Source organism: Phreatobacter aquaticus (genome assembly GCF_005160265.1).
GTDB lineage: Bacteria > Pseudomonadota > Alphaproteobacteria > Rhizobiales > Phreatobacteraceae > Phreatobacter > Phreatobacter aquaticus.
In genome coordinates, this window is the sequence record NZ_CP039865.1 from 796643 (window position 1) to 908074 (window position 111432).

Here is a 111432-nt window from a genome sequence, read left to right on the forward strand (position 1 = left end):
CGATGTGATCGCGGCTCTTCACGGCCGCCAGCGAGATATTGGCGCGATCCGGGAAGATCGGATGGTTCTCGAGCATGGGGCCAATCTTCGGCAGGTCATAGGCATAGGGGTCGTCGACCCAGAAGATCGCATGGGGATTGCCCACCGAGACCACAGAGGGCGAATGCAGGATCGGCGCGTCGATCGGTCCGATCTGCAGTTCGATGGCGCGGGTGTCGCGGAATTCCTCGGCCAGCGGAATGTCCTGCCAGCCGAACTTCGGCTCGCCCATGTCGACGGAGAACTGGGTCTCGCCCATGCGGCGACAGGCGAGCAGGCCGGCGCGCGTCTCCACCGTCAGCGTCTTGCGGTCGCTGCCGTCCATCAGCACCCAGGCGACGCAACGCGTGCCATTGCCACAGGCGCCCGCCTCCGAGCCATCGGTGTTGTAGATGCGGATGAAGCATTCGGTGCCCGGCGTGCGCGGCTTGTGCAGCACCATCATCTGGTCGAAATGCGAGCCCTCGGCGGCAGCAATGGCGCGCGCCTCGGCGGCGGTCACCACATGGCTGGACGCGCGCAGATCGACAACGACGATCTCGTTACCGGCGCCATTCATCTTCCAGAAGGTGTGGTTGGCGAGCGGGCTCATGAGGGTCCGGGTTTCCAGGCGGCGCGATGACGCAGAAAGGGAATAGGGATAGCAGCGATCCCTATATAGGGTATCATCGTTTCGTCCAAAACCGCTGGCATGTCGGGATGGTTTCAGAAATGGCGGCTCAGGCGATTGTGAAAGCGGTCAGGCCGATCCTGCTCGGTGCGGCGCTCGCATGGGGTTTGTCGAGCGCGCCGGTGCTCAGCCAGACACCCCCAGCCGCTCCTGCTCCACCGGCTGCCGCCCAGCCGGTGCCACCACCTGCCGCCGAAACACCGCCCGCGGCTGCAACGCCGCCTGTCGCCAGTGGCGACGCGGTCGACACGTCGGGCTTCGGCGACGAGGTGACGCTGACCGCCCGGCCCGCTCTGGTGTTGAAGGGCAAGGCCAACTGGGACGACCTCTATGCCACCTTCCGCAAGGCGCTGGCCGATCTGAACGGCATTGCCCGCGCGCAGGGTGCGGTTGCCGCGGGCCCGCCAATGATCCGCTTCGTCTCCTCGACCGATGACACCGCCGACTTCGAGGCGATCCTCCCGGTCGCCCAGATCACCGGCGCGACCGACCGTTTCCTTCCCGCGATGCCCGGCATGACGCCCGGCGGCAAGGCGATCCGCTTCACCCATCTTGGCGGCTACGACACGATGGAACAGACCTACGACGAGATCGCCAATTACATCGACGAGCGTGGCGTGCAGGCCGAGGATGCCTTCGTCGAGGAATATGTCCGTGATCCCGACACGACAGCTGAAACGGAACTCGCGACCTTCATCTACGTGTTTCCGAAACAGTGACGCAGACCCATGCCAACCGCCTCTCTCGACCATCCCATGACTGAACTCGTCACGCATGGCGGGGCCGATTATCTCTCCTGCCTCGTCCAGCTGTCCAAGCTCACGCGTGCCGAGCGCTATCTGGAGATTGGAACGGAGACCGGACAATCGCTGTCGCTGATCGACTGTGCGTCGGTCTCGGTCGATCCGACCTACCAGATCAAGTTCGACGTCGTCGGGCGCAAGCCCGCCTGCCATCTGTTCCAGCTGCCGAGCGACGACTTCTTCGCGCGCCATGACCCCTCGGCATTGCTCGGCGGCAAGCTGGATCTCGCCTTCCTGGATGGCCTCCACCATTACGAGGCGCTGCTGCGCGACGTCATCAACACCGAGCGGCACTGCCGGCCAGACAGCGTCATTCTGATGCATGACTGCCTGCCGCCCACGGCCGATATGACCAATCGCGGCGGGCGCGGATCGCTGCACCCGAAGTTCCCCAACTTCTGGACCGGCGATGTCTACAAGACCGTCCAGATCCTGATGGCCTATCGGCCGGATCTCAGAATCTTCCTGTTCGATGCGCCGCCGACCGGCCTCGTCGCGGTGACCGGACTGGACCCCACCTCCACGGTGCTGGCCGATCGCATGGATGAGATTGTCGCGGAATTCGCGCCGCGCGGCGACGATCCGGCCAGGCTGCAGGCCTTCATGGCGTCGATCACGCTCACCTCGACCCAGCATCTCGTCGACCGTCGCAGCTGGAAGGCGCTGCTCGCCGGCAAATGACGGCGCGCGCGCATTGGCGAATTCGCGTTTCGCATTCTGCGATTGCGCCAACGCATTGAAAACGCGGTGGCGCAAGGGAATGTCCGGCCTATCTTCATGGACAACACGGTTAGCCGTGAACCACGGAGATCCCCCATGCGCCACAATGCCCTGCACCACGTCACCGCCATTGCCGGCCCGGCCCGGCGCAATCTCGACTTTTACACCCGCACGCTCGGCCTCAGGCTGGTCAAGAAGACCGTCAATTTCGACGATCCCTCGACCTACCATTTCTATTTCGCCGATGCGGCGGCACAGCCCGGCACCGTGCTGACCTTCTTCCCCTGGGAGCACGCCGCTCCCGGTCGGATCGGCGTCGGCCAGACGCAGGAGACAAGCTTCCGCATCCCCGAAAGCGCCATCGGCTTCTGGAGCCACCGCCTGCTCGCCCATGGCGTTGCCCATGACGCGCCGGTCAAGCGCTTCGGCGAGACCGTGATCACCTTCAGGGACCCGGACGGCATGCGCTTCGCGCTGGTCGCCGTGGCCGGCATCGAAGGTGAGGCCGCCTGGACCACGGATGACATCCCGGCGGATGTCGCGATCCGCGGCTTCCACGGCGTCAATCTGCTGCTCGCCGATGCCACGAAGACGGCCGCCATCCTCACCGGCGTGTTCGGCTTCGAGAAGGTTGCGACCGAAGGCAGCGTGACCCGCTACCAGATCGCCGACCGTCCGCTCGGCGGCATCATCGACCTGCACGAGGCCGGCGGCTTCCTGGCTGGCCGCGAAGGCGCGGGCTCGGTGCATCACATCGCGTTCCGCGCCGACGACGATGCCGACCAGGCCGCCATGGTGAAGCTGCTGACCGAGGAATATGGCCAGCGCGTCACCGGCCAGCGCGACCGCGACTATTTCCGCTCGGTCTATTTCCGCGAGCCGGGCGGCGTGCTGTTCGAGATCGCGACCGACGCGCCGGGCTTTGCCGTCGACGAGCCGGCCGACAGCCTGGGCCAGGCGCTCAAGCTGCCGAAGCAGTACGAGCCGCGACGCGCGGAGATCGAGGCCCGGCTGCCGGCGCTGGTGTGAACGGGAGTAGCAACCCCACCCCGACCCCCCCTTTGCAAGGGGAGGGGGAAGGGCGCGGCCTGAACTCCCCTCCTCCCGCTATCCTTCCCCCCGGAGGTCCCTATGACCACGCCCCTTTCCTTCGTCCATCGCTTTGAACCGGCCACCGATCCCACCCGCAAGCCGCTGCTCCTGCTACACGGCACGGGTGGCGACGAGAATGATCTCATCCCGCTCGGCCGCATGGTCGCGCCAGGTGCGGCGCTCATTTCGCCTCGCGGCCAGGTGCTGGAAGGCGGCATGCCGCGCTTCTTCCGCAGGCTGGCTGAGGGCGTGTTCGATGAGGATGACGTGCGCCGCCGCGCCGACGATCTCGCAGCCTTCATCGCCGAGGCGCGCGGGGCCTACGGCCTGGAGGCGCCCGTGGCGCTCGGTTTCTCCAACGGCGCGAATATCGCGGCGGCCCTGCTCTACCGCCATCCCGGCGTGCTGGCGGGCGCGGCACTGATCCGGGCCATGGTGCCGCTCTCCACTGACAAGCCGGCATCTCAGCCGGCGACGCCGGTGCTGATCGTCTCCGGTACGATGGATCCGATCATCCCAGCCGCCAATGCAGCGACGCTTGCGGCAAGCCTCGCCGCCGCCGGTGCCAGCGTGCAGCACGAGACGCTGCCGACCGGCCATGGCCTGGTTCAGTCCGACGTGACCCTCACCCGCGACTGGCTGGACCGGATCTGACGCCCCTCACAACGTCACCCCCGGCGAGCGAAGCGAGGGAAGGGGGTCCAGGAGTCGCGGGCACTGACCTTTCGGCCCCTAGATCCCCTTCCCTCGGCGCTGACGCGCCTCGCCGGGGATGACGGGAGTGCTAGCTGCGCGATGGCTCGACGATGATCGCCAAACAAAAAGCCCTCCGCACCGTCCGGTGCGAAGGGCCTGAAACATGTCAGCTCAGCTGGCCGTTCAGCCAGCGAACGGGTGTCAGCGGGTGACCACCACCCGGGTGCCGACGCCGACACGGTTCATCAGGTCGACCACGTCCTCGTTGAGCATGCGGAAGCAGCCCATGGAAGCGGCGGTGCCGATCGAGCGGCGCATGCCGGCCGACGTGCCGTGGATGGCATATTCGCCGCCCGCGAGAGTCAGGGCGCCTTCGCCCATCGGATTGTTGGGAGCGCCACCCGGGATCACGTCGGGCAGGGCCGGATTGGCACGCCGCACGACGGCCGGGGGCGACCAGGCCGGACGCGCGTGGCGGCCGTTGACATAGGTCTCGCCTTCCCACTGCTCGCTCTGCTTGCCGACCGCGATGCGGTAGCGGATGGCGGTGCCGTCACCCTGAACGAGATAGAGCCGGCGCTCGGAATTGCGGATGACGATGGTGCCGGCCGCGGCCGCGATCGGCGCGCGGACCGTTTCGGTACCACCGGTGGGACGCGACATCTCCCGCGCCTGACCGCGGCGGCGACCCTCGGCCGCATTGGCCAGATCGAAGGTCAGAAGAATGGCGCACACGCCCAGCGCAATGGCGGCAGCGCGCCGCCCGGTCCCAATCGTCATGACAGTCTCCCACCCCGCCGTTCCGTCCCTGGCGGTGGCCCCAGAGAAGCGGAATTGCGGTTTCTTCTGGGTTTCTGAGTGAGGAAATTTGGACGGGAGAGTCAACGAGTCGTTGCACGCTGAAATCCGGTTGTTTTGCGGTGTTGCCGCAACGCAACGCCGCGAGGCCGATTCACCCTTCATTCACCACGCAATCCGTTCAGCACTCGTCAACCATGTCCTTCAACCCCCTGCTGACCGGCCCCTCCCACACTGTGGCGAAACGGTGGAGGCGATGGTGCGGACGCTTGACGACGGCGCGGTGGCGAATCTCGACAACGACATGGGTCCGCTCCAGCGCAAATCCACATTTGCCCGCTACGGACTGGCCGTGCTGATCCTCTCTGTCATCGTGCCGGGCGCCGCGCTGTCCTTTGCCGCCTTCGCCAATCATCGCACGGCCGATTCCGCCCAAGCGGAGATCCGGCAGGCCCTGGCACCGGCCGCCGCGCCGGAGCCGATCCGCGAGGTCCTCACCTGGCGTTCGGTCCAGGCCCGCCACGGCGGCTTCGACGTCGATGCTCCCCGCTGGCGCCCGCTCGGCCTGAACAACCGCGTCCTGCGCCGCTCGGACGGCCTGTCGCGCGAACTCTTCCAGTTCGGCGAGGCGGGTTCGGCCCGCCGTCACGCCCTCATCGCGGTCGACCGCGGCGATATTCAGCCGTCAGGTGCTGCGGCCGATATCGCAGCCCTTGCTGCCGATCTCGGCATCGATGCGCGCGTGGCCTCCAATCATCAGGCGCTCGACACCAAGTTTGGCGCCATCGCCAGCGTCGACATGGCCATTGACGGCCCCGAAGGACCGAAGGCCTGCCTCGGCTTCGCGCTGCGGGCGGACGACGCCCATCTGAGGGTCTCGGGCTGGGTCTGCAATGCAGGGCCGGAAATCGTCAGCCGCGCCGATACCGCCTGTTTCGTCGACCGCCTGGTGACCATCGGTGCCGGCGATCCGGCGGTGGCCAACGTCTTCGCCAAGGCGGAACTCCGGCGCGCGCTGTGCCCGCAGAACCAGCCGACCGTCGACCTCGGCCCAATGACGCTGCGCACCCGCAAGCTCTGACAAGGCGCGTCCCGCGACGACCCATCGGCACATCTGGATCATCCGCTTAACCGGCTGTTAACCACGTTCGTTAACATTGGGGTTACCAACCCTGATGGAGACGCCCGTGGACACGAGTACGGTCAGTTCCGTTTCAACCACCCCGGTGGCCATCGCAACGCGCCCCACCAGCGCGACGCGACCGACCGTTGGCCAGACCCGCGACAAGCTCGCGGTGCCGAACAAGACTTCCGGTGTCAGGGTCAGCCTGACACCCGAGGCACGTCAGCACCTTTCCCGCCTGGAAGCCTTCACGGCGACCATCGGCACGCCGAAGCAGCCCAAGACCATGGGCCCGCCCGGCATGAGCCTCGACATGAGCGCCTGACCGTTTCGGTCACGTCGCGAATACGAAAAAAGCGAGGGCCCAGGCCCTCGCTTTTTGTTTGGACCTGAGGAGCGGAAGCCCTTAGCGGGCGAGGTGCTCGAGTTCCTTCAGAATGGCCGCGCCCATGGCGGTGGTGCCGATCACATGGGTGTTGTCCGACTTGATGTCGGCGGTGCGCAGCCCGCTGGCCAGCACATTGGTCACGGCCTTGTCGAGCATGTCGGCGGCCTCGATCGCCTGGAACGAATAGCGCAGCGCCATCGAGAACGACGAGATCGTCGCGATCGGGTTAGCAGCACCCGTGCCGGCAATGTCCGGGGCCGAGCCATGGACCGGCTCGTAGAGCGCCTTGCGCTTGCCGGTTGCCGGGTCCTCGGCGCCAAGCGATGCCGAGGGCAGCATGCCGAGCGAACCGGTCAGCATGGCGGCGACGTCGGAGAGAATGTCGCCGAACAGGTTGTCGCAGACGATGACGTCATACTGCTTCGGCCAGCGCACCAGCTGCATGGCGCAATTGTCGGCCAGCACGTGCTCGAGCTCCATGCTGGCGAATTCCGCCTTGTGGATGCGGGTAACCACCTGCTTCCACAGCACGCCGGATTTCATGACGTTGTGCTTCTCGGCCGAGGACACCTTGTTGCGGCGGGTCTTGGCGAGCTCGAAGGCGACGCGGGTGATGCGCTCGATTTCGGACGTCGTGTAGACCTGCGTGTCGACCGCGCGCTGCTGGCCGTCCTCCAGCGTCACGATCTCCTTCGGCTCGCCGAAATAGACGCCGCCGGTCAGCTCGCGCACGATCAGGATGTCGAGGCCCTCGATCACGTCCGGCTTCAGCGAGGAGGCCGCCGCCAGCGCCGGGAAGCAGATGGCCGGACGCAGGTTGGCGAACAGGCCGAGAGCCTTGCGAAGCCGCAGGAGGCCGGCTTCCGGGCGCTTGGAATAGGGGACATCAGCCCATTTCGGGCCGCCGACCGAGCCGAACATCACGGCATCGGCGGCCTGCGCCAGCGCCATGTCGGAATTGGAGATCGCCTCGCCATGCGCGTCATAGGCAGCGCCGCCGACCAGACCGCGCTCGATCTCGAACGAGGCGACGCCCTGCTTGCCGAACCAGCCGACGATCTTCTCGACCTCGCCCATGACCTCCGGGCCGATGCCGTCGCCGGGCAGGATGAAGAGCTTGTGGGTCGCCATGGTCTTAGGTCCTCAGGGTCGGTGCGCGGACTTGCGGAATGCTGCGGGGGCTTTAGCGCCAAGTCGCTTGCCGAGGCAAGTCAGCCCTCGGTCTTTGCGCGTCAGCGATGCCATGCCGATTGGCGAAAGCCCCACCCCTTGCTGCTCTGCCAAGCGGCCGGGAACCTCGGACACGTGCGTGGGGAGGTCGCCGTCTGTGGGGATCAGGCCCCTGGTCCATGGCCTGAGCAACACCGCCCGCCTCAAAGCACAAAGGGCGCGCCCATGACCCCTGGAGGTCCCGGACGCGCCCTTCGAAAGGCTATTGGAGCAATCGCGCTTATTCGCCGGACGAGGCGACCTCGTCTTCGGAAATGCGCGGAGTGCGGCGCTTGCGCGGCGCCTTCACAGCCGGAGCGGCATCCTCAACGGCGGCCGTCACCACGGATGGTGCGCCGCCGGTGATGAAGGCCGGCAGGCCAAGAGCCACCTCTTCGGTGCGCGGCGCCGGCTGGGGCGCAGGAGCGCGCGGAGCAGCGGACGGGGCTGCCGACGGCGCGCCCTGGGCATCGCCCACGGAACCGCCATCCTCGCCCTCGAAGTCGCGACGGCCCTGGCGCTCGGCGAACCGCTCGGCACGGCGGCGCTCGAAACGCTCGCGGCGGGTCTCGAAGGGACGGCCATCACGGCCGGCTTCGCCCTCGGCGCCAGCGGCGGCCTCCGGCTGGTCACCGGCGGGCTGCGGCTGCTGGTCGGGCTGGAAGCGCGGGCGATCGCGGTCGGGGCGATCCTGGCGGTCGCGGTCCTGGAAGCGCGGGCCGCCGTTCGGGAAACGATCCCGGTCCGGCCGATCACGGCCCTGGAAGTCGCGCTGGCCACCCTGGAAGTCGCGGCGATCGCCACGATCCGGACGGTCGCCACGATCAGGGCGATCCCCACGATCAGGACGGTCGCCCTGATACTCGCGGGGCTGGCCCTGGAAGTCGCGCTGGCCGCCACCGAAATCGTTGCGCGGCTGTTGCTGGGGCGGCAATTCCGGCCTCACGACGACAGGCGACTCGAAGCGCTTGTCGAACATCGAGGCGAAATCGTCGTCATCCTCGCCGTCGTCGCTCTCGTCCTCGGTGACAGGCTGCCCGTCCGCACGGAACGCCGGCGGCTGGCGCTGCGCTTCCTGGGCGGCGGCGATGAGACGGAAATAGTGTTCGGCATGCTGGAGGTAACTCTCGGCCGCAACCGGATCGCCCGAGGAATGGGCGTCGCGTGCAAGCTGGAGATATTTCTCTGCAATGTGCTGAGCGGTTCCCCGGATTTTCACATCCGGACCGTTGGACTCGTAGCTTCGCGACAGCGGATTGGGACCCTTGCCGCCGCGAGTACGCCCACGCAGGCGCTTGTTGTTACTGTTTCTCATGTCGATCCTTTGTCGACCTCCTCAAGGGCTCGCAGCTCATGTCGCGGCGCGCCCGGGATTTCTGTTGTCCGCAACCGACTGAACCGGAAAGCCCTGAGGCCGGTCCTCGTCTCATGCGGCGCTTGGTGATCGTGCTGGAACAGGACACGGGCACCTGCCCGGTCTCATGCGCGTCATCCGCGCTCGGTTCTCTTCACGGGTTCGGTTCGTGGCGCCCCAGCGCCTCGGTTCCGACGTTCTCAACCCCACCAGACCTGATTGGTATCGTTGACCGACGCGCGGATGTCACCCTAGACCGCGTCGATTCCCATGACCCGCAAACTAGCGACTCGCCGCGATGATTCCAAGCGGAATCTGCGAAAATCCTTGGGTGATCAAGGCGCGGGGTTACCGCGCATCTGATGGACCGCGTCGACCTTCGCCAGCACGTCCTCGGAGAGCACCGTCTCGCCCGCATCGATGGCGATCTTCAACTGCTCCATCGAGGTCGCGCCGATGATCGTCGAGGTGACGAAGGGCCGGCTCATGACGAAGGCGATGGCCAGCGTCGCGCCGTCGATGCCGGCCTCCCTTGCCACCTGGAGATAGTCCTTCACGGCCTCGTTGGAGCCCGGCTTCTCATAGCGCTGCTGGCGGTTGAACAGCGTCACGCGGGCGCCGGGGGGCCTCGCGCCATCGAGATATTTGCCGGTGAGGAAGCCTTGTGCCAGCGGCGAATAGGCGAGCAGGCCCACCTGTTCGCGCATCCACACCTCGGCCAGTGCCGTCTCGAAGGTGCGGTTCATCAGGTGATAGGCGTTCTGCACCGATTGAACGCGCGGCTTGGCACCGATCTCGCTCTCCTTGAGGAACGACATCGTGCCCCAGGCGCTCTCGTTGGACAGGCCGATGAAGCGCACCTTGCCCGCCTTGACGAAGCCGTCGAGCACGTCGAGCTGCTCGGCGATCGAGGTCTCGTCGCCACGGTCGGCCCAGATCGTCGGGTCGAACCGGGTCGGATTGGCGCCGAACGGCGCCGGGCGCTCCGGCCAATGCAGTTGGTAGAGATCGACATGGTCGGTGCCGAGCCGGGTCAGGCTCTGTTCCAGCGCGATGGTCATCTGCTGGCGGTTGAGGCGGGAGGGTGCCTTGTCCGGCCGCATCCAGTCCATGGCGCCGGCGCCGGCGATCTTGGTCGCGAGAAAAATGTCGTCGCGCTTGCCCCGCGCCTTCAGCCAGGAACCGATGATCTTCTCGGTCGCGCCATAGGTCTCGGGCTTCGGCGGCACCGCATACATCTCGGCCGTGTCGAAGAAGGTGACGCCCCGCGACACCGCATAGTCCATCTGGGCGTGGCCCTCGGCCTCGGTGTTCTGCTGGCCGAAGGTCATGGTGCCGAGGCACACGGCGGAAACGCTCACGCCGGTGCGGCCGAGAGGACGGTGCTGCATGGGATCAGTTCTCAATTGTCTGGAAATTCAGTCTGGTTAGGCGAGGTGACGGCAGAGCGTCAACCACCACGGCGGCGGCGCACCTCTGCAAGAAGCTCCAGCACCTTGGGCTGGGTGCCGGCCACCATCACATCCACGCCGCGGGCATTGGGGTGCATGCCGTCAGCGAGCTGGAGAGCGGGCGTCGCTGCCACACCTTCGAGAAAGAACGGGTGCAGCAGCAGCCCATGCTTGGCCGCGAGATCGGGAAAGATCGCGTTGTAGGCGCGGCCGTAATCCTGGCCCATGTTCGGCGGCGCCAGCATGCCGACCAGCAGCACATCGATCTTGCGGGCTTTCAGCCGCTCGATGATCGTCTCCAGATTGCGCCGGGTGATGGCGGGATCGATGCCGCGCAGCGCGTCATTGGCGCCGAGCGCGAGGATCACTGCATCGACGCCATCGCCGATCGCCCAGTCGAGCCGATCGAGCCCGCCGGTGGTGGTGTCGCCGGACACGCCGGCATTCTCGATTGCGACATTCTGCCCCGCCGCCTTCAGCGCCGCCTGCAGCTTGACGGGGAAGGCATCGCCGGGCGGCAGCTGGTAGCCGGCCGTCAGGCTATCGCCAAATGCCACAACGGAAATCGGCCGCTGCGCCTGCGCGGCGACCGCGCTTGAAAACAGCGCCAGCCCAAGCGCGGCAAGGCTCGAGATCACGGATATGCGATAAGCTGTCGGCAAGGGGCGCCCTTTCCAAATCCGGCCTTTATCGCCATCTAGGGACACTTGTGCGCTGCCGCAATCGGCTTGGCGTCACGATGTCATGATGGACGAGCCGATGGACATGCCGACGGATACCGCGCCGCCCTCCCTGAGCATGCCCGTGATGGGCGACGCAGACCGCTCCATCGACCTGGACCGGATCGAGCTGTCGCTTGGCCGCGGCGCGTCGCGCGTCCATATCCTGAAGGGCGTCAGCCTTGCCGTCGCGCGCGGACAGAGCGTTGGCCTGGTCGGTCCGTCCGGCTCCGGAAAATCCACCCTGCTCATGGTGATGGCCGGCCTCGAAAGACCCGATTCCGGCACGGTGACGGTCGCCGGCGAGGTCATCTCGAAACTTGGCGAGGACGACCTCGCGCGCTTTCGCGGCCGCCATGCCGGCATCGTGTTCCAGTCCTTCCACCTGATCCCCACCATGACCGCGCTGGAGAATGTCGCGGTGCCGCTGGAACTTGCCGGGGACGCCAGCGCCTTCGACAAGGCGGCGGCAGAACTGGAAGCCGTCGGCCTTGGCCAGCGCTTCAACCATTACCCGGCCCAGATGTCGGGCGGCGAGCAGCAGCGCGTGGCACTGGCCCGCGCCCTGTCGGTGCGCCCCGCCATCCTGTTCGCCGACGAGCCGACCGGCAATCTCGACGAGACCACCGGCAAATCGATCATCGAGCTGATGTTCGCCATGCAGCGCGACCGCGGCACCACGCTGGTGCTGGTCACCCATGACCGCGCGCTTGCCGAGCGCTGCGACCGCGTCGTCCGGCTCCGCTCCGGCGAGATCGTCGAGGATACGCTCACCAGGGGTGCGCGGGCATGACCTCCCTGGTCGCGCGCCCGTCGCGCATGCCGACAGCCATCCGCCTGGGCTTGCGCGAACTGCGCGGCGGCATTCGCGGCTTTGGCATTTTCATCGCCTGCATCGCGCTGGGCGTTGCCGCCATTGCCGGTGTTGGATCCTTCGCCCGTGGCCTGGTCGAGGGTCTGGGCCGTGAGGGCCGGGTTATCCTCGGCGCCGATGCCTCCTTCCAGGTGCTGCATCAGGAATTGCCGAAACCGGTGGTCGACGCCCTGACGGCTCAGGGCACGCTCGCCACCATGGCGACAACCCGTGCCATGGCCCGCATCGCCGCGGGACGCTCGTCGCTGGTCGAGCTCAAGGCCGTTGATCCTTCCGCCTATCCGCTGATCGGCACGCTCGGCATCGAGCCCGCCGGCACCGCCGCCGACCTCCTCGCCATGAAGGACGGCCGTTACGGCGCGCTGGTGGAATCGGCGCTGCTTGCCCGCCTCGACCTGAAGGTCGGCGATCCCCTGATCCTCGGCGAGCTCACGCTCACCATCAAAGGCGTGCTGCGCCAGGAGCCCGATCGCCTGGCCGGTGGCATCGGCTTCGGGCCCCGGCTGATGATCTCGCTCGACGCGCTGCGCACCAGTGGTCTGATCCAGCCGGGATCGCTGATCCGCTGGCTCTACCAGCTCAGGCTAGACCAGCGGCTGGCCGGCGACACCGAGGTGCGCCGGGTCGTCGCCGACATGCGCACGCGCTTTCCGGAAGCCGGCTTCGACGTTCGCACGCGGATGAACGCCTCGCCGCAACTGGCCACCCAGGTCGAGCGCTTCTCGCAATTCCTGACGCTGGTTGGCCTCACCGCCCTCTTGGTCGGCGGCGTCGGCGTCGCCAATGCAGTGGCAAGCCTGGTCGACCGCAAGCGCGATGACATCGCCACGCTGAAGGCGCTGGGCGCCACTGGCGGCACCGTGTTCATCGCGACGCTGACCCAGATCGGCGGCCTCGCCCTGCTCGCGACCCTCATCGGCCTTGCCGCCGGTGCCGCCCTGCCGAGCCTGATTGTCGGCGCCATCGGCACGCGGATTCCGCTCCCCATCGCCACCGGGCTCTATCCCGGCGAGCTCGCGACTGCCGCCGGCTATGGTCTTCTGGTGGCGCTGGCCTTCGCGCTCTGGCCGCTTGGCAAGGCCCATGACGTGCCGGTCTCGGCGCTGTTCCGCGACACGGTGGATGCCGATGGCCGCCTGCCGCGCTGGCGCTATCTGGTGGCGACCGCAGCAGCCCTTGGCGCTCTTGTGGTGCTCTCGGTTGTCGCCTCGTTCAATCCGCGCCTCGCACTCATGTTCATGCTGGGCGCCGCCGGCATCTTCGTGACGCTGCGCCTGGTCGCCTTTGCCATCATGGCGGTGGCGCGCCGCCTGCCCCACCCGCGCCATACAGGCCTCAGGCTCGCCATCGGCAACCTGCACCGCCCCGGCGCGCTCACCCCCGCCGTCGTCCTGTCGCTCGGCCTTGGGCTGACGCTGCTGGCTGTCATCGGCCTGGTCGATTCAAGTTTCCGCCGGCAGATCGAGAGTGCGCTGCCGGCGCGCGCACCCGCCTTCTTCTTCGTCGACATCGCCAATTCCGAAGTGCCGCGCTTCGACGCCTTCATCGCGGCCCGCGCGGGCGAGGCGAAGCTTGAGCGTGTGCCCATGCTGCGCGGTCGGTTCGTCCGGCTTGGTGGCCGTCCTGTCGAGGAGATCCGCGCCCGCGAGGACATCCGCTGGGCGCTGTCCGGCGATCGCGGCATCACCTATGCGAGCGAGCTTCCGCCGAACTCCGAGCTTGTCGAGGGCCAGTGGTGGCCGGCCGACTATGCGGGGCCGCCGCTCGTCTCCTTCGACCAGCGCATGGGGGCCGGCTTCGGCCTCAAGATCGGCGACGAGGTGACGGTCAACGTGCTCGGCCGCAACATCACGGCGAAGATCGCCAACTTCCGGGCGATCCACTGGGACAATCTCGGCATCAATTTCATTGTCGTGTTCTCGCCGAACACGTTCCGCTCGGCGCCTCACACCCATATGGCGACGCTGACATTCCCGACTGACCGCCCGGCGGCCGACGAAGTTGCCCTCCTGCAGCAGATGGCCACCGAGTTCCCGGCCGTCACCACGGTCCGCGTCAAGGATGCGCTGGAAGCCGTCGGCCAGCTGGCAACCCAGATCGCCACCGGCATGCGCGGCGCAAGCCTCGTGACGCTGATCGCCTCGATCCTGGTTCTGGCCGGCGCACTCGCGGCCGGTCATCGCTCCCGCGTCTATGACGCGGTGATCCTGAAGACGCTCGGCGCCACCCGGCCGATGCTGATCGGAACCTATGCCATGGAATATGCCGTGCTCGGCACGGTCACCGCCCTGTTCGCGGTCGGCGCCGGCAGTGTCACGGCCTGGCTGGTCACCACGCAGGTGATGAACATCCCCTTCGTCTTCTCGCCTGGCACGGCGTTCGGCGTGGTCGGTTTCGCAGTCGTCGTGACCGTCGGCTTCGGCCTGCTTGGCACATTCCGCGCGCTTGGCGAAAAGCCCGCGCCGGTCCTGCGCAATCTCTAGAGGGCGGGCGCCAAATACCTCCCAAGACTTGGGTTACTGCGACAATCCGCCCTCGAAATCCTTGGCAGCGCCCGCGAAAGCGCGACATAGAGCCGCGCCGCCAGTGAATCCGGCCGGCTATGCAGGGCGCGGTCTTGTTTCTGCCGCCATCTCAGCCATATTCCGCAGCGTATGAGATGCGCTGAGTGCGCGTCCCGCCCAAGGGAAAACCAGAGGTTCTTCCAATGTCGAATTACGATCCCAACGCCCAGGCCTATGGCGGCTATGGCTATGGCCAGACGGCGGCCTACTCCCAGGCCCAGATCGACCAGGGCCTCCGGTCGTATATGGTTGGCGTCTACAATTACATGATGATCGGCCTGGCCATCACCGGCCTTGCCGCACTCGGCATCTACATGCTGTCGGTGACTGGCGACGCCTCGCTTGCCGCCCGCGGTGCTCGCGGTGGCGCGCTTGCCGTCTCGGCTGGCCAGTTCCTGACGCCGTTCGGCGCCTTCCTGTTCACGAGCTGGTTCAAGTTCGTGGTCATCCTCGCGCCCCTCGGCGTGGTGATGCTGCTGTCGTTCCGTGCTGACCGCATGAGCGCGCCCGCGGCGCAGATGACCTTCTGGCTCTACGCAGCCCTGGTCGGCGTCTCGATGACGACGATCCTGCTGGTCTATGCCCACACCTCGGTCGCCCGCGTGTTCTTCATCACGGCTGCCTCGTTCGGTGCGCTGTCGCTCTACGGCTACACCACCAAGCGTGACCTGTCCGGCATGGGCACCTTCCTGATGATGGGCCTGTTCGGCCTGATCATCGCCTCGCTGGTGAATATCGGCATTGCCGCCTTCACCGGTCAGGCTTCCACCATGCTGCAGTGGATCATCTCGGTTGTCGGCGTTCTGATCTTCGCGGGCCTCACCGCCTACGACACCCAGAACATCAAGAACGAGTACATCTACAGCCTGTCCTACGCCTCGGACGGCTCGATCATCCAGAAGGCCGCCATCTTCGGCGCCCTCCAGCTCTACATGGACTTCGTCGGCATGTTCCAGTTCCTCATGTCGCTGCTCGGTTCGCGCAACGAATAAGGACGGCCTGACAGTTCAGGGCTTATCCAGAACCCCCGGTCCCAGGACCGGGGGTTTTGTTTTGAGCGCCGCGCAGGCCCTCTTGCCTCCCCCGGGCTTTCCCGCATTCAGTTTGGAACCTGTCCCGCCACTCGCGGGTTCGAGCACCGGGGTGGCCGATGTACCTTGCGATCAGGATCTGCTGGGAGGCCGTCAACCATTTCCTGGAAGACGATGGATGGGCGATTTCCAGCCACATCGCACTCTCCGGCCTGATGTCGCTCTTCCCGTTCCTGATCGTCGTCACGGCGCTTGCCGGCTTCTTCGGCTCCAGGGCCTATGCCGACGAGGTCACCCAGATCCTGCTGGAGGCCTGGCCGCCAACGGTCGCAGAGCCGATCGCCCGCGAGATCAGCCTCGTCCTCACGACGTTTCGCACCGACATCCTGACGCTTGGCGTGTTCCTCGCGATCTACTTCTCCTCGAACGGGGTCGAGGCGCTGCGGGTCGCGCTCAACCGCGCCTATGAGGTCCGCGAGCAGCGCTGGTGGTACATGCTGCGCCTGGAATCGATCATCTTCGTGCTGATCGGCGCGGCCGCCCTTCTCGTGGTCGCCTTCCTGGTCGTGCTCGGGCCTTTGCTCTGGCAGACCGCCGTGCGCTTTCTTCCCGGTCTCGCGCCATTCGGCTGGATTGTCGTGTTCATCCGGGTGGCGGCCGCCTCGGTCGTCATCGTCGCGTCGCTGACGGTCGTGCATCTGTTCCTGCCCGCGGGACGGCGGCGGTTCAGCGATGTCGCGCCGGGCATCGCGGCCACCCTCGTGCTGTGGCTGATCGGTGGTTCGCTGTTCGGCAGCTATATCGCGAGCTTCGCGCAGAACTACGTCAACACCTATGCCGGCCTCGCATCCGTCATGGTGGCGCTGGTCTTCTTCTACTACACCGCCGCCATCTTCGTGATCGGCGGCGAGATCAACGCCGCCATCTGGCGCACGCGCGGCAAGATCATCTGACCTCGCGCCCAGGCGCTTCCCCCGGCCTGGCTCTCCGGCTAAAGCCTTGCCCGTTGCAGACTTCAGAAAAGCTCCCGAGGATCCCATGGCCAAGTTCGTGCCGCCCGTCTCGCCGCTCGCCCCCAAGCACGTTCCCGACATGCCCGCCCTTGACGGCGTGACGCTGGCGACAGCCGAGGCCGGCATCCGCTATTCGGGCCGCACCGATGTGCTGGCGATCGGCCTCGCCAAGGGCACGACGGTGGCGGGGGTCTTCACCAAGTCCAAGTGCCCCTCGGCGCCGGTCGACTGGTGCCGTGCCAATCTCGCCGGCGGCACCGCCCGCGCCCTGGTGGTCAATTCCGGCAATGCCAATGCCTTCACCGGCAAGAAGGGCGCCGATGCCGTGGCGCTGACCGCGAAGATTGCCGCCAAGGCCGCCGGCTGCAAGCAGAGCGAGGTGTTCCTCGCTTCCACCGGTGTGATCGGCGAGCCGCTCGATGCGTCGAAGTACCAGGGCGTGCTCGACACGACCTTCGCGGCGGCGAAGCCCGAGGGCTGGCTCGATGCCGCCAAGGCCATCATGACAACCGACACGTTCCCGAAGGTCGCGACCGCCAGCGCCAAGATCGATGGCGTCACCGTCACCATCAACGGCATGGCCAAGGGCGCCGGCATGATCGCACCCGACATGGCGACCATGCTGTCCTTCGTGTTCACCGATGCCGCCATCGCGGCGCCGGCCCTTCAGGCCCTGCTGTCGAAGGGCGTCACCTCCACGTTCAACACCGTGACGGTCGACAGCGATACCTCGACCTCCGACACGCTGATGCTGTTTGCCACCGGCGCTGCCGCCAAGCGCGGCGCGCCGCTGATCGACAGCGCCACAGACCGCCGGCTCGCGGCCTTCCGCAAGGCGCTGCAGGCGGTCCTCGCCAATCTCGCCGAGCAGGTCGCCCGCGATGGCGAGGGTGCGCGCAAGCTGGTCCATGTCGTCGTTAAGGGTGCGACCTCGAATGCCAGCGCCTTCAAGGTCGCGAAGTCGATCGCGGATTCGCCGCTGGTGAAGACCGCCGTTGCCGGCGAGGACGCCAATTGGGGACGTGTGGTCATGGCGGTCGGCAAGGCCGGCCAGCCCGCCGACCGCGATCTCCTGTCGATCTGGTTCGGCGATGTCCGTGTTGCCCATCACGGCGAGCGCGACACCGGCTACGACGAACAGGCGGCCAGTGCCGTGATGCAGCGCGATGTCATCACCATCACCGCCGATCTCGGTCTCGGCCGCGGCACCGCCAAGGTTATGACCTGTGATCTGACAAAGGATTACGTCGCAATCAACGGCGATTACCGTTCTTGATTTGTATAAACTTTGGTTGGATCGCGACTCTCCTATTGCGAACCGAAATCGTTAACTTCCGGATCTTAGAACGAGGGATGCCATGACCTTGAAGCTCGTCTTCGTGGTGGCCTGCGCGCTGGTCGATCCGGACAACCGGGTTCTGCTGGCGCAACGCCCCGAAGGCAAGCCAATGGCGGGCCTTTGGGAATTTCCCGGCGGCAAGGTCGAACCGGGCGAACGTCCGGAACAGACGCTGATCCGCGAACTCCGCGAGGAGTTGGCGATCAATGTCGAAGAGCCGTGCCTCGCTCCGCTGACCTTCGCCAGCCATGCCTATGAGACCTTCCAGCTGTTCATGCCGCTGTGGGTTTGCCGGAGGTGGGAAGGACAGGTCAGGGGCGCCGAGGGACAGCGCCTTGCATGGGTGAAGCCGGGCCGGCTCAGGGATTATCCCATGCCGGCGGCGGACGAGCCTCTCATCCCTTTCCTCACCGAACTGCTCGGCGAGGCCCGCGATTGAAGGAGAAGCCAGAATGGCTTTCACCGCGACCCGCATGCGCCGCCATCTGTCCGCCTTCGCCCATGATGACCGTGGCGCCACCGCCATCGAATATTCGATGATTGCCGCGGGCATTGCCGGCGCCGTCATGGTCGCCATCTCGACGCTCGGCTCGACGGTCCAGACCAATTTCTACGGCAAGATCGTCGGCAACTGGCAATAGACGGTCACCGGCCCGCCCGTATGAAAAAGGCCGGGCACCAGGCCCGGCCTTGTCGTCTTTGGGGCGCGATAGGCCTCAGATCATGTACTGGCCGCCATTGATGGCCAGCGTCGATCCCGTGATGAACCCGCCCTCGTCGGAGGCCAGGAACAGCACGGCGCGGGCGATCTCGTCCGCCTCGCCGAGGCGACCCACCGGGATCTGCGCGATGATCGATTCCCGGACCTTCTCCGGCACGGCCATCACCATGTCGGTGGCGATATAGCCGGGGCAGATGGCGTTGACCGTGATGCCGGCCTTGGCGCCTTCCTGGGCGAGCGCCTTGGTGAAGCCGAGATCGCCGGCCTTGGCGGCGGAATAGTTCGCCTGACCCATCTGACCCTTCTGGCCGTTGATCGATGAAATGCTGATCACCCGGCCGAATTTGCGGTCGCGCATGCCGGTCCAGAGCGGATGGGTCATGTTGAAGAGACCGGACAGGTTGGTGTCGATCACTTCCTTCCACTGCGCCGGTGTCATGCGGTGGAACATCGCGTCGCGCGTGATGCCGGCATTGTTGACCAGCACGTCGACCGGCCCAAGCTCGGCCTCGACCTTCGCGATGCCCGCCGCGCAGGCTTCGTAGTCGGCGACCGACCACTTGAAGACCTCGATCCCCGTCTCCGCCTTGAACGCGGCTGCGGCCTCGTCATTGCCGGCATAGTTCGCCGCCACCTTGTAGCCGGCGGCCTTGAGCGCCTTGGAGATCGCGGCCCCGATACCTCGCGTGCCGCCGGTGACCAGTGCTACCCGTGCCATGAACAGTGCTCCCTTTGTGCGTTCCCATGGATAGTCGATTCGTCCCGGCATCTTGTGTGCCAGGTTGTCTCATCACTTCACCGGGGGGATGAAGGCCGTCTCCGGAGGCGGTGACCGCCTCCGGAATTCAGTCAGGCTGGATGGCCGTGAACTGGCGCGCCTCAGCGCTCGATGCACATGGCAACGCCCATGCCGCCGCCGATGCACAGCGTGGCAAGGCCCTTCTTGGCGCCGCGCTTCTGCATCTCGTGGATGAGGGTGACCAGGACGCGGGCACCGGATGCGCCGATCGGGTGACCGATGGCGATAGCGCCGCCATTGACGTTCACCTTCGTCGTATCCCAGCCCATGTCCTTGTTGACCGCGATGGCCTGGGCGGCGAAGGCCTCGTTGGCCTCGACCAGGTCCAGGTCCTTGACGGTCCAGCCGGCCTTTTCCAGCGCCTTGCGGGAGGCCGGGATCGGTCCGGTGCCCATCACGGCGGGATCGACGCCGGCCGTCGCCCACGACTTGATGGTGGCAAGCGGGGTCAGGCCGCGCCGGGTTGCCTCGGCCTTGGTCATCAGCACGATGGCGGCAGCGCCGTCGTTGATGCCCGAGGCGTTGCCGGCGGTGACCGTGCCATCCTTCTTGAAGGCCGGCTTCAGCTTGCCCATCGCCTCGATATTGGCGCCGTCACGGATATATTCGTCCGTGTCGACGATGATATCGCCCTTGCGGGTCGAGATGGTGACCGGGACGATCTCGTCCTTGAACTTGCCGCCGTTGCGGGCCGTCTCGGCCTTGTTCTGCGAGGCGACGGCGAACTGGTCCTGCTCTTCCTTGGTGATCTGCCACTTCTCGGCGACGTTCTCGGCGGTGATGCCCATGTGATAGCCGTGGAACGCGTCGATCAGGCCATCCTTCAGCATGGTGTCGACCATTTCGAGCGAGCCCATCTTGGTGCCGTTGCGCAGATGCGCCACGTGCTGAGCCTGGCTCATGCTCTCCTGGCCGCCGGCCACGATGATCGTGGCGTCGCCATTGGCGATCTGCTGCATGCCGACCGCAACCGTGCGCAGGCCCGAGCCGCAGAGCTGGTTGAGCGCCCAGGCGGTCTTCTCCGCGGGGATGCCGGCCTTCATCGCGGCCTGACGGGCGGCGTTCTGGCCAACGCCGGCGGTGAGGATCTGGCCGAACACGACCTCGTCCACGTCGGCCGGATCGACCTTGGCGCGCGACAGCGCTTCCTTGATGGCGATCGCGCCCAGTTCATGGGCAGGCAGGCTCGCGAGCGCGCCATTGAAAGATCCGACCGGGGTGCGCGCGGCACCAACGATGACGACTTCTTCGGACATCGTGTCCTCCTGTTTATAGTGAGCACCGCAGCGCGATGGCTTCGATCCGTTCAGAAACCATGTCTACGCCTGCCGTTTGATGTCAACACGGCAGAAGGTCGAAGCTCGGCGGGTGCATGCCAACATCGTGCGGCGCGCTGCACAAAACCATGGCAGCGCCTGCAAAAAAAACCTATCGTGACAGTCGATGGCACGGTGGCTGGGGGGCCGCCGCGAGCAGCCCGAGGGGTAAAATGGCGAAAAGCGATCCGGTCACCATCAAGAAATATGCGAACCGCAGGCTCTACAATACCGGTACGTCGACCTATGTGACGCTGGAAGATCTGGCTGCGATGGTGAAGGTCGGCGACGACTTCCTCGTCTACGACGCCAAGACCGGCGACGATATCACCCGCTCCGTGCTGACCCAGATCATCTTCGAACAGGAAGGCAAGGAGGGGCAGAACATGCTCCCCGTCGCTTTCCTGCGGCAGCTCATCCGCTTCTATGGCGACTCGATGCAGCTGCTCGTGCCGCGCTACCTGGAAATGTCGATCGACAGCCTGACCAAGGAACAGGACAAGTTCCGCGGCCAGATCGGCAATGCGCTTGGCCTGAACCCGCTGGTGGCGCCGTTCGAGCAGCAGATCCGCCGCAACATGGAAATGTTCGAGCGGGCCTTCTCGGTGTTCTCGCCCTTCGGCAAGCACGCGGACGGCACCTCGGTCAGCTCACCCGATCTCGAGCCGGTGACGCCTGCCGCCAAGGCGCCGGCTGCCGAGCCCGCCAAGGAAGGCGACATCGACGAGCTGAAGAACCAGCTCGCCGACATCCAGCGCAAGCTGGAAGGACTGTCGCGGAAGTAATCGATGGTGCCTGGCGTCAGGCGCTCAGGCGCCTGATGCCATCGAGAGCCGCCGGCAGGGCCTGATCGCGCCACGGCCGCTCTTCCGATGCATCGCCCGAGAAGGTTCCCTGGAACGCGTCGCAGCCGAGCTCGGCAAGCCGTGCGGCGACGCGCGGATTGGGCACCCATTCGGCGACCGTCTTCAGGTTCATGTGGCGGGCAAGGCCGATCAGCGTTTCGACGAAATGCCGGTCGTCCTCGCTGCGCTCGAAGTTCTCGACAAAGGCGCCATCGATCTTGACGCAATCGACGTCGAGCGTGCGCAGGTTGCGGAACGAGGTATAGCCAGCGCCGAAATCGTCGATCGCGACCTTGGCGCCGAGGCTGCGGATCTTGGCGACGAAGCTGCGGGTCTCCTGGATATTGGCGATCGCTGCCGTCTCGGTGATCTCCACCGTCAGCCGCCGGGCCAGGCCGGGATCGATCTTCAGGCGCGCATCGAGGACCGCAAGCCAGGTCTTGTCCATGGTGGTCGCGGGCGAGACATTGACCGACAGGCTGACGTTCGGCGCCTCCGTCATTTCCTGAAGCGCCAGTTCAAGCACGCGCAGATCGATCAGCCGGATCAGCCCGAGCTTCTCGGCAAGCGGCACGATCGAGCTTGCCGACAGGAGCGTGCCATCGGCCCGGTGGATCCTGAGCAGGCATTCATAGGACAGGGGCAGGCCGGTGCGGGCGCTGACGATAGGCTGGAAGGCGAGGTCGACGCGCCGCTCGTTCAGCGCCGCCAGGATCTCGTCGGTGATGCGCAGGTTCTCGCGCCGGGTCTGCTCGCGCTCGGGATCGGGCAGATAGGCGTGGAAGGCACCGCGGCGGCGCAGCTTGATGCTGTCGAGCGCTTCCTGGGCACGGCCCATCATCGTGCCGAACGAATGCGCGTGGCGGGGCGCGATGACGCCGCCCATCGTGACGCTGACGACGATGGCGCCGGCGCTGGTCAGGAACACCTCCTGGCGGACGCCATCGAGAATGCGCTCGGCCGCGACCGCGAGGTCGTCCGGCTGGCAATTGCGCATCAGGATGCCGAACTTGTTGCCCGACAGGCGGCCAAGCAGATCGCCGCCGCGCATGCGCGAGCGGATGCGCCGCCCGGCGGCAGCAATGATCTCATCGGCGATGTCGAAGCCATAGGCCTCGTTGATATGGCTGAGATTGTCGATGGCCGCGATGAGGAAGCCGATGGAGCCCCGAACCTTCTGGGCATCCTCCAGCGCCTCTTCCAGCACCGCGCAGAAGCGGTGGCGGGCGAGCTGGCCGGTGAGCGGATCATATTCGCTCGCCTCGACGAGACGACGGTGGTTCTCGACGCGCTCGTTGATCACCCGGACCGTGCCATGGGCCTTCAGCGGACGCCCGTCGGATGAGGCGAACCAGCGGCCCTGATCCTCGATCCACAAGGTCGTGCCGGACGGCGTGCGGATGGCATATTCGATGTCGTAGGCAACACCGTCGCCGCGATCCGTGCCGGGCGAGTTGACCACCGCCTCATAGCGCCCGGCCGGAGATTCCGGCACCATCATCTGAGCGAAGGCGCGGCCAGATCCGAAACGGTCCATCTCGCCGATGCCCAGCAGCGTGCCGGCATTGGCGCTCCAGCTCAGCTTGTCGGAGGGAACGGCCCATTCATAGGTCGCGGTACCCACCGACGACAGGATCGCATCCAGGACTGGATCGACGGCAGGATTCTGACTGTCGCTGGATGTCACGGGCTCAGTGCCCGTTGCTGCCGATTCCATGTCACGCCGATCCTTGATGCCCCACCCTCGGAGTATGGCCGGGAAGGGTGAAGGAACGGTATCCGGAGCTGTCGCCACCTGCATCATGGCCCCGCCAAGTGTCAGGACTTGTTCAACGACCTGTCCCGAATTGGGATGCGACCTTTCGGCACGCTCGTTGCGCGAACCACACCATCGGCCGGGCGTTGTGTCCTGAAGCCGGACCGGAGGTCGGGACATGGCAAGGATCGGAGCCGTCAGATCGAACACCATGGTGCAGTGGGGACGCCGCTGGGGCGACCTCGAGCGCGCCGATCGCAGGCGCATGCCGCGCACTGACGCCAACGCACAGCCGGCACCTGCGCCGACCAATCTGCCCGTTGCCCTTGATGCCCCTGAGCCGAGAGCGCGGATCGCCGCGTCGCAGCGTCCGGCAGCCCCCTTCATCGCCCAGCTGCTCGCCGATCGGATCGAGGATCCGGCACGCCGCCGCAATGGCCGCCCCGGCGCCGATGTGGCAGACGCGCTCTATCAGGCTCGCAATGCGAGCTATCGCCCGTCAGCGCCCGGCTCGATCATTCGCCGGGACGCCTGAGGCTCGAGGCTCAATAACCGAGCGCCAGTCCGTCCTTGCGCGGATCGGAGCCGCCGATCAGGAAGCCCGACCGGTCGATCTTGATCATCTGACCACCGCCGATCGGCTTGGTGGTGACATCGACGTCGTGGCCCATGGCGCGCATCTTGGCGATGACCGCCTCGCCCCAGGTCGGTTCCACTGTCGTCTTCTCACCCTCGAAGAAGCCGCGCGGGCAATCGATCGCCGCCTGCGGATCCATGCCGAAATCGATCATGTTCGACACGACATGGGCATGGCCGGACGACTGGTAGCTGCCGCCCATCACGCCGAAGCTCGCAGTGACCTCGCCATTCTCCACCATCATCGCCGGGATGATCGTGTGCATCGGCCGCTTGGACGGGCCGTAGCAGTTCGGGTGGCTCGCATCGAGATTGAAGCTGGAGCCGCGGTTCTGCAGCAGGATGCCGGTGTCCGGCGTGCAGATCTTCGAGCCGAAATGGTGGAAGATCGAGTTGATGAACGACACCGCGGTCCGGTCGCGATCGACGATCGTGCAATAGATCGTGTTGGTGCCCGGCGGCGGCGGCACGATCCGCGGCGTGCGCTTGGTGGGGTCGATCATCGCCGCCAGCTTGCGCGCGAAGGCCTTGTCGGTGAGTTGGTCGACAGTCACCTTCATCGCGGCGGGATCAGCGACATGCAGGTCGCGGAGCGCATAGGCGAGGCGGGCCGCCTCGACGCCGAGGTGAAGCCGCTCGGCCGAGAACGGATCCATGCTCTTCAGGTCGAACTGCTCGAGGATGTTGAGGATGATCAGCGCGGTGACGCCCTGGCCGTTCGGCGGCAGTTCGACCACCTCGGTGCCCTTGTAGGCGGAGCGGATCGGAGTCTCGACCGTGCCGAAATGGCTGGCCAGATCCTCCAGCGTCATGGCGCTGCCCTTGGCGCGCAGCGTCGCCACGATGTCCTCGGCAACACGGCCCTGATAGAAACCCTTGGCGCCTTCCTTGGCGATGGTCTCGAGCGTCGCGCCGAGCGCGGCGCTGACCATGCGGTCGCCGGCCTTGGGCGCCTTGCCATTGACGAGATAATGCCGGGACGCGCCGGCATCCTTCGACAGGGCCTCGACATCGGCGGGCCAATCGAAGGCCACGCGCGGGGTGACCGGCCAACCCTCCTTGGCATATTTGATCGCCGGCTGGAGAACCCGGCCGAGATCGAACCGGCCATGGGCCTTGAGGATCTGCTCCCAGGCTTCCACCGCGCCAGGCACGGTGACGGCATGGACATTGGTCGGCGCGATGCCGGTGAGCCCCTGGGCGCGCAGCGCGTCCGGATCGGCAGCCTTGGCGGCGCGGCCCGAGCCGTTATAGCCCCAGATCGGCTTGCCCGGCTTCGACACCAGCGCGAAGCAATCGCCGCCGATACCGGTCATATGGGGTTCGACGACGGCCATGACGCCCACAGCGGCGATGGCGGCGTCGGCGGCCGTACCGCCGGCCTTCATCATTTCGACGGCAGCAGCTGTCGCGAGCGGGTGGGACGTCGCGGCCATCGCCTCGGTGGCATAGGCGGGAGAGCGGCCGGGACGGTGGAAGTCGCGGGTCAGCATGGTCATTGGGGCATCCTCCAACGGGCCTTTCGTCGCGACCCGAAACCTGTCATGACCCGAGATGTGGCGGGCCCAACTGTCGCACACCTAACACAAAGGAAGCCTGGGTTGCCAATGCGGCACGACGGGTTCCATTTGCACGAAACGCATCGCTCGGCGCAACCAGGACGCGTTGCCTTGGCCGATGCCGAGGGAGAACCCGATGACCGACCTGACACTCGCAGCCGCCCGCACCATCGTTGAGAAGGCACTCGCCCACGCCCATGCCGCAAAGTTCAAGCCGCTTGGCGTCGTGGTGGTCGATGCCCGTGGCCTCGTCCGCGCCGCCGAGGTCGAGGACGGCAGCGCCTTCCTGCGTTTCGACATCGCCCACGGCAAGGCCTTCGGCTGCGTCTCGGTTGGCGTTGGTGGCCGCACCCTGCAGAAATTCGCGACCGAGCGGCCGCATTTCACCACGGCGCTCGGCGGCCTTACCCGCGACCGCATGACCCCGGTGCCCGGCGGCGTGCTGATCCGCGACCAGGCCGGCGCTCTGGTCGGCGCTGTCGGCATTTCCGGCGACACCTCCGACAATGACGAACTGGCGGCGATCGCCGGCATTGAGGCCGCAGGCTTCAAGGCCGATACAGGCGCCTGAGGCTTCCCGAGCCTTCTCCCTCCCCGCTTGCGGGGAGGGTCGGGGCGGGGCTCTAGGACCTCTCAAACGCAAAAAAGCCGGTCGCGAGACCGGCTTTCTTCCCTCCGACGGCGAACCCTTGAAAGGGTCAGCTTGGTCAGTCGTTCGTCGTGGCCTTCGGCTTCAGGATCTGCTTGCCGCGATACATGCCGGTCTTCAGATCGACATGGTGCGGACGGCGCAGATTGCCGGAATCCTTGTCCTCGACATAGGTCGGGGCCTTGAGCGCGTCATGCGAGCGGCGCATGCCCTGACGCGACGGCGAAGTCTTTCTTCTCGGAACGGCCATGGAACTCTCTCTCGGCGGCAGCCCCAGGACCTGATGGCCGCCGCGGCTTGGAATTCGTGAGACGGGGCCTATACACGCTTTCGTTCAGGCGTTCCAGAGGCAAAGACCAGAATCTGAAATGGCGCTCAATCCGCTGTCACGGCGGGGACCACGCGCATCTCGTCGCCGATAGCGATCAGGCCCGCCCGCTCCACATAGGCCACCAGCCCGCGCATCCCCCTGGCGGCCCGGACGAAGCCGAATGTGTGACCGTCGATACCCGTGAAGCCCGCGATCGACTGGCCGGACTTGCGGCAGGGCTTGTTGTAGCCGGTGACGAACAGCGTCGCGCCCGACGGCGCCATCAACCTGGAGCCGACGGCCAGGCGGGACAGGTCGGGGATCCCCGCCAGCACGAGATTGCCGCCGATCCATTCGGCCGGCAGGCTCGGGAGAGTCATGGCCGCCGCGATGGTCGCCAACTCCTCCTCACCTAGGATCGACACCTGCCGGTCGTTGCGGATGACCGTGCCGCGGGGGTGCCAGGGTTCGCGGGGACCGCTCAGGCGGGTCGGGCCCCAGTGGCGGTCGCCATCGATGCCGTCGCGCGTCAGATCGAGCCGGTCGACCGCGCGGGTGACGAAGTCGGCCCCCTCGGCCGTGTAGAGCCCCGTGATACTTGCACTGCCCGCCACAGGTTTAACCCTTGTAGGCGAATTGCAGGATCAGCGTGCGCTGCAGGAACGAGAAATTGTTGTCGGAGATGATGGTCAGGATCGTCTCGCCGGCTTCGCTCCGGTGGATCGCGAGCCCCTCCATATTGTCGATCTGCTGGCTGAGATCCGCCGAGACGATGATCGGCCCGTCCACTGTGGCACCGGGCCTCACCGTCTGGATGTCGATCCGGCGGATGCGCATGCCAACCCCGCGCCACGGCGAGAACCAGCGCTCCAGGATGAGCATGTCGCCGGAGGGCAGGAAGGTCAGGTCGGTGATATCGAAGTCGTTGGTGCGCTTGACCGCCAGTTCGCGCTGCGGCTGGGCACCCATGAAGAAGCCGCGGATATCCCCGGAACCATTCAGCCCGCGCTCGGACAGCGCCAGCAGTGTACCGGCATGAGGTGATGGTCGCGGCAGCACGCCGAGGCCCTCGATGCCGCCATTGCCGGGCAGCCGCTTGTCGCCCATGGGCACAGGGATCGGCGTGCCGCGGGCGGCCAGGCCGTCACGGCCGAACATGTCGAAGCGGAAGACGCGGTGGGTGCGCTCGACGCCCACCCAGGCCACGCCATTCTCGATCCACAGGCTCTCGGTGTCCCAATTGCCGCTCTCGGCCAGGGGGCGGCCGTTGGGTCCCAGGATCGGGGCCATGCGCGCCTCGGAGAGGCCGGCAATGCGCGTCCCCTCCATGTCGATGCGGGCGGTGAGCCAGAAGCCCTTGTCGGAAATGGCGGTCAGCCGCTGTCCCGTCGGGTCGACGCGCAGCGACGACAGCCCGCCGAAGTTGCGGTGATCGGATTGCAGCTCCAGTCCGCCCCGGAACTCGAGCAGACCGAAGGCCTTGCGGTCGGGCTCGCGCGGCGAAAAGGCATTGATCGGAAACGACCGGATGACCAGTTCGGCAGGCGCCGGCACCGGGCTCGACCGGCCCTGGGCCGACGCCGCCTCAGGCAGCATCGGCAGGGTGAGCGCAGCGCCGATGCCCGCTAGCGCGCGCCTGCGGTCCATCAGGCGACCTTGCGGCGTGTCGGCCTCGCAGGGGCGGCGCCGCCCACCGCATCTTCCTCGAACAGTTCGGCAAGCTTCTCGGTCATCGCGCCGCCGAGTTCCTCGGCATCCACGATGGTGACCGCGCGCTTGTAATAGCGCGTCACGTCGTGGCCGATGCCGATGGCGATGAGCTCCACCGGCGAGCGGGTCTCGATGTCCTCGATGATCCAGCGCAGGTGCCGCTCGAGATAATTGCCGGGGTTCACCGACAAGGTGGAATCGTCGACCGGCGCGCCATCCGAGATCATCATCAGGATCTTGCGCTGCTCGGAGCGGGCGAGCAGGCGCTTGTGCGCCCAGTCCAGCGCCTCGCCGTCGATGTTCTCCTTGAGCAGCCCCTCGCGCATCATCAAGCCGAGATTCTTGCGCGCGCGCCGCCAGGGCGCATCGCCCGACTTGTAGATGATGTGCCTGAGATCGTTGAGGCGGCCGGGATTGGCCGGCTTGCCGTTCTGCAGCCAATGCTCGCGCGACTGCCCACCCTTCCAGGCGCGCGTCGTGAAGCCGAGGATCTCCACCTTCACGCCGCAGCGCTCCAGCGTCCGGGCGAGAATGTCGGCGCAGGTCGCGGCGACCGTGATCGGACGCCCGCGCATGGAGCCGGAATTGTCGAGCAGCAGCGTCACCACCGTGTCGCGGAAATTGGTGTCGCTCTCCTGCTTGAAGGAGAGTGCCGCCATCGGGTCCATGATGACGCGGGTGAGGCGCGCCGGATCCAGCACACCCTCCTCCAGGTCGAAGTCCCAGGAGCGGTTCTGCTGCGCCATCAGGCGGCGCTGCAGGCGGTTGGCAAGCCTGGCCACCACCGGCCCCAGATGGGCGAGCTGCTTGTCGAGATAGGCCCTGAGACGGTCCAGCTCTTCGGCATCGCAGAGATCGGGCGCGTCGATTTCCTCGTCGAACTTGACCGTGAAAGGCTTGTAGTCCGGGCTCTTGCGCTCATTGCCCTGGCTCTTCGGCCGCCACGGCTCGGAGGCATCGTCGGAATCGCCGAGATCGTTCTCGTCGGGCAGGTCGGCGGTCTCGGCCTCGGAGGCTTCCTGGGCGCCGTCCGGCGCCTCGTCGGCCATCTCCTCGGCATCCTCCATCTGCATGCCTTCGGAGGATTCCTGCTCCTGGCTGTCCGGGCTCTCGCCGGATTCCGGCGATTCCTGCTCCTGGCTGTCGCTCTCGTCGTCGTTGCTGTCGTCGTCGGAACGGCCCTGCTCGTCGCCCATGTCGAGCGAGTTCAGGAGATCGCGCACTGCCTTGCCGAAGGCACGCTGGTTGCCCTCGAGGCCCACCAGCTTCTCCAGATTGGTCCCTGCCTTGGCCTCGATCGTCTCCTTCCAGAGATCGACGATCTTGGCCGCCTGCGGGGGCGGCTTCTGGCCGGTCAGCCTCTCGCGGACCATCAGCGCGATGGCATCTTCCAGCGGCGCATCGGCCTTGTCGGTGATGTCCTCATACTTGCCGAGCCGGTGGTAATGGTCCTCCAGCCGGGCCGTCAGGTTCTGCGCGACACCGGCCATGCGGTTGGAGCCGACCGCCTCGATGCGGGCATTCTCGATCGCCTCGAACACGGTGCGGGCCTGCTGGCCCTCGGGCAGGACGGCGCGATGGACGCGCGGATTGTGCACGGCGAGCCGCAGCGACATGGCATCGCCATGGCCGCGGATGATCGCCACATCCTGCGGCGACATCTTGCGCGGCGGCTCGGGCAGGCGCGCCTTGTCGCCGGCGAGGCCAGGCTTGTCGGCGGCGAAGGTGATTTCCATGTCGCGGCGCGCGATCGCCCGCATGCAGGAGGCGACCGACCGCTTGAACGGCTCGGTCGGGCTCTCCTTGGTGTTCGGCTTGGCCTTGGAATTGGAACTCACCTAAAGATCCTTCTTCAACCACAGACGGCGGTGGCCGGGCGGAAAGTCGTCCAGCACGCCGAAAACCGAGTAGCCGAGCTTCTGGTAGAAGCCGTCGCCCTGGAACGAGAACGTGTCGACATAGATCTGCCGGGCGCCACGCTTGGCGGCGATTGCCTCGGCACGCGCCATCAGCTCCGTGCCGAGCCCGGTGCCGCGAGCCGCCTCATCCAGCCAGAGCAGCTCGATGAAGCACCAGTTCCACATCGTGTAGGCGACGATGCCGCCCTTGATCGCCTTGTCGTCGTCGCGCAGCGACACCGCGAAACGCTTCCAGGCGGACTTGCCGGCCTTCGAATTGTTGTAGGCGTTGAGCCCGGCAACAACCGCGCGCGCCGTGGGGCCAACCGCTTTTTCGTCGGTGACCCGCACGGCTTGCTCCTCGTCAGCTCAGCGCCACGTTGACCGCGCTTTCCGGCAATTCCTGGCCGAAGCAGCGCTGGTAGAACTCGGCGACCAGCGAGCGTTCCATCTCGTCGCACTTGTTCAGGAAGGTCAGCCGGAACGCGAAGCCGATATCCTTGAAGATGTCGGCATTCTCGGCCCAGGTCAGCACGGTACGCGGCGACATGACAGTGGAGAGATCGCCGTTCATGAAGGCGTTGCGGGTGAGATCGGCCACGCGGACCATCTTGTTCACCTGGTCGCGGCCCTCGGCCGTCTTCGCGAAGGCCTTGGCCTTGGCGAGGATGATGCCGACTTCCTGGTCATGGGGCAGATAGTTCAGCGTGGTGACGATGGACCAGCGGTCCATCTGCGCCTGGTTGATCTGCTGCGTGCCATGATAGAGGCCGGTCGTGTCGCCGAGGCCCACCGTGTTGGCGGTGGCGAACAGGCGGAAGGCCGGATGCGGGCGGATCACGCGGCTCTGGTCGAGCAGGGTCAGGCGGCCCGAGCTTTCCAGAACGCGCTGGATGACGAACATCACGTCCGGGCGTCCGGCATCATATTCGTCGAACACCAGCGCGACATTGTGCTGGTAGGACCAGGGCAGGATGCCGTCGCGGAACTCGGTGATCTGCTTGCCGTCCTTCAGCACGATCGCGTCCTTGCCGACGAGATCGATGCGGGAGACGTGGCTGTCGAGGTTGATGCGGATGCACGGCCAGTTGAGGCGGGCCGCCACCTGCTCGATATGGGTCGACTTGCCGGTGCCGTGATAGCCCGACACCATCACGCGACGGTTGTGGGCGAAACCGGCCAGGATCGCCAGCGTCGTCGGCTTGTCGAACAGATAGTCGGTGTCGAGGTCCGGGACATGTTCGGCAGGCGCCGAATAGGCGGGCACCGTCATGTCCGAATCGATGCCGAACACCTTGCGCACGGAAACCGTCGTATCTGGAACGCCGGTTCCCTTCTCAGGCTGCACTGTCACGAAAACCTCCGATGCCGCAGGATCGCGGCGAAGTGCCATGGGATGATAGACGGCGACCTTAACAGATCGCCGGGCGCGCCCGGAAGGGCATCACCTGCGGGAATGCCATTCACATTCATCATGTGTCCGATCAGCGAGGCTCAGCAAAATCCGGCCTGCTTCAGATAATTATAGGCCTGGATAACCTCGCGCAGCTTGTCCTCGCGCGACCGGTCGCCACCATTGGCATCGGGGTGATGCCGCTTGGCCAGTTCCTTGAAGCGCGCCTTGATCTCGTCTGCCGAGGCGTGAATGTCGAGATCGAGGGTCGTCAGCGCTTTGCGCTCGGCATTGCGGATCATCCGCCCTTCGGGTTCGGCGGGACGATCGGCGCCCGCACGGAAGCCTGCCTCGCCGAACATGCCGAACGGATCGGCGGCAGTCGTCGGGTCGATATGGGCGTGGACGTCCGGCCGCCGGCCCTTCTTGTGCCAGGCATTGACGCCCATGCTCCAAGTCGGGCGATGGCCGGTCAGCGCATCCTTCTGATAGGCCTGCACCGCGGCATCGTTCATGCCGTTGAAGTAATTGTAGGTAGCGTTGTATTCCTTGACGTGGTCGAGGCAGAACCACAGGAACTGACCTTCGCGGTCGCGGCCCATCGGCGCCTTGTGGGTAGCCTCGCACTCGCACCCCTTGAACTGACACATCCGCGCGCCCGGACGCGCCTTGGCACGGCGGTCCTGTTCGGGCTTGACGCGGATGCTGTCGAAATAGGGGGACGCGGTCTTCATGGGGCCTTCGCGAAGCAGGGCAACAAGTATGGAGACGGGGCTGCACGGCGGCAAGCCGAACGATGCAGCGCAGCAAATCAGCCGCACCCGGACACGCCTGCGCGGTTGCACGAATGGCTCAGCTGCGGACCATCGGCCCGGTACGGTTTCAAGGATCGAGCCCCTATCTGGCCTCGGACGGTGCCGACGGCAAGGCCGAATGTTCGTGGCCGGCTATTCGAGACCGAACCGCAGTGCGGCAGCGGCAGCGATCGGCCCGAGCACGATACTCATCAACGACAGCGCAACGAGGACCGTGAACGGCATGCCGAATGGCAGGGGCCCGACGATCGCGGCCGTGGTCGCGGCGACGCCGAAGATCAGAACAGGGATGGTCAGTGGCAGGATCAGGATCGCCATCAGGAGGCCGCCGCGCCTGAGCCCCACGGACAGGGCGGCGCCGATCGTACCGAGACAGGTGAGCGCCGGCATTCCCGCGGCGAGAGTGAGAACCACCGCCCCCATCGCCTCCGGCGGCACATTGAGAAACAGTCCGAGCACAGGGGCCGCGATCACCAGCGGCAGGCCGGTCGCCAGCCAATGGGCCAGCGCCTTGACAGCGACGACCAGCGGCAGCGGCGTGCCTGACATCATGAGGAGATCGAGCGAACCATCATCGGCATCGGCCTGGAACAGCCGGTCGAGGCCGAGCAGGGTCGCCAGCAGCGCCCCGATCCACAGGATGGCAGGGCCGATGCGGGCCAGGAGGTTCATGTCCGGCCCGACGCCGAACGGGATGATGGTGACGACGGTCAGAAAGAAGATGACGCCGATCATGGCGCCGCCGCCGACGCGCAGCGCGAGCGTCAGGTCGCGAAGGAACAGCGCTTTCAGCGGCCCGGTCATGACGCGCGCCCGAGCGCCAGCCGGCGCGCCGGGATGCCCAGCGGTCCATGGGTCGCGGCCAGCACCATCCCGCCCGCGGCAATGTGATCGCTCATCAAGGCGCCAAGCACCGTCTGGCTCGCCTGGTCGAGCGCCGCCATCGGCTCGTCCAGCAGCCAGAGCGGCCGCCTGACCGTGAGCAGACGCGACAGCGCGAGGCGCCGGCGCTGCCCAGCCGACAGATAGCCGGCCGGCAGATCGGCGAGGTGATCGAGGCCGAGGCGCGCTAGCGCTGCTTCGCGACCGATGCCGCCCCCGCCAAGAAAATCGCTCCAGAAGGCAATATTCTCGGCAACCGTCAGCGCCGGCTTGAACGCGTCCTGATGGCCGCAATAATGCGCCTGCTCGGCAATGGTGGCTTCGTCGTCTCCGCCCTCGAGCCGCAGCAGCCCCGCTTCAATGCGCACCAGACCTGCGATCAGCCGGATGAGGCTCGACTTGCCGACCCCGTTCGGACCGACGAGTTCAACCGCCTCGCCGGCCTCGATCGCGAAGCCAAGCCCCTCGAACACCATGCGGCCGCCGCGCAGGCAGGCAAGCCCTTCCGCCACGAGCCGCATCAGCCGTGCTCCGGAGTCGTGCCGCGGCACGACGAAAGGGTGAGAAAAGAGACCACGGCAATGCTTCTAACCATATGGCGGGTTGATTGGAATCCCTCTATAACCCGCGCGATCGGTCGACGCCCCGCCAAGCAGATTTGATGGGAGCCCAACGGGTGCGATGTCGACCTTCGGATTGAGGGGAACATCGTCCTATGTCGCTCGACAGCTTCAAAGCCCGCAAGACGCTCAAGGTCGGAGCCAAGGCCTACGTCTATTACAGCCTCAAGGAGGCCGAGAAGAACGGGCTTGCCGGCATTTCCGCGCTCCCCTTCTCGATGAAGGTGCTGCTGGAAAACCTGCTGCGCGCCGAGGACGGCCGGACTGTCACCAAGGCCGACATCGAGGGCGTCGCCGCCTGGCTGAAGGACAAGGGCAAGGCCGGCAAGGAAATCGCATTCCGCCCGGCCCGCGTGCTGATGCAGGATTTCACCGGCGTTCCCGCCGTGGTCGATCTCGCCGCCATGCGCGATGCCATGAAGGCGCTCGGTGGCGACCCCAACAAGATCAACCCGCTGGTGCCCGTCGATCTCGTCATCGACCATTCGGTCATCGTCGATGAATTCGGCTCGGCCAAGGCGCTGAAGAAGAACGTCGACCTCGAATATCAGCGCAACGGCGAGCGCTACCGCTTCCTCAAGTGGGGCCAGCAGGCTTTCAAGAACTTCTCGGTCGTGCCGCCCGGCACCGGCATCTGCCACCAGGTCAACCTGGAATACCTTGCCCAGACCGTCTGGACCCGCAAGGAGAAGGCGACCAAGGTCGTCAAGGGCAAGAAGACCACCGTCACCTATGAGGTTGCCTATCCCGACACGGTCGTGGGCACCGACAGCCACACCACCATGGTCAATGGTCTCGCCGTTCTCGGCTGGGGCGTCGGCGGCATCGAGGCCGAGGCCGCCATGCTCGGCCAGCCGCAGTCCATGCTGCTCCCCGAGGTCATCGGCTTCCGCCTCAACGGCAAGCTGAAGGAGGGCGTCACCGCCACCGACCTCGTGCTGACCGTCACCCAGATGCTGCGCAAGAAGGGCGTGGTGAACAAGTTCGTCGAGTTCTTCGGCACTGGCCTCAACAACATGACGCTGGCCGACCGCGCGACGATTGCCAACATGGCGCCGGAATATGGCGCGACCTGCGGCTTCTTCCCGGTCGACGATGAGACGCTGAACTATCTCACCACGTCCGGCCGCAAGACCGCCCGCATCGCGCTGGTCGAGAAATATGCGAAGGCTCAGGGCCTGTTCCGCACCAAGGCCTCGCCCGATCCGGTCTTCACCGACACGCTGGAGCTCGATCTCGGCTCGGTCGTGCCCTCGATGGCTGGCCCGAAGCGCCCCGAAGGCCGCGTTGCCCTCGAACTGGTCGGCGCCGGCTTCGCTTCCGCCATGGAGACGGACTACAAGAAGGCCGCCGAGCTCTCCCGCCGCGTCAAGGTGGAAGGCCGCGACTTTGATCTGGGCCATGGCGACGTCGCGATCGCCGCGATCACGTCCTGCACCAACACGTCGAACCCGGCCGTTCTGTTCGCTGCCGGCCTGCTCGCCCGCAACGCGGTCGCCAAGGGCCTGAAGTCCAAGCCCTGGGTGAAGACCTCGCTTGCCCCCGGTAGCCAGGTTGTCGCCGACTATCTGGCGAATTCCGGCCTGCAGAAGGACCTCGACAAGATCGGCTTCAACGTGGTCGGCTTCGGCTGCACCACCTGCATCGGCAATTCCGGCCCGCTGCCGGCCGAGATCTCCAAGGCCATCAACGACCAGGGCCTGATCGCCGCCGCCGTCCTGTCGGGCAACCGCAATTTCGAGGGCCGCGTCTCGCCTGACGTGCAGGCGAACTACCTCGCCTCGCCGCCGCTGGTGGTGGCCTATGCGCTGGCAGGCTCGGTCCAGCTTGACCTGACCAAGGACCCGCTTGGCCACGACAAGAAGGGCAACCCCGTCTATCTGCGCGACATCTGGCCGAGCTCGAAGGAAATCAACGAGTTCATCGCCAAGAACGTCACCAAGAAGCTGTTCAAGGAAAAGTACGCCAACGTCTTCAAGGGCGACGCCAACTGGGCCAAGGTCAAGGTTCCGGCCGGCCAGACCTACGCCTGGGACGACAACTCGACCTATGTGCAGAACCCGCCCTATTTCGTCGGCATGGGCATGAAGCCCAACGCCATCAGCGATATCAAGGCGGCCCGCGTCCTCGGCCTGTTCGGCGACAAGATCACCACCGATCACATCTCGCCGGCGGGCTCGATCAAGGCCGCAAGCCCCGCGGGCAAGTACCTCCTCGACCACAAGGTCGATGTCGCCGACTTCAACCAGTACGGCACGCGCCGCGGCAACCATGAAGTGATGATGCGCGGCACCTTCGCCAATATCCGCATCCGCAACTTCATGATGGGTCCGAACGGCCGCGAAGGCGGCTACACGATCCACTATCCCTCCAAGGAGGAGATGCCGATCTATGACGCGGCCATGAAGTACCGCGCCGAGAAGGTGCCGCTGGTGGTCTTCGCAGGCATCGAATACGGCAACGGTTCGTCGCGCGATTGGGCGGCCAAGGGCACCAATCTGCTCGGCGTGCGCGCCGTCATCGCCCAGTCCTTCGAGCGTATCCATCGCTCGAATCTGGTCGGCATGGGCATCGTTCCCTTCACGCTGGACGAGGGCGTCACCTGGAACTCGCTCGGCCTCAAGGGCGACGAGACGGTCTCCATCAAGGGGCTTGAGACGGTCAAGCCGCGCCAGAAGATGGAAGCCGAGGTCACCTCGGCCGACGGCAAGGTGAAGAAGATCCCGATCCTCTGCCGCATCGATACGCTCGACGAGATCGAGTACTTCAAGAACGGCGGCATCCTGCAATACGTGCTGCGCGACCTCGCCGCCTGAGGCGCCGACATCGAAAGGGCCGCGGATCATTCCGCGGCCCTCTTCGCATCACCTGAGCGATCACCTTGAAATCACGCCGGGTTCATGGCTTTTCACCCAAGCGTGAGTGGCGCCGGGGCTTCAACGGGATTACTGACAAGCCCGAACGATACTGTTTTCGAGCAAGCGGGTGCGGTTTGTGATGCGTGGGTCTTTCACATGGGGCGGGCTGGTTGCGGCGCTCGTCTGCCTTGGGGCCACGACGTCCTTTGCCACCGACCGCCCGCGGGCTGTGCTGGAACTCTTCACCAGCCAGGGCTGCTCATCCTGCCCGCCAGCTGACCGTTACGTCTCCGACATGGCTGACCGTCCCGACGTGATCGCCCTGACCATGGCGGTCGACTACTGGGATTATCTCGGCTGGCGCGACACGCTCGCCGATCCCATCCACTCCAAGCGTCAGAAGGCCTATGCGGCGATGCGTGGCGACCGTCAGGTCTACACGCCCCAGATGGTGGTGAATGGCGTCGCTCACGTCGTCGGTTCCGACCGTCCGGCCATCGACCGTGCCATCACCCAGTCGTCAGGGCAGCCGGGCGTCCTCGCCGTGCCGGTCAATATCAGCCAGTCCGGCGACACCATCACGGTGTCTCTGCCGACCCAGACCGGCGACCTCGTCAGCGCCGACATGCCGGCGACCGTCATCCTGCTCGGCGTCTCGTCTCAGGAGACCGTCGACATTGTCCGCGGCGAGAACCGCGGCCAGCACGTCACCTATCGCAATGTCGTGCGGTCCCATGCGGTGCTTGGCGAATGGACCGGCGGCGCGCAGAGCTACACCGTCTCGCGCAGCGCCCGCGTTGCATCCGGCTGCGGCCGGGCCGTGGTCCTGCTTCAGGTTGGCAATCCGCGCCGGCCGGGCGCCATGCTCGGCGCGGCCATCGCCCGCCTGCAATAGGCGCCGGACAATCCCTTAATCGCTCTGGGATAGCGTCAGTCCGTGCAGGCGCGAAGGCCCGTTGCCGGTGGATCGCACGCGAAACTCGATCACCGAGTTGGCACTGGCCTCGTCCCACGCGAACGCAATGGCATAGGACGCGAGATCGGCGGTTACGGCCACCTCGAGATGTCCGACAACGATGTCGCGCGTGACATCGACGGCCTCCAGACGCATGTGCGGTCCCTTGCCATCCTTGCGATTGCCGCCGGTCCCCTCGCTACAGATGAACCCGATGACATAGGTGCCGGGCAGCATCCTCTTGGAAGGGCCGAAGACGGCAAGCCCCGGCTCATCGCCAAAGATCTCGATGAAGTCCAGCGTCTCCCGCGCCAATCGATGGTCGACGCGCATGCCTGACAGGGTCAGCGGCGATGGGATCTCACGGGGGGCGAGATAGTCGCCGCGGCCGGCGGCGATCAACTGCTTCCAGGCCTCCCGCCGCTGAGACTCGGCATCGTCGCCTGCGTCCGGCCTTGCCGGCAGCACGACCAGATGGCCATTCTCGACCATGGCCGGCAGGCGATGCATGACGCCTTCGTAGATCTGGTCCGTACGCTGTTCGAACAGATTGACCAATGCAGCGATCTGGTCGCGACAGGAGGATACCTCGCTCTTCAGCCGAAGGATCTGCGCCATCATCTGATTGCGCGAGTCCCACAGGACCTTCACCTCGTCGCGCAGGGCGCCGAGATCGGCTACCATCCGCTCGATCTCTTCCCGGGATCTGGCCTCGGCAGCAAGCGCGGCCTCGGCAGAGGCACCACGGCCAGTCAGGCGGCTCCACATCTCTGCGAGCACATTCATAGGCCTGCCTCTCTTTCTATCAGCCCGGCAATGCCCATCCGCCCGTCGGATCCACGGGATGCGGTCGATCTCCTGGCGATCGCGCCACTGCGGAACAGGTCGAACAGCGCGCCGATCTCGCCCGCGCGATCGATCGGAATGGTCACGTCCGACCGCATCTCGTGGAAGCTCTGGTAGGCGGAGGTGGCCACCGGAAGCCCGAGATTGTCAGCCCGCTCCCAGGTGCCGCTCGCCTCGCCGCAGGAGGGGTAGCGCAGGTTCAGGATCGCGTCGCAGGTCTGGAAAAGCCCGTCGAAATGGCGGCTCTCGACATAGTCGAAGAACTGGACGCGGTCTGCGATACCGAGCGCGCGCGCCCGGCCCACCGGGTCATAATCCCTCGATGGCGGCAGGTGTCCGACGACCACCAGTTCCTGCCGCTCGCGGACCGAGGCGGGCAGCGTCTGCAGCGCCATCGCAAAGGCCTGGATCGCCGGGATCACCCGCTTCGGCGCGCTGACCCAGCCGAACATGCCGAACCGCACCTTGCCCGGCGCCTTGCGATAGAGCGCGGGAAGCTCGGCGTCCGGCTCCGTCTGAGCCTGGCTTGGATGACGGCTCACGATGAAGCGGGGAAACCTGTCGCGCGGCGATTCCAGGATCAGCTTGAGGGCCGAGAACGCATTATGCGTCCAGATTTCATCGGACTGGCGGAGCGTGTGCGACTGGCAGTGAAGCCAGTATTCGAAATGATAGGACAATGCGCCCCGGCGCCGCTGGTCGATGATGTCCTGGCCACTATCACCGAACTGCTCACTCAGGGTCTGCCGGAATTGCTCGTCGTCAAATCCGTTCGCCTGCCGGGCACAGATGTCATTGAGGATGATGAAGGCGGCCGTGTCGTGAATGACAGAGACGATCTTGCCGCCGCGCCCGGCAATATCCCGCAGAGCGGCATAGACATAAGCGTGGAACGGATTGCTCGCGAGGAAGAAGACATGTGTCTCGTTGGGCTTGGCCACGCGTTCAACCAAGGACAGGCCAACAACCCGAAATCCGAACAGATCGCGAGGTGAGATCGAATCGTCGACCACAATCGTCAGCTGGTCGCGAGGCAGGAGCCCAAGAGCAATCTCGGCGACCACTGTCTCCAGATAGTCGGCCGTTCCCGTCTTTTCCGGGGGGATCGGCGAATAGAGATAGATGTGGCGGCTCTGCGAGATGGCCGTGGCGCGAGGCGTCATGATGATCGTCCGCGAGGACCTGTCTGATCGCCCGTTGCCAGAGAGCAGGCCGAATGCATCCCGTGAATACCAACGTACCGCTGCACGAGCAAGCAGCCGAGCGCGGTAAGGCCAGGAGCGAGCCGCAGGTTCGCGGGCACCAGGCCGCTAGACCTGCGGATTGCAGGTCGCGGCCCGGGTTCATCGCCGGGAGTGGGCTGAAAGGGCCCCTGCGGGGGCCGGTGGCCGGATCAGGCGGCCCGGGCCGACCAGATCATGTCCGGAGCGATGCCCGGAACCTCTTCCTCGTCGATCCTGAGGACGGCCTTCACCGAAACATAGGCCTCGGCACTGAGCGGATCGGCGCCACGGCGCACCAGCTCGCGTCCAACCGACTTGCGCACGGTCAGTGCTGCAGCTTCCGGCGCCTCGGCCTCGACGAACCGCGTGACGGCGAAATGCCCGTCTGCCGGCTCACCCTGTGCTTCGCAACGATACCAGGCCATCTTTAGTCCCTATTTTCTGCGCACCCCTGGGTCCTGTCATCTCGCATAAGAGTTGAGAGAACCTTGCCAGGTTTGATTAACGAAACGGACACGTTGCCGCGCTTAACGGTGAGTGGCTGGCGACAAGGAAATGGTTCAATGGCTGAACGGATGCTGAAGGATGAGATCGACCTGCCGGGGCGTCGCGCCCTGCTGATCGGCGGCGGCTCCATCCTGGTGCTTGCCGGCTGCTCCGCGCCGCCGGTCGCGGCACCCTCGCAGCCAAGCTTCTACGTCAATCTCGCCCAGTCCGGGACGCGGGTGGATGCCGCAATGGCCGCCGAAATGTTCTCCGGCTATCGCCGGAACAATGGCCTCGGGCCTCTTTCGGTCGATCCCGTGCTGATGCGCATAGCCGAGGCCCAGGCCGCCGCCATGACCCAGGCAGACCAGGTGGGCGTGCGCACCGGCGTGGTTGCTGCGAGGCTTGATGCCATCGGCTATCGCCATGGCGCTGCGGTCGAGAACACATCGGCCGGCTACCTGACACTCGCCGAGGCGTTCTCCGGCTGGCGCGATTCGCCGCCGCACAGAGCCAATCTGCTGAACCGACAGGTCACCCGGCTCGGCATCGCCACCGGATATCGGCCAGGCTCACGCTATCGTGTGTTCTGGGCCATGGTGCTGGCGCAGCCGACAGGCGCTGGCTGAACGATCAGACGGCGCACATGCCGCCATCGACGCTGTAGATGCCGCCATTGCAATAGCCGGCGGCATCGGATGCCAGGAAGGCGACGAGTTCCGCCACCTCCTCGACCCGCCCATAGCGCTGCTGCGGCACCATGGCGGAAACGGCCGCATGGGCGGCCTTCGGGTCCGGGCTCTGGCCGGCATTGATGGAATCCATCATGCGGCTCTCGATCGGCCCGGGATTGACCGAGACGACGCGCACGCCGCGCGGACCGGCTTCGGCGGCGACCGAGCGCGTGATGCCGATGACCGCATGTTTCGAGGCCGTGTAGGCCGACAGTCCGGGGGTGCCCTTCAGCCCGGCAATGCTCGAACAATTGACGACGCAGCCGGACCCTTGTCCGTACATGACGGGGAGGACATGCTTCAGGCCAAGGAAGACGCCGATGACATTGACGTCGATGACATCCCTGAAACTCTCCAGCGGATAATCCTCGATCGGTTTCACCAGGCCTTCGATCCCGGCATTGTTGAAGAAGATGTCGATGCGGCCGAAGGCCGCGCGCGCCGCTGCCACATAATGGGCCACCGAGGCCTCGTCGCGAACGTCGGCCGTGATTGTTTCGAGCCGCGCACCGGCCGGCAGCTGGCTTCTGACGCCGGCAAAGTCGGAACCAGCCCGATCGACAGCAACAATCGCTGCACCCCGACGGGCCATCAGCGCGGCGGTTGCGCTACCGATAGCGCCGGCTGCGCCCGCTATCAGGGCAACCGTGCCCTCAAGCGGCATGCGATCGGCCATGAGGAATCTCCCGCGCTCAGGTGCAGCAACACGATGCAGCCTAGTGGCGGGACGTTCTGGACGCCTTGCGCGAGCGCAAGACGTGAGGTGCTGGTGGAGCGAGAGAACTCGATGCTACGCGCTGGATCAGGTCGGATCGCCTGAGGCGAGATACCAGTCCATGATCTCGCGGCCCTGCATGAACACCACTTCGGGCCGGCGGCTGAGCTCAACGAGCAGCTCCTCGATCACGCCGATCCGGTGCGGGACGCCGGTGATGTAGGGATGGATGGCGAAGGACATGACCTTCGCGCCGCCCAGCGGGCCGGCGCTTGTTGCTTCCGCGATCAGTCGATCAACCTGGGCCAGCGCACGATCGATGAACTCGCGCGCCTGGTGGTGCTGGATCATGATCAGCGGCACGTCGTTGATCTCGACCGAATACGGCATGGTCAGCACCGGACCGGCGGCCGTTGCGAGCCGGCACGGCAGGTCGTCGGCCACCCAGTCGGCAATGTAGCGAATGCCGGCAGCCGCCAGATGGTCCGACGTTTCCATCGTCTCGGTGAGGCCGGGTCCAAGCCAGCCGACGATCGGATGGCCGGCAAAGGCGCCGAGCGTCTCGAGCGTCTTGAGGATCATCGCCTTCTGATCCTCGATCCGGTGGGTCGGCACCTGGTGCCAGCCATGGCCCATGAACTCCCAGCCGGCATCGCGCATGGCGCCGGCAATGCGCGGATAATCGACCACAACCGACCCGTTGATCGACACGGTCGGGCGGATGCCGTGCCGCTCGAAGGCTTCGAAGAAGCGCCAGAAGCCGACGCGCATTCCGTATTCGTGCCAGGCCCAGTTGGCGATATCCGGCTGGAGTGCAGCCCCTGTGGGCGCCACCAGCACCTGCCGGGGCATCGGGTTCTCGATCCGCCAGTTCTCGACATTGATCACCGGCCAGATCGCCACCGCCTTGCCGCCGGGCAGATGGATCTTCGGCCGGTCGATGGAGGCGCAGTAGGGCAGACGCTCTTCGGGACGCATATGGATCAGGCTGCCTTCTTGCCGTGATGGCTATGGAGCTTGGCGCTCAGCACGCGGCGGATATCGTTGAACTCGGGGCTCGCCACGTCGCGCGGCCGGATCAGCTCCAGCCGGTTGTCGCTCTCGATCCGGCCGGGTCCCGGCGTCATCACCACCACCCGGTCGGCGAGGAAGATCGCCTCCTCGATGGCATGGGTGACGAAGACGACCGTCAGGCCGGTGCGCTGCCAGATCTCCAGCAATTCGTCCTGCAGGCGCTCGCGCGTCATCGCGTCGAGCGCGCCGAACGGCTCGTCCATCAGCACCACTTCGGCATCATTGGCGAGGACTCGGGCGATCGCCACGCGCTGCTTCATGCCGCCGGAGAGCTGGTGCGGATAGGCGTTGGCGAATTTCGTCAGGCCGACCAATTCGATGAACTTGTCGACCGTCTCCTTGACGACGCTGCGCGGCAGGCCGCGCGACTGGGGACCGAAGCCGATATTCTCGCGGACCGAGAGCCACGGGAATAGCGCATAGTCCTGGAACACCATGCCGCGCGTCGGATCGGGGCCGGCGATCGCCTTGCCCCACATCAGCGCCTCTCCGGATGTGGGCTGCTCGAACCCGGCGATGATCCTGAGCAGCGTGGACTTGCCGCAGCCGGACGCCCCGATCAGGCAGATGAACTCGCCCTTGCGGATGGTGAGGTTCGCGTCCGACAGCGCGTTGATCGTCTGGTCCTGCAACGTGAAGACCTTGGATACGCCCTTGATCTCGACGATCGGCGTCTTGGATTCAGCCATGATGGGTCGGGCTCCATGCGAGCATGCGATTGCCGATCATCACCACGATCCGGTCCGACACATAGCCGGCGAGGCCGATGATGATCATGCCGCAGATGACGAGTTCGGTGCGGGAGAGCGTGCGGCCATCCATGATGACGGCGCCGAGGCCCTGCGGGACGCCGGTCATCTCGCCGACGACGATGACGAACCAGGCAAGGCCGAGACCGAGCCTCAGGCCGGTGAAGATCGAAGGCAGGGCGGCCGGCAGCACCACCTTGTAGAACTGGGCATTGCCCTCGCAGCCGAGCATGGACGCCGCCTCGAACAGCTTCGGGTCGACATTGCGCACCCCGAACACCGTGTTGAGCAGGATCGGATAGAAGGCGCCAAGGCAGACCAGCGCAAAGGCCGAGCGCGGGCCCAGACCGAACAAGATCATCGAGAGCGGCAGCCACGCGGTGACGGGAATGGGCCGCATCACCTGCAGGACGGGGTCGAGCAGCATCCGCGCGGTGGGGATGCGGCCGATCATCATGCCGATCGGCAGGGCGAACAGGGCTGCCAGCGCGAAGCCGCCATAGACCCGGCTCATCGAGGCGAACAGGTGCTGCAGCAGCGTTGCGGAGAAGGCGTCGTCATAGATGCCGCCGACCGCGAAATCGATCATGTACTCGCCAACCTCATAGGGCGTCGGAATGAGGCGGGTCATCCGAAGTCCGGTGGTCACCTGCCAGAACAGGAGAAGCAGCGCCGGCACGATCAGCGCGAGCACGGTCGGCTTGATGCGGCGCCAGAATGCCGAGCCCGCGCTCGGGCGTACCGCTGCGCTGGTCGCAGCGACAGGCTGGGTCTCGGCAATCGTCATGGGTATCGGTCCTCTGCTGAAACGATCGCGCCGCCCCTGTGACAGGGCGGCGCGCTGTGGCAGGCGTCAGGCCGTGGCGACGGCGTTCGAGAAGGTCGGGTTCAGGAACGTGTCGAAGTTCGGCAGCTGGCGGATCTGGCGCAGCGACAGCATCTGCTGCGCATAGGTCTTGGCCTGGCCGAGAACCGTCTCGTCGAGCTTCCAGACATATTCGACATTGTTGGCGCCGAGAGCCTGGTCGACCGCCGTGCGGTTGGCACCGAGCTTCTGAACCGTCGTCTCAGCCACCACCTGCTTGTTGGCCATCATGAACTCCACCGACTTGCGATGGATCGTCAGCATGGTCTTGATCAGGTCGGGGCTGGACTTCACCGTGTCCTCGTGGGTGCCGAAGATCATGTTGAGGCCACCCATGGCGGTGCCGTAGGGATATTCGACCAGCTGGCCGACACCCGACGAGATCGACAGGCCCGGGCCCGGCTCGGCGCCGACATAGGCGTCGATGTCGCCGCGCGACAGCATGGCGTGCATTTCGCCGAAGGGAACGCGCACGGCGGTCACGTCGCGGATCGACAGGCCTTCCATGCGCAGGCGCTCCATGATGAACACCTCCTGCGTGGAGCCCGGCCAGATACCGATGCGCTTGCCCTTCAGGTCCTTGACGGTGCGCACATCGGAACCCGCCTTGGAAATGACGCCCATGCCCTTGTTGGACAGCGCACCAACCACGACCACCGGCTCGCCTGCGGCGGCGCCCAGGATGGCGGCGGCAATGCCAAAGGTTCCGAAATCGACAGACTTGGTGACGACGGCATTCTTGCCGTCGGTCGGGCTGTCGAAGGTGATGATCTCGATCTTGATGCCCTCGGGCGCGAAGCGCTCGTAGAAGTGGGGCGGCATCGAGTGGATGAGGCGCAGCGCGCCCATCTTGATGGTCCGCGGTGTCTGGGCCGAGACGATCGAGGGGGCGGCGAGCGCGCCGGCGGCCATGCCGGCTCCGATGATGAATTGACGACGACGGATCATGACGTGACTCCAGGACGAGAGGTTGCAGTCTGATGGGGCAGGGTTCGGGTACGCCGGGGGTTGGCTCCCGTGCGATGCTTGGTGAAGGTCATGCGGCTTTGCCCGCGAGATGGGCGATGAAGGCGCGCCAGCCGCCATGCGCGGTGATCTCCTCGGCGCCCACGAGCCCTTCGGGTTCCACCAGGAAGCCCTTGGGCCGCGTGCCATCGGCGAGCCGCAACGTGCCGATGCCGAGTGGCGACGGGATGCCGGCGACGAACCGGCCAAAGCCCGCGGCCGGAAGGCTCCAGACCTCGCAGGCGATGGCCGCACCCGTGCCATCGGCGACCCGGATCAGGCCCGGCCGCTTCGGCGGCCCACCGGCCAGCGCGTAGAGCCGATAGTCGGCCGTGGTCGCGGCCGGGCGCACAAGAACGCCTCCGAGCGCGGTCAACTCATGGTTCAGCGCCATGCCCGAGAGATGCGCACCGACAACCACGATTTCGATCAGATCGTCCACGCGACGTCTCCTCAGGCCGCGGCCGAACGGGCGGCATATCGCCCGTCGGTCAGCGCTTGTTCGAAAGGCAGGGCAAAGGCGGCAAGCGCGGCATCCGCGCCGCGCGGGCCCACAAGCGTGACGCCGGCGGGAAGACCGTCCGTCCGCCAGGGACCGGGCACGGCAAGCGCTGCCAGATCCATCAGGTTGACGAAATTGGTGTAGGTCCCGAGCCGGCTGTTCGGCCCGATCGGATCGGCGGCGAGATCGGCCAATGTCGGGAAGACCGGATTGGTCGGGACGACGAGTGCGTCGATCGACTGCCAGACAGGTTCGGCCGCGCGGCGCAGATCGGCGAGACGGTACAGCGCCCGGAAGGCGTCGGTGGCGCTGAACTTGCCCGCATTGCCGATGATGGCCGCTGTCACCGGATGCAGAGCCTCGGGCGAGCGCGCCATGAAGTCGCGGATCGCGGCGTGGCGCTCGGCAACCCAGGGCCCTTCATAGAGCAGCCGCGCCACCTCGAAGAAGGGCGTCATGTCGATCTCGATGACGCTCTCGGCGCGTGGCAGCAGCGTCTTGAGGGCGGCGTCGAAGGCCGACGTCATGGCGGTATCGCCGAAGAACAGCCGATCGGCAGCACGCGGCACGCCGAGACGGCGGATCGGCCGGGCGGAGAACGGTTCGTCGTCCACGACCGGCCGGGAATAGGCATCCTCGGCGTCGAACCCGCGCATCACGCCATAGACGCGGAAGGCGTCCTCGATCGTCTGGGCAAAGACCGAGACGCAGTCGAGTGTCCGGCAGGCAGGGACCACGCCGCGCGTCGAGACCGCACCGAGCGAGGGCTTCAGACCGACAATGTCATTGAGGGCAGCGGGCACGCGCCCCGAACCAGCCGTGTCTGTGCCGAGAGAGAAGGCGACGATGCCCTGCCCGACGGCGACCGCGGAGCCGGAACTCGATCCGCCGGGAACCCGCGTGGGATCGATGGCATTGCGCGGCACCGGATAGGGCGACCGCACGCCAACAAGCCCCGTCGCGAACTGGTCGAGATTGGTCTTGCCCATGACGATGGCGCCCGCCGCGACCAACCGCTCGACGGCAGTCGCCGAACGCGTGGGGACGTAGGCAAAGGCCGGACAGGCGGCCGTGGTCGGCAGCCCCGCGACATCGATATTGTCCTTCACCGCGAAGGGCACGCCCCAGAGCGGAAAGCGCACGGGATCGTAGGGTGGCAGTGCTGCGCAGGCGGCCAAGGCCTCGGCCTGCGGCACGAGATGAATGAAGATCCCGGGATCATCGACCGAGGCGAGCCGCGCATAGGCAGCTTTCACCGCTACCTGCGGGTCACCGCCGCCGGCATAGGCTTCGTGCAGATCCTTGATCGTTACTCGGTATGCAGGCATGGCCCTGGCGCGCGTTTGTTCGCCAGGTGCTTCGCAATGCCCATGCCAATCGGCCAGGTGGCGGTGTTGCCGCGCATCGATGCCAGGTGAAGTCGGGCCCGATCACGTCAGAAACGGCCGATTCTTGCACTTTGGTGGGTCAGACGGCCGCTTTGCCCCGACATTGACTGCCTGGGGAGCCGCCTCTCTGGGACCCTCACGATTGTATGCAATAAGCCGGTGATCATGATTTAATGCCTACAAATTAATCATTACGCCTAGCTTTAGACAGGCGCCGGCGCGCGGGAGAGGACATCCCAGGCCTTGGCCGAGAGCCCGATATGCTGCCGCATGGCCGAGGATGCACGGTCACCATCGCCGCGCTGGATCGCCTGGACGATCGCGTCATGTTCGTGATGGGAGTGGGCCAGGCGGTCGCGGCCCTCGAACTGTGCCCGGCGGAACGGCGCCAGCCTGCGCCGGGTCGCGGACGCCATCTCGGCGAGATAGGCATTGCCCGAACCCCGATAGATGGCGACGTGAAACTCGACATTGGCGGCGCTGTAGCCCGGCAGGTCGCCTTCGCGCACGAGTGCCGACATGGACTGATGCAGGCTCTCGAGCGCGAGCCGGTCGGAGCGGATCATGTTGACGGCACAGAGCGCAGCCGACAGCGCCTCAAGTTCGCCCATGACCAGGAACATGTCGGTCAACTGGGCGCGGTCGGGCTTGGCCACCACCGCCCCGCGATGGGGACGGATCTCCACCAGACCAGACGACGACAATTGGCGCAGCGCCTCGCGCACCGGTGTCCGCGACACCGAATATTCGGCCGCAAGCTGGACCTCGTCGAGCGCCGAGCCCGGCGGCAGGCGGCCGGTGACGATCGCCTCGGCGAGCCGGGTCTGCAGTTCTTCCGAACGGGTCGACTTCACCGGGGAGATGCGTGGCGCGACAATCACGGAGGGACCGTCATTCATGGCAGGATCACCGGCAGGCCAAGGCGCAGCGGCCCGACCTGCAGCCGGCCTTCGCTGGCGCGCAGCGTCAACAGCCGGCCGGGCCGGCCCTCCACATCGGTCGGGCGACTGGCCATGGTCACCGCACCGAGTGCAATCGGCCCGAGTGAGGCGCGCAGGCCCGAGGCCTCAAGGGCGCTTTCGATATTGGCGACCCTGAGCTCCACCTGGCCGTCGGGGCGACCGTCGGCGGTCAGCCGCAGAGTGCCCTTGGCCAGCCCGAGCGCGTCGCCCTGCGCGATCCTGAGAAGGATGAGGTCGATCGATCCGCCCGCCGCCTGCCACTGCCGCGGCGGCAAAGGCTGCGGCCGGCTGGCGGTCCGCAGCAGCTTGCGGGCAATGAGCTGCACTTCGGTATCAACCGGCGGCGAAGTCTGGCTCGCAAACACCGCACCGGTGAGCTTCGAGACGACGTCGACGCTGAGCGGGTCGGTCTGGTTTGGCTTGGTATGGAACTCGCCCCGCACGGCCTTGAGCACGGGTGCGCCGTCGCGAGTCACGACAACATCGTCGAGCACGAAGCTCGAATTGTCGTAGCCGCCGATATTCAGCTGGGCGGAGGCCTGTGCCAGCCGCCAGTTGCCGGTGACGACCGAGGCATCCGCCTCGTTTGCCATGGTCATCGGGCCCGTCGCCTCGGCGATCACATGACCAGGGCTCCAGATCTGCGACGTCACGTGAAGCCGCTCGAAGCGATAGGTCTGATAGGGCCGCGCCTCGTCGCGCATCTCGACCACCGGCTTGAGGCAGGTGATTTCCATGCGGAACGGATAGCCGCCATTGCGGCGCTCGCCGCAGGTGATCACCCGCCCATTGGCCGCCTCGCTCGCCAGCCAGCGCTCGATGACCTCCTCGGCCCGCCCGGAGCCCCAGTGCCAGACACCTGTCCAGCCCCCCACCAGGAGGGCGATCAGCAGGATCGGCAGGATGATGGTGCGCAGTCGGGGCATCGGAACCATCCGGTGTTGTTCTTGCGTCGCGAGGGCCGGACCTATACCAGAACCGGCTTCGGAACTCCTACAGTCGATAGCGCTCCGCATGACCGGTGAAAACGGCGATCTTTGGGTCTTCGGCTATGGCTCGCTGATGTGGCGCCCCGGCTTCGACTTCGTCGAGCGCCATCAGGCCCGTCTGATCGGGCTGCATCGCTCGCTCTGCGTCTATTCCCACTATCACCGCGGCACGCCGGAGCGGCCGGGTCTGGTACTCGGGCTCGACCGGGGCGGCGCCTGCCGCGGCATTGCATTCCGCGTGGAGGAGGCCAAGCGCGAGGCCACCATCGCCTATCTGCGCGAGCGCGAACAGGTGACCTCTGTCTATGTCGAGGTGGAACGCATGGTTACCCTGGCGGTGCCAGGCGAGCCGCGGGTGCGCGCCCTCACCTACATCATCGACCGGGGGCATGCACAATATGCCGGGCGCCTGTCCCCCGAGGAGCAATTGCACTTCATCCGATCGGGCCACGGCCATTCGGGCCCCAACCCCGAATATGTCCGCAACACCGTCGCTGCGATCGAGGAATTCGGCTTCCGCGATGCCGGACTGCACTGGCTCGCGTCCAGGCTCTGAGGCGGCTAGAGCGCCTCGCCCTTGAGCAAGCGCGGCACGTCGCCTGTGATGCCGGCTGCCTGACGAATGAAGAACCGCTTCAGGCCCGGCATGCGATCGACCAGCCCCAGGCCCAGATCGCGCACGAAGCGCAGCGGGTCGGATCCGTTTGAGAACAACCGGTTGAGCCCATCGGTGGTCGCGCCCATCAGCACGGTGTCGAAACGGCGCCACCGCTGATAGCGGTCGAGCACGTCGGGGCTGCCGACATCGAGCCCGAGGCGCGCGGCATCGGCGATGCACTCGGCCAACGCCGCGATGTCGCGGAAGCCCAGATTGATGCCCTGGCCGGCGATTGGATGGATCACATGGGCCGCATCCGCCAGCAGGGCCAGACGATCGGCCACGAAGCTGCGGGCGACCTGCAAGCGCAGCGGATAGGCGCGCGGCTGGTCCAGCACCTCCACCGTGCCGAGCTTGAAACCGAAGCGGCTCTCCAGTTCGTCCTGGAACAGCACGCGCGGCAACGCGCAGAGCCGCTCGGCGCGCGCGGTCTCCTCGGTCCAGACAATCGACGACCGGCGCCCGGTCATCGGCAGGATGGCGAAGGGCCCGGCTGGCAGGAAATGCTCCTCGGCCCGGCCGCCATGGTCATATTCGTGGGCGACAGTGCAGACGATACCCGACTGATCATAACCCCAGCCGACGGTCTGAATGCCGGCGGCCTCGCGCAAGCGCGACCGGGCGCCATCGCAGGCGGCAACCAGCGACGTCTCGATCGAGCCTCCATCGGCGAGACGGACGGTCGCGCCACCAGGCGAGGCCTGAACCTCTTCCATGCCGACGGCCAGCAATTCGACACCCAGGTCGCGGGCCCGGTGCCATAGCGCCGTGGTCACCGCGACATTCGGGATCATGTGGGCGAACGGCTCGCCGGGCGCGACCTCGCCATCGAATGTCAGGAAGATGGGCCGCACGACATCCGTGGTCCGGCTGTCGGTCACAACCATGTCGATGATCGGCTGGGCCTCAGGGGCGATCGCATCCCAGGCTCCCACTGCCTCGAACATACGGCAACCTGCCACCGCGAAGGCAGAGGCGCGTCCATCCGGTTTCGGGGCCTCGGCAAGGACCGGGTCGGTCACGACGATGCGAAATGTCGGACCCAGCGCATGTTTGAGCACGACAGCGAGCGACAGGCCGGCAAGCCCCGCTCCGGCGATCACGACATCCGCGCGGCGCGGCATGGACGGCAAGTCGGTCATGGCGGCGGTCTAGCCGAAACCGGCCAGCCTGGCGAGGCCCCAAATGGTCGCGCCAAACGCCTGGATCGCGTCACGCATCTCCGATTTGACGCGGATCAACGCCGCGATTCACTGCCGGGCCTAAAGACACGCCCGTTGCATGACATTGGAGACAATGGCGGAATCCGTCATGCCGCGCAGAACACTGCGCGACCAGATGATATCGTCCGCTGCCGCTCAGGAGCTGACGGCGAGATTGACGGCTTTCGGCCCCTTGCCGCGCTTGTCGGGCTCAAGTTCGAACGAGAGCTTTTGACCCTCGGCGAGACTTGCAAGCCCCGAGCGCTGGACGGCCGAGATGTGGACGAAGATGTCCTTGCCCCCGTCGTCCGGCTTGATGAAGCCGTAGCCTTTTTCAGTATTGAAGAATTTGACGGTACCCGTCATCGACATGCCGGTCAGCCTTTCCGAATGCACTGCCGGTTCCGCACGATTGCGAACCTGCCGGGCTCCGGACCAGGAATATCCGCGTGGTTTCGGCCCCCCTCACGAGACCTAGCCGCCGCCAGGTCCTTGCCGCCCGAACCTGAGAGCCGAGGAAAAGCGTAACTCGGAAAATCGGCGATGCACAGTCCCTTTATCGCCGATTGACGTAAGTTTTCGTAGCGTCAAGGGAGTCGTTTCTCTGGGCTCCAAAGAAGACTGGGCGCAGGGCACGCTGGATATACGCCATGACGTGACATTCTCGTCGGTCGTGCAGATCGCCAGGCGCTCCCCGGATGGGGTTCGCAGACAGATTGTCTGACCGATTGTCCAGTCCTGCCCGGCGGCGCGGCAAGTGCAGGCCGGCAGTGTCACGGGCGGCCCGGGCGTGAAGGGTTGGCGACGCGGCGCCTCCCCGGTCTCGGCCATAGCCGACCCGGCCAGCACGGACGCAACGAGGAGCAGGCCCGATCGGCGCATGAAGTGAATTTACCACCCGCCGCCGCCGGCTCCAAGCGCGGATGCTGCGGCCTATCGGTCAGGCCGAGCGGCGGGCGACCAGCATGTAGTTGACGTCGAGGTCCGATGTCGTCTGCCAGGCATCCCGCAGCAGATTGTACCAGACACCCATACGGTCACTGACAACGAGCCCGGATTGCTCGATGGCGCCGGCAAGCTCGGCCGGCGTTACAAAGCGATCCCATTCGTGCGTCCCGCGCGGCAGCCATCGCAGCACATATTCGGCACCGACAATGGCCAGCGCATAGCTCTTCAGCGTCCGGTTGATCGTCGCCATGACCAAAAGCCCACCGGGCTTCACCATCGCGCAGCAGGTCTTCACGAACAGATCGACATCGGCGACATGCTCTACCACTTCCATCGCGAGCACGATATCGAACCGCTCTCCGCTCGCGTCGAGGTCTTCCGCCGTGGTGCAGCGATAGTCGACGGCAATGCCGGACTGCTGCGCGTGGAGCTTTGCCGTCTCGATATTGGTGCGAGCGGGATCTGCCCCCACCACATCGGCGCCCATACGGGCAATCGGTTCGCAGAGCAGACCGCCGCCGCAACCGATATCCAGCACCCGCAGACCCGTAAGCGGCGTCAGCGAGCGCGGATCGCGGGCGAAGACCGCCGCCGCCTGGTCGCGAATATAGGCGAGCCGGACGGGGTTAAACTTGTGCAGCACGCCCATCTTCCCCTTGGGGTTCCACCATTCGGCGGCAAGGCGCGAGAACTTTTCGATTTCAGCGGCGTCGAGGGTCTGGGCGGTCATTGGTTCACCGGTCCGGATGGCATGATCGGTCGCAAGCGGGCGCGCACGCGTTGCCATACCCCCGATCGGTCGTTATGCATACGCGCCTTTTTATCCAGGAGGCGCCGCGAGGCGCCGGAAGCCGTCAAGATACCATGCCCCGTCTCGTGATGAAGTTCGGCGGAACCTCCGTCGCCAATGTCGACCGCATCAAGAACGTCGCGCGCCACGTCAAACGTGAAGTGGAGGCGGGCTATCAGGTCGCCGTCGTGGTTTCCGCCATGTCCGGCAAGACCAATGAGCTGGTCGGTTGGTGCAAGGAGGGCGATGCCTTCTACGACCTCGCCGAATACGACACCGTGGTTGCCTCGGGCGAACAGGTCACGTCGGGCTTGCTGGCCATCGTGCTGAACCAGATGGGCATCAAGGCCCGCTCCTGGCAGGGTTGGCAGATCCCGCTGATCACCGATTCCGCCCATTCGGTCGCTCGCATCGCCGATATCCCCTCGGCCAATCTCGATGCCGCCTTCGCGAATGGCGAGGTCGCGGTCATCTCCGGCTTCCAGGGCGTCGACCGCGAGACCAACCGCATAACCACGCTGGGCCGCGGTGGCTCGGACACGTCAGCTGTCGCCATTGCCGCGGCCATCAAGGCCGAGCGCTGCGACATCTACACCGACGTCGATGGCGTCTACACCACTGACCCGCGCATCGTTCCGAAGGCCAAGCGCCTCGACAAGGTCGGCTTCGAGGAAATGCTGGAAATGGCATCCCTCGGCTCCAAGGTGCTGCAGGTCCGCTCCGTCGAACTCTCGATGGTCCACGGCGTGCGCACCTATGTGCGCTCGTCGTTCGACGATCCCGAAAACCCGCAACTAGGCACTCTCATCTGCGACGAGGAGGAAATCGTGGAAAAGCAGGTCGTCACCGGCATCGCCTTCTCCAAGGACGAGGCTCAGGTGAGCGTTCGCGCCGTCGCCGACAAGCCCGGCGTTGCCGCGGCGATCTTCGGCCCGCTGGCTGATGCCAATATCAACGTCGACATGATCGTGCAGAACGTCTCGTCCGACGGCGCCACCACCGACATCACCTTCACCTGCCCGGGCGCCGAGCTGGACCGCGCGCGCAAGGTTCTCTCCGAAGCCAAGGACAGCATCGGCTACAAGGCGCTGGAGACGGCCTCCGATGTGGTCAAGGTCTCGTGCATCGGCGTCGGCATGCGCAGCCATGCGGGCGTCGCGGCCAAGGCCTTCAAGGCGCTGTCCGAGAAGGGCATCAACATCCGCGCCATCACGACGTCGGAAATCAAGTTCTCGGTGCTGATCGACGCCGCCTATACCGAGCTTGCCGCCCGCACGCTGCACTCGCTCTACGGTCTCGACAAGGCCGCGTGAGGAAAGGCCCCGGCTTGCCGGGGCCCGCCTCACCGCGCTAGCTCCATCGATCCTTGCGCGGGCATCCGATGACCTGGCATCCTTGTTTCATCGCCATGCGTCTGGCGCGGATCCTGTCCGTTCTGGTGCTGGTCGCCTGCGTCGCAGAACGCGCCGCCGCCGATGGGCTGGACATTCCCTTCACCCTCGCCAAGCCCGCGGGCGAAGGGCCTTTCCCCGCCGTTGTTATCCTGCACGACTGTTCGGGGCTTGGACCGGGATCGTCAGGCGCGCCTTGGCGCTGGTCTTCCCTGCTGAACCGCCTGGGCTATGTGACGATCTGGCCCGACAGCTTTTCCACCCGCGGCTTCGTCAGCGGTGTCTGCACGGAACCCGATCGTGGCGCCGTGGCGCCCAGGATCCGCGTCGCCGATGCCTATGCGGCCCTGGACCATGTAGCGGCGCTGCCATTTGTCGATCCGAAGCGGATTGCCGTGATGGGCGGCTCTCACGGCGGATCAACGACACTCGCGTCCATTGTGGCCGGGCCGGCCAACAGCGTTCGTCCCGGGCCGCGCTTTGCAGCGGCCATCGCGCTCTATCCCGGCTGCGGACCGGCCTATGGCGATTGGCGGGTCCTTCGCGACGGCGGCGCAGGAGCGCCTATTTCGAGCTATAGCGGCGTCTTCCGTTCGCTTGCTCCCCTGCTGATTCTGACGGGCGAACGCGATGACTGGACCCCGGCCGAGCCATGCCGCCAGATGGTGAACAGGGCGAAGGCCGCCGGCGAGCCTGTCGAGATCCAGGTCTATCCGGACGCCCACCATTCGTTCGACAGCGCAGCACCCGTCCGATTCAACCCCAACCGCATGAACGCCAACGTCCCCGGCGGGCGCGGCGCAACAATCGGCGGCAATGCCGCAGCCTGGGCCGATGCCCGCGGCCGCGTCAGGGACTTCCTGGCCCAGCATCTGCAGCGCACGGCGCCATGACCTGGGCGATCGAGGCCGGCATTCGCGGGTCACGGGAACCGACCGCACAGCTGCGGACTTTGCAAACCGGCACGCGGACCTTAATGGTGAGTCTCGCGACGGGGGGCCCGTCGTTCCAGATGCAAGTGAACCGGGCGTCATGCCCAGATCGTGACCATGCCGATGCGTAGCGCCTTCGGCGGTCCGCGCCTTCTGCTCCGTCGCCTGCGGGAGGTGATGGCCGAGCAGGTATCGGCACAGGATCGCCTGGACAAGATCGTCGTTCTCATCGCGGCCAACATGGTGGCCGAGGTGTGCTCGGTCTATGTGCTGCGCGTTGACAGCACGCTCGAGCTCTATGCGACCCAGGGCCTAAATCGCGAGGCCGTCCACCAGACCGTCATGCGGGCGGGTGAAGGCCTCGTCGGCCAGGTTGCCCAGACGGCCGAGTCGCTGAACCTCTCCGACGCCCAGGAACATCCGGCCTTCTCCTACAAGCCGGAGACGGGCGAAGAGATCTTCCACTCCTTCCTCGGCGTGCCGATCCTGCGCGGCGGCAACACGCTGGGCGTGCTCGTCGTGCAGAACCGCGCCCACCGGCGCTACGAGGAAGACGAGGTCGAGGCGCTCCAGACCACCTCAATGGTTCTGGCCGAGATGATCGCCTCCGGCGAGCTCTCCGCGCTCGCCTTACCCGGCCAGGAGCCGGCCGCCCGCCGCCCGCTGAGGCTCGCCGGCGAAGGCCTTGCCGACGGTGTCGGCCTTGGCCATGTCGTGCTGCACGAACCGCGCATCGCGGTGAAGATGCTGATCGCCGATGATCCCAACAAGGAGATTGTCCGGCTGGAGACGGCCATCGACGCGCTGCGCGCCGAGATCGACGACATGCTGGAGAGCGAGGATGTCGCGCGCGGCGGCGAGCACCGGGACATCCTCGAAGCCTATCGCATGTTCGCCCATGATCGCGGCTTCGTCCGGCGATTGAAGGAAGCGATCGGCACAGGCCTGACCGCGGAGGCCGCCGTCGAGCGCGTGCAGTCGGACAACCGCGCCCGCATGATGCGCCAGACCGATCCCTATCTGCGGGAGCGGCTGCACGATCTCGACGATCTGGCCAACCGCCTGATGCGCCAGCTGACCGGCGAGAAAAGCCCCGCCGGGCGCGAAGACCTGCCCGACAACGCCATCGTCGTTGCCCGTCACATGGGCCCGGCTTCGCTGCTGGACTATGACCGCTCCAAGCTGCGCGGCCTTGTGCTGGAGGAAGGTGGCGCGACCAGCCATGTCGCGATCGTCGCCCGGTCGCTCGGCATCCCGACCGTCGGCCAGATCGAGAATGCCACCAGCCTCGCCGATCCGGGCGACGCCGTGATCATCGACGGCATGACCGGCGAGGTTCACCTCCGCCCGACCGCCGACGTCGAGAATGCCTATGCGGAGAAGGTGCGCTTCCGTGCCCGCCGGCAGGCCCAATATGCCGCGATCCGCGACAAGGCGGCGGTGACCAGGGACGGTGTGGAGGTCAAGCTCAACCTCAATGCCGGCCTTATGGTCGATCTCCCCTTCATCGAGGAGACCGGCGCCTCCGGCATCGGCCTGTTCCGCACCGAGTTGCAGTTCATGGTGGCCAATTCGCTGCCCCGCACCGCAGAGCAGCTCGATCTCTATCGCAAGGTCCTGGACGCGGCCGGCAGCCGGCCCGTCACCTTCCGCACGCTCGACATCGGCGGCGACAAGGTGCTGCCCTATATGGACGTGATCCAGGAGGAGAACCCGGCGCTCGGCTGGCGGGCGATCCGCCTCGGGCTCGACCGTCCCGGCCTCTTGCGCAGCCAGGTGCGCGCCATGCTGCGCGCCGGCGCCGGCCGCGAGGTCCGCATCATGTTCCCGATGGTGGCGGCCATCGAGGAGTTCGACGAGGCCAAGGCCATCGTCGAGCGCGAGCTGACGCATCTCAGGCGCCACGATTACCGGATGCCCGAGCGGGTCCATATCGGCGCCATGGTGGAGGTGCCCGCGCTGTTGTTCCAGCTCGATGAACTGTTCCCCAAGGTCGACTTCCTGTCGGTCGGCTCCAATGATCTCGTGCAGTTCCTGTTTGCAGTCGACCGCGGCAACAACCGGGTCGCCAACCGGTTCGACGTGCTCTCGCCGCCGATCCTGCGCGCCCTCCGCTCACTCGCGATGAAGGGCCAGGAATACGGCAAGCTGGTTACGCTCTGCGGCGAGCTCGCCTCCCGTCCCCTCGAGGCCATGGCTCTGGCCGGCCTCGGCTATCGTTCGCTGTCGCTGTCGCCAGCGGCCATGGGACCGGTCAAGTCGATGATCCTCGATCTCGATCTCGGCAAGCTGCAGGCCCTGCTCGCCCCGATGATCGACCAGCCAAGGCCCGGTCAGTCGATCCGCACCGTTCTGCGTGAATTCGCCGAAGCCGAAGGCGTTTCTCTCTGATGCTGCCGATCGCCAAGCTGGAAGCGCTCGTGGCGCGTCGCGCCCTCGTCGAGGCCGAACTCGCCGCCGGCGTGGAGGGCGAGCGCTATGTCGCGCTGTCGCGCGAGTTCTCTGAGCTCAGCCCGGTCGTCGAGGCGATCGAGGCCTGGCGTGCCGCCGAGCGCGAGCGGACCGACCTCGAACAGATGATCGCCGACCCCGCGACCGACGCCGACATGCTGGCGCTTGCCCATGGCGAAAAGCCCGCGGTGGAGGCCAGGATCGCAGCGATGGAGTCCGATCTCCGCGTCGCGCTGCTGCCCAAGGATGCCGCCGACGCCAAGAACGTCATTCTGGAAATCCGCGCCGGTACCGGTGGTGACGAGGCCTCGCTGTTCGCGGGCGATCTCTACCGCATGTATGAGCGCTATGCCGCCCTCCAGGGTTGGACGGTCGAGCTGATCTCGGCAAGCGAAGGCACGGTCGGCGGCTTCAAGGAAATCGTCGCCGAGATCCGCGGCACCGGCGCCTATGCGCGGCTGAAATTCGAAAGCGGCGTGCATCGCGTCCAGCGCGTGCCGGCAACCGAATCCGGCGGGCGTATCCATACCTCGGCCGCAACCGTCGCCGTTCTGCCCGAGGCCGAGGAGGTCGATGTCCCGATCCATGACGACGACCTCCGGATCGACGTCATGCGCGCCCAGGGCGCCGGCGGCCAGCACGTCAACAAGACCGAATCTGCGGTCCGCATCACCCATATCCCGACCAACACAGTCGTGCTGGTTCAGGACGAGCGCTCGCAACACAAGAACAAGGCGCGCGCCATGGCGATCCTGCGCTCGCGCATCTTCGACGCCGAGCGCCAGCGCCTCGATGCCGGTCGCGCCGCCGACCGGCGCCTGCAGGTGGGCTCCGGCGACAGGTCCGAGCGCATCCGGACCTACAATTTTCCGCAAGGCCGGGTCACCGACCATCGCATCGAGCTGACGCTCTACAAGTTGCCGGAGATCGTGGCCGGAACTGCGCTCGGCGAGATCATCGACGCCCTCGTTGCCGACCATCAGGCGACCCTGCTGGCACTTGAGAACGCGGCATGATTCCCGAAGGCCTGTCGCCGCGCAGCGCGCGCCGCTGGGTTGCCGATCATCTGGCACGGCTAGGTTCGGACGAAGCCGAGATCGACGCTCGCCTGCTCGTGCGCATGGCTTGCGGCATCGATCCAGCCCTTCCTGGATCAGCCGCCGAGGTCCCGCTCGGTGCGGATGAGGCTGTCCGGCTCGGCGAGCTTGTAACCCGCCGGAGCGCCCATGAGCCGATGGCCCGGATCATCGGCAGTCGTGAATTTCACGGTCTCGATTTCCAGCTCAACGAAGCCTGCCTGGTGCCGCGGCCTGACACCGAAACTTTGATCGAGGTCGCTCTCGACGTGCTGCCCGCCGACCGTCCGGCGCGCATCCTTGACCTCGGCACGGGTCCTGGAACCCTGCTGCTGGCAATCCTGTCCAACCGCTCGAGCGACAACGGCGTCGGCATCGACGCCGCCGAACGGGCCATCGAGGCCGCACGCGCCAATGCCCGTGCGCTTGGCCTCGCCTCGCGCTCGGTCTTTCACGTGGGAGACTGGGCGGCCGGCCTCGCCGGCCCCTTCGACCTGATTGTCTCAAACCCGCCCTACATTCCAAGTCGGGTCTGCGAGACGCTGGCACCCGAGGTCCGCGATCATGACCCCCGCCTCGCCCTGGATGGCGGCGACGATGGGCTGGATGCCTACCGAGTGATTGTTCAGCAGTCCGCCATGCTGCTGGCAGACGGTGGCCATGTGCTGCTCGAACTCGGCATCGGGCAGGCAGGCGATGTCGCGCGGATCGCGCGGACCAGCGGACTGACGGTCCGCGGCCTGAGGTCCGATCTCAATGGCATTCCGCGCGCGTTGACCCTCGGCCGCGGCTGACACCTGGACGCAAGTCAGCCAAACATCAGTCTGGAATCATCCTAAACTACTGATTTAATACACGTTTTCGCGATCTGACCTTGCGCCGGGTCTCATGCGGCGGTAGGTCTGCGGCCAATCATTCGGGGAGTTCCGACATGAACGGCTGGTCCATCGCCCTGCAAAGCGGCTCCATCCTGCTCCGGGAAGGTCTCGAAGCGCTCCTGGTCGTCGCCGCGCTGGCGGCCTTCTTGCGCCGCGCCGGCGAATCCGCGCGTGTGCCCATGCTCTATGTCGGCGTTGCCGCAGCGATCGTCGCAAGCCTGATCGCCGCCTGGGTGTTCGAGACCTGGTTCGGCGGCGCCCATGACGACCGCGTCGAGGGCGTGGTGATGATCGTCGCGGCCGGGCTGATGTTCTATGTCAGCGGATGGCTGCTGCTGCGCCAGGACCCGCGTCGCTGGCAGGCAGACCTCAATGAGGCTGCCGGCCGGGCGATCGCCACAGGCTCAGCCATGTCATTCTCGCTGCTCGCTTTTCTCGCGGTGTTCCGCGAGGGCGCCGAGACGGTGCTGTTTCTTCACGCCCTGGCCAAGACCAATGGTGGCTGGTCGGCCGCCTTGCTGGCTGGTCTCCTCGGCGCCACGGTCCTGTTGATGGTTGTCTTTGTCGTCATCGAATGGGTGGCTGTGCGCTTGCCGCTGAAGCCGGTCTTCCTCGTAACCTCGGCATTCCTGTTCCTGATGGGCCTGAAATTTATCGGCAGCGCCGTACAGGAGTTCCAGGAACAGGCGATCATCGACGTTCACCCGGCCGATGTGCCGCAATGGGCGATCGATGCCGGGATGAATCCGAGCTGGGAGGCCATCGGCATCCAGCTCGTGATCATCGCCCTGGCTCTCGCCGGACTTGCCCTTGCCATGCTGCGGCATCGCCCGGCCGGTGCAGCCGCCACGCCCTGACATTCGTCAGGCGGATGTCAGCTTGCCTGCTTATCGTATGAGCGTCCGCAGCTCCTTCCAGCGAGGGCGTGCGTCGTGGACTCTTCTGAGACTCAGGGCCCTTCCTCTTCGGATGAAGGGCCCTTTTTCGTGCAGGATGCACCTGTCTGACGCGGCCGCCGCGGGTTTGACCAAGGCGCCGGTAAACGCCATATCCCTGACATGAGCGCCCCACGCCATTTCGATACCGACCTCCTGATCCAGCGCCGGCTCCGCGCCGCGCGCGGCGTGCCGGCCGACTTCCTGATGGCACCGGTGGCGGAGGATCTTGCCGACCGCCTCGCCCTGATCCATCGGCAGTTCAAGATCATTGTCGATTGGGCCTCGCCCACCGATGCCGTGCGCACGATGCTGGCGGAGCGGGGCTATACCGGCATCATCGGCACGGAGACCGCTGCGGCGCTTGCCGCGGCCCGGCAACGACCTGTCGTGGTCGCCCCCGCCGAAGCGCTGCCGTTCCGGGCGGGCTCGCTCGATCTTGTTGTCTCCGGTCTCGGCCTGCATGTCGTCGATGATCTGCCAGGCGCGTTCATTCAGATTCGCAGGGCCCTGAAACCTGACGGCTTGTTCCTGGCAGCCATGCTGGGTGGCGACACGCTGACCGAGCTTCGCCAGAGTTTCGCCGAGGCGGAAGCTGAGGTCGAGGGTGGCCTCAGCCCGAGGGTCGCGCCCTTTGCCGATGTCAGGGACGTCGGCCAGCTGCTGCAACGCGCCGGTTTCGCTCTGCCGGTCACCGACACGGACCGGCTGACGGTGCGCTACGCCAATGTCTTCGCCCTGATGCACGATCTGAGGGCCATGGGTGCAACGAACCCCCTGGTGGACCGCCGCCGCACACCGCTGCGACGCGCGACACTCATCCGCATGGCCGAGATCTACCAGCAGCGATTCGCTGATCCGGATGGGCGCATCCGAGCCACGTTCCAGATCATCACCCTGTCGGGCTGGTCACCGCACGAGAGCCAGCAAAAGCCGCTGAAGCCTGGCTCGGCCAAGGCCAGGCTCGCCGACGCATTGAACGCCATCGAGCTGCCCGCAGGCGACAAGGCGGGCTGAGCAAACTCCGTCTCGACACCGGGCCTCGCCACGCCCTAGAGTCTCCGCCCTTCCGGCATTCACCCACAAACTCGGGACGACTTCCATGGACATGACAGGCTCGCAGCGTATCCAGGCCCCGCGCGAGGTCGTCTGGGCCGCGCTGAACGACCCCGAGGTGCTGAAGCAGTGCATTCCCGGCTGCCAGAGCCTGGATCGCACCGGCGATAACGGCTTCACCGCCAAGGCCGTCCTCAAGATCGGCCCGGTCAAGGCGACCTTCACAGGCTCGGTGACACTGTCGGATATCGATCCGCCGAACGGCTATGTCATCACGGGTGAAGGCAATGGCGGCGTCGCCGGCATGGCCAAGGGTGGTGCCACGGTTCGCCTCGAGCCCGAGAGCGACGACGTCACGATCCTGCACTACGACGTGAAGAGCCAGATCTCCGGCAAGATCGCCCAGCTCGGCTCGCGCCTGATCGACGCCACCGCCAAGAAGCTGGCCGGCGAGTTCTTCGAGAGCTTCGGCAAGGTGGTTGCTCCGCCCCCGCCCGGCGAGGAGATGCCGGAGGCCAAGAAGAAGTGGTGGAGCTGGAAGAAGGGCTGAGGGCCTAATCCTCCCGTTTCTCGATAGCCTCCATGTCATCGTCCGACAGGCCGAAATGGTGGCCAATCTCGTGCACCAGCACGTGGGCGATAACATCGCCGAGTGTCTCGTCATGCTCGGCCCAATAGTCGAGGATCGGCCGCCGATAGAGCCAGATCATGTTCGGCATCCCGCCGGAATGATCAACCGACTGGAACGGCAGGCCAACGCCCTGGAAGAGCCCGAGCAGATCGAAATCCGTCTCGGCTTCCATCTCCTTGAGCACCTCTTCGGTCGGGAAGTCATCGACGCGGATGACCAGATCCTTGCACAAGGCGCGGAACGTCTCCGGCAGGCCGGCATAGGCCTCATGCGCGATCGCCTCGAAGGCTTCGAGATCGGGGGCTTTGAGCCCGCTGAAGTCGGCGATGCTGGGATTCATCGGGCAACATAGGTCAGATAGAGAAAGATCAGGCAGCCAATGCCGATGATGACAGCCAGGCCGCGGCCAACCCGCTTGCCCCAGATCTCGGCGGGATCGTCGCCCTCGCCCTTGGCCGTGAGGAAGTCGACGCTGCGGCTGACGGCCGATCCGGCGATTGGCGCGGAATCCCGGTGGGTGCGCGCCAGGATGCGCTCGGCCTCCTCGCGCCTTGCGCGATCATCGGGATGTTCTGGCGGCCGGTTGGTCATGGTCCGATCATAGGCCAATCGCGACGCGCGGGGAAACGCGCGGAAATCTTTTGTTCACCCTGCTCGGCGAAAGGCTGCCAGCATCAGCGTGGTAAAGGCCGCGTTAGCCGGATCGCCGACATAGTCCAAACGTCCATCCGCCGCAGGAAGACGCCATGATCCGCCATCTCCTGACCGCCTCCGCGCTGGTCTGCCTGTCGTTCGCGTGCCCCTCCACCGCCGAAGCCTCCTGGCTCGGCTGGTTCGGCTACGACCGGCCCGTGGTCTACCGTCCGATCACCACCGCGCAGACGGTCTATTTCCAGCCGTCGAGCAGCGTGGTTGCGCCCGCCCACCCACATCACCGGGTGCGCATCTGCCGGCCGCATCGGCACGGCGCCCCCCATCACGCCTGCCGCTGATCCCGCTCAGCCTTCGTCGAGACCGACAAGCGCACGGGCAAAGTCCCGCGCCGCGAACGGCTCGAGATCGTCGACGCCCTCGCCAACCCCAATGAAGTGAACCGGCAGGCCGGACTTGGCGGCGACCGAGACCAGGATACCGCCGCGCGCCGTCCCGTCGAGCTTGGTCATCACCAGTCCGGTGACACCGGCGGTCCTGCCGAACACCTCGACCTGCGAGACCGCGTTCTGGCCGGTAGTTGCGTCCAGCACCAGCAGCACTGCGTGGGGTCCCGCCGGGTCGCCCTTGCGGATGACGCGGATGACCTTTTCCAGCTCGGCCATCAGCTCCGTCTTGTTCTGTAGGCGGCCGGCCGTATCCATGATCAGCACGTCTGTGCCGGCATCCTTCGCAGCCTTCATCGCGTCGAAGGCAAGACCTGCTGCATCCGCACCCTGCTCGCGGGCGATCACCGGCACACCTGTCCGCTCACCCCAGATCTTCAGCTGCTCGATGGCGGCTGCGCGGAACGTATCGCCAGCCGCCAGCATGACCTGACGCCCCTCGGCGCGGAATTTCGCGGCGAGCTTGCCGATGGTCGTGGTCTTGCCGGCGCCATTCACGCCGACAACCAGCACGACGAAGGGCCGCGCCGCGGGATCGATGACCAGCGGCTTCGCCACCGGGGTCAGTGTCTTCTCGATCTCCTCGGCCAGAACGGCACGCACCTCTTCGGGCGCGATGTCCTTGCCAAAACGGCCTTTCGACAATTCGGCCGTGATCCGGGCCGCCGTATCGACACCGAGATCCGCCTGGATGAGCAGATCTTCCAGCTCCTCGAGCGTGTCCGTATCCAGCTTCCGCTTGGTGAAGAGCTCGGTGACGCCGCGCCCGAGATTGGACGAGGTGCGCGACAGCCCATCCTTCAGCCGCTGCCACCATTTCTTCTTCGGCTGGTCCGGCGTGGGAATAGCAGACGGAATCGGCGCAACAGGCGCATCGGCGACCGCAGGCTCGGCTGCGCCATCCTGTCCGCCGAACAGCCTTTTGAAGAATCCGGTCTTCTTCGGCTCGTCGGTCATGGGCAGGTCGTCTCCGCAGGGTTTGACTTTCGCGGCGTTCTTGAGCGTTCCTTGCCCGCGATGCAAGCACCCAGCCCGACCAAACCGGACCATCCGTCCGTTCCCGATCCCCTCGGCCTCATCCCGCGGCTGCTCCACCGTGACGCCAGCGTGCTGATCCTCGACAAGCCCGCCGGCCTGCCGGTCCACAAGGGACCGGGCGGCGGGCCCAATCTCGCCGACAATCTCGGCGCATTGCGCTTCGGCCTGCCGCGCGATCCCGAGCTTGCCCATCGTCTCGACAAGGAAACCGCCGGCTGCCTGGTGCTTGGCCGCCATCACAAGGCACTTGTCAGGCTGGCCGATCTGTTCAAGCGCAATGAGGTGAAGAAGACCTATTGGGCCGTCGTCGAGGGCGGGCCGGCCGAAGACGAGGGCACGATCGACCTCGCCATGAGCCCGCGCGATCCGAAACGCGGCTGGTGGATGAAGATCGATCCGCAGGGTCAGAAGGCCACCACCCTCTTCCGCGTTCTCGGCCGCGGCGAGGGGCGGACCTGGTTGGCGCTGGAACCGGTCACCGGCCGCACCCATCAATTGCGCCTGCATTGCCAGGCCATGGGCTATCCGATCCTCGGCGACCCCATCTATGGCTCGGCACCGCGCCACGGTGGCCCTGGCCTGCACCTGCTCGCCCGATCGATCAGCCTGCCTTTCGCCCCGAACAAGCCCGCCATAGCGGCCGAGGCAACCGTGCCCAGCCACATGGCGGCAGAGCTGGCCAAATGCGGGTTTGCGCCTAGTCCTTAGGGCGAGTCGCCTTTTCGTTCGGCTTTGCTAGGCTTCAAGCCAAAGGGAGCGAAAAACAATGGCCGGCCATTACGACAAGAAGGAAGTTCGCGAGCCTGGCGCCCGCGAGAAGGACCTGTTCAAGCGTCTGCCAGCTGTGCTCGCCGCGGCGATGAAAGCCCCGGGCTTCAAGCGCCACTTCGGCAAGATCGATCCCCGAGCGATCACCTCGCGCGCCGCACTCGCCCAGCTGCCAGTGCAGCGGAAGTCCGACCTGCCGGCACTCCAGAAAGCCAATCTGCCCTTCGGCGGCTTCGTGCCGGGCAAGGCAGGCTCGTTCGGACGGCTGTTCATGTCGCCCGGCCCGATCTTCGAGCCCGAGCCGATCGGCCATGATGTCTGGCGCCTTGCCCGCTCGCTATCGGCTGCCGGGTTCAAGCGCGGAGACATCGTGCTCAACACCTTTTCCTATCACCTCACCCCCGGCGCCTGGTGCTTCGATTCCGGCGCCCGTGCGATGGGCTGCGCCGTGATCCCGGCAGGCCCGGGCAATACCGAGGCGCAGCTCGACCTGATCGAGGCCTACCGCCCGGCCGCCTATACCGGTGTGCCGGACTTCCTCAAGATCCTGCTCGACGCCGCCAAGGAGCGCGGCCGTGACGCCTCGTCCATCACCAAGGCGCTGGTATCGGGCGCGGCCTTCCCGCCCTCGCTGCAGAAGGAATTGGCATCCCGCGGCGTCGACGCCTATCAGGCCTATGCCATCGCCGAATGCGGCGTCATTGCCTACGAGACCGAGGCGCGCCAGGGGCTGGTGCTGAACGAGGACGTGATCCTTGAAATCGTCCGCCCTGGCACAGGCGACCCGGTGGTGGCCGGAGAGGTCGGCGAGATCGTTGTCACCGTTCTTGACACCCACCACCCGCTCATCCGCTTGGCGACCGGCGACCTGACCGCCGAACTGCCGGGCGCTTCGCCCTGCGGCCGCACCAACATGCGCATCAAGGGCTGGATGGGCCGCGCCGACCAGACCGCCAAGGTGAAGGGCATGTTCGTCCGCCCCGAACAGATCGCCGAGGTGCTGAAGCGCCATCCGGAGATCACCCGCGCGCGCCTCGTCGTGGCGCGCGATGGCGAGCAGGACACGATGGTCCTGAAAGCGGAGACGCGCGACAAGAAGCCGGAATTCCTGCTGTCGGTGGGTGCGACGATTCAGAGCGTTCTGAAGCTCAAGGGCGCCGTCGAGCCAGTGAAGCCCGGCAGCCTGCCCAATGACGGCAAGGTGATCGACGATATCCGGCCGGTCGGCTGAGCCGGCCGGAATCGCCGTCGACGAGGCGCTCTAGCGGAACATCACCGCGTAGCGATCGCGATAGGCCACGACCAGCATCAGGCCCAGCACCACCAGGATGCCGGCGATCGGCAGGCCCTGCGGGTTGATGACGGCGTGGAACAGCACGATCGTCGCCATGACCGGCGCGATCAGCGCCAGGCCGAAGGCCGGCACGATGTTGAGGATGAGGCTGAGCGCGCCGGCGAGATTGATGGTCTTCAGGAACGGCCAGAAGAAGCCGGAATTCTGGAGCGCCAGTTCGAATTCGTGGCCCTTCGGAGAGACCGGCGGATTGATCAGGTGCCCGCCCGTGAAGATGAACCAGAATCCATCGACGGCACTGACAAGGAACAGAAGGCCGAGAAGGGTGCGGGGGATGTGGACAAGCAACAGCGTCTTCATGGAAACCTGCGGGGGCATGCAGCGGCCTGGGCCGCGGAGCGCGCCGATCTGAAGCCTCCGCATTTCCACTTCGCGCCGTGACAGCGCCAATCAGATTTCGCGCCGCGTGAACGCCCCCGTCAGATCCAGCCCTGGAGCTCGCGCTCGACGACGGTCTGGATGACATTCATCCCCAGTTCGCTGTCATTGAGGCAGGGGATGTAGGTGAACTTCTCGCCGCCATTACCCTCGAAGATGTGCCGGTTTTCGCCGTCAAGCTCCTCGAGTGTCTCCAGGCAATCCGCCGAGAAGGCCGGGGCGAGGATCGCCATCCGCTTGACGCCCCTTTTCGCCAGGGCCTCCACCGTCTCGTCGGTATAGGGCTTCAGCCATTCGTCAGGCCCAAAGCGCGACTGGAACGTCATCATCAGCCTGTCTGGGGCAAGGCCGAGTTCTTCGCGCAGCAGCCGCGCGGTCTTGGCGCATTGGCAATGATAGGGGTCGCCGGCCATCAGATAGGACTTCGGCATGCCGTGGAACGAGGCGAGGATGACCTCCGGCTCGAAATCAAGCTTGGAGAGGTGATCGCGCACCGACTGGGCGAGCGCCTGAATATAGGCCGGCTCGTCGTGGTAGGACGGCGCCACCCGGATGGTCGGTTGCCAGCGCATCGTCATCAGCGCGCGAAACAGATGGTCGTTCGCCGTCGCCGTGGTCGCCGCTGCATATTGCGGATAGAGCGAGAAAGCGAGAATGCGGTCGCAGCCCTGGGCCATCAGCCGCTCGACCGCCGGCTTGATCGCCGGATTGCCGTAACGCATCGCCCAATCGACGACGATGTCGCTGCTGAGGGCGCCAAGCCGTTCCGCCAGCTTGGTGGCCTGATTGCGGGTGATGGTCTTCAGGAAACTCTCATTGAGCTCCTTGTTCCAGATCGTCTCGTAGTCCTTGCCCTTCTTCTGCGGCCTGGTCTGCAGGATGATCAGGTTAAGGATCGGCCACCAGATGGCCCGCGACGTCTCGATCACGCGACGGTCCGACAGGAATTCCTTCAGGTAGCGGCGCATGGACCAGTAGTCGGTCGCGTCCGGCGTGCCCAGGTTCATGATCAGCACGCCGATCTTGCCCGTCTTCACGGGAACATGGCCGGCAGGGAGTTTCATTTCGCGCATGGACATCTCGATCGAGGAGGCGGCGTTCTGACCGGCTTGATACGCTGGAACGGCCGATTGCGGAAGGCGATACGCTACGCGCGGCGGGCCGGATCGCAGCGCCGCCCGCGTAAGGACGAAACATCCGGCGCGATACCTTGCCACATGCTCGACACGCCGCCGCCCCATGCTGACCAGCCAATTCCGATTGAGCCATGGCGCACCCGCGCCTAGGCTTGCGCCTGGAGAACCGCCATGCCGTCCTTCGCCATCAGCGACATCGCCCTTGTCGCGCTTGCGCTCTTCGCCCTCGTGACTGTGTTCAAGGGCGTCAAGACGGTGCCGCAGGGCTATCAGTGGACGGTTGAGCGCTTCGGTCGCTATGTCCGCACGCTCAAGCCCGGCCTGTCCTTCATCATCCCCTATCTCGATCGCGTCGGGCACAAGGTGAACGTGATGGAGCAGGTTCTGGACGTGCCCAGCCAGGAGGTCATCACCAAGGACAATGCCAAGGTGACGGTCGACGGCATCGCCTTCTACCAGTCCCTTGATCCGGCCAAGACCAGCTACGAGATCACCAATCTCAATCTTGCCCTGCTCAATCTCGCCATGACCAACATCCGCACCGTGATGGGCTCCATGGACCTCGACGCGCTGCTGTCGCATCGCGACGAGATCAATGAGCGCCTGCTGCGGGTCGTCGATCAGGCCGCGTCCCCGTGGGGGGTCAAGGTCAACCGGATCGAGATCAAGGACATCGTGCCTCCAGCCGATCTTGTGGCGGCCATGGGCCGGCAGATGAAGGCCGAGCGCGAGAAGCGCGCCGTGATCCTGGAGGCCGAGGGCCAGCGCCAATCGGAGATCCTGCGGGCGGAAGGGCAGAAGCAATCGCAGATTCTTGAGGCTGAAGGCCGCAAGGAAGCAGCCTTCCGGGATGCCGAGGCCCGCGAGCGCCAGGCGGCAGCCGAAGCCAAGGCGACCGAAGTGCTGTCAGCGGCAATCGCCGGCGGCAATGCCCTGTCGGTCAATTATTTCGTTGCCGAAAAGTACCTGAAGGCCCTCGAAGCGCTGGCACAGTCGCCCAACCAGAAGGTTCTGATGCTGCCCATGGAGACCACCCAGATCCTGGGATCTCTCGCCGGCATCGGGGAGATTGCCAAGGCTGCATTCGGCGCGGATACCACTGTTCTACGCCCGCCGAGCCGAGGCGGCAGCGTGCCATCGGCCGGCAGCTGATCGGGAGGCTGTGATGATTCTCGACGGTATCACCCATATGGGTGCATGGGGCTGGATCGCACTCGCAGCAGTGCTGGTCATCGCTGAAATGCTGGCCGGCGGCTATTTTCTGCTCTGGCTCGGCTCGGCGGCGGTTGCCACGGGGTTGATCTTCCTGGCCTGGCCTGCCGCCGGCTGGCAGGCTCAGATCAGCGTCTTTGCGGTCCTCTCCCTCGCCAGCGTCGCGGCCTGGTTTTCTTTTGCCCGCAACACCAAGCCCACCAGCAGCGACCAGCCTGATCTCAACGAGCGCCTGAGTTCCCTGGTCGGCCGGGAGTTCCTCCTCGAGGAACCGATCCAGGCCGGGCGGGGACGCGTGCGCATCGCGGATTCCGTCTGGTCGGTGGCCGGGCCGGACTGCGCGTCAGGCACCCGCGTCACGGTCAGAGCCGTGGACGGCGCCACCCTTGTGGTGACGCCGGCCTGACGACACTCAGGCCTTCGGCGGCCAGGGCGTCTCGTCAACCGGCGTCAGCGGTCCCTTGCCATCGGCCCACGAGACCAGATTGTCGACGACGAGCTGCGCCATGGCGCGCCGCGTATAGACCGAGGCCGAGCCGACATGGGGAAACAGCACGACGTGGTCCATGGCGATGAGCTCGGCCGGGACCCGCGGCTCGTCCTCGAACACGTCGAGACCGGCGGAGCGGATTGTCTTTGAGGCCAGTGCTTCGATCAGCGCCTGCTCGTCGACGACCGAGCCGCGGCCGACATTGATCAGGATGCCATCGGGACCCAGGGCCTCCAGAACCTCCTTGTTGACGATCTTGTTGGTAGCAGCGCCACCCGGTGCGACGATCAACAGCACATTGACGTCAGCGGCCATGCCCTTGAGCGTCGGATAGTAGCGGTAGGCGACGTCCTTCTGTTCGTTGCGGCCGTGATAGACCACCGGCACACCAAAGGCTTCCAACCGCTTGGCGATTGCCTTGCCGATCCGTCCGAGACCGAGAATGCCGACCTTTCGATCGCGCAGCGTGGCGGTGAGCGGATAGGGCTTCTCGAGCCACTTGCCGGCACGCAGATAACGGTCCGTCTGGGGGAATTCGCGCACCGTGCAGAGCAACAGGCCGAGCGCGGTATCGGCGACCTCCTCGTTGAGGACATCGGGCGTGTTGGTGACCACGATCCCGTGCTGACCGGCCCAGGCCGCATCGACGGCGTCGTAGCCGACACCGAAGCTGCCGACCATCTTGAGGTTGGGGAAGCGGCTCATGAGGGCCGCATCGGTCACGGCATGATTGCCTGTGGCAATGGCAACGATCGACTGGGTCAGCCCGTTCAGCAAGGCCTCCTTGTCGGCGGCCTCCCACAGCTTGTGCACCGTGAAGCGCTTGGCGAGGCCTTCCTGGACCAATGGCATCATCGGACCGGTCATCAGAAGATCGGGCTTGCTCATCACTCTGCTCCCTTGACCGCTTGGCGCCATTTCCAGCCCAGGGTCAGATTTTAAACGATTGAACTTGAGGTGCCGGGCGCGTGATCACACTTGATTTCAAAAATCCGCATGCCACACTGGCGCCTGACAGGCAGGCACCCGCCACGTCCGTTCTCACGGGATCGGATCAGAGAGCTCAGGTCAAGGGCTTCGCGCGGAGGTTGGGGTTGCAATGCCCCGGGAGGAAATGAAATGGCATCCGTCGATATCCGCGACGTCCGCAAGGCGTTCGGCGCTACCCCCATCATTCATGGCGTATCGGTTCCGATTCACGACGGCGAGTTCGTCGTGCTGGTCGGCCCCTCCGGCTGCGGCAAGTCGACACTCCTGCGGATGATCGCGGGCCTCGAGAACATCACCGGCGGCGAGATCGCCATCGGCGACCGCGTGGTCAACAATGTCCCGCCGAAAGAGCGCGACATCGCCATGGTTTTCCAGAATTACGCGCTCTATCCGCACATGACGGTTGCCGACAATATGGGCTTCTCTCTGAAGCTGCGGAACGCTCCGGCAAGCGAGATCGACACCAAGGTGAAGCGCGCGGCCGAGATCTTGAACCTCGGCGCCCTGCTTGATCGCTATCCCCGCCAATTGTCCGGTGGCCAGCGCCAGCGCGTCGCCATGGGCCGCGCGATCGTCCGCGACCCGCAGGTGTTCCTGTTCGATGAGCCCTTGTCGAACCTCGACGCCAAGCTGCGGGTCGCCATGCGCACCGAGATCAAGGAACTGCATCAGCGGCTGAAGACCACCACGGTCTACGTCACCCACGACCAGATCGAGGCCATGACCATGGGCGACAAGATCGTCGTCATGCACGATGGCATCGTCGAGCAGATGGGTGCGCCGCTCGACCTCTATGACAATCCGCGCAACATGTTCGTGGCCGGTTTCATCGGCTCGCCGGCGATGAATTTCCTGAAAGGCCGCATCCAGGGCACCTCGTTCCAGCTCGAAGGCGGCGGGACGCTGCCGATCGGCAAGCTGCCGGCGGGCGTTCAGGACCAGCCGGCCGTCTACGGCATCCGCCCCGAGCACTTCACGCTCGACAATGAGGGCGGCACAGAAGCCGAAATCGTTGTTGTCGAGCCGACTGGCGCTGAAATTCAGGTCGTCGCCCGTATCGGCAACCAGGATATCATCGCGGTGTTCCGCGAACGTCACGACTTCAAGCCGGGCGACAAGGTCAAGCTCGGTACCGACCGGCGCGTGACGCATCTGTTCGACGCAGAGTCTGGCCAGAACCTGGCCCAGCACTGAGGTTTCGACGCCCCAAACAATGACGCGGGATCAACCCGCTTCGTCCAACGATCCGACCAGACCCGCAAAGACGGGTCCCGGAAATTCTCAAGGGAGGAATGAATGACCAATCTGACACGACGCACGCTTGTGCAGGGTGCTGCAGCCGCAGGCGCCCTGACCGGCACCGGCATGACCGACTGGGCCAAGGCCTGGGCTCAGGCCTCACCGTTCAAGCCGGAAGCCAACGCCCAGCTGTCGCTTCTGCGCTGGCGCCGTTTCGTCGAAGCCGAAGACGCCCAGTTCAACAAGATGATCGCTGCCTTCACCCAGGCGACTGGCGTCAAGGTGAACATCACCAGTGAGAGCTTCGACGATCTTCAGCCGAAGGCGTCGGTGGCCGCCAATACCGGCGCTGGTCCGGACATCTTCTGGGGCCTTTATTCGCTGCCCCATCTGTTCCCGCAGAAGTGCGTCGACGTCAGCGATGTCGCCGACTATCTCGGGAAGAAGTATGGCGGCTGGGTTCCGCTCGCCGAAGCCTATGGCAAGCTCGGCACCAAGTGGATCTCGATCCCCGTCGCCGTCAACGGCGGCTACATCAATTACCGCACGTCCTCAATCAAGGCTGCTGGCTTCTCGGAAGTTCCCAAGGATACCGCGGGCTTCCTCGAACTCTGCAAGGCTCTGAAGGCCAAGGGCACGCCCGCCGGCTTCCCGCTCGGCCGCGCCTCGGGCGATGGCAACGCCTATGCCCATTGGCTCCTCTGGTCGCATGGTGCCTACCAGGTCGACGACAAGGAGAAGATCACCATCAACTCCCCGGAGACGGTCGCGGCGCTGCGCTATGCCAAGCAGCTCTACGAAACGTTCATTCCCGGCACCGCTGCCTGGAACGATGCCAGCAACAACCGCGGCTTCCTGTCGGGCGAGCTTCACCTTACCGCCAACGGCATCTCGATCTATGCCGCCGCGAAAATCTCGGCGGATGCCAAGCAGCGTGAAATCGCCGCCGATATGGACCACTCGTTCTGGCCGCAGGGACCGGTTGGCAAGCCGGCCGAGATCCAGCTCGCCTTCCCCATGCTGGCGATGAACTACAGCCGCTATCCCAATGCCTGCAAGGCCCTCATGGCCTTCGTGCTGGAAGCGGAACAGTTCAATCCCTGGCTCGAGGCGGCGGGTGGCTATCTCACCCACATGCTCAACGCCTACGACAACAACCCGGTCTGGACCGCGGATCCGAAGAACGCGGTGTTCCGCGAATCGGCCAAGCGCAGCCTGGTTGCCGGCGCCCGCGGACCACTGAACGAGAAGGCGGCAACTGCGATGGCCGACTTCATCGTCGTCGATCTGTTCGCCAACTTCTGCACGGGCAAGGAAACCGAGGCCGGCGCGATCGCACTCGCCGAGCGGCAGTTGCGGCGCATCTACCGCTAGTGCCGGATCGCGGCCCCAGGGCCGCGTCTCCCCTCGTTCATCTCCGAGAGAGGCGGCTGTGTCGGCCGCCTCTCCCACCTCATGCCGGAGCAAGACATGGCCGATGCCGCAGTCGCCAACCCGAGACCCAGAGCGCCGATGCGCGAGGTCACGGCGTGGGATCAATTGAAGCGGAACCGCAACTGGCTAGGTTTCTGGTTCATGGTCCCGGCCATTGCCTTCCTGGTGCTCTTCCTGGTCTATCCGCTGGCCAAGGGCATCTGGATCAGCTTCACCGATGCCAAGATCGGTCGGGGTGGCACCTTCATCGGGCTTGAGAACTATGAGTGGCTGGTTGGCGATACGGATTTCATCCGGGCGCTGGTCTTCACCATCGTCTTCACCGTGGTCGCTTCGGCCATCAAGTTTGCGATCGGGCTCTATCTGGCCCTGCTGCTCAACAACAATCTGCCCTTCAAGGCGTTGATCCGGTCGATCGTCCTGATCCCGTTCATCGTGCCGACGGTCCTGTCGGCTGTCGCCTTCTGGTGGATCTTCGATACCCAGTTCTCGGTCATCACCTGGGGCCTGGTGAAACTTGGATTCCTGCCCAAGGGCGGCGTCATCAACTGGCTCGGCGACCCGTTCCTGGCGCAGTGTTCAGTGATCTTCGCCAATATCTGGCGCGGCATTCCCTTTGTTGCCATCACCTTGCTGGCGGGCCTGCAGACCGTGTCTCCCTCGCTTTACGAGGCCGCGACGCTCGACGGCGCCACCAAATGGCAGATCTTCCGCCACATCACCTATCCGCTGCTCACCCCGATCATTGCGGTGGTCATGACTTTCTCGGTGCTGTTCACCTTCACCGATTTCCAGCTGATCTGGGCGATGACCCGCGGCGGCCCGGTCAATGCCACCCAGCTGATGGCGACGCTCTCATATCAGCGCGGCATTCTCGGCGGCAATCTCGGCGAGGGCGCCGCCATCGCCACCGCCATGATCCCCTTCCTTCTGGCCACCATCATGCTGTCCTGGTTCGGCTTGCAACGTCGCAAGTGGCAGGCCGGCGAAAACACCGATTGAGCGGGAGGACCTGACATGACAGCCACGACCGCCGACCTGAACGCCGCCAAGCCGCAGTCCGGATCCGACGCATCCGAGGGCATGAGCTATCTGGAGAACCTGCCGCGCAAGGTGGTCACGGTCTATGTGCCGCTGATCATCATCATGATCGTGCTGCTGTTTCCGTTCTACTGGATGGTCATCACGTCGATCAAACCGGATGCCCAGCTGCTTGACCTGCAGAACAGCAACCCGCTCTGGGTGACCGAACCGACGCTCCGCCACGTCCACAAGCTCCTGTTCGATTCCAACTATCCGACCTGGCTCTGGAACACGATGCTGGTGGCGGTCTGCGCCACCTTCCTGTCGATCTTCGCCTCAGTGCTGGCCGCCTATGCGATCGTGCGCATCCGCTACAAGGGCGCGGCCACCGTTGGCGGGCTGATCTTCCTGGCCTATCTCGTGCCGCCCTCGATCCTGTTCATCCCGCTGTCGACCATCATCTACGCCTATGGCCTGTTCGACACGCCCTTCGCGCTGATCCTCACCTATCCGACCATCCTGATCCCGTTCTGCACCTGGCTCTTGATGGGCTATTTCAAGACCATTCCCTATGAGCTGGAGGAATGCGCGCTGGTCGATGGCGCGAGCCGCTGGCAGATCCTGGTCAAGATCATCCTGCCGCTCGCGGTACCCGGCCTGATCTCGGCCTTCATCTTCGCCTTCACGCTCTGCTGGAACGAGTTCGTCTATGCGCTGACCTTCATCTCGTCGAACCACAACAAGACGGTGCCGGTGGCGATCATCTCCGAATTCGTCGACGGCGACGTGTTCCGCTGGGGTTCGCTGATGGCAGGCGCGCTGGTCGGCTCGCTGCCGCTGGTCATCCTTTACGCCTTCTTCGTCGAGCACTATGTCTCGGCCATGACCGGCGCCGTGAAGGAGTAAGCCTCCCGTGTCCACCATCGCATTCGCAGGCCTCGGCGCCATGGGCCGTCCCATGGCGGCCAATCTCATCAAGGCCGGCCATGCGGTCCGGGGGATCGACGTCAATCCGGCGGCCCTCGACTGGCTGAAAAGCCAGGGCGGAACGGCTCCGGGCAATGCCCGCGAGGCTGCTGCAGGCGCTGACGTCCTGGTGCTGATGGTGGTCAATGCCGACCAGGCGGAAGCCGTGCTGTTCGAGGCGGGCGGCCTTGATGCGCTCGCCCCCAATGCCTTGGTCATCCTGTGCGCGACCTGCGCGCCGGCGCGTGCCATCGCCATGGCGGCGAAGGTCGAAGCCACCCAGCGCCGCTTCGTCGATGCACCGGTCTCCGGTGGCGTGGTGGGCGCGGAAGCGGGCTCACTGACCATCATGGCGGGCGCGCCGAAGACGATCTACGACACCGCCGAACCTGTCCTGCAGGCCATGGGCTCGCGACTGTTCCATGTCGGCGAGAAGGCCGGCGATGGCGCCATGGTCAAGACGATCAACCAATTGCTCTGCGGTGTGCACATTGCCGCCGCTGCAGAGGCGCTGGCCCTCGGCGAGCGCGCCGGGCTGGATCCATCCCTCCTGTTGGAAATCTACGGCTCCAGCGCCGCCGGCAGCTGGATGCTGAACAACCGCGGTCCACGCATGCTGATGGACGACCCGCCGGTGACATCGGCGGTCGACATCTTCGTCAAGGATCTCGGCATCGTCCTCGACGCGGGCCATTCGACCCGCGCGCCGCTGTTCCTGGCGGCGGCGGCTCACCAGCTGTTCCTGGCAGCCTCCGGCATGGGCCTCGGCAAGGCCGACGATGCTCTCGTCATCGAAGCCTACCGGGCCATGGGCCCCCGCAAGGACTGACGCCCGGCGGTTCAGCCGGGGTCGCGGCTACTCGGCGTCAGCCTCCTCGTCATCGTCGGCCGAACCGTCCTGCGGACCAAAGGCCATTTCGACCCGGCGCAGAAGCTTGCGCAGCCGCCGGACATCCTTCGGGTCGAAATCGGCAAGCATTTCATCCTCGGCGGCAAACCAGAGGTCGTCGATTGACGACGCCTTCTCCCGCCCGGCCTCCGTCAGCGCCACCATCACCAGCCGACCGTCACCACTGCCGATCGCCAGGCGGCGCTCGACAAGCCCTTGGGCCGCAAGCCGCCCAACAGTCTTCGACGCTGTCGGCGGGCGGACCCGAAGAGCCTGAGCCAGATCGCCCATGGTCATGCTGTCCGAATCGGCGAGGCTCTTCAGCACCTGCTCCTGGCCGGGATAGAGGCCAAGCGTCGCAAGTTTTCGTGCCACCGCAATGCGATGCAGCCGCGCCGCATGCTGCAGGTGAGCGCCAACAGTCTTCCTGTACGGCTCGCGTCCCTGACGCTCGCCATCCCTTACGCGGTTCATACGTCCCCCCTCGGACCGGCCGCCTTCGGCAAAGAGAAACGCATGCCAAAAATCGGAAAGCCACCAACCTGCCGGTCGGTAAACAGCTTCCGATGCGCCCGTGACAATAGGTCAGGAGTGTTGCCCGGCGTCAAAGATTTGCCAAGCGGGTCCTTACATTTTCTACGAATGATTTCCGGGTAACCGGCGTTGAGCGATTCATATCATAGTGAGCCAGATAAATGATCGGCGAGGTTGTCCGAGTAATCACTCTCAATGAGCGCTTGCAAAACTTCCGAGGCGGATCACCAAGCAGGAAAGCCTTGAGCCGCGTGGCTCCGTAGGTGGTCACGACCGCGACCTTCTTGATGTTTGTCAGATTGCCCCTGGTCTTTCCTTCGACCATCTCGAACGACACACCCGGGAGGAAAACCCGATCGAAGTAGCCCTTCAGCATGGCAGGCATGCCGAAATTCCATACCGGAAACACCAGCACCAGCGCGTCGGCGGCACGCAGCCGCTGAACATGCACTGCCACCGGCGCTGTGTTGTCACCGATGCGGTGATAGCCAACGCGCTCGCTGCGCGACATGACGGGATCAAACCCCTCGGCATAGAGATCGCAATCGTCGACCTCGTGGCCGGCATCGGCCAGCGACTGAACGACCTCGCGATGCAGGGCTGCGCCATAGCTGTCCGGGTCAGGGTGGCAATAGAGGACCAGGACCCTCATTGTCCGTCAGGGCCTTTCTCGGACAGGCTCTTGAACAGGAACGTCTTGCCCGACGTGTAGTCATAGGAGGGATCCTCCCACGCGATCATCTTGCCGGGATTGAGCAAACCCTTCGGATCAGCTTCCCGCTTGAAGGCAAGCTGCACCTCATCCGTCTGCTTCATGCCGCCCTCTTCGAGCGTGTAGCGGTGCGGATTGAAGATCGGGGCGCCCATCTCCTCATGAATGCGGATGATCTCCTCCAGCCGCTCCTCCGTGGTGAACCGCACCATGGGCAGGCCGAAACAGGTGACCTTTCCGTCGAACCGCACGAACTCGAGATGGCCGATCACCTCGTCGCCGAACTGCTCGGAGAGCTTGGCGGCAAGCGCCACCTGGTTCGGAAAGGGATAGAGGACCTGGAGGTAGGTGATCGCCGGATCGATGCGCAGTGCCCGCAGCGTCGTATGGTTCCAGGTCAGTTCAAAGCCTGGCGGCAGCTTCCGACCATCCTCCGGCACGACATCATCGGAGCGGAACATCAGCTCCGCCCCGGCCCGGCGGGCGAAGGCAAGCGTCGCATCGACAGCGAAATCGGCGATCATCGCAATCACCACATGCTTGTCGCGGGCGAGATAGTCCTGATGCCTGAGGAAATAGCTGTGCGCGGCCGGCGCCGCGATCACCGACAGATTCTTCTTGGCGATGCCATCCTGCTCGCCGAGATCGTTGGCGAAGGCGGCGGCGGCCTGGAAACCGTCGAAGCCGAAGATGAGATCGACCCAGCCATAAGCCGGCCCCAGCGGCATCTCGACTTCGGTGATCACCCCGTTCGTGCCATAGGCATGGGCCACCTTGTGCAGGTCTTCGCCCGCGAGTTCCAGCACCCGCGGATTGGCCTCCATCGTCACCACCTTCAGGCGGATGATGTTGCCAAAATCGCGCAAGCCGCCCCAGGCGATCGAGCCGATGCCGCCGGAACCACCCGCGACGAACCCGCCAATGGAAGCGGTGGCATAGGTTGAGGGGTGCAAGCGCACTTCCTGGCCTTGCGCACGGGCGAGCTTGTCGATCTCCGCGATGACCGTGCCAGCCTCCGCCACGAAGCGCCCAGGCAGGATCGCGGTCACCTTGTTGAGCCCCGACAGATCGAGAACAACGCCGCCGGACAAGGGCATGGCCTGTCCGTAATTGCCGGTGCCTGTTCCTCTCGGCGTCACGGGAATGCCAAGCTCGAAGGCCGCCTGGAGCGTACGGATGACCTCCGCCTCGCTCGTCGGCGAGACGATGAGATCGCCGACAACATGGTCGAGCTGGCGCTTGAGCGTCGGCGAGTACCAGTAGAAGTCCCGGCTCTTCTGCTGCACCAGGGCCGGGTTGTCCTCGACCTTGATTCCGCCGAGACGTCCCTTCAGGCCAGCAATGTCATAGTCGGTCATCAGCCTCGGCTCCACAGCATGTCGAGTTCGCGATAGTCGGGCAAAGTCGTGTCGATGGCATGGCCGGCGCGCAGGACAGTGCGGTCCGACTGCGGGCGGGACAGGAGTTCGGTCCACGTCCGCCCGCGGAAAAGCACAAGATCGGCAGGCGCCCCCACCGCGATCACGCCGCGTCCCGCAAATCCGCGGGCCTGCGCCGGCGTCCTGGTCACTGCCTGCGGCCAGTCGCCTACGGGATGATCGAAATGCAGGATGCGGGTCGCTTCCCGATAGACCTCAAGCGCGTCCAGGTCGCCATAGGCGTAGAAGGGGTCGCGGGTATTGTCGGACGACACCATCACCGGAATGCCGCGTGCCTGCATCTCATGGAGCAGGGTGACGCCCCGCCGACGCGGCGTGCGGCCGGCCGTTCGGTCCTGCAGATACATGTTGCACATGGGTAGCGAGACGACCGCGAGGCCGGCCCTTGCCACGACGTCGAGCGTCCGCTCCACCTCGTCAGGCTCCTGCATCGACAGCGAGCAGCAATGGCCAACCACGATGCGGCCACGCTGCTTCCAGTCCCAGCCGTTCGCAATGGCTGCCTCGGCAATCAGTCGCAGCGACTGCGCCGCCGGATCCAGCGTCTCGTCGACGTGAAAATCGAGCGGCAACCCATTGTCCAGCGCACAGGCGAAAAGTCCGGCGAGACCCGCGGCCAGATTGGGGCTCATGTAGGTGACTGACCCAAGCCCGCCACCAAAGCGCTTCAGCGTGGCGGCGAGGCCCGCGAGATAGCCGGGCTCGACGGAGAAATCGATGCTCGACAATGCAGAGGCCTGCAGATCGATGCGGCCCGACCATTCCTCCCGCATCTCTGCGAAGACCGGCCAGGAGATCGGGTACTGATCCGGCGTCGAATCGATATGGGTCCGGATGGCAGCCGTGCCATGTGCGAAAGCCGAGCGGAGCGAGAACCGCATCCGCGTGCGCACATCCTCCGACGACCAATGCGCGAGCCGGTCCGCGGTAACCGTTTGGAGCGCCCCCGGAAAGGAACCGTCCGGATTGGCCGCCCGCGGCCAGATATGCCCCTTGTCGAGATGCGTATGCGCCTCGACAAAACACGGGAACACCATCCCGCGATCCAGATCGATGGCCCGTCCAGCGCCCGTTCCCGCCACGCTGATCGCCGCAATGCGACCAGCTTCGATCACGATATCCGCCAAGACCAGACCATCCGCATCAGCGGAAAGGTGAAGGCCTTCGACAAGCGTGGCAGGCAGCGTGACATTGGTCAGGCGGTATGTGCCGCTCGTCGGGACAGAGGCAAAGCCGGTATTCATGCGAGACTCCAGGACGTCGCGTCGCAAGGGATTGAACCGCCCGCAACGGGCTGGCGCGACCGTCGAAATAGATCACGACCCGCCCGGGTCGTGCCACAACGAACGGCCTGCGCCTGGCTCCGTTTCACGCATTTCACGGGTCCAGGAAAAAAGATCGATGGAGGCCATTGCAATCCGACACGTCCTTTGGCATAGAACCGCCCTCTCGAATGCTTCGGCGGCCGAGGGCTCCAGGATGCGGGAGTAGCTCAGGGGTAGAGCACAACCTTGCCAAGGTTGGGGTCGAGGGTTCGAATCCCTTCTCCCGCTCCAATATTTTCAGCCAGCCATTCCGGCTATCCGCTGTTCGAGGCGTGCGATGACCTTCGGTTCCGTGAAATCGCTGATGCGTGTCATCGACACCGATTTCCTCAAGGTCGACGGCGCGTCCGAGACGGCGCGTTTCTTCGTTTCCGCCGATCGCAAGATCGAGATCGCACCGCGCGGCGTCACCGTCACCCGCCGCATCTCCAAGCCGCGCTCGCGCCTGCGCCGCTTCGTCCGGATCTCTTGATCCGGATCGGGTCCGATGGGTGCAAGCGTCATCCGCGCCGCAACCCCGGCCGACATTCCAGCCATCACCGCCATCTACGGCCCCAACGTCCTGAACGGGCGCGCGTCGTTCGAGTACGAGGCTCCCGACGAGCCCGAAATGGCCAAGCGGCAGGCTTCGATCCTCTCTGGCGGCTATCCCTACATCGTCTCCGAGCGTGATGGCGTGATCGAGGGCTATGCCTATGCGAGCGCCTATCGCACCCGTCCGGGCTATCGCTTCGCCTGCGAGAACTCGGTCTACGTCTCGCCGGACGCGCAAGGGCGCGCCGTCGGCAAGGCGCTGCTGAACCGGCTGATCGATCTCACGACTGAAGCCGGATACCGCCAGATGATCGCGGTCATCGGAAATCTCGGCAACCACGGTTCGATCGCGCTGCACCGCGCCTGCGGCTTCACCGTGGTGGGCGTGCTGCCCTCCATCGGCTGGAAACTCGACACCTGGGTCGATTGCGTGCTCATGCAGCGCCCGCTCGGCCAGGGCGATAGGACGAAACCGGTCTGAGCGGGCCTGACGAACCGTTCTATCAATCAGAGGCGAGAACAGCGGCGGCCATGGCCTCGCCGCTATCGAAGGCCGCCTCGACCCTCGGGCCAAGACACCAGTCGCCGCAGGCGCCGATCTGCGCTTCGGAATCCCAGAGGCACGGAACGCCCGCAGCCTGCTCCACCAGCGCATAGCGCCAGCGGTGCGCGGCTGAATAGGTCGGCTCGGCCGGAATGCCCGTCAGCGCGCGGAGATGGGCCAGAAGGGCTGCCGCCGCGTCCGCAGGCGCCATCTCAAGATGGGCCCGCGACCAATCGGGCGAGGCGTGCACGACGAGAGTCTCGGGCGCTGGCGATCGACCTGGCTTGCTGGAATTGCGCGCGATCCAGGAGATCGGTCCATCCGTGAAGCGTCGGTAGGGAGCATCCAGCACAGGCTCGGCAAATGCCAGCATCAGGGCCCAGCAGGGTGCATAGGTCGCCTTGTCCACGCCATGCAGCCGAACGCCGGCAGACGCCAGCAAAGGAACAGCCTGCGGCGACGGGACAGCGAGGATGACGGCGGAGAATGAACCGTTGGCGTCCATGTCGACGGGGCCGTCGGCCGTGCGGACCGACCAGCCGCCCGGCTGACGCTCCAGCCCGGTGACCTGAACGCCGGTCATCAGCGTGCTGTGACCAACCATCGTGCGGGCCGGCGCCGTCATGCCCGGCGTTCCGACAAAGGCACCATCGAACCATTCGCCGGTCTGGCCTGCCCCCTGCCACTCGGCAACAAGTGCGCGGAAGGCATCGCCTCGTGCCGTGAAATACTGGGCACCATGGTCGAATTGCAGCGACTCCAGGCGCCGTGTGGCCATGCGCCCGCCAACGCCCCGGCTCTTGTCAAACAACGTGATGCTGTAGCCCGCGGCGCCCAGCCTGCGGGCCGCAGCCAGCCCCGCCATGCCGGCACCGATGATGGCGATGGATCGTGTCATGGTGTGGTGTTCCGCATCTCATGCCGCGCACATTCGCGGCCTTCAGGGCCATCTGGCGGACCTAGGCGTTCGATATTCACGCGAATGCGGCAAGGCCCAGGATAACGGCAACGGCAGCCGACAAGGCCAGCCGCAATCTGCCGTACCATTCCGGCGCCACGGTCCTGCACGCAAGGCCATAGTCGAGGAGGCCAAGGGCGACGAAGGCGACAGCCATGACCCAGAGATCATGCCGCGGAGACAGAAGCGCCGCCCACCAGCCGACCAGCGCAGGCACGACCGAGATCACGAGATCGCGGACCACCAACTTGCTGTCGGAATAGCCCATGGCGATGCCCCAGCGCACACCACCGAGAAAGGACAGGATGGCGACCGCGTAGATGATCAGGGCGCGGCGCAACTCCGATCCCGCGCCGATGAGCGGCAGCGGAAAACTCAGCATGAGCGCCGAGGCACAGGCCAGGAAGGGCACGAGCCCGGCGACGCCAAGCACCAGGGCGACAGTCGGAATCTTCTCGGGATTGGTCATGATTGGCTCGCGGGATCGGTCAGGCAGGACAGATCATCCGATGGGCAGCAACAATGATCCACTGTCTCCTACGTGCCCGAATGCAGATCGGACCAGATCCGCAGCATGGATCCGATGAGGCCCGGGAGATGTGTCAGGTCCGGATGGCAGCGAGCATCGCACACCACGTCTCGTGAGAGCCGGGAATGGGCCTCAATCGCGCGCGATACCGGGAGTGCCGATGGCCAGCAGCTCGTCCTGCACAGCGCGGGTCAACTCCGCATGGCGCGCGGCTGCATCGCCATCCCTCGCATTGGGAAGGAGCAGTTCAACCCCGAGGCTTGCGAGATTGCCCTCCACAAGAGATAGCACGCGATAGGCACTCGGTTGGCTCTGCCGGGCGGCTTCCATCGTGATGGGGTCGAGGAGCACGGTTGCCACGACCTCATCGGCGGGCAAGCAGACCAACGGCATATCCTCTGCAGCAATCGCGACGCTGGAAGCGGCGAGACAAAGCGCGGCCAGTACGCCACGCAGCACGGGGCGTGTCATGGGACGATCCTGATCAGATGAGGGGTGCAGTCGCGAACGTTTTGAACGTCCGGTCATGAAACGGCGTGCAGGCCGTAAAGTTCCAAATCTGGACTGCCCAATCGTTAACCATGTTCTATCGGCGCCGAGGACAGAGGCCCTCGACCATCAACAAGGTTCAGTGCAAAGCGCGACTGCCCACTGGGGCGAACCCAATCATCCGATACTGACGAGCAGCGTGTTGCGCCAATCGATCAGGCCTCGACCGGCCGCATACGCTTCCAGATGCCGGCCGCGGTGAGGACGGTCCGCCCGCCGCTCTTCAGTTCGCCCCTCACGAAGACCAGCGACTTGGTGACGCGGGTTACCGCCGCCTCGACCTCGATCAGTTCGCCCGCCTGGGCTCCATCGACGAAGTCGCAGTTGAGCGTCACAGTCACGGCCGGTCCGCCGTCGATCGCCTTCTGCACGGTGAGGCCGAGCGTCTGGTCGGCGATGGTCATCAGGACGCCGCCATGGGTGATGCCTCGGCCATTGCGATGCTCGGGGCCAACGCGGAAGGCGAAGCCGCCGCCGTCGAGCCTTCGAAAGAGCGGACCCAGGCTCTGGCCGAAATTGCCGTCGAGCACCGGGCTCGCTTCATAGCCCTCAGGAATTGCGCTGCTCATGCCGAAGCCCTGTCCTGCCTGTCGGTGCCACCTGGAGCACGTCCGTCCGACCCGTTCGATCAGCCGGTTCGTCCTCCGGCAGCGACCACGCTGTCAAGCATGCCGATCAGGCAGCGCGCCCAGTCGCCACACCTCATTGCCGCCTTGCCGCAGCGTCGATTGACAATGAACCGCCCCCGACTAAGCGTTGTTTGAAGCGCTTCGAAGGAATGAGGGCGCAAGGGAGTGCACATATGACCAAGGGACTGCGCAAGGGCCTGACGAGCTACGGCGATGCCGGCTTCTCGCTGTTCCTCCGGAAAGCCTTCATCAAGGCCGCCGGCTATTCCGACGATGCTCTCGACCGTCCGATCGTCGGCATCACCAATACCGGCAGTGACTACAACCCCTGCCATGGCAATGCGCCCCAATTGATTGAAGCAGTGAAGCGCGGCGTCATGCTCGCTGGCGGCATGCCCATGGTTTTCCCGACCATTTCGATTGCCGAGAGCTTCGCCCACCCGACCTCGATGTTCCTGCGCAATCTGATGGCCATGGACACCGAGGAAATGGTCCGCGCCCAGCCAATGGATGCGGTCGTGATCATCGGCGGCTGCGACAAGACCCTGCCGGCACAGATCATGGCGGCGGCGAGCGTCGACCTGCCGACCATCGTGGTTCCAGTCGGCCCCATGGTGGTCGGTCATCACAAGGGCGAGGTGCTGGGCGCCTGCACCGATTGCCGCAGACTCTGGGGCATGCACCGTGCCGGCGAGATCGACGAGGAGGAGATCGAGGTGGTCAATGGCCGTCTCGCACCCTCGGTCGGCACCTGCATGGTGATGGGAACGGCCTCCACCATGGCCTGCATCACCGAGGCGCTCGGCCTGTCCCTGCCGATGTCGGCGTCGATTCCAGCGCCACATGCCGAACGCATCCGCTCGGCCGAAGCGAGCGGCCGGCGCGCCGCCCAGCTCGCTGTCTCTGGTGGACCCAAGCCCAGCGAATTGCTCACCCCGGCGGCCTTCCGTAACGCGGCCGTGGTCATGCAGGCGATCGGTGGCTCGACCAATGGCATTATCCACCTCTCGGCCATCGCCAACCGCACGCCCCACGGCTTCGACCTGAAGATGTTCGACGAGATCGGCCGCGACGTGCCGGTCCTCGTCGACCTCAAGCCGTCGGGCGCCCATTACATGGAGCATTTCCACCATGCCGGCGGCGTGCCGAAGCTCCTGAAGCAGCTGGGCTCCCTCATCGACGGCTCGGCCATGACCGTTGCCGGCCAGACGCTGGCCGAGATCGCAGCAGGCGCGGAGGACGTGCCCGGTCAGGACGTGATCCGGCCGCGCGACAATCCCATCAAGTCGGAAGGCTCGATGGCGGTTCTGTCGGGCAATCTCGCGCCCCGCGGGGCGATCATCAAGCACGCCGCGGCGAGCGCCAAGCTGATGCAGCACACCGGCCGCGCCGTGGTGTTCGAGAGTGTCGAGGACATGACCAACCGGATCGATGATCCCGATCTCGACGTCACCGCCGACGACGTGCTGGTGCTGCGCAATGCCGGGCCCAAGGGCGCGCCGGGCATGCCCGAGGCGGGCTATTTGCCAATCCCGAAGAAGCTCGGCCGCCAGGGCGTCAAGGACATGGTGCGCATATCGGACGCCCGCATGTCCGGCACCGCCTTCGGCACCATCGTTCTGCACATCACACCAGAATCGGCGGCGGGCGGGCCGCTGGCGCTGGTGCGCTCCGGCGACCAGATCACGCTTGACGTCAAGGCGCGCCGTATTGACCTCCTGGTCGACGATGCCGAGCTGGAGACCCGCCGCCAGGCACTGGGAACGGCCTATGAGGTCGAGCGCCCAAGCCGTGGCTATGCCCGCCTATTCCACGATTCCGTGCTGCAGGCCGATGAGGGCTGCGACTTCGATTTCCTGGTCGAGAAGAAGACGTGATGGCGGATTTCGAGACATTCGACCTCGGCCCCCTGGTCCTGCAGCGCGGCCTGACGCTGCCGAAGGCGCATCTGGCCTACAAGACCTACGGCACGCTCAACGCCGACAAGTCGAATGTCATCCTCTATCCGACCTCCTATGGCGCCCACCACTCCGACATCGACTGGCTGATCGGCCGCGACGGCATCCTTGACCCCGACCGCTGGTTCATCGTCATCCCGAACCAGCTCGGCAATGGCCTCTCGACATCGCCGAGCAACCTCGCCGAACCCTACGGCCTCGGCCGGATTCCGGTCTTCACCAACTGGGACAATGTGCAGGCGCAGGAGCGCCTGCTCCGCGAGGTCTTCGGTGTAACCCGTCTCGCCCTTGTCTATGGCTGGTCCATGGGCGGCCAGCAGGCCCTGCATTGGGGCGCGCTCCATCCCGACAAGGTTGCGGCGATCTGTGCCGTCTGCACTTCGGCGCGCACAAGCCCGCACAATCGCGTCTTCCTCGAAGGGATCCGCGCCGTTCTGACCTCTGCGGAAGGATATCGCGACGGCCGGTTCACGCAGCGGCCGGTGGCGGCCCTCAGGGCTTTCGGACGCGTCTATGCCGGCTGGGCCATGAGCCAGGCTTTCTATCGCGAGAAGCTCTGGGCCGGCATTGGCTTTTCGAGCCTTGAGGATTATCTGGTTCGCGGCTGGGAGGGCAATTTCCTGCGCCGCCAGCCCGAAGACCTGATCTCGATGATCGACACCTGGATCCAGTCGGACATTGCCGACAACGCGACCTACCAGAGCGATCTGGCCAAGGCGCTCGGCGCCATCACGGCCCGCTCGATCATCATGCCGTCAACGACCGACCTCTACTTCACGGTGGCCGACAGCGAGATAGAAACCGCGCAGATGCCGAATGCCGAGCTTCGTCCAATCCCCTCGATCTGGGGCCATCGGGCCGGCAATCCGATCCAGTCGGCCGAAGACCAGGCCATGCTGCGTGGGGCTGTCCGGGATCTGCTCGGGCGCTGACCTTACTGCACGACCTTGAGTGGCTTCTCGAGCACGGCCAGCACGCGCGGCAGTTCATGCCCGCGCTTCAGCACCAGGCCGGCAGCATTGACCACCGAATAGGCGCCCTGCTTGTCCTTCAGCTTGGGACAGACCTCGATGCGGTAGAGCGGCATCTCGGAGGCGCGCCGGAACACGGCGAATACGGCCTTGTCCTTCAGGAACTCGATCGCGTAGTCGCGCCATTCGCCGGCGGCCACCATGCGGCCATAGAGCCGGAGAATGACCTCGAGGTCGCGGCGATCGAAGGCGGTCCGCTGGGGGGGAGCACCGGCGTTCAGGGGAACGACGGCGCCCGACGAACTGGGCTCGATATCCGACATTGCACTCCTTCCATCGCTCACGCCGAAGCGTCACGGGCCGGTCATGATCGACCCGCGCGCCGCTCTTGGCAAGATGCGACGGATGGGACTCAGATCGCCTTCGAGGTCCGCTCGAACAGCTCCAGCGTCTTGTAGCGCCCCTTCGGCGCCAGCAATCCCTCTTCCACCAGCTGGTCGTGCACCCGCTTGGCGATGTCATAGGCATAGGAGCCGGTGTAGAAGGCGATGGTGCCGCCGGTGCGGGTCTGGCCAGCCATCAGCTTCGTCATCGCATAGTCGGTCAGGCCGCCATAGGCGTCGTTCGCCTCGGTGCGGAACTCGCCGACATGGAACAGCGTGACAATGTCGAACACCGGCAGAAGCCGCGCGTCGAGCTGGTAGATGTCGCCGAAATAGGCCTTGTAGCCCCAGCCGAGCTCCGGGTTCTCGGTGATCATCGTCTCATAGGTACGGATCTCGCCGGGCGATGCCGTGATGCCGAGAATGGCATTCTTCCGGTCCTTCTCGACATTGTGCAGGCCAAGCAGATGGTGCCCGCCGGTGCCGAAATGGAAGATCGCCTTGCCCGAGACCGCGTTGTCATCGAGCCAGTCGCAGAAATGGACATCGCAAGGGCATTCCTTGACGCGCAGATCCCAAAAATGATCCCAGATATGCAATGACATGGACGTTCTGCTCCGCTTCTGGCCGACCCCGGCCGCTTTCTATTGAGTTTCCGATACCCGGCGCAGGGCGACGGACGAGAGGCTCGCGCCGTTGGCTCCCCTGGCCAGAACGAGCTTGCGATCATGCAGTGTTTCGAGCGACGGGCGCAGGCCGACGCTGATCAGCGTTGCACCATGGAGCGCGGCGATCAGTCTCTCCAGCATCTCCACCTCGGCCGCCTCGTCGAGTGCCGTTGTCGCGCTGTCGAGAATGACGAGGTCAGGCTGCTGGACCAGAAGGCGGGCAAGGGCGAGGCGCTGGCGTTCGCCGTTCGACAGCAATTGGTCCCAGTGATCGACATCGCCGAGCCTGTCAGCCAGATAGCCAAGGCCCGCCTTGACCAGCGCCTCGGTCAGGATCGGATCATCGACGGCAGCGGACTGGGCCGGGTACAACAGCGCCGCCCTCAGGGAGCCGGCGGGCAGATAGGCCCTTTCCGGGACGAAGGCGATCGACGCGCCTTCGGGCAAGGCGATGATGCCTGTTCCCCAGGGCCACAAGCCGGCCAACGCCCGCACCAGCGTCGACTTGCCCGTCCCGCTCTCGCCCGAGATCATGACCTTCTCGCCGGGCTCGATCCGCGCATCCGCGCGATCGATCAGCACCCGTCCGGATCGATCGGCGATCGTCAGTTCGTCGAAGCGAACCGCACCGGAACTCGAAGGCGCCAGAATGATGCCGCCCGCGTGTCGGGCCTCCAGGTCGCTATCGACATTGTCGATCGCCCGGGTCAATTCGGTCACGCGCAGGATCGAGGCATAGCACTGGGCTATGGCGCGGTAATTGTCGACCAGCCAGGCAATCGCCAGCTGAACCTGAATGAAGGCACCCGCAAGCTGCGTGACCTGGCCAAGCGTGAAATCGCCGGCAAGGTATTTCGGCGCGGCGAGCAGCAGCGGCAGCACCGGCACGAACACCGAACTGCCGTTCATCAGCCAGGTGATCTGGCCATTGCGGCGCACGACCCTCAGCGCGCGCGCCACGAGCTCGGCATAGGTGACGCTGAGTGCACGCCGCTCGTCGTCCTCGCCGCGGATCAGCGCCACGCTCTCGCTATTTTCGCGCAGGCGCGTCAGCTCGAAGCGGAGCTTCGCCTCCGCCTCGTTGCGCCGCGCCATCTCGTTGGGCAGCAGCCGGCCGATCCACAGCATGAGCAGCGACGCACTGACCCCGTAGACGATTGCGGCCAGTACCATGTAGCCGGGGAGGGTGAGGGTTGTCTCGCCCACATGAACCGTTAGCGCTCCGCCGACGAACCACAGGACGCCGACAAAGGTCAGCGCGGAGACGAGCGACAGGACGAGCCCGATGGCGAAGTCGACGATCGGCTCGGTCGCCATGCGCGTGTCGTCGGCAATGCGATATTCGGGATTGGCCGGCTCCGTATGATCAAGCCGCATCCGATAGTAACGCTGCTGGCCAATCCAGCGATCGAGCAACCGGCCGATCAGCCATTCGCGCCAGCGGACCTGCAGCGTCTCTCGGGCAAGCACGATGCACACGCCGACCGCTGCGGCGCAGACGACAAGACCACCAAAGTGAAGAACCTCCCACGACGCGGTCGTTGCATCGGAGGCCTCAAGCGCATCGAAGAACCGGCGGTTCCAGGCATTGACGAGGAAATTGACGGCAACGCTGATAATCAGCAAGCACACCAACGCTGCAGTCAGGAACCAAGCGCGCCTTGCCGTAGCGCCATGCCACCAGCCGCGGGCGAGCCTGAAGAAATCGAGGACAACCTTCCTGTCCAAACCGGAAACTGCCGGGCCCGGGTCGAAGGTGGAAGGAACCATTGAACGCAAAATCCACAGGCCAGCAAAGCGCAACTGGGCCCACGATGAGACATCTGCGCAGTTTACGCAATTCTCCTGAGGCTTTTCGTCGCGGAGCGACTTTTCAGCCCACCCCCAGGACCCGCAGCCAGATCACCGAGCCCAACACCGAGAGCAGTGTCGAAATGGCAACGCTGGTCGACGCAATCCCCACGCCTTCACCATAGCGGGCAGCAAATAGATAGGCGTTGATCCCGGCCGGCATGGCGGCAAACAGCACCACGGTGCCGGTCCAGGCCGGCGGCAGCGCGAAGATGGGGCCGGCGATCACATAGGCGATGGCCGGGTGGACGAACAGCCGAAGAACGCTGACCATCAGGGCGACCGGAACGTCGGCCTTTACGCCATAGGCCTTCAAGGATAGCCCGAGCGTCACCAGCGACAACGGGACCGTGGTCGCGGCCAGCATATCAACCGCTGTGCCGATGGGACCGCTGGGGCGATAGCCGACGAGTTGAGCGAGAACGCCTGCGGCGATGCCGAGCAGAAGCGGATGCGAGGCCAGTCCAAAGGCCAGCTTCCGCGCTATGCCGCTGCCGCTTGAGGAGCGGCTGCCTTCCAGCATCAGGGTCGCAGCTGTCATGGTAATGGGCAGATTGATCGCCAGCAGCATGGCGATCGGGAAGGCCGCGTCGTCTCCATAGGCCTTGAGGATGATCGGGATGCCGATCATCACCGTATTGGCCTGTCCGGCCGAGAGCCCGGCAATCACCGTCTCGCCGCGGCTCCGCCCAAACAGAAAGGCCGCGCCCGCCATCGCGGCGATCCAGACCACCACCATCCCGGCATAATAGGCAATCCAATAGCCCCATGAGATCGCCGTCGGGAAGGTCGCCGCGGTCACCAGCTTGAACAGCAGCGCTGGCGCGCCAATGACGAACAGGTAGCCTGTCAGTCCCTCATTCGCGCGATCGTTCAACAGGCCCGTCAGCGCCGCCAGATAGCCGAGCGCGATCAGGCCGAAGACCGGCAGGACGAGGAGCGTGAGATCAAGCATGGCGATGGAAAGCCTGCGGGGAATGAATCGGCATAAACGATTTATTGTCTAATGCGCGTTAGCAATTTGGAATGCCAACGCCATCCTTGTCCGTGCTGATCGCCGATGACCATCCCTTCTCCCGGGAAGTGGTCGCGCGAATCGCAACTGCTCTCGGACATCGGGTCACTGCGGTCGACGGCGGCCATGCCGCGCTCGAAGCTGCTGCGTTGACCGATTTCGACGTGGCGGTGATCGACCGGCGGATGCCCGACATGGACGGCGCCGCGGTCGCGCTGGCGCTGAAGAACAATTCGCGCCATCCCCGGCTGGTCGCCCTCTCCGGCGACGATCCCAACGACATGCTGCCGGGCCTGTTCGATATCGTGCTGCAGAAGCCGGTCGAAGCAGCCGTGCTGGCACGCGCCCTGATCGGCTGATCTGTCTCACCCATACGACCTTGTGTGGCAGTGCAGCAACGCAGGCCTGACATTCCGTTGATCGTTCTTTAACCACGCCCGATATTTCATCATTGTGGTGGAACGCTTCGAGTTCCCCCGGTGATTCAGCCCATGTCATCGCGCCCGCTTCTTCGACGAGATCCACGCATCAGCGGCCCGGCCCGCTGCGTGAAGGGTGCGCCCGATACCGTTCTCATCGTGTTGCACCAGGAGCAGTCGACCCCCGGCAGGGTCGGCCGCCTGCTGCAGGAGCGCGGCTACAGGCTCGACATCCGTCGCCCGCGCTTCGACGATCCGCTGCCCGAGACCACCCACGACCTCGCCGGCGCCGTGATCTTCGGCGGGCCGATGAGTGCCAACGATCCCGATGACTTCGTCAAGCGCGAGACCGACTGGATTGGCCTCGCACTCAAGGACGAACTGCCCTTCCTCGGCATTTGCCTTGGCGCCCAGATGCTGGCCCGCCATCTCGGCGCGAAGGTCTCCCATCACCCGGATGGCCATGTCGAGATCGGCTATTACCCGCTCAACGCCACCGAGCAGGCGCGCGTCGAGATGCCGTGGCCGGATCACGTCTACCAATGGCACCGCGAAGGCTTCGAGAAGCCTACAGGCGCCGAACTGCTGGCGAGCGGTGAGTGTTTCGAGACACAGGCCATCCGCGTCGGCAAGGCAGCCTACGGCATCCAGTTTCACCCGGAGGTCACACACATGATGATGTGCCGCTGGACCACCCGCGCCCACGAGCGGCTGACCTTGCCGAACGCCCGTTCGCGGCAGGAGCATTTCGATGGTCGCTACATGCACGATGCCGCCGTCAGGACCTGGCTCGACGCCTTCCTCGACCACTGGACCACATTGAAGGTCGCGTGAACTCTGCTGGCCGCGCTGTCACCGTGGTGACATCGGCGAAAGCCAGCGTCAGACTTGCAGGAGACCCGCCGATTCGGGTCTCACCATACTGAAGGAGGTCGCCATGCCCCGCCTCTTCACCGGTATCGAAGTCCCCGAATCCATGGCGGACGACCTCAGCCGATTGCAGGGGGGCCTGAGTTCAGCCCGCTGGATTGACCCGGAGGACTTCCACATCAGCCTGCGCTTCATCGGCGATGTCGATGTGCGCACCGCCAATGATGTCGCCGACATGCTCTATGCGGTGAAGAAGCGGCCGCTCGAGGTCACGCTGTCCGGTCTGGGCTCGTTCGGCGGCGACAAGCCGCGTTCCCTGTTCATCGAAGTGAAGCAGAGCCAGCCTCTGATGGAGTTGCAGGCCGAACAGGAACGCATCATGCGGCGTGTCGGGCTGCCGCCCGAAACCCGCAAGTTCAAGCCGCATGTGACGCTGGCCAGGCTCGGCCGCGATGCCTCCGCCCGCGATGTTGCCGACTGGATCGCGCTGCGCGGGCTGTTTCTCAGCCGCACCTTCTTCGTGCCGCGCTTCGTTCTGTTCTCGGCCAAGGAAGTGGTCGGCGGCGGGCCCTATCTGGTCGAAGAGGCCTACACGCTCGCCGCCTGATCAGGCGGCGGCGCGTCGCAGCGTTGGATAGACGGGGATGGCGGGCACGGGGCCCATCACTGGATCCGAGCGGTTCCCGACACCGAGGCGTGCGGACGCGGCAGTGGCAGTGGGGCCGCGGTTGGGCCGGAGGCTGGAGCAGCCGGCGCCTCTGAAGCCGGTGCCTCGGCCGGCGCTTGGCCGGTCAGCCGCGAGAACCAGTTGCCGGGCTGGGCCGCCGGAAGCGGCTGAGGCGGTGGCTCTGCGGGCGCGAAGGCCGCCACCGGAGCGCCGGTCTGGGTGCGCTGGACAACCGAGGTCTGGGCCGGCGGAGCTGCGCCGGCAACCGGCAGGGTCACCGGACGGCTGGATGCTGAGGCGAGCATCGGCGCGGCCGGCTGCGGCGCGGCGGCAGGCTGAGCGGCCGGGGTTGCTGCAACAGGCGCGGCCTCGGCGGCCGGAGCCGAACGGGCGGACACCAGCGTCGTCGGCGCGCTTTCGCTGGCGGCAAGCGCGAAGGCCGGCTCGCTGGATCCGACGCGAATGCGCCGGTCGGCAAAGCGGGCGGCAAAGCGCTGATGGGTGCCACCATCGATGCCGGAGCGCGCGGGAGCCGCCTCGATCTGCGGCGACAAGGCCGCGACCTGGGCCATGTCGCGGGCATTCTTCTGGGCAACGGCCTGGCGGATGGCTGCCGGAACGACATAGGCAGGGCAAGCGGCGGCGGCCTGGAAGGCCGGGCGCGGCGTCATGTCATCGCTCACCGCCGTGAAGCGGGTGCGGGTTGAGCGCGGCTGAGCCGGCGCTGCACGGTTGACCGGCGCAACCGTGGTGACCGGCTGGTTCAGCGACACCGGAACCGGCGTCGCGGCAGTCGTCGTGGCCGCGCTCGACCGACGGACAGCGCCATTGGCGCGGGTCCCGGCCCACGGATCGCCGCCGATCATCTCGCGAACCGAGCCGCCGCCGGCCTGGGCAAGCGTCGAATTAGGTGCAACGGCGTTAAAGACATACTGCCGGTTGCAGACGTCCACCTGAGGTTCCTGACGGGTCACCTCGAAGTGGTCGTAGCCTTCCTTGAGGTTCCGCCAGAACGCCATGTTCGGGTTGGCGCGGTGGCGCGCCAGATTGCGCGGCGTCATGCGGAACGGATAGGCCTGCACCTGGAAGGCTTCCTGTCCGGCCATCATCGCCTCGCGGGCCAGCGCATAGACCTCGGCGATCGCCTCGTCGGTCATCGCGTAGCAGCCGCGCGACGAGCAGTCGCCATGCACCATCAGATGCGAGCCGGACCGGCCATAGGAGCGGTCGAACGCGTTCGGAAAGCCCATGTTGAACGCCAGATAATAATTCGACTGCGGATTCATCTGGCTCATGGTGATCGTGTAGAAGCCCTCGGGCGACTGACGGTCGCCTTCGCGGACTTTCGGGCCGAGATCACCGGAATAATTGCAGATCGGATATGTCTTGAAGAGCACGTAGCGGCCGCTCGCGTCCTTCTTCCAGACCTCGAGCTCGGCTTCCTGCTTGAAGATGCGCATCAGCACCGGCGAGGTGCGATTGAGCCCACGGCCCGACAGCTCCGACGCGACGGCCTCCGACAGGGGCATCGATCCACGGCTCGGATTGTTGCGCGACAGGGTGCTCTCCTGGCAGCCCGCCAGGGCGAGCGCCAGCACCATTGCGGAAGCGGCAAGCTTCCAACCCGTGAAATTCGCGCCTTTGGCGGCTCTAGCCGACTGCGGCAATGCTCTGCTCCCGGTCCTGGGCGAGAGGCCCTTTGACGGTGTCAGTCTGTCGCCCCTGACCCTTAACGGATCCTTGACGCAGAGCGATAGCGTCAACCGAAGGTTACCGCAAGTCGCGGCAAATACGATGCAGGGTTAACGAAATCCACATGAAACGGCACATCGTGGCGAAGGTGGGGCAGAGCGCCCCACCAGCGTCACAGAGCCCGGCCGATGGCCAGGAATTTCTCGCGGCGCAGACGGCGGATTTCCTCGGGCGACAGGCCCGCAAACCCTTTGAGACCCTGTTCCAGCGCATCGCCGACCCGCGTCATCGCCGCCTCTCGGCCGCGATGGGCACCGCCGATGGGTTCCTGCACGATCTGGTCGATCACGCCGAAGCGCAGCAGATCCTGCGCGGTGATCTTCATATTGGTGGCGGCGTCCTGCGCCTTGGCGGTATCGCGCCAGAGGATCGACGCAGCACCTTCCGGCGAGATCACGCTGTAGATCGCGTGTTCCAGCATCAGCACCCGGTTGGCTGTGGCAATCGCGATCGCGCCGCCCGAACCGCCCTCGCCGATGATCACCGACATGTTCGCGACACCAAGCCCGAGGCTGCGGTCGGTCGAGCGGGCAATCGCCTCGGCCTGGCCGCGCTCCTCGGCGCCGATGCCCGGATAGGCGCCGGCGGTGTCGACCAGCGAGATAACGGGAATGCCGAAACGCTCGGCCGTCTCCATCAGGCGCACCGCCTTGCGATAGCCTTCGGGGCGCGCCATGCCGAAATTGTGCCGGATGCGCGTTTCGGTCGTGTCGCCGCGCTCATGACCCATGATGCAGACGCTTTCGCCGCGGAAACGCCCGAAGCCGCCGACGATCGCCTCGTCCTCGCCGAACACCCGGTCGCCGGCGAGCGGCGTGAAATCCTCGATGAGGGCTTCGATGTAATCCAGCGTGTGGGGGCGGGACGGATGGCGCGCAACCAGCGTCTTCTGCCAGGGCGTCAGCGTCGTGTAGAGGTCCTTGAGGGCCTGGTCGGCCTTCTGCTCGAGGCGCAAGACCTCGTCCGTGATCGAGACGCCGCCGTCGCGGGCGGCAACCTCCCGCAATTCCTCGACCTTCGCTTCGAGTTCGGCGATCGGTTTTTCGAAATCGAGATAGCTGCGCATCGGCACGTTGGCGAACCTGGGCCAGGAAGGTGGCCCGAGGGCCGCAGGAGGCGAGGAAATGCCCCTTGAAGGGGGCGAAAGTCAAGCCGGAGAAGCTAGTCGTCCTCGGCCAGCGGGTGCAGGTCGCGCACCAGACCGGCCAGTCGTTCGTCCAGCACATGGGTATAGATCTGCGTCGTCGCAATGTCGGCATGGCCAAGCAATTGCTGCACCGAGCGCAGATCGGCCCCGTTCTGCAGGAGATGGCTGGCGAAGGCGTGCCGCATCACATGCGGCGAGACCTGGGCTGCTGGCAGCCCGGCTGCGGCGGCGACTGCCTTCAACTCGCGCGCCACATGCTGACGGGTCACATGGCCGGTTTCGCCCGACGACGGAAACAGCCATTTCGAGGCGGCAAGGCCCGCTTCCTCCCGCAGCGCCAGGTAGCGCGCGGTCGCGGCCTTGGAGGCCTCGTTCAGCGGCACGATCCGTTCCTTGTTGCCCTTGCCGCGCACCACGAGGAACCGCTGATCCCGCCTGGCGGCAGCGATCGGCAGGGCGATCAGCTCGGAAATGCGCATGCCCGTCGCATAGAGAAGCTCGATCAGGCAGGCGAGACGCGCGGTGCGGGTCCGCTCGAGAAGCGGACGCGCGGGATCGTCGATCCCTTCCTTGGACACGGCCAGCAGCCGGTCCACCGCCTCCAGACCCAGCACCTTGGGTAGCGGTCGGCCACGCTTCGGCCCCTCCAGCACCGCTGCCGGATCGGCACCGATGATGCCCTCCCCGTAGAGAAACCGGTGCAGCTGCCGCACAGCCGACAGCCTGCGGGCGACCGAGGCAGTCTTCAGGCCGCGTCCGGCGCAATCGGCGAGATAGGCGCGGATCGTCTCGGTGGTGGCCGCTTTCGGACCGACACCTTCTCCGGCCAGAAACTCCGCATAATCATCGAGATCGCGCCGATAGGCGGCGAGCGTATTGGCGGCGGCGCCGCGCTCTGCGGCCATCATGTCGAGGAACAGATCGATCTCGCCGGGGGCCCGCGCCATGCGCCTAGCGCCGGGGCTGCAGGCGATTCGCTGGGATCGACACCGACATCTCGCGCGGGTCGGGCTCCACGAAATAGGCGAGCCCCACCATGGCCGTGAAGCCGAGGCCGCCGAGGACGGCCGCAATCACCACGAAGCGCATCAGGGTCGGCATGCGGGGAAAACCCCTCGGTCTGGGATCGGGCGGTGAGACTGATCATGAAAGGCCCTGCGCCGCAAGCATTGGCGCCGCAAGCATCGGCTGAGAAAGGCGTGCATGGCGGGCTCTGCCGCCTTCCGATCACAGGGCGAAGCCTCTAGGCTTGCCGCCGCCCGCCCAAGGAACCCCCGATGCCGCTGACGATTGCCACCTGGAACATCAATTCGGTCCGCCTGCGCATCGAATCGGTCGCGCGCTTCGTCGAAGCCTACCGCCCCGACATCCTGTGCCTGCAGGAAACCAAATGCATGGATGGCCAGTTCCCGCTGGCGGATCTCCGCAAGATGGGCTTCGACCACATCGCGATCCACGGGCAGAAGGGTTATCACGGCGTGGCTATCGCCTCCCGCTACGCGTTCCGGGATCCCGAGCGGAAGCCCTTCTTCGGCAAGGAAGATGCCCGTCACATCTCGGTCGTGCTCGCCGATGGCCCGGCCACCGGCACCCGCATCCACAACTTCTACATCCCCGCCGGCGGCGACGAGCCCGACCCGGCCATCAACCCGAAATTCGCCCACAAGCTGGGCTTTCTCGACGAGATGGAGGCCTGGGACGGCCTGAAGGTTGGCGACGCCGGCAATCGCTCGATCCTCGTCGGCGACCTCAACATTGCCCCCTACGAGCATGACGTCTGGAGCTCCAAGCAGCTCAAGGGCGTCGTTTCCCACACGCCGCTCGAGCGCCGCCGCCTGATCGAGGTGGCCAAGGCCGGCCAGTGGGTCGACATGATGCGCGAACTGACGCCTGAACCCGAGAAGCTCTACACGTGGTGGAGCTACCGCTCGCCCGACTGGGCTGCCGCCAACAAAGGCCGCCGGCTTGACCATGTCTGGGTCAGCCCGACGCTCGGACCGGCCATGCGCGGCTTCGAGATCGTCAAGGACGCCCGCTCCTGGGAGCGCCCGTCCGACCACGCGCCGGTCATCGCCACCCTCGATCTCTGATCCCGAAAGCCTGCCGCAAGCCGGACGGAGACCCTCCGCAGCAGGAGCAAATAGGCTCCACGGAAGGAGGTCTCGCTCCTGCTGATTGCGCGTTCCAACCGCGCTTGGAAAATTATTGAACCAACCGGTTGAACATCTGCGGAAGCTCTGCTACGTTCAACCTTATGGTTCAACATCACACCCATTCACTCGACACCGTCTTCCACGCGCTGGCCGATCCCACCCGCCGCGCCATGCTGCGCCGCCTCGCCGATGGCGAGAGCGGCATCGGCGATCTCGCCGCCCCCTTCGACATGTCCTTTGCCGGCGCCTCCAAGCATGTCCGCATCCTGGAGCGGGCCGGTCTGGTCCGCCGCGAGGTGCGCGGGCGCACCCACGTCTGCACGCTTGAGGCTGCACCTCTCGCCGAAGCAGACCAATGGTTGAATTTCTACCAGCGGTTCTGGACCGAACGGCTCGATGCCCTGGAAGCGATCCTCAAGGCTGAGGATGCCGCCAAGGCCAAGGGAGAGCCCAAGGCCTGATCCTCCCGTTGCCCACCCTCGCCTCCACCCTCACCCGAAGCCGATAAGGAAACGTGCCATGCGTACCTCGACCAGTGCCTTCGCCGAGATGATCGACCGTTCCTCCGTGCGCTACGTCCGGCTTCTGCCGGGTCCGATCGAGCGGATCTGGAGCTACCTCACCGAATCCGACAAGCGCGCCAAATGGCTCGCCGCTGGGCCGATGGAACTGAGCGCGGGCGGTGCCATGACCTTCGTATTCCGCAACGACGACCTGTCCGTGCCACCGGAACAGGCCCCGGCCGAAGTCCGCAGCCCGGACGGACCTCCGCGCCTCTCGGGACAGGTGCTCCGCTGCGAGCCGCCACGACTGCTGGTCCTGCAATGGGGTCAGGGCCCGGATGCATCGGAAGTGACCTTCGAACTGGAGCCGGTCGACGATCAGGTCCGCCTCGTCCTCACCCATCGGCGCATGCAGGAGGCGCTGCGCCTCAGCTTCGTCAGCGGCTGGCACGTCCATCTCGACACGCTTGTCTCCGTGATCGAGGGCGCCCCACCGGCCGGCTTCTGGTCGCGCTGGCAGGCCTTGCGCGACCATTACGCCCCGCGCATCGGCACCTGATCCTCTCGTCATCTCCCTGCGTAACCCAGACGCGCCCGCAGATCCCCTCTGCGAGGCGCGTCTGCCTTTTCTATTGCATTGCATCATCCGAACGCCGTATGGCGCTGGCCGGGCCGTTTCGTTGACACCCAAAGTGGCCGCTTCTACGGTGCGCGCCCGGCCGGATCAGGCCATGAAACCGATCATCCGAGCGGATTTTGCCCGCTTCGGGGAGGGACCCGATGAAGATCCTTGTGCCCGTCAAGCGGGTTGTCGACTACAATGTGAAGATCCGCGTGAAGCCTGACGGCTCCGGGGTCGAACTCGCCAACGTCAAGATGTCGATGAATCCCTTCGACGAGATCGCCGTCGAAGAGGCGCTGCGGCTGAAGGAAAAGGGCGCGGCCACCGAGGTCGTCGTCGTCTCCATTGGCCCGCAGGGCGCTGCAGAGACGATCCGCACCGGCCTCGCCATGGGCGCCGATCGCGGCATCCACGTGAAGACCGATGCAACCGTCGAGCCGCTGGCCGTCGCCAAGATCCTGAAGGGGATCGTCGGTGAGGAGGCCCCGGGCCTCGTCATTCTCGGCAAGCAGGCGATCGACGACGACGCCAACCAGACCGGCCAGATGCTGGCGGCCCTGCTCGGCTGGGCCCAGGGCACCTTTGCCTCGAAGATCGAGATCTCCGGCGACACGATCGCGGTCACCCGCGAAGTCGATGGCGGCCTCCAGACCGTCAGCCTCAAGTCGCCGGCCATCGTCACCACCGACCTTCGCCTGAACGAGCCGCGCTATGCCTCGCTGCCGAACATCATGAAGGCGAAGAAGAAGCCGATCGACGAGAAGACGCCCGAGACCTATGGCGTCGACATCGCGCCGCGCCTCAAGGTTCTGAAGACCACCGAGCCCGGCGGCCGCAAGGCCGGCGTCAAGGTCGGTTCGGTCGCCGAACTCGTGTCGAAGCTCAAGAACGAAGCTGGAGTGCTCTGATGTCGACGCTTCTTCTCGCTGAACACGACAACACCTCGATCAAGGACGCGACCGCCAAGGCGCTGACCGCAGCCGTCGCTCTCGGCGCCCCGGTCACCGTGCTGGTCGTCGGCTCGGGCTGCGCCGCGGCCGGTGACGCCGCCGCCAAGCTCGCCGGCGTCGCCAAGGTGCTGGTGGTCGACAATGCGGCCTATGCCAACATGCTGGCAGAGCCCACAGCAGCGCTGATCGTCTCGCTCGCCGGCTCCTACGACAACATCGTCTCGGCCTCGACCGCCAACGGCAAGAACATCCTGCCGCGGGTCGCCGCCCTGCTCGACGTGATGCAAATCTCCGACATCGTGAAGGTCATCGCTCCCGACACGTTCGAGCGGCCGATCTATGCCGGCAACGCGCTGCAGACCGTCCAGTCGACCGATGCGAAGAAGATCATCACGGTGCGCACCGCCTCGTTCCAGGCAGCAGCCAGCGGCGGTTCCGCTCCGGTCGAGACGGCCGGCGCGGCCTCCGATCCGGCGCTCTCCACCTTCGTCAGTGAAGAGTTGTCGAAGTCGGATCGTCCGGAACTCGGCGCTGCCAAGATCATCATCTCCGGTGGCCGGGCTCTCGGCTCCAAGGAGAACTTCGCCAAGGTCATCGAGCCCGTCGCCGACAAGCTCGGCGCGGCCATGGGCGCCTCGCGCGCAGCCGTCGATGCCGGCTACGCTCCCAACGACTGGCAGGTTGGCCAGACCGGCAAGGTGGTGGCCCCCGACCTCTACATCGCCGTCGGCATTTCCGGCGCGATCCAGCATCTCGCCGGCATGAAGGATTCCAAGGTGATCGTCGCGATCAACAAGGACGAGGAGGCCCCGATCTTCCAGGTGGCCGATTACGGCCTGGTCGGCGACCTCTTCACCATCCTGCCGGAGCTGGAAAAGGAACTGGCCGGCAAGTGATGCTGGCCAAGTGATATCGGCGCGGGCGGCATGATGTCGCTCGCGCCTTGTCTCTTCAGCGATACCGATGGCGCGGCGCGCCGGACCATCGTAGATATGTCGCCCTGACACGAACGATCCTCCGCCGCCCGCAAGCCAGCGGGCGGACCGGTCACCAGGTGGAACCATGGATATCAACAAGATCGGCGTGATCGGCGCCGGACAGATGGGCAACGGTATCGCGCATGTCGCAGCCCTCGCGGGCGTCGATGTGATGCTGCACGATCTGTCGGAAGATCGCATCAAGTCGGGCCTTGCCACCATCAACGGCAATCTCAGCCGCCAGGCTTCCAAGGGCCTGATCACGGAGGAGCAGCGCCAGACCGCGCTGATGCGCATCAACGCCGCGCCGAAGCTGAGCGATTTCGGCGATTGCGATATGGTGATCGAGGCCGCGACCGAGAACGAACAGGTCAAGATCAAGATCTTCCAGGCCGTCTGTCCGATGCTGAAGCCCGACGCGATTCTGGCGTCGAACACATCGTCGATCTCCATCACCAGGCTTGCCTCGACCACCGACCGTCCCGAGCGGTTCATCGGCATCCACTTCATGAACCCGGTGCCGATCATGCAGCTCGTCGAGCTGATCCGCGGCATCGCAACCGGCGATGAGACCTTCGAGGCCTCGCGCGCGCTGGTCGCCCGTCTCGGCAAGACCATCGCGGTCGCCGAGGATTTCCCGGCCTTCATCGTCAACCGCATCCTGCTGCCGATGATCAACGAGGCGATCTACACCCTCTATGAGGGCGTCGGCTCGGTCGAAGCCATCGACACCGCCATGAAGCTCGGCGCCAACCACCCGATGGGCCCGCTGCAGCTCGCCGATTTCATCGGTCTCGACACCTGCCTGTCGGTGATGCAGGTGCTCCATGACGGCCTGGCGGACTCCAAGTATCGGCCCTGCCCGCTTCTGGTGAAATATGTCGAGGCCGGCTGGCTTGGTCGCAAGTCGCAGCGCGGCTTCTACGACTACCGCGGCGAGAGGCCGATCCCGACACGTTAAGACAATTCGAGGCTTTCGCCGAAAGCTTTGTTAAAACCGGTTTGCTAGCGTCCTTTGCGACAACGCGAAGGATCGCCCCATGTCGACAGACAGCATCATCGGTGCAATGACCGGAATGGCGCAGGACCGGACCCAGATGGGGATCCAGACGGCGCTCATCCGGAACCAGAACCAGGCGGACCAGCAGGTCCTGCAGATTCTCGACGAGGCCGTGCAGGCCGCACCCGCGCCGGGCACCGGCCTCGTAGTCGACAAGCGGGCGTAAGGCGCCTCAGGGCGGCAGGCAGCTCGTCGACCCTCATCACCATCTTTTCAAGTGTCATGGCCGGGCTTGTCCCGGCCATCGGCGTCTTTGACGTCCCGTCTACGACAAGGGGTCGTGGATGCCCGCCACAAGGGCGGGCATGACGTGGGATGACGTCCTGACGCTTGGGCGGTCGCGATGCTAGGTCAGGTCGTGCGTGGGGGCCGATAGCGCGTTGTGGCCGCCAGCGCAGACCCTTCACCTCTCCCCCACAGGGAGAGGTCGACCGAGGCGAAGCCGAGGGCGGGAGAGGGGGAGCGCCCTCGCCGCATAGAGTTCGACCCATCAACGACCCGCAACTCGCCCCCTCACCCGGACGCTGCGCGCCCCAACGACGTCACCCCCGGCGAGCCCGCAGGGCGAGGGAAGGGGGTCCAGGAGTCGCAGGCGGGATCAAAGGGAAGGCTGATGGAGGGAACACAGCCCGTGGCTCCTGGATCCCCTTCCCCTCGGCTTTGCCTCGGCCGGGGATGACGCCTGGAGCCAAGGGCTGGCTTCGCGCGACAGGACACCACTTTGGAGCGCGCCTGCACCTACCCCCGGACCAGATCCCCCAGCAGGCTCGCCGCCACAGTCGCCTTCGACACGGTGAGCCCGGAACTGGCGATCTCCGAAACGGCCGTCCGGATACGCTCCGCCCGCCCACCATGGACGGCCATCCAGGCCTGCACCGCCTCCTCGCCGCCCTGTCCGCCCGCCACCATGTCGGCTGCCAGCCGCCGCTCGGCATCGGCGATCGAATCCAGCGCGCGATCGAGCGCCAGCCGGTCGAAATAGTCGGTGACGACGATCCCACGGGCGGCAGTCTTCACCTGATCGAGCCTGAAGGTCGCGGCAGCGGCGAATGCGGTCGCAGCCACCACCGAAACCGGCCGTCCGGTCTGATCGGAAACCGCCACGATATCCGGTGACGCCGCCAGCCAGCCAAGGCTCGCCATCACGCCGGCCAGCGGGTCCGGCAGGCCGGCGGTCCTGAGCTCGGCGGTACGGGCCGCGCGCGCGGCCGCCGCATCCGGCGGCAAGGCCGTGTCGAGACTTGCCGCCACCGCCTCGATGCCCGCCCGGTGATGGGCAACCACATCGGCGAGGCCGCCGGTCAGGTCGACATTGCGCACGAACCACACCACACGGTCGATCAGCAGATCCTGGATCGCCGCGTAGAGATCGAGCTGCAACGGACCGGAAATCCGGTTGTCGAGCCCGTCCAGCTCGGTGTTGAGCGCGGTCATGCCATAGGCATCGCGCACCGCGGCGAAGGCAGAGGCGATGGTCGAGACGTCGGCACCGGTCTGGTCGGCCAGCCGCACCAGGAAGGCCGGCCCACCCCGGTTGATCATCGAATTGGAGAGGCCCGTCGCGATGATCTCGCGGCGCAGCCGGTGGGTCTCGATGGCATCGGGGAAGCGCTCCTGCAGCGCGCGCGGGAAATAGCGCACAAGCTCGCGCGCCAGATAGGGATCGTCCGGCACGCTGGAGGCCAGCAGGTGGTCGTAGAGGTCGATCTTGGCATAGGCGAGCAGCACGGCCAGTTCCGGCCGGGTCAGCGGATCGCCGCGCCGTCGCCGCTCGGCGAGCTCCGCATCGTCGGGCAGATATTCCACCGCGCGATCGAGTTTGCCGTCCGCTTCCAGCACCCGCATCAGCCGCTGCTGGAAGCCGAGATCCTCCAGCCCACGCCGCTGCGCGAGCGACAGGGATAGGGTCTGGAGATAGTTGTTGCGCAGCACGAGGCGGCCGACCTCGTCGGTCATCTCGACCAGCAGCCCGTTGCGGGCATCGCCCGACAGCCGGCCGTCGCGCTCCGGCGTCGTCAGCGCGATCTTGATGTTCACCTCGACGTCGGACGTGTTGACGCCCGCCGAATTGTCGATCGCATCGGTGTTGATGCGCACGCCGCGCCGGCCCGCCTCGATGCGGCCCTTCTGCGTCGCGCCGAGATTGGCGCCCTCGCCAACCACCTTGGCGCGGATGTCGCCGCCGGTGATGCGGATGGCATCGTTGGCACGGTCGCCGACCTGGTCATCGGTCTCGGCGGAGCCCCGGACATAGGTCCCGATGCCGCCGAACCAGAGGAGATCGACCTCCATCTTCAGGATGGCGCTCATCACCTCCTGCGGCGGCGCCTCGGCCTTGGCGATGCCGAGCATGGCCTGCACCGGCGCCGACAGCGGGATCGACTTGGCGGCCCGCGAGAACACGCCGCCACCGGCCGAGATCAGGCTCTTGTCGAAATCGCCCCAGGAGGAACGCGGCAGATCGAACAGGCGCCGACGCTCGGCAAAGGTCCTGTCCGGGTTCGGATCGGGGTCCAGGAAGATGTCGCGATGGTCGAAGGCCGCGACCAGGCGGATCGTCTGTTCCAGCAGCATGCCATTGCCGAACACGTCGCCCGACATGTCGCCGACACCGGCCACCGAGAACGGCGTCGTGCCAATATCCACGCCCATCTCGCGGAAATGCCGCTTCACGGCCTCCCAGGCGCCGCGCGCTGTGATGCCCATCTTCTTGTGGTCATAGCCCTGGCTGCCGCCCGAGGCGAAGGCGTCGCCCAGCCAATGACCCTTCTCGATGGAGAGCGCATTGGCGGTATCCGAGAAGGTCGCAGTGCCCTTGTCGGCCGCCACCACCAGATAGGGATCGTCGCCGTCATGGCGCACCGTCTCCGGCGGCGGCACGATGGCTGCGCCCTCGATATTGTCGGTGATCTGCAGGAGCGATCGCACGAAGATGCGATAGGCCTCGGTGCCCTCGGCGAGCCAGGCGTCGCGCTGGCCGGGCGGCGGCAGCTTCTTCGGCACGAAGCCGCCCTTGGCGCCGACCGGCACGATGACGGCGTTCTTCACCTGCTGCGCCTTCACGAGGCCCAGCACCTCGGTGCGGAAATCCTGCGGCCGGTCCGACCAGCGAAGCCCGCCACGCGCCACCTTGCCGAAGCGCATGTGCACGCCCTCGACGCGCGGCGAATAGACGAAGATCTCGTAGAGGGGCTTCGGCGCCGGCAGGCCGTCGATCTTCTTCGATTCGAACTTGATGGCAATGGTCGGACGAACCTGTCCGTCCTCGCCGGTCTGGTAGAAATTGGTCCTGAGCGCCGCCTGCACCAGATTGATGAAGGCCCGGAGGATGCGGTCCTCGTCGAGCGAGGTCACCTGCGCCAGCGCCTCCTCGAGGCGCGCGACGATGTCGCCCTGCTTGGCCAGGCGATCCTCGACCGACAGCGGCAGGCGCGGGTCGAAGCGCAGGTGGAACATCAGCACCACGCCCTTGGTGATGCTCGGATGCTTGCGCAGCGTCTCCCACAGATAGTCCTGGCTGAACGGCACACGGATCTGCCGGAGCATGCGGGCGAGCGTGCGCACCACCGCCACGTCGCGCCAGGCAAGGCCGGCCTCCAGCGTCAGCGCGTTGAACCCGTCGCTCTCGGCCTCGCCCGTCATCACGGCCAGCAGGGCTGCTTCCAGCTTGCCGTCGAGCGCCTCGAGGTCGATCGGCTGTCCGCCCGGCCGCCGCAGCGACATGTCGTGCAGCCAGACAACGGCATCGTCGCTTGAACCTGCCGGCATCACCTCGTAGGTGCGCTCGTCGACCACAGCGAAGCCCATGGCCTCCAGGATCGGCACCCGCTCCGACAAGGGTATCGGCCGGCCGCGGGCAAACACACGCAGGCTCGCTTCGGTCTTGTCGGCCGGGTCGGCCCGATGAAAGTCAATCGCCAGCGGCCGCTGGCCGGACAGACCCTCCAGGATGCGGATATCGCCAATCGCGTCCTCCGGCGTCACCGCCTCGCGATAGGCCGCCGAGAAGGCGTCGCGATAGCGGCTGACCAGCTGGTTCGACCGGCCGGGGTCGTGGATCAGGGCCAGGGCATCGGCGAGGCCGTCGCCCCAGGTTCGGACGATGCGAGATACGGCGGCCTCGAGAGTCGCCCGCTCGACCTGCGGCGTCTCGCCCTCGCTGCGCCCGATGATGAAATGGATGCGGACCAGCGGCCCCTCCGAGAAGGAGGGATAAAAGGCCGAGACGCGGCCATGATAGACCTTGGCCAGATATTGCCCGATCGCCACGCGCGCCGCCGTGTCGAACCGGTCGCGTGACACGAAGACCAGCACCGAGACGAAACGGTCGAAGCGGTCGAGCCTCGACAGCACGCGCACCCGCGGCCGGTCGTCGAGCTGCATGATCGCGGTGGCGTTGCGGAACAACGTGTCGTCGTCGATCTGGAACAGCTCGTCGCGCGGATAGCTCTCCAGCACATTGACCAGCGCCTTGCCGGAATGACCGTCCGGGTCGAAGCCGGCGCGGGTGAGCACACGGTCCACCTTGCGGCGCAGATAGGGAATGGTGCGGGTCGAGCGGGTATAGGCGGTGGAGGTGAACAGCCCGACCATGCGGACCTCGCCGATCAACTGGCCCGCCCGGTCGAACTGCTTGACGCCGATATAGTCCATGTAGATGCGCCGGTGGACGCGAGAACGGACATTGGCCTTGGTGATGATCAGCGACACCGGCTGCATCAGGAATTCGCGCATTTCCGGCGTCATGGTCACCAGGTCGGGACCGCGGCGGAGAATGCGGACATTCTCGTCGCGCAGGATGCCGAGACCGGAGGTGAATTGCGGCTCCATCTGCCCTTCGGCAAGGCCGCCGACATAGGAATAGTCGCGGACGCCCAGGAAGGTGAAGTTGTTGGAGGCCAGCCATTCCAGGAACTGGATGCCCTCCGCCATCTCGGTCACCGGCAGGACCGGGTTCGATTTCAGGTCCTCGATCAGGCCGCGCACCCGATCGATCATCGGCCGCCAGTCGGCAACGCAGATCCTGACATCGGCAAGCGTGCCCTCGAGCTCGGCGACCAGCGCCGCGCGGCGCGGTTCGTCGGTGAGGCGGTCGATATGGATATGGATGATGCTCTCGCGATGGGCGGAGCCGTCGGCCTGGTCGAGGCCACGATAGGCGCCAAGTGCGCCGGACGGCTCGCGTTCGATCGTCACGATCGGATGGGCGACAAGGCGCGCATTGATCGCCTGCTCGGCCAGCACGCCCATGACCGAATCGACCAGGAACGGCATGTTGTCGTTGACCAGCTCGATCACGGTGATCGCGCCAAGCGGTGACCCCGGTGTCGGCGCCACGGGATCGTCCAGGCGGATGGCGGTAGTGCCGGCGGGATGGTGGCCGAGAGCGGCAAAGCTTGCAGCCGCAAGGCTTGCCAGGTCGCGCGCCTCATAGGGGGCGATGTCCTCAGGCGCGACACGGCCGAACAGATCGGCGGCATAGGTCTCTGGAACAGAACCTTCCGTGCCGCGCAGAATGATTTCGGCCTGGGCGATCAGAGCGGCGATTCCGCCAATATTCTCGGCCGCACTCGTCATCGTCGTCCCCCCGCAGCACTGCCGGCCGCATTCGAAGCGGAGCCAGCATGACCACGCGCCCCTTCCCCCGTAAAGACAATTCCGCCTGCTTCGTGGTTCCGCTAGGCTCCCGAACGAAGCTCCGGAAGGGGCATGAGGGCCGTGACATCAAACTGTCCACGGACCCGGCAAGGGAGACCGACAATGACTGCAAAAACCGCCAAGACGGCCGCGACCACTGCCGCCAAGCCGGAGGCGCCGATTGCGCTCAACCTGCCGGCCGCCCCGCTCGATGCCGAGATCGAGGCCTATTTCCAGAAGTGCCGCGACAAGATCGGCTATGTGCCGAATGTCCTGCTCGCCTACACCCACGATCTCGCCAAGCTCAAGGCGTTCGCGGCCATGTACAACGACCTGATGCTGGCCCCCTCGGGCCTCAGCAAGCTGGAGCGCGAGATGATCGCGGTCGCCGTCTCGTCGGTGAACCGCTGCTATTATTGCCTCACCGCCCATGGCGCGGCGGTGCGCCAGCTGTCCGGCGATCCGGTCCTCGGCGAACAGATGGTCATGAACTACCGCGCAGCCAGGCTCGACCGCCGCCAGCGCGCCATGCTGGATTTCGCGGTCAAGCTCACCGAGGCACCCTGGACCGTCGACGACCCCGACCGTGAGCTGCTGCGCCACGCCGGCTTCAATGATCGCGACATCTGGGATATCGGGGCGACCGCCGCCTTCTTCAACATGTCGAACCGCATGGCGACCGCCACCGACATGCGGCCGAATGCCGAATATCATCCCAGCTACCGCTGAGCCGGGTCATTGCCTCTGGCACCCGGCCGGCAAGCGCCTACATTGGGCACAAGGCCGTCCGGACGGCCATGGAGTGTCGAGTATGGCCACCAACACGATCTATGGCGGCCCGGCTGATCTGCCGGGCACCATTCCCGTCTTCCCGCTGGCCGGTGCGCTCCTGCTGCCGCGCGGACAATTGCCGCTGAACATCTTCGAGCCGCGCTATCTCGCGATGATCGATGATGCCTTCAAGTCGGGACACCGCATCATCGGCATGGTCCAGCCGGCCATCGGCGATGAAGAGGCACGCGAGCCGAAGCTGGCCGCCGTCGGCTGCGCCGGCCGGATCACGCAGTTCTCCGAGACCGGCGATGGACGCTACATGCTCAACCTGACCGGCATTTCCCGGTTCCGGATCGGCGAGGAACTGTCGACCACCACACCATACCGCCAGTGCAGCGTCGATTTCGGAGCCTTTGCCGGCGACTTCCTGGCCGAGCAGGGCGAGAGCGAGGTGGATCGCGACGGACTCCTGAAGACGCTCGGCCAGTTCCTGGAGGCCAACAGCCTGGAGGCCGACTGGGACGGCATCAGCAAGGCGCCGACGGAGGCTCTCGTCAATGCGCTGTGCATGATGTCGCCCTGGGGATTGCGCGAGAAGCAGGCCCTGCTGGAGGCGCCCGACCTGAAGACCCGCGCGGCCCTGCTGGTGGCGGTGACCGAGATGGCGCTCGCCAAGGATGGTCCGTCGGAGGACAAGCCCGCGCTCAACTGAGCCGGCCCCTCGGAACACCGGCTCTTGGAGAGCCGGGTCCTGCGGTGTAGGACAGGCGTGATTGAGGACAACGGCCATGACCAGCGACACAACGCCCGATAATGCCACCAGCGTGCCGCAGACCCGGCCCGGCACGGTCGACCCGCGCCTGCTCGAGGTTCTCGTCTGTCCGGTCACCAAGGGCACGCTCGACTATGACGCGGCCGCCAACGAGCTGGTGTCGCGCGGCGCAAGGCTCGCCTATCCGATCCGCGACGGCATCCCGATCATGCTGCCGGAAGAAGCCCGCAAGCTGGCGGATTGAGGCGGACGGGCCCACTCACCCGGCGGCGATCGCCGATATGGGCTGCGATCAAGCAGTGATCCCGGCCTCCAGGTATTCAGGACGTCACCCCCGGCGAGGCCAATAGCGAGATGCGAACGCATCTCGCGTTCGCTCGATGCTAAGGGCCGAGGGAAGGGGGTCCAGGAGTCGCCTGCTCGGACCTCACCACAGGTGAAGAGCTGAACCTCGCCACTGGCGGATAGTTGGGACCTCGTGGCCCCTGGATCCCCTTCCCTCGACGCTCACGCGTCTCGCCGGGGATGACGTCGCGAGCGGCGATCGGCTCCGAGCTGGTCGCCTCAATCTGCGGCTCAGCCCGACGCCCAACAAAAAAGCCCGGCGCAAGGCCGGGCTTTTTGATGCGGTGAAAGTGTCGAAGCGATCAGGCCGCCTCGACCTCGCTCTCGTCGGCGTCTTCAGCTTCCTCGGCCTCTTCCGCCTTGGCAACGCCGCGGCGCGGACCCTTGGCAAGCTGGGCTTCGATCATCTTGATGGCATCGGCTTCGACGACGCGTTCGACGGCGGCGAGCTCGCGCGCCATCCGGTCAAGAGCCTGCTCGTAGAGCTGGCGCTCGGAATAGGACTGCTCGGGCTGGGTGTCGGACCGGAACAGGTCGCGCACCACCTCGGAAATCGAGATGAGGTCGCCGGAATTGATCTTCGCTTCGTATTCCTGGGCACGGCGGGACCACATGGTCCGCTTGATGCGGGCACGGCCCTTGAGCACGTCGAGCGCCTTGGTCATCACCTCGGGCTCGGCCAGCTTGCGCATGCCAACCTGGGCGATCTTGGCGGTGGGAACCCGCAGCGTCATCTTGTCCTTCTCGAAGGTGATGACGAACAATTCCAGCTTGAAGCCGGCAATGTCCTGCTCCTCGATCGAGACGATCTGACCCACCCCGTGGGACGGATAGACGATGTACTCGCTCGTCTTGAAGCCCTGACGGGTCTGCGTGCTCTTCTTAGCGGTCATACTGCGCCTTACTCCTTGCTGGCCGGAAACGGCCGCCGGTGATGCCGGGCCTCGGCCCTGCGGGGCTCTGGCTGCCGACCCACGGTGCCCTTGGGCGCCGTGGTGGTTTGCGCGGGACAACGGCGGGTGCAATCCGGACCAGGATCGTGCCGATATCCCTGACGTCAGTCGATGAGGGAAAGACCTTCGGCGGCGCGGAAGGCTCGGCCCATGCAAGCCCTCCATCGCATCTCATCGGATTGTTCCGAAAAAAGACGCTCCTCAGGAGGGAGCGCGCTGGCAGGACCGTCTGTTTGATCGACTATGACCGGACTATACCACAAATTTCGCAGAAATCAAAGGCTTGAGCGCAAAGCCTCGCGCAAGGTGGCCGGCCGCGGGCCACAGAGCGGCCGTAGCGTTAACGGCCTCGGGTCAGTCGCCCTGCCCCGGCTCGGTCGACAGAAGCGCCAGCTTGCCAGGCTTGCCGTCCCAGTCCTTGCCGTCCGACGGACCCTCGCGCTTCTGCGTGATGTTCGGCCATTTGGAGGCATATTCGGTATTCAGCTGCAGCCAGCTTTCCAGCCCCGGCTCGGTATCCGGCTTGATCGCCTCGGCCGGGCATTCGGGCTCGCAGACGCCGCAATCGATGCACTCGTCGGGATGAATGACCAGAAAGTTCTCACCCTCGTAGAAGCAGTCCACCGGACAGACCTCGACGCAATCCATATATTTGCACTTGATGCAATTTTCGGTGACCACATAGGTCATGAACAGGCTCCGCAGGCACGAGGCGCGACCTCAGCGCTTACCATTTCGGCACTGCGGCATGCAAGCGACCCGCGCGGCAGCGCGTCGCAGGTCTTGCGCATGACCGCACCCGCCCGATCTAGAGGGTGACGCATACCGGAGCTGTCGATGAACTACGCCAAGACCGCCATCCTGCTGGCCGCCATGACCGCGCTCTTCATGGGCGTCGGATTGCTGGTCGGCGGCTCGACCGGCATGGTGATCGCGTTCGTGGTCGCCTGCGCGATGAATCTCTGGAGCTATTGGGGCTCCGACCGGGCCGTGCTCTCGATGTACGGCGCGGAGGAGGTCAATCCGGCCAGCGCCCCCGATCTCTACGCCATGGTGGCGCGTCTCGCCGAGCGGGCCGGCCTGCCGATGCCGCGGGTCTTTCTCATCCACGAGGACCAGCCGAACGC

General features: G+C 65.6%; 113 protein-coding genes, 1 tRNA gene and 1 pseudogene (2 of these 115 only partly in view). 57 read left to right on the top strand and 58 right to left on the bottom strand.

All coding sequences use genetic code 11. The annotated features are described in order from the left end of the window. Window positions 1-631, bottom strand: partial view of a diaminopimelate epimerase gene (dapF, locus tag E8L99_RS03625; RefSeq protein WP_137098265.1) — the 5' portion only. Its footprint begins 236 nt before the window's first position; 631 of the gene's 867 nt are visible here — the first part of the coding sequence; its start codon is at window positions 629-631; the stop codon falls past the left edge of the window. 119 nt (window positions 632-750) lie between these two features. Between dapF and E8L99_RS03630 the strand changes: the two genes are divergently transcribed. The 4 genes from E8L99_RS03630 to E8L99_RS03645 all read left to right on the top strand — a co-directional run bounded on the left by E8L99_RS03630 (window position 751) and on the right by E8L99_RS03645 (window position 3978). Continuing rightward, window positions 751-1428: a GyrI-like domain-containing protein gene (locus E8L99_RS03630; protein ID WP_137098266.1), complete on the top strand. Its 678-nt coding sequence runs from the start codon at window positions 751-753 to the stop codon at window positions 1426-1428. Between the two features lie 36 nt (window positions 1429-1464). Continuing rightward, a complete protein-coding gene (locus tag E8L99_RS03635) occupies window positions 1465-2193 on the top strand; it encodes a class I SAM-dependent methyltransferase (RefSeq protein WP_168201556.1) in 729 nt (242 codons plus the stop codon). 135 nt (window positions 2194-2328) lie between these two features. Continuing rightward, complete coding sequence (locus tag E8L99_RS03640) at window positions 2329-3261, top strand: ring-cleaving dioxygenase (RefSeq protein WP_137098268.1); 933 nt, start codon at window positions 2329-2331, stop codon at window positions 3259-3261. Between the two features lie 102 nt (window positions 3262-3363). Further along, window positions 3364-3978: an alpha/beta hydrolase gene (locus E8L99_RS03645; RefSeq protein WP_137098269.1), complete on the top strand. Its 615-nt coding sequence runs from the start codon at window positions 3364-3366 to the stop codon at window positions 3976-3978. A gap of 243 nt (window positions 3979-4221) precedes the next feature. Here E8L99_RS03645 and E8L99_RS03650 read toward each other — a convergent pair whose 3' ends face one another. Next, window positions 4222-4800, bottom strand: a complete 579-nt coding sequence (locus E8L99_RS03650; protein WP_137098270.1) for a L,D-transpeptidase — start codon at window positions 4798-4800, stop codon at window positions 4222-4224. 277 nt (window positions 4801-5077) lie between these two features. Between E8L99_RS03650 and E8L99_RS03655 the strand changes: the two genes are divergently transcribed. Both E8L99_RS03655 and E8L99_RS03660 read left to right on the top strand, forming a co-directional pair. Continuing rightward, window positions 5078-5899, top strand: coding sequence for a hypothetical protein (locus tag E8L99_RS03655; protein ID WP_168201557.1), 822 nt, complete (start codon window positions 5078-5080; stop codon window positions 5897-5899). A gap of 106 nt (window positions 5900-6005) precedes the next feature. Beyond that, window positions 6006-6266 (top strand): hypothetical protein, encoded by a 261-nt coding sequence (locus E8L99_RS03660; protein WP_137098272.1) that lies wholly within the window; start codon window positions 6006-6008, stop codon window positions 6264-6266. A gap of 81 nt (window positions 6267-6347) precedes the next feature. Here E8L99_RS03660 and leuB read toward each other — a convergent pair whose 3' ends face one another. The 4 genes from leuB to E8L99_RS03680 all read right to left on the bottom strand — a co-directional run bounded on the left by leuB (window position 6348) and on the right by E8L99_RS03680 (window position 11005). Beyond that, complete coding sequence (gene leuB / locus E8L99_RS03665; protein ID WP_137098273.1) at window positions 6348-7460, bottom strand: 3-isopropylmalate dehydrogenase; 1113 nt, start codon at window positions 7458-7460, stop codon at window positions 6348-6350. A gap of 319 nt (window positions 7461-7779) precedes the next feature. After that, window positions 7780-8853 (bottom strand): DUF4167 domain-containing protein, encoded by a 1074-nt coding sequence (locus tag E8L99_RS03670; protein WP_137098274.1) that lies wholly within the window; start codon window positions 8851-8853, stop codon window positions 7780-7782. Window positions 8854-9227: 374 nt separating this feature from the next. Next, on the bottom strand, window positions 9228-10283 hold the full coding sequence (locus E8L99_RS03675) for an aldo/keto reductase (RefSeq protein ID WP_137098275.1): 1056 nt from the start codon (window positions 10281-10283) through the stop codon (window positions 9228-9230). A 59-nt stretch (window positions 10284-10342) separates the two neighbouring features. Further along, entirely contained in the window at window positions 10343-11005 is a 663-nt protein-coding gene (locus tag E8L99_RS03680) for an arylesterase (protein WP_391527471.1), read from the bottom strand. 136 nt (window positions 11006-11141) lie between these two features. Between E8L99_RS03680 and E8L99_RS03685 the strand changes: the two genes are divergently transcribed. The 7 genes from E8L99_RS03685 to E8L99_RS03715 all read left to right on the top strand — a co-directional run bounded on the left by E8L99_RS03685 (window position 11142) and on the right by E8L99_RS03715 (window position 18524). Beyond that, on the top strand, window positions 11142-11855 hold the full coding sequence (locus E8L99_RS03685; protein WP_391527482.1) for an ABC transporter ATP-binding protein: 714 nt from the start codon (window positions 11142-11144) through the stop codon (window positions 11853-11855). Next, window positions 11852-14419 carry an ABC transporter permease gene (locus E8L99_RS03690; protein ID WP_137098276.1) on the top strand — a complete coding sequence of 856 codons (2568 nt, stop codon included), beginning with the start codon at window positions 11852-11854 and terminating at the stop codon, window positions 14417-14419. The genes E8L99_RS03685 and E8L99_RS03690 overlap by 4 nt, the downstream gene beginning before the upstream one ends. Window positions 14420-14643: 224 nt before the next feature. Beyond that, a complete protein-coding gene (locus E8L99_RS03695; RefSeq protein ID WP_137098277.1) occupies window positions 14644-15492 on the top strand; it encodes a Bax inhibitor-1/YccA family protein in 849 nt (282 codons plus the stop codon). Between the two features lie 158 nt (window positions 15493-15650). Next, the gene (locus E8L99_RS03700; RefSeq protein WP_137098278.1) at window positions 15651-16484 is read left to right on the top strand and encodes a YihY/virulence factor BrkB family protein; all 834 of its coding nucleotides are present in this window, start codon (window positions 15651-15653) and stop codon (window positions 16482-16484) included. Between the two features lie 85 nt (window positions 16485-16569). Next, window positions 16570-17820: a bifunctional glutamate N-acetyltransferase/amino-acid acetyltransferase ArgJ gene (gene argJ, locus E8L99_RS03705; RefSeq protein WP_137098279.1), complete on the top strand. Its 1251-nt coding sequence runs from the start codon at window positions 16570-16572 to the stop codon at window positions 17818-17820. An 82-nt stretch (window positions 17821-17902) separates the two neighbouring features. Beyond that, window positions 17903-18322 (top strand): (deoxy)nucleoside triphosphate pyrophosphohydrolase, encoded by a 420-nt coding sequence (locus E8L99_RS03710; protein ID WP_137098280.1) that lies wholly within the window; start codon window positions 17903-17905, stop codon window positions 18320-18322. Between the two features lie 13 nt (window positions 18323-18335). After that, window positions 18336-18524 (top strand): Flp family type IVb pilin, encoded by a 189-nt coding sequence (locus tag E8L99_RS03715; RefSeq protein ID WP_315862567.1) that lies wholly within the window; start codon window positions 18336-18338, stop codon window positions 18522-18524. 75 nt (window positions 18525-18599) lie between these two features. Here E8L99_RS03715 and phbB read toward each other — a convergent pair whose 3' ends face one another. Further along, complete coding sequence (phbB, locus tag E8L99_RS03720; protein ID WP_137098281.1) at window positions 18600-19322, bottom strand: beta-ketoacyl-ACP reductase; 723 nt, start codon at window positions 19320-19322, stop codon at window positions 18600-18602. Between the two features lie 161 nt (window positions 19323-19483). Next, window positions 19484-20659: an acetyl-CoA C-acetyltransferase gene (locus tag E8L99_RS03725; RefSeq protein WP_137098282.1), complete on the bottom strand. Its 1176-nt coding sequence runs from the start codon at window positions 20657-20659 to the stop codon at window positions 19484-19486. A 233-nt stretch (window positions 20660-20892) separates the two neighbouring features. Here E8L99_RS03725 and phaR point away from each other — a divergent pair, with 233 nt between their 5' ends. Continuing rightward, entirely contained in the window at window positions 20893-21504 is a 612-nt protein-coding gene (gene phaR, locus E8L99_RS03730) for a polyhydroxyalkanoate synthesis repressor PhaR (protein WP_137098283.1), read from the top strand. Window positions 21505-21520: 16 nt separating this feature from the next. Here phaR and E8L99_RS03735 read toward each other — a convergent pair whose 3' ends face one another. Then, window positions 21521-23281 (bottom strand): EAL domain-containing protein, encoded by a 1761-nt coding sequence (locus tag E8L99_RS03735; protein ID WP_168201558.1) that lies wholly within the window; start codon window positions 23279-23281, stop codon window positions 21521-21523. Between the two features lie 217 nt (window positions 23282-23498). Here E8L99_RS03735 and E8L99_RS23695 point away from each other — a divergent pair, with 217 nt between their 5' ends. Next, window positions 23499-23855 carry a hypothetical protein gene (locus E8L99_RS23695; RefSeq protein ID WP_168201559.1) on the top strand — a complete coding sequence of 119 codons (357 nt, stop codon included), beginning with the start codon at window positions 23499-23501 and terminating at the stop codon, window positions 23853-23855. Between the two features lie 10 nt (window positions 23856-23865). Here E8L99_RS23695 and ggt read toward each other — a convergent pair whose 3' ends face one another. Continuing rightward, the gene (ggt, locus tag E8L99_RS03740) at window positions 23866-25455 is read right to left on the bottom strand and encodes a gamma-glutamyltransferase (protein ID WP_315862568.1); all 1590 of its coding nucleotides are present in this window, start codon (window positions 25453-25455) and stop codon (window positions 23866-23868) included. A gap of 196 nt (window positions 25456-25651) precedes the next feature. On the opposite strand from ggt, the gene E8L99_RS03745 reads away from it, so the two are divergent. Beyond that, window positions 25652-26086: a GlcG/HbpS family heme-binding protein gene (locus tag E8L99_RS03745; protein WP_137098285.1), complete on the top strand. Its 435-nt coding sequence runs from the start codon at window positions 25652-25654 to the stop codon at window positions 26084-26086. Between the two features lie 136 nt (window positions 26087-26222). Here E8L99_RS03745 and rpmF read toward each other — a convergent pair whose 3' ends face one another. The 9 genes from rpmF to ccmA all read right to left on the bottom strand — a co-directional run bounded on the left by rpmF (window position 26223) and on the right by ccmA (window position 33693). Further along, window positions 26223-26414 (bottom strand): 50S ribosomal protein L32, encoded by a 192-nt coding sequence (rpmF, locus tag E8L99_RS03750; protein WP_137098286.1) that lies wholly within the window; start codon window positions 26412-26414, stop codon window positions 26223-26225. A 125-nt stretch (window positions 26415-26539) separates the two neighbouring features. Next, window positions 26540-27088 carry an MOSC domain-containing protein gene (locus E8L99_RS03755; protein WP_137098287.1) on the bottom strand — a complete coding sequence of 183 codons (549 nt, stop codon included), beginning with the start codon at window positions 27086-27088 and terminating at the stop codon, window positions 26540-26542. Between the two features lie 4 nt (window positions 27089-27092). Then, window positions 27093-28121, bottom strand: coding sequence for an esterase-like activity of phytase family protein (locus E8L99_RS03760; RefSeq protein WP_137098288.1), 1029 nt, complete (start codon window positions 28119-28121; stop codon window positions 27093-27095). After that, a complete protein-coding gene (cobT, locus tag E8L99_RS03765) occupies window positions 28121-30022 on the bottom strand; it encodes a cobaltochelatase subunit CobT (protein WP_137098289.1) in 1902 nt (633 codons plus the stop codon). The genes E8L99_RS03760 and cobT overlap by 1 nt, the downstream gene beginning before the upstream one ends. Beyond that, a complete protein-coding gene (locus E8L99_RS03770; RefSeq protein WP_137098290.1) occupies window positions 30023-30433 on the bottom strand; it encodes a GNAT family N-acetyltransferase in 411 nt (136 codons plus the stop codon). It abuts the gene before it with no gap. Between the two features lie 13 nt (window positions 30434-30446). Further along, window positions 30447-31436 (bottom strand): cobaltochelatase subunit CobS, encoded by a 990-nt coding sequence (cobS, locus tag E8L99_RS03775; RefSeq protein WP_252511251.1) that lies wholly within the window; start codon window positions 31434-31436, stop codon window positions 30447-30449. Window positions 31437-31576: 140 nt separating this feature from the next. Next, window positions 31577-32209 (bottom strand): J domain-containing protein, encoded by a 633-nt coding sequence (locus E8L99_RS03780; protein WP_137098292.1) that lies wholly within the window; start codon window positions 32207-32209, stop codon window positions 31577-31579. A 213-nt stretch (window positions 32210-32422) separates the two neighbouring features. Beyond that, window positions 32423-33094, bottom strand: coding sequence for a heme exporter protein CcmB (ccmB, locus tag E8L99_RS03785; protein ID WP_137098293.1), 672 nt, complete (start codon window positions 33092-33094; stop codon window positions 32423-32425). Then, window positions 33091-33693, bottom strand: a complete 603-nt coding sequence (ccmA, locus tag E8L99_RS03790) for a heme ABC exporter ATP-binding protein CcmA (RefSeq protein WP_137098294.1) — start codon at window positions 33691-33693, stop codon at window positions 33091-33093. The genes ccmB and ccmA overlap by 4 nt, the downstream gene beginning before the upstream one ends. A 194-nt stretch (window positions 33694-33887) precedes the next feature. Between ccmA and acnA the strand changes: the two genes are divergently transcribed. Together acnA and E8L99_RS03800 are read left to right on the top strand one after the other, a co-directional pair. Then, window positions 33888-36608 carry an aconitate hydratase AcnA gene (gene acnA, locus E8L99_RS03795; protein WP_137098295.1) on the top strand — a complete coding sequence of 907 codons (2721 nt, stop codon included), beginning with the start codon at window positions 33888-33890 and terminating at the stop codon, window positions 36606-36608. A 181-nt stretch (window positions 36609-36789) separates the two neighbouring features. Beyond that, window positions 36790-37545 carry a DUF1223 domain-containing protein gene (locus tag E8L99_RS03800; RefSeq protein WP_137098296.1) on the top strand — a complete coding sequence of 252 codons (756 nt, stop codon included), beginning with the start codon at window positions 36790-36792 and terminating at the stop codon, window positions 37543-37545. A 15-nt stretch (window positions 37546-37560) separates the two neighbouring features. Here E8L99_RS03800 and E8L99_RS03805 read toward each other — a convergent pair whose 3' ends face one another. The 3 genes from E8L99_RS03805 to E8L99_RS03815 form a co-directional block, all read right to left on the bottom strand. Then, window positions 37561-38391, bottom strand: coding sequence for a hypothetical protein (locus E8L99_RS03805; RefSeq protein ID WP_137098297.1), 831 nt, complete (start codon window positions 38389-38391; stop codon window positions 37561-37563). Beyond that, window positions 38388-39614, bottom strand: coding sequence for a glycosyltransferase family protein (locus tag E8L99_RS03810; protein WP_137098298.1), 1227 nt, complete (start codon window positions 39612-39614; stop codon window positions 38388-38390). Before E8L99_RS03810 ends, E8L99_RS03805 begins: the two co-directional genes overlap by 4 nt. Window positions 39615-39844: 230 nt before the next feature. Next, a complete protein-coding gene (locus E8L99_RS03815) occupies window positions 39845-40099 on the bottom strand; it encodes a hypothetical protein (RefSeq protein WP_137098299.1) in 255 nt (84 codons plus the stop codon). Window positions 40100-40237: 138 nt separating this feature from the next. Here E8L99_RS03815 and E8L99_RS03820 point away from each other — a divergent pair, with 138 nt between their 5' ends. Next, window positions 40238-40789, top strand: coding sequence for a CAP domain-containing protein (locus E8L99_RS03820; protein WP_252511252.1), 552 nt, complete (start codon window positions 40238-40240; stop codon window positions 40787-40789). Window positions 40790-40793: 4 nt separating this feature from the next. On the opposite strand, the gene E8L99_RS03825 is transcribed toward E8L99_RS03820, so the two are convergent. The 8 genes and pseudogenes from E8L99_RS03825 to E8L99_RS03860 form a co-directional block, all read right to left on the bottom strand. Continuing rightward, complete coding sequence (locus E8L99_RS03825) at window positions 40794-41570, bottom strand: SDR family NAD(P)-dependent oxidoreductase (RefSeq protein WP_137098300.1); 777 nt, start codon at window positions 41568-41570, stop codon at window positions 40794-40796. 126 nt (window positions 41571-41696) lie between these two features. After that, window positions 41697-42587: a polysaccharide deacetylase family protein gene (locus tag E8L99_RS03830; RefSeq protein WP_137098301.1), complete on the bottom strand. Its 891-nt coding sequence runs from the start codon at window positions 42585-42587 to the stop codon at window positions 41697-41699. Window positions 42588-42592: 5 nt separating this feature from the next. Further along, on the bottom strand, window positions 42593-43372 hold the full coding sequence (locus E8L99_RS03835; protein WP_137098302.1) for an ABC transporter ATP-binding protein: 780 nt from the start codon (window positions 43370-43372) through the stop codon (window positions 42593-42595). Next, entirely contained in the window at window positions 43365-44219 is an 855-nt protein-coding gene (locus tag E8L99_RS03840; protein WP_137098303.1) for an ABC transporter permease, read from the bottom strand. The genes E8L99_RS03835 and E8L99_RS03840 overlap by 8 nt, the downstream gene beginning before the upstream one ends. A 66-nt stretch (window positions 44220-44285) precedes the next feature. Beyond that, window positions 44286-45245 (bottom strand): ABC transporter substrate-binding protein, encoded by a 960-nt coding sequence (locus E8L99_RS03845; protein WP_137098304.1) that lies wholly within the window; start codon window positions 45243-45245, stop codon window positions 44286-44288. 88 nt (window positions 45246-45333) lie between these two features. Then, a pseudogene (gene atzF / locus E8L99_RS03850) lies at window positions 45334-47132 on the bottom strand (allophanate hydrolase). Between the two features lie 263 nt (window positions 47133-47395). Next, entirely contained in the window at window positions 47396-48091 is a 696-nt protein-coding gene (locus E8L99_RS03855; RefSeq protein WP_137098305.1) for a GntR family transcriptional regulator, read from the bottom strand. Beyond that, a complete protein-coding gene (locus E8L99_RS03860; RefSeq protein WP_168201560.1) occupies window positions 48088-49080 on the bottom strand; it encodes a DUF2125 domain-containing protein in 993 nt (330 codons plus the stop codon). Before E8L99_RS03860 ends, E8L99_RS03855 begins: the two co-directional genes overlap by 4 nt. Before the next feature lie 88 nt (window positions 49081-49168). On the opposite strand from E8L99_RS03860, the gene E8L99_RS03865 reads away from it, so the two are divergent. After that, window positions 49169-49699 (top strand): gamma-glutamylcyclotransferase, encoded by a 531-nt coding sequence (locus tag E8L99_RS03865; protein WP_137098307.1) that lies wholly within the window; start codon window positions 49169-49171, stop codon window positions 49697-49699. Window positions 49700-49704: 5 nt separating this feature from the next. On the opposite strand, the gene E8L99_RS03870 is transcribed toward E8L99_RS03865, so the two are convergent. From E8L99_RS03870 to ubiG, 3 genes are all read right to left on the bottom strand, one after another. Beyond that, entirely contained in the window at window positions 49705-50925 is a 1221-nt protein-coding gene (locus E8L99_RS03870) for a ubiquinone biosynthesis hydroxylase (RefSeq protein WP_137101943.1), read from the bottom strand. 234 nt (window positions 50926-51159) lie between these two features. Then, window positions 51160-51375, bottom strand: coding sequence for a cold-shock protein (locus E8L99_RS03875; protein ID WP_137098308.1), 216 nt, complete (start codon window positions 51373-51375; stop codon window positions 51160-51162). A gap of 568 nt (window positions 51376-51943) precedes the next feature. Then, entirely contained in the window at window positions 51944-52681 is a 738-nt protein-coding gene (gene ubiG, locus E8L99_RS03880) for a bifunctional 2-polyprenyl-6-hydroxyphenol methylase/3-demethylubiquinol 3-O-methyltransferase UbiG (protein ID WP_137098309.1), read from the bottom strand. A gap of 134 nt (window positions 52682-52815) precedes the next feature. Here ubiG and E8L99_RS03885 point away from each other — a divergent pair, with 134 nt between their 5' ends. The 8 genes from E8L99_RS03885 (at window position 52816) to E8L99_RS03920 (ending at window position 62010) form a co-directional block, all read left to right on the top strand. Further along, on the top strand, window positions 52816-54054 hold the full coding sequence (locus E8L99_RS03885) for an aspartate kinase (protein WP_137098310.1): 1239 nt from the start codon (window positions 52816-52818) through the stop codon (window positions 54052-54054). Window positions 54055-54122: 68 nt separating this feature from the next. Continuing rightward, a complete protein-coding gene (locus E8L99_RS03890; protein ID WP_137098311.1) occupies window positions 54123-55025 on the top strand; it encodes a dienelactone hydrolase family protein in 903 nt (300 codons plus the stop codon). Window positions 55026-55187: 162 nt separating this feature from the next. After that, complete coding sequence (gene ptsP, locus E8L99_RS03895; protein ID WP_137101944.1) at window positions 55188-57455, top strand: phosphoenolpyruvate--protein phosphotransferase; 2268 nt, start codon at window positions 55188-55190, stop codon at window positions 57453-57455. Then, window positions 57455-58531, top strand: coding sequence for a peptide chain release factor 1 (prfA, locus tag E8L99_RS03900; protein ID WP_137098312.1), 1077 nt, complete (start codon window positions 57455-57457; stop codon window positions 58529-58531). Before ptsP ends, prfA begins: the two co-directional genes overlap by 1 nt. Beyond that, entirely contained in the window at window positions 58528-59385 is an 858-nt protein-coding gene (prmC, locus tag E8L99_RS03905; RefSeq protein ID WP_137098313.1) for a peptide chain release factor N(5)-glutamine methyltransferase, read from the top strand. The genes prfA and prmC overlap by 4 nt, the downstream gene beginning before the upstream one ends. Before the next feature lie 137 nt (window positions 59386-59522). Further along, a complete protein-coding gene (locus E8L99_RS03910) occupies window positions 59523-60326 on the top strand; it encodes an FTR1 family iron permease (protein WP_137098314.1) in 804 nt (267 codons plus the stop codon). 201 nt (window positions 60327-60527) lie between these two features. After that, window positions 60528-61421 (top strand): methyltransferase domain-containing protein, encoded by an 894-nt coding sequence (locus E8L99_RS03915; RefSeq protein WP_137098315.1) that lies wholly within the window; start codon window positions 60528-60530, stop codon window positions 61419-61421. An 85-nt stretch (window positions 61422-61506) separates the two neighbouring features. After that, window positions 61507-62010, top strand: a complete 504-nt coding sequence (locus E8L99_RS03920; RefSeq protein WP_137098316.1) for an SRPBCC family protein — start codon at window positions 61507-61509, stop codon at window positions 62008-62010. A gap of 4 nt (window positions 62011-62014) precedes the next feature. Here E8L99_RS03920 and E8L99_RS03925 read toward each other — a convergent pair whose 3' ends face one another. Next, complete coding sequence (locus E8L99_RS03925; RefSeq protein ID WP_137098317.1) at window positions 62015-62431, bottom strand: metallopeptidase family protein; 417 nt, start codon at window positions 62429-62431, stop codon at window positions 62015-62017. Continuing rightward, window positions 62428-62682 (bottom strand): hypothetical protein, encoded by a 255-nt coding sequence (locus E8L99_RS03930; protein WP_137098318.1) that lies wholly within the window; start codon window positions 62680-62682, stop codon window positions 62428-62430. Before E8L99_RS03930 ends, E8L99_RS03925 begins: the two co-directional genes overlap by 4 nt. A 155-nt stretch (window positions 62683-62837) precedes the next feature. Between E8L99_RS03930 and E8L99_RS03935 the strand changes: the two genes are divergently transcribed. Further along, complete coding sequence (locus E8L99_RS03935) at window positions 62838-63083, top strand: hypothetical protein (protein WP_137098319.1); 246 nt, start codon at window positions 62838-62840, stop codon at window positions 63081-63083. A 6-nt stretch (window positions 63084-63089) separates the two neighbouring features. Here the strand turns inward: E8L99_RS03935 and ftsY are convergent, their stop codons facing one another. Further along, a complete protein-coding gene (gene ftsY, locus E8L99_RS03940; protein WP_252511253.1) occupies window positions 63090-64211 on the bottom strand; it encodes a signal recognition particle-docking protein FtsY in 1122 nt (373 codons plus the stop codon). Here ftsY and E8L99_RS03945 point away from each other — a divergent pair. Together E8L99_RS03945 and E8L99_RS03950 are read left to right on the top strand one after the other, a co-directional pair. Continuing rightward, window positions 64206-64934 carry an RluA family pseudouridine synthase gene (locus tag E8L99_RS03945; protein ID WP_137098321.1) on the top strand — a complete coding sequence of 243 codons (729 nt, stop codon included), beginning with the start codon at window positions 64206-64208 and terminating at the stop codon, window positions 64932-64934. The two genes, ftsY and E8L99_RS03945, sit on opposite strands and share 6 nt — an antisense overlap. 58 nt (window positions 64935-64992) lie before the next feature. Continuing rightward, on the top strand, window positions 64993-66225 hold the full coding sequence (locus E8L99_RS03950; RefSeq protein WP_137098322.1) for a phenylacetate--CoA ligase family protein: 1233 nt from the start codon (window positions 64993-64995) through the stop codon (window positions 66223-66225). Between the two features lie 30 nt (window positions 66226-66255). Here E8L99_RS03950 and E8L99_RS03955 read toward each other — a convergent pair whose 3' ends face one another. Both E8L99_RS03955 and hemH read right to left on the bottom strand, forming a co-directional pair. Then, the gene (locus tag E8L99_RS03955) at window positions 66256-66648 is read right to left on the bottom strand and encodes a hypothetical protein (protein ID WP_137098323.1); all 393 of its coding nucleotides are present in this window, start codon (window positions 66646-66648) and stop codon (window positions 66256-66258) included. Between the two features lie 119 nt (window positions 66649-66767). Continuing rightward, on the bottom strand, window positions 66768-67799 hold the full coding sequence (gene hemH / locus E8L99_RS03960) for a ferrochelatase (RefSeq protein WP_449301088.1): 1032 nt from the start codon (window positions 67797-67799) through the stop codon (window positions 66768-66770). A 234-nt stretch (window positions 67800-68033) separates the two neighbouring features. Between hemH and E8L99_RS03965 the strand changes: the two genes are divergently transcribed. Beyond that, window positions 68034-69014: an SPFH domain-containing protein gene (locus E8L99_RS03965; protein WP_137098325.1), complete on the top strand. Its 981-nt coding sequence runs from the start codon at window positions 68034-68036 to the stop codon at window positions 69012-69014. A 13-nt stretch (window positions 69015-69027) separates the two neighbouring features. Continuing rightward, the gene (locus tag E8L99_RS03970; RefSeq protein WP_137098326.1) at window positions 69028-69480 is read left to right on the top strand and encodes an NfeD family protein; all 453 of its coding nucleotides are present in this window, start codon (window positions 69028-69030) and stop codon (window positions 69478-69480) included. Between the two features lie 6 nt (window positions 69481-69486). Here the strand turns inward: E8L99_RS03970 and E8L99_RS03975 are convergent, their stop codons facing one another. Further along, window positions 69487-70452, bottom strand: a complete 966-nt coding sequence (locus E8L99_RS03975) for a 2-hydroxyacid dehydrogenase (RefSeq protein WP_137098327.1) — start codon at window positions 70450-70452, stop codon at window positions 69487-69489. Between the two features lie 231 nt (window positions 70453-70683). Here E8L99_RS03975 and E8L99_RS03980 point away from each other — a divergent pair, with 231 nt between their 5' ends. The 5 genes from E8L99_RS03980 (at window position 70684) to E8L99_RS04000 (ending at window position 76045) form a co-directional block, all read left to right on the top strand. After that, window positions 70684-71748 carry an ABC transporter ATP-binding protein gene (locus tag E8L99_RS03980; RefSeq protein ID WP_137098328.1) on the top strand — a complete coding sequence of 355 codons (1065 nt, stop codon included), beginning with the start codon at window positions 70684-70686 and terminating at the stop codon, window positions 71746-71748. Between the two features lie 102 nt (window positions 71749-71850). Continuing rightward, the gene (locus tag E8L99_RS03985) at window positions 71851-73167 is read left to right on the top strand and encodes an ABC transporter substrate-binding protein (RefSeq protein WP_137098329.1); all 1317 of its coding nucleotides are present in this window, start codon (window positions 71851-71853) and stop codon (window positions 73165-73167) included. A gap of 96 nt (window positions 73168-73263) precedes the next feature. Further along, window positions 73264-74229, top strand: a complete 966-nt coding sequence (locus E8L99_RS03990; protein WP_137098330.1) for a carbohydrate ABC transporter permease — start codon at window positions 73264-73266, stop codon at window positions 74227-74229. A 15-nt stretch (window positions 74230-74244) separates the two neighbouring features. Beyond that, a complete protein-coding gene (locus E8L99_RS03995) occupies window positions 74245-75156 on the top strand; it encodes a carbohydrate ABC transporter permease (protein ID WP_137098331.1) in 912 nt (303 codons plus the stop codon). Window positions 75157-75163: 7 nt separating this feature from the next. Continuing rightward, window positions 75164-76045 carry an NAD(P)-dependent oxidoreductase gene (locus tag E8L99_RS04000; protein WP_137098332.1) on the top strand — a complete coding sequence of 294 codons (882 nt, stop codon included), beginning with the start codon at window positions 75164-75166 and terminating at the stop codon, window positions 76043-76045. 27 nt (window positions 76046-76072) lie between these two features. Here the strand turns inward: E8L99_RS04000 and E8L99_RS04005 are convergent, their stop codons facing one another. The 4 genes from E8L99_RS04005 to E8L99_RS04020 form a co-directional block, all read right to left on the bottom strand. After that, entirely contained in the window at window positions 76073-76579 is a 507-nt protein-coding gene (locus E8L99_RS04005) for a MarR family winged helix-turn-helix transcriptional regulator (protein WP_137098333.1), read from the bottom strand. Between the two features lie 130 nt (window positions 76580-76709). Beyond that, a complete protein-coding gene (locus tag E8L99_RS04010; RefSeq protein ID WP_137098334.1) occupies window positions 76710-77291 on the bottom strand; it encodes an NAD(P)H-dependent oxidoreductase in 582 nt (193 codons plus the stop codon). Further along, window positions 77288-78709 carry an FAD-binding oxidoreductase gene (locus E8L99_RS04015; RefSeq protein WP_137098335.1) on the bottom strand — a complete coding sequence of 474 codons (1422 nt, stop codon included), beginning with the start codon at window positions 78707-78709 and terminating at the stop codon, window positions 77288-77290. The genes E8L99_RS04010 and E8L99_RS04015 overlap by 4 nt, the downstream gene beginning before the upstream one ends. Further along, window positions 78709-80034: a cytosine deaminase gene (locus E8L99_RS04020; protein WP_137098336.1), complete on the bottom strand. Its 1326-nt coding sequence runs from the start codon at window positions 80032-80034 to the stop codon at window positions 78709-78711. The genes E8L99_RS04015 and E8L99_RS04020 overlap by 1 nt, the downstream gene beginning before the upstream one ends. Before the next feature lie 237 nt (window positions 80035-80271). On the opposite strand from E8L99_RS04020, the gene E8L99_RS04025 reads away from it, so the two are divergent. The 3 genes from E8L99_RS04025 (at window position 80272) to E8L99_RS04035 (ending at window position 81130) form a co-directional block, all read left to right on the top strand. Beyond that, a tRNA-Gly gene (locus E8L99_RS04025) sits at window positions 80272-80346 on the top strand. A 46-nt stretch (window positions 80347-80392) separates the two neighbouring features. Next, entirely contained in the window at window positions 80393-80587 is a 195-nt protein-coding gene (locus tag E8L99_RS04030; RefSeq protein WP_137098337.1) for a hypothetical protein, read from the top strand. Window positions 80588-80602: 15 nt separating this feature from the next. Then, a complete protein-coding gene (locus E8L99_RS04035; RefSeq protein WP_137098338.1) occupies window positions 80603-81130 on the top strand; it encodes a GNAT family N-acetyltransferase in 528 nt (175 codons plus the stop codon). A 22-nt stretch (window positions 81131-81152) separates the two neighbouring features. Here the strand turns inward: E8L99_RS04035 and E8L99_RS04040 are convergent, their stop codons facing one another. From E8L99_RS04040 to E8L99_RS04055, 4 genes are all read right to left on the bottom strand, one after another. Beyond that, entirely contained in the window at window positions 81153-82091 is a 939-nt protein-coding gene (locus E8L99_RS04040; protein ID WP_137098339.1) for an NAD(P)/FAD-dependent oxidoreductase, read from the bottom strand. Between the two features lie 76 nt (window positions 82092-82167). Beyond that, window positions 82168-82620 carry a DUF3429 domain-containing protein gene (locus tag E8L99_RS04045; protein WP_137098340.1) on the bottom strand — a complete coding sequence of 151 codons (453 nt, stop codon included), beginning with the start codon at window positions 82618-82620 and terminating at the stop codon, window positions 82168-82170. A gap of 192 nt (window positions 82621-82812) precedes the next feature. After that, a complete protein-coding gene (locus E8L99_RS04050) occupies window positions 82813-83151 on the bottom strand; it encodes a hypothetical protein (protein ID WP_137098341.1) in 339 nt (112 codons plus the stop codon). Window positions 83152-83384: 233 nt separating this feature from the next. Further along, on the bottom strand, window positions 83385-83798 hold the full coding sequence (locus E8L99_RS04055) for a PaaI family thioesterase (protein ID WP_137098342.1): 414 nt from the start codon (window positions 83796-83798) through the stop codon (window positions 83385-83387). Window positions 83799-84031: 233 nt separating this feature from the next. Here E8L99_RS04055 and E8L99_RS04060 point away from each other — a divergent pair, with 233 nt between their 5' ends. Both E8L99_RS04060 and E8L99_RS04065 read left to right on the top strand, forming a co-directional pair. Continuing rightward, the gene (locus E8L99_RS04060; RefSeq protein WP_137098343.1) at window positions 84032-85735 is read left to right on the top strand and encodes an IlvD/Edd family dehydratase; all 1704 of its coding nucleotides are present in this window, start codon (window positions 84032-84034) and stop codon (window positions 85733-85735) included. Next, window positions 85735-86748 (top strand): alpha/beta fold hydrolase, encoded by a 1014-nt coding sequence (locus E8L99_RS04065; protein WP_137098344.1) that lies wholly within the window; start codon window positions 85735-85737, stop codon window positions 86746-86748. The genes E8L99_RS04060 and E8L99_RS04065 overlap by 1 nt, the downstream gene beginning before the upstream one ends. 2 nt (window positions 86749-86750) lie before the next feature. On the opposite strand, the gene E8L99_RS04070 is transcribed toward E8L99_RS04065, so the two are convergent. The 4 genes from E8L99_RS04070 to E8L99_RS04085 all read right to left on the bottom strand — a co-directional run bounded on the left by E8L99_RS04070 (window position 86751) and on the right by E8L99_RS04085 (window position 90644). Further along, a complete protein-coding gene (locus E8L99_RS04070) occupies window positions 86751-87110 on the bottom strand; it encodes a DUF2794 domain-containing protein (RefSeq protein ID WP_137098345.1) in 360 nt (119 codons plus the stop codon). An 89-nt stretch (window positions 87111-87199) separates the two neighbouring features. Further along, a complete protein-coding gene (locus E8L99_RS04075; protein ID WP_137098346.1) occupies window positions 87200-87775 on the bottom strand; it encodes a hypothetical protein in 576 nt (191 codons plus the stop codon). A gap of 39 nt (window positions 87776-87814) precedes the next feature. Further along, complete coding sequence (locus tag E8L99_RS04080) at window positions 87815-89608, bottom strand: ABC transporter ATP-binding protein/permease (RefSeq protein WP_137098347.1); 1794 nt, start codon at window positions 89606-89608, stop codon at window positions 87815-87817. 103 nt (window positions 89609-89711) lie between these two features. After that, a complete protein-coding gene (locus E8L99_RS04085; protein WP_137098348.1) occupies window positions 89712-90644 on the bottom strand; it encodes an AEC family transporter in 933 nt (310 codons plus the stop codon). A gap of 71 nt (window positions 90645-90715) precedes the next feature. Here E8L99_RS04085 and E8L99_RS04090 point away from each other — a divergent pair, with 71 nt between their 5' ends. The 3 genes from E8L99_RS04090 (at window position 90716) to thpR (ending at window position 92600) form a co-directional block, all read left to right on the top strand. Beyond that, on the top strand, window positions 90716-91063 hold the full coding sequence (locus E8L99_RS04090; protein ID WP_137098349.1) for a response regulator: 348 nt from the start codon (window positions 90716-90718) through the stop codon (window positions 91061-91063). Between the two features lie 132 nt (window positions 91064-91195). Beyond that, on the top strand, window positions 91196-91957 hold the full coding sequence (locus E8L99_RS04095; RefSeq protein WP_137098350.1) for a glutamine amidotransferase: 762 nt from the start codon (window positions 91196-91198) through the stop codon (window positions 91955-91957). 103 nt (window positions 91958-92060) lie between these two features. After that, entirely contained in the window at window positions 92061-92600 is a 540-nt protein-coding gene (gene thpR / locus E8L99_RS04100; RefSeq protein WP_137098351.1) for an RNA 2',3'-cyclic phosphodiesterase, read from the top strand. A 56-nt stretch (window positions 92601-92656) separates the two neighbouring features. Here thpR and E8L99_RS04105 read toward each other — a convergent pair whose 3' ends face one another. The 4 genes from E8L99_RS04105 to E8L99_RS04120 form a co-directional block, all read right to left on the bottom strand. Next, window positions 92657-94261 carry a L,D-transpeptidase family protein gene (locus tag E8L99_RS04105; protein WP_137101945.1) on the bottom strand — a complete coding sequence of 535 codons (1605 nt, stop codon included), beginning with the start codon at window positions 94259-94261 and terminating at the stop codon, window positions 92657-92659. Between the two features lie 263 nt (window positions 94262-94524). Then, a complete protein-coding gene (locus E8L99_RS04110; protein ID WP_137101946.1) occupies window positions 94525-95478 on the bottom strand; it encodes an acetyl-CoA carboxylase carboxyltransferase subunit alpha in 954 nt (317 codons plus the stop codon). 95 nt (window positions 95479-95573) lie between these two features. Beyond that, window positions 95574-96506, bottom strand: a complete 933-nt coding sequence (locus E8L99_RS04115) for a site-specific tyrosine recombinase XerD (protein WP_137098352.1) — start codon at window positions 96504-96506, stop codon at window positions 95574-95576. Between the two features lie 4 nt (window positions 96507-96510). Continuing rightward, window positions 96511-96660: a histidine kinase gene (locus tag E8L99_RS04120; RefSeq protein WP_137098353.1), complete on the bottom strand. Its 150-nt coding sequence runs from the start codon at window positions 96658-96660 to the stop codon at window positions 96511-96513. A gap of 176 nt (window positions 96661-96836) precedes the next feature. Between E8L99_RS04120 and E8L99_RS04125 the strand changes: the two genes are divergently transcribed. The 7 genes from E8L99_RS04125 (at window position 96837) to E8L99_RS04155 (ending at window position 101990) form a co-directional block, all read left to right on the top strand. Further along, window positions 96837-97649 (top strand): exodeoxyribonuclease III, encoded by an 813-nt coding sequence (locus E8L99_RS04125; RefSeq protein ID WP_137098354.1) that lies wholly within the window; start codon window positions 96837-96839, stop codon window positions 97647-97649. Between the two features lie 164 nt (window positions 97650-97813). Next, complete coding sequence (locus E8L99_RS04130) at window positions 97814-98173, top strand: ArsR/SmtB family transcription factor (RefSeq protein WP_137098355.1); 360 nt, start codon at window positions 97814-97816, stop codon at window positions 98171-98173. A 58-nt stretch (window positions 98174-98231) separates the two neighbouring features. Next, on the top strand, window positions 98232-98774 hold the full coding sequence (locus E8L99_RS04135) for an SRPBCC family protein (RefSeq protein WP_215907051.1): 543 nt from the start codon (window positions 98232-98234) through the stop codon (window positions 98772-98774). Between the two features lie 221 nt (window positions 98775-98995). Further along, complete coding sequence (locus E8L99_RS04140; RefSeq protein ID WP_137098356.1) at window positions 98996-99745, top strand: electron transfer flavoprotein subunit beta/FixA family protein; 750 nt, start codon at window positions 98996-98998, stop codon at window positions 99743-99745. After that, window positions 99745-100683, top strand: a complete 939-nt coding sequence (locus tag E8L99_RS04145) for an electron transfer flavoprotein subunit alpha/FixB family protein (protein WP_137098357.1) — start codon at window positions 99745-99747, stop codon at window positions 100681-100683. Before E8L99_RS04140 ends, E8L99_RS04145 begins: the two co-directional genes overlap by 1 nt. Window positions 100684-100849: 166 nt before the next feature. Next, window positions 100850-101725: a 3-hydroxybutyryl-CoA dehydrogenase gene (locus tag E8L99_RS04150; RefSeq protein ID WP_137098358.1), complete on the top strand. Its 876-nt coding sequence runs from the start codon at window positions 100850-100852 to the stop codon at window positions 101723-101725. A gap of 79 nt (window positions 101726-101804) precedes the next feature. Further along, window positions 101805-101990, top strand: coding sequence for a hypothetical protein (locus tag E8L99_RS04155; protein WP_137098359.1), 186 nt, complete (start codon window positions 101805-101807; stop codon window positions 101988-101990). A 572-nt stretch (window positions 101991-102562) separates the two neighbouring features. On the opposite strand, the gene E8L99_RS04160 is transcribed toward E8L99_RS04155, so the two are convergent. After that, on the bottom strand, window positions 102563-107401 hold the full coding sequence (locus E8L99_RS04160) for an NAD-glutamate dehydrogenase (protein ID WP_137098360.1): 4839 nt from the start codon (window positions 107399-107401) through the stop codon (window positions 102563-102565). Between the two features lie 183 nt (window positions 107402-107584). Between E8L99_RS04160 and E8L99_RS04165 the strand changes: the two genes are divergently transcribed. The 3 genes from E8L99_RS04165 to E8L99_RS04175 all read left to right on the top strand — a co-directional run bounded on the left by E8L99_RS04165 (window position 107585) and on the right by E8L99_RS04175 (window position 109251). After that, a complete protein-coding gene (locus E8L99_RS04165; protein WP_137098361.1) occupies window positions 107585-108190 on the top strand; it encodes a peroxidase-related enzyme in 606 nt (201 codons plus the stop codon). Between the two features lie 82 nt (window positions 108191-108272). Continuing rightward, window positions 108273-108947: an LON peptidase substrate-binding domain-containing protein gene (locus tag E8L99_RS04170; RefSeq protein ID WP_137098362.1), complete on the top strand. Its 675-nt coding sequence runs from the start codon at window positions 108273-108275 to the stop codon at window positions 108945-108947. A gap of 76 nt (window positions 108948-109023) precedes the next feature. Then, window positions 109024-109251, top strand: a complete 228-nt coding sequence (locus E8L99_RS04175) for a Trm112 family protein (protein WP_137098363.1) — start codon at window positions 109024-109026, stop codon at window positions 109249-109251. Window positions 109252-109654: 403 nt separating this feature from the next. On the opposite strand, the gene E8L99_RS04180 is transcribed toward E8L99_RS04175, so the two are convergent. Beyond that, a complete protein-coding gene (locus E8L99_RS04180; RefSeq protein WP_137098364.1) occupies window positions 109655-110245 on the bottom strand; it encodes a CarD family transcriptional regulator in 591 nt (196 codons plus the stop codon). A 414-nt stretch (window positions 110246-110659) separates the two neighbouring features. Further along, complete coding sequence (gene fdxA, locus E8L99_RS04185; RefSeq protein ID WP_137098365.1) at window positions 110660-110995, bottom strand: ferredoxin FdxA; 336 nt, start codon at window positions 110993-110995, stop codon at window positions 110660-110662. A 147-nt stretch (window positions 110996-111142) separates the two neighbouring features. Here fdxA and htpX point away from each other — a divergent pair, with 147 nt between their 5' ends. Continuing rightward, window positions 111143-111432: the 5' end (the start) of a zinc metalloprotease HtpX gene (gene htpX / locus E8L99_RS04190; protein WP_137098366.1), read on the top strand. Its footprint extends 628 nt past the window's final position; the window shows 290 of its 918 coding nt (coding positions 1-290); its start codon is at window positions 111143-111145; its stop codon lies off the right edge, out of view.

Bases quoted from the DNA above. Each gene is read 5' to 3' on its own strand.
- E8L99_RS03630 (WP_137098266.1), top strand. From the start codon at position 751: ATGGCGGCTCAGGCGATTGTGAAAGCGGTCAGGCCGATCCTGCTCGGT.
- E8L99_RS03635 (WP_168201556.1), top strand. From the start codon at position 1,465: ATGACTGAACTCGTCACGCATGGCGGGGCCGATTATCTCTCCTGCCTC.
- E8L99_RS03640 (WP_137098268.1), top strand. From the start codon at position 2,329: ATGCGCCACAATGCCCTGCACCACGTCACCGCCATTGCCGGCCCGGCC.
- E8L99_RS03645 (WP_137098269.1), top strand. From the start codon at position 3,364: ATGACCACGCCCCTTTCCTTCGTCCATCGCTTTGAACCGGCCACCGAT.
- E8L99_RS03650 (WP_137098270.1), bottom strand. From the start codon at position 4,800: ATGACGATTGGGACCGGGCGGCGCGCTGCCGCCATTGCGCTGGGCGTG.
- leuB (WP_137098273.1), bottom strand. From the start codon at position 7,460: ATGGCGACCCACAAGCTCTTCATCCTGCCCGGCGACGGCATCGGCCCG.
- E8L99_RS03670 (WP_137098274.1), bottom strand. From the start codon at position 8,853: ATGAGAAACAGTAACAACAAGCGCCTGCGTGGGCGTACTCGCGGCGGC.
- E8L99_RS03675 (WP_137098275.1), bottom strand. From the start codon at position 10,283: ATGCAGCACCGTCCTCTCGGCCGCACCGGCGTGAGCGTTTCCGCCGTG.
- E8L99_RS03685 (WP_391527482.1), top strand. From the start codon at position 11,142: ATGCCCGTGATGGGCGACGCAGACCGCTCCATCGACCTGGACCGGATC.
- E8L99_RS03690 (WP_137098276.1), top strand. From the start codon at position 11,852: ATGACCTCCCTGGTCGCGCGCCCGTCGCGCATGCCGACAGCCATCCGC.
- E8L99_RS03695 (WP_137098277.1), top strand. From the start codon at position 14,644: ATGTCGAATTACGATCCCAACGCCCAGGCCTATGGCGGCTATGGCTAT.
- E8L99_RS03700 (WP_137098278.1), top strand. From the start codon at position 15,651: ATGTACCTTGCGATCAGGATCTGCTGGGAGGCCGTCAACCATTTCCTG.
- argJ (WP_137098279.1), top strand. From the start codon at position 16,570: ATGGCCAAGTTCGTGCCGCCCGTCTCGCCGCTCGCCCCCAAGCACGTT.
- E8L99_RS03710 (WP_137098280.1), top strand. From the start codon at position 17,903: ATGACCTTGAAGCTCGTCTTCGTGGTGGCCTGCGCGCTGGTCGATCCG.
- E8L99_RS03715 (WP_315862567.1), top strand. From the start codon at position 18,336: ATGGCTTTCACCGCGACCCGCATGCGCCGCCATCTGTCCGCCTTCGCC.
- phbB (WP_137098281.1), bottom strand. From the start codon at position 19,322: ATGGCACGGGTAGCACTGGTCACCGGCGGCACGCGAGGTATCGGGGCC.
- E8L99_RS03725 (WP_137098282.1), bottom strand. From the start codon at position 20,659: ATGTCCGAAGAAGTCGTCATCGTTGGTGCCGCGCGCACCCCGGTCGGA.
- phaR (WP_137098283.1), top strand. From the start codon at position 20,893: ATGGCGAAAAGCGATCCGGTCACCATCAAGAAATATGCGAACCGCAGG.
- E8L99_RS03735 (WP_168201558.1), bottom strand. From the start codon at position 23,281: ATGGAATCGGCAGCAACGGGCACTGAGCCCGTGACATCCAGCGACAGT.
- E8L99_RS23695 (WP_168201559.1), top strand. From the start codon at position 23,499: ATGGCAAGGATCGGAGCCGTCAGATCGAACACCATGGTGCAGTGGGGA.
- ggt (WP_315862568.1), bottom strand. From the start codon at position 25,455: ATGACCATGCTGACCCGCGACTTCCACCGTCCCGGCCGCTCTCCCGCC.
- E8L99_RS03745 (WP_137098285.1), top strand. From the start codon at position 25,652: ATGACCGACCTGACACTCGCAGCCGCCCGCACCATCGTTGAGAAGGCA.
- rpmF (WP_137098286.1), bottom strand. From the start codon at position 26,414: ATGGCCGTTCCGAGAAGAAAGACTTCGCCGTCGCGTCAGGGCATGCGC.
- E8L99_RS03760 (WP_137098288.1), bottom strand. From the start codon at position 28,121: ATGGACCGCAGGCGCGCGCTAGCGGGCATCGGCGCTGCGCTCACCCTG.
- E8L99_RS03780 (WP_137098292.1), bottom strand. From the start codon at position 32,209: ATGAAGACCGCGTCCCCCTATTTCGACAGCATCCGCGTCAAGCCCGAA.
- ccmB (WP_137098293.1), bottom strand. From the start codon at position 33,094: ATGACCGGGCCGCTGAAAGCGCTGTTCCTTCGCGACCTGACGCTCGCG.
- ccmA (WP_137098294.1), bottom strand. From the start codon at position 33,693: ATGCGGCTCGTGGCGGAAGGGCTTGCCTGCCTGCGCGGCGGCCGCATG.
- acnA (WP_137098295.1), top strand. From the start codon at position 33,888: ATGTCGCTCGACAGCTTCAAAGCCCGCAAGACGCTCAAGGTCGGAGCC.
- E8L99_RS03800 (WP_137098296.1), top strand. From the start codon at position 36,790: ATGCGTGGGTCTTTCACATGGGGCGGGCTGGTTGCGGCGCTCGTCTGC.
- E8L99_RS03805 (WP_137098297.1), bottom strand. From the start codon at position 38,391: ATGAATGTGCTCGCAGAGATGTGGAGCCGCCTGACTGGCCGTGGTGCC.
- E8L99_RS03810 (WP_137098298.1), bottom strand. From the start codon at position 39,614: ATGACGCCTCGCGCCACGGCCATCTCGCAGAGCCGCCACATCTATCTC.
- E8L99_RS03815 (WP_137098299.1), bottom strand. From the start codon at position 40,099: ATGGCCTGGTATCGTTGCGAAGCACAGGGTGAGCCGGCAGACGGGCAT.
- E8L99_RS03820 (WP_252511252.1), top strand. From the start codon at position 40,238: ATGGCTGAACGGATGCTGAAGGATGAGATCGACCTGCCGGGGCGTCGC.
- E8L99_RS03825 (WP_137098300.1), bottom strand. From the start codon at position 41,570: ATGGCCGATCGCATGCCGCTTGAGGGCACGGTTGCCCTGATAGCGGGC.
- E8L99_RS03830 (WP_137098301.1), bottom strand. From the start codon at position 42,587: ATGCGTCCCGAAGAGCGTCTGCCCTACTGCGCCTCCATCGACCGGCCG.
- E8L99_RS03835 (WP_137098302.1), bottom strand. From the start codon at position 43,372: ATGGCTGAATCCAAGACGCCGATCGTCGAGATCAAGGGCGTATCCAAG.
- E8L99_RS03840 (WP_137098303.1), bottom strand. From the start codon at position 44,219: ATGACGATTGCCGAGACCCAGCCTGTCGCTGCGACCAGCGCAGCGGTA.
- E8L99_RS03845 (WP_137098304.1), bottom strand. From the start codon at position 45,245: ATGATCCGTCGTCGTCAATTCATCATCGGAGCCGGCATGGCCGCCGGC.
- E8L99_RS03855 (WP_137098305.1), bottom strand. From the start codon at position 48,091: ATGAATGACGGTCCCTCCGTGATTGTCGCGCCACGCATCTCCCCGGTG.
- E8L99_RS03860 (WP_168201560.1), bottom strand. From the start codon at position 49,080: ATGCCCCGACTGCGCACCATCATCCTGCCGATCCTGCTGATCGCCCTC.
- E8L99_RS03865 (WP_137098307.1), top strand. From the start codon at position 49,169: ATGACCGGTGAAAACGGCGATCTTTGGGTCTTCGGCTATGGCTCGCTG.
- E8L99_RS03870 (WP_137101943.1), bottom strand. From the start codon at position 50,925: ATGCCGCGCCGCGCGGATGTCGTGATCGCCGGAGCGGGGCTTGCCGGC.
- E8L99_RS03875 (WP_137098308.1), bottom strand. From the start codon at position 51,375: ATGTCGATGACGGGTACCGTCAAATTCTTCAATACTGAAAAAGGCTAC.
- ubiG (WP_137098309.1), bottom strand. From the start codon at position 52,681: ATGACCGCCCAGACCCTCGACGCCGCTGAAATCGAAAAGTTCTCGCGC.
- E8L99_RS03885 (WP_137098310.1), top strand. From the start codon at position 52,816: ATGCCCCGTCTCGTGATGAAGTTCGGCGGAACCTCCGTCGCCAATGTC.
- E8L99_RS03890 (WP_137098311.1), top strand. From the start codon at position 54,123: ATGACCTGGCATCCTTGTTTCATCGCCATGCGTCTGGCGCGGATCCTG.
- ptsP (WP_137101944.1), top strand. From the start codon at position 55,188: ATGCGTAGCGCCTTCGGCGGTCCGCGCCTTCTGCTCCGTCGCCTGCGG.
- prfA (WP_137098312.1), top strand. From the start codon at position 57,455: ATGCTGCCGATCGCCAAGCTGGAAGCGCTCGTGGCGCGTCGCGCCCTC.
- prmC (WP_137098313.1), top strand. From the start codon at position 58,528: ATGATTCCCGAAGGCCTGTCGCCGCGCAGCGCGCGCCGCTGGGTTGCC.
- E8L99_RS03910 (WP_137098314.1), top strand. From the start codon at position 59,523: ATGAACGGCTGGTCCATCGCCCTGCAAAGCGGCTCCATCCTGCTCCGG.
- E8L99_RS03915 (WP_137098315.1), top strand. From the start codon at position 60,528: ATGAGCGCCCCACGCCATTTCGATACCGACCTCCTGATCCAGCGCCGG.
- E8L99_RS03920 (WP_137098316.1), top strand. From the start codon at position 61,507: ATGGACATGACAGGCTCGCAGCGTATCCAGGCCCCGCGCGAGGTCGTC.
- E8L99_RS03925 (WP_137098317.1), bottom strand. From the start codon at position 62,431: ATGAATCCCAGCATCGCCGACTTCAGCGGGCTCAAAGCCCCCGATCTC.
- E8L99_RS03930 (WP_137098318.1), bottom strand. From the start codon at position 62,682: ATGACCAACCGGCCGCCAGAACATCCCGATGATCGCGCAAGGCGCGAG.
- E8L99_RS03935 (WP_137098319.1), top strand. From the start codon at position 62,838: ATGATCCGCCATCTCCTGACCGCCTCCGCGCTGGTCTGCCTGTCGTTC.
- E8L99_RS03945 (WP_137098321.1), top strand. From the start codon at position 64,206: ATGCAAGCACCCAGCCCGACCAAACCGGACCATCCGTCCGTTCCCGAT.
- E8L99_RS03950 (WP_137098322.1), top strand. From the start codon at position 64,993: ATGGCCGGCCATTACGACAAGAAGGAAGTTCGCGAGCCTGGCGCCCGC.
- E8L99_RS03955 (WP_137098323.1), bottom strand. From the start codon at position 66,648: ATGAAGACGCTGTTGCTTGTCCACATCCCCCGCACCCTTCTCGGCCTT.
- hemH (WP_449301088.1), bottom strand. From the start codon at position 67,799: ATGCGCGAAATGAAACTCCCTGCCGGCCATGTTCCCGTGAAGACGGGC.
- E8L99_RS03965 (WP_137098325.1), top strand. From the start codon at position 68,034: ATGCCGTCCTTCGCCATCAGCGACATCGCCCTTGTCGCGCTTGCGCTC.
- E8L99_RS03970 (WP_137098326.1), top strand. From the start codon at position 69,028: ATGATTCTCGACGGTATCACCCATATGGGTGCATGGGGCTGGATCGCA.
- E8L99_RS03975 (WP_137098327.1), bottom strand. From the start codon at position 70,452: ATGAGCAAGCCCGATCTTCTGATGACCGGTCCGATGATGCCATTGGTC.
- E8L99_RS03980 (WP_137098328.1), top strand. From the start codon at position 70,684: ATGGCATCCGTCGATATCCGCGACGTCCGCAAGGCGTTCGGCGCTACC.
- E8L99_RS03985 (WP_137098329.1), top strand. From the start codon at position 71,851: ATGACCAATCTGACACGACGCACGCTTGTGCAGGGTGCTGCAGCCGCA.
- E8L99_RS03990 (WP_137098330.1), top strand. From the start codon at position 73,264: ATGGCCGATGCCGCAGTCGCCAACCCGAGACCCAGAGCGCCGATGCGC.
- E8L99_RS03995 (WP_137098331.1), top strand. From the start codon at position 74,245: ATGACAGCCACGACCGCCGACCTGAACGCCGCCAAGCCGCAGTCCGGA.
- E8L99_RS04005 (WP_137098333.1), bottom strand. From the start codon at position 76,579: ATGAACCGCGTAAGGGATGGCGAGCGTCAGGGACGCGAGCCGTACAGG.
- E8L99_RS04010 (WP_137098334.1), bottom strand. From the start codon at position 77,291: ATGAGGGTCCTGGTCCTCTATTGCCACCCTGACCCGGACAGCTATGGC.
- E8L99_RS04015 (WP_137098335.1), bottom strand. From the start codon at position 78,709: ATGACCGACTATGACATTGCTGGCCTGAAGGGACGTCTCGGCGGAATC.
- E8L99_RS04020 (WP_137098336.1), bottom strand. From the start codon at position 80,034: ATGAATACCGGCTTTGCCTCTGTCCCGACGAGCGGCACATACCGCCTG.
- E8L99_RS04030 (WP_137098337.1), top strand. From the start codon at position 80,393: ATGACCTTCGGTTCCGTGAAATCGCTGATGCGTGTCATCGACACCGAT.
- E8L99_RS04035 (WP_137098338.1), top strand. From the start codon at position 80,603: ATGGGTGCAAGCGTCATCCGCGCCGCAACCCCGGCCGACATTCCAGCC.
- E8L99_RS04040 (WP_137098339.1), bottom strand. From the start codon at position 82,091: ATGACACGATCCATCGCCATCATCGGTGCCGGCATGGCGGGGCTGGCT.
- E8L99_RS04045 (WP_137098340.1), bottom strand. From the start codon at position 82,620: ATGACCAATCCCGAGAAGATTCCGACTGTCGCCCTGGTGCTTGGCGTC.
- E8L99_RS04050 (WP_137098341.1), bottom strand. From the start codon at position 83,151: ATGACACGCCCCGTGCTGCGTGGCGTACTGGCCGCGCTTTGTCTCGCC.
- E8L99_RS04055 (WP_137098342.1), bottom strand. From the start codon at position 83,798: ATGAGCAGCGCAATTCCTGAGGGCTATGAAGCGAGCCCGGTGCTCGAC.
- E8L99_RS04060 (WP_137098343.1), top strand. From the start codon at position 84,032: ATGACCAAGGGACTGCGCAAGGGCCTGACGAGCTACGGCGATGCCGGC.
- E8L99_RS04065 (WP_137098344.1), top strand. From the start codon at position 85,735: ATGGCGGATTTCGAGACATTCGACCTCGGCCCCCTGGTCCTGCAGCGC.
- E8L99_RS04070 (WP_137098345.1), bottom strand. From the start codon at position 87,110: ATGTCGGATATCGAGCCCAGTTCGTCGGGCGCCGTCGTTCCCCTGAAC.
- E8L99_RS04075 (WP_137098346.1), bottom strand. From the start codon at position 87,775: ATGTCATTGCATATCTGGGATCATTTTTGGGATCTGCGCGTCAAGGAA.
- E8L99_RS04080 (WP_137098347.1), bottom strand. From the start codon at position 89,608: ATGGTTCCTTCCACCTTCGACCCGGGCCCGGCAGTTTCCGGTTTGGAC.
- E8L99_RS04085 (WP_137098348.1), bottom strand. From the start codon at position 90,644: ATGCTTGATCTCACGCTCCTCGTCCTGCCGGTCTTCGGCCTGATCGCG.
- E8L99_RS04090 (WP_137098349.1), top strand. From the start codon at position 90,716: ATGCCAACGCCATCCTTGTCCGTGCTGATCGCCGATGACCATCCCTTC.
- E8L99_RS04095 (WP_137098350.1), top strand. From the start codon at position 91,196: ATGTCATCGCGCCCGCTTCTTCGACGAGATCCACGCATCAGCGGCCCG.
- thpR (WP_137098351.1), top strand. From the start codon at position 92,061: ATGCCCCGCCTCTTCACCGGTATCGAAGTCCCCGAATCCATGGCGGAC.
- E8L99_RS04105 (WP_137101945.1), bottom strand. From the start codon at position 94,261: ATGGTGCTGGCGCTCGCCCTGGCGGGCTGCCAGGAGAGCACCCTGTCG.
- E8L99_RS04110 (WP_137101946.1), bottom strand. From the start codon at position 95,478: ATGCGCAGCTATCTCGATTTCGAAAAACCGATCGCCGAACTCGAAGCG.
- E8L99_RS04115 (WP_137098352.1), bottom strand. From the start codon at position 96,506: ATGGCGCGGGCCCCCGGCGAGATCGATCTGTTCCTCGACATGATGGCC.
- E8L99_RS04120 (WP_137098353.1), bottom strand. From the start codon at position 96,660: ATGCCGACCCTGATGCGCTTCGTGGTGATTGCGGCCGTCCTCGGCGGC.
- E8L99_RS04125 (WP_137098354.1), top strand. From the start codon at position 96,837: ATGCCGCTGACGATTGCCACCTGGAACATCAATTCGGTCCGCCTGCGC.
- E8L99_RS04130 (WP_137098355.1), top strand. From the start codon at position 97,814: ATGGTTCAACATCACACCCATTCACTCGACACCGTCTTCCACGCGCTG.
- E8L99_RS04135 (WP_215907051.1), top strand. From the start codon at position 98,232: ATGCGTACCTCGACCAGTGCCTTCGCCGAGATGATCGACCGTTCCTCC.
- E8L99_RS04140 (WP_137098356.1), top strand. From the start codon at position 98,996: ATGAAGATCCTTGTGCCCGTCAAGCGGGTTGTCGACTACAATGTGAAG.
- E8L99_RS04145 (WP_137098357.1), top strand. From the start codon at position 99,745: ATGTCGACGCTTCTTCTCGCTGAACACGACAACACCTCGATCAAGGAC.
- E8L99_RS04150 (WP_137098358.1), top strand. From the start codon at position 100,850: ATGGATATCAACAAGATCGGCGTGATCGGCGCCGGACAGATGGGCAAC.
- E8L99_RS04155 (WP_137098359.1), top strand. From the start codon at position 101,805: ATGTCGACAGACAGCATCATCGGTGCAATGACCGGAATGGCGCAGGAC.
- E8L99_RS04160 (WP_137098360.1), bottom strand. From the start codon at position 107,401: ATGACGAGTGCGGCCGAGAATATTGGCGGAATCGCCGCTCTGATCGCC.
- E8L99_RS04165 (WP_137098361.1), top strand. From the start codon at position 107,585: ATGACTGCAAAAACCGCCAAGACGGCCGCGACCACTGCCGCCAAGCCG.
- E8L99_RS04170 (WP_137098362.1), top strand. From the start codon at position 108,273: ATGGCCACCAACACGATCTATGGCGGCCCGGCTGATCTGCCGGGCACC.
- E8L99_RS04175 (WP_137098363.1), top strand. From the start codon at position 109,024: ATGACCAGCGACACAACGCCCGATAATGCCACCAGCGTGCCGCAGACC.
- E8L99_RS04180 (WP_137098364.1), bottom strand. From the start codon at position 110,245: ATGACCGCTAAGAAGAGCACGCAGACCCGTCAGGGCTTCAAGACGAGC.
- fdxA (WP_137098365.1), bottom strand. From the start codon at position 110,995: ATGACCTATGTGGTCACCGAAAATTGCATCAAGTGCAAATATATGGAT.